This window comes from Neobacillus drentensis NBRC 102427, assembly GCF_001591445.1.
GTDB classification, from domain to species: domain Bacteria; phylum Bacillota; class Bacilli; order Bacillales; family Cytobacillaceae; genus Neobacillus; species Neobacillus drentensis.
Map to the genome: position 1 here is coordinate 1 of NZ_BCUX01000025.1, position 95,723 is coordinate 95,723.

Consider the following 95,723-nt stretch of genomic DNA (forward strand, 5'->3'; position numbering starts at 1 on the left):
CCCATTATAATTAAATCCAACAATCCTTGTAATCCCAACATAATCCACGTACTAAATCACAACAAATTCACACACCCTCCAAAAATTATTTCATACCCTATGTTTTTTATAATGTTTGCACCTCTAAAGTAAACCCGTTATTTTTTTTCGTTGAGGGCTCTTTTTTTTTGATAAATTTTCTACGGTATATTTTATAAAAAAGTGTTTAAAATCACTTGAAATAACAATTTTTCACCAATAACACCTTGAAAATAGAGGGAAACCCTCGTTCATAATTTGGTAACAAGTGATCTTTAATTTGTGATGTGCGTCACAGTTTGCCTTGTCATATCATGGTTTAAATAAGGTATGGATTAACAAAATTCATCTCAAAACCTCTACTTTAAGTTAGATGAACAGAATAAAAATCGGTTCAACTAACATTTTTTTTTGAAATTTATGTGAACGAATTCACATTTTATCCACATTAAAAACCAGGTGAAAGGAAGTAACTAAATGAATAAGTACATATTGATTGTCAGCATACTCCTTGCTTTTATGTTTCCTTCTAATACCTTGGCTGAAAATGAAAGCCTTTTAAGTTTGGAGGAATTGTCCATTCAAGTAATGCCGGAATATACCTATCATCCCAACGATAAACAGAAGGATCACGTACCACTATTAATTGGGTATCAAGGGTCAATGGTCAACAACACGGACCATCCCCAAATAGGAAAGATTGAAATACCTCTGCCAATGAAAGAGAAAGATTTTCGAATTGGTTATGTTGCCGATTACTCTAATGATTTAAGTAAGGCATATGAAATTGAATATATAATTGACCCTGTAAAAGGGACCATTTCCTGGACTACTAGCGAAGAAATCGGACCGAAAGAGCGATATAAATTTGTTATCGAGTATTATTCAGAAAGCATAAAGGTAAAAAGAGATCTAAAAACTCTCCAGTACAAATTTAAAAGTTTTGCTGATATTGACTTGGTGAATGTCATTTTTACAACTCCAGATAAAGTAGAAAAAGTGAAAATAACGCCAATCCCTTCAGAAAAAGATAATCACGGGGATGAGAAAAATACATACTCCTATCTTTTTCAACATGTAAAAGCAGGGGAAGAAAAAAACTTCACCCTTACCTATGAACGAAGTGAATCCAAGCCTACCTCTGAGCTTATGAATTCACAAACCAAAAAGATAAAGGATGAGAAATCAAATCGTCTTGCTATCGGTGCTTTCAGTGGGATCAGCGTCCTTTCTGTAGGTGCACTGTTATTTTTGATAAGGAAGAGAAAGTGAAACTGTAATCCATTTGGGCTTAAGGTACAGAAATGTACTTTAACTATATAAAAAAGAGAGAAAATAATTTTCTATGGGAGGTGAAGTAAATGTTTAAAAAACTGCTAAAAATGGACAAAAAGTTTTTAATTGTGTTGGCGCTTTTGATTGGTGTGTTTTTATCTTTTTCTACGGTAAAAACAATGGCCTACCTGGATTCACCAGGTTTTTGTCAAAACTGTCATACGATGAAATCCGTTCATAAGTCATTCATGGATTCTACTCATTCGGATTTACAGTGTAATGACTGCCATCTGCCACATAAAAGTGAGGTGGGTAAGTTATTCTTTAAAGGCCGCGCAGGGATGACACATATTTATTTCAACACACTGGGAACGAAGAAGATACCAGATGTGATTGAGGCGACGGATCGAACAGAAAACATCATGAATGATAACTGTATTTCCTGCCACAAAAGTACGTTAGACAATGTATCGCATGATGCAAAGGAAAAATGTATTTCCTGTCACAAAACAGTACCACATGGGAAAGGCTTTAAAGATGATCATTATAATAAGCCACCTGTTTCAGGAGAGTTATTAGAAAATAAGGGAGGATTTTAGAAATGGGAAGGTTTCGAAATGGGGCATATCTTCTCCTGCTAGCTTTGATACTGATTATTACTGGATGCAGCAGCAACGACTCCAGTGAGAAAACAGCATCTGCTGCAGGTAAGAAGACAACAGGCCTTTCAGCCGATGAAATTAGTAATGAAGCGTTTAAGGACTTATTTCCGCTACAATATAACAGCTACAAGAAAAATGAAAAAATGGAAGATACAACATACGGCGGTTCCGTTAAACGCAGCAAATTCGATCCAGATAAAGAGCCATTACTGCCAATCCTGTTCAATGGCTATGGCTTTGCAACTTACTATACTGAAGATCGTGGTCATACTTATGCATTAGAAGATATTCGTAATGCTCCTCGGATTACCGATAAGTCTGTTGGTTCTTGTTACACATGTAAATCAACAGCTGTGCCAAAAATGATCGAAGAAATGGGCGACAGCTATTGGGGCGCCAATTTTAACAAGGAAATCTGGCCAAAGGGTGAAGCAATGGGCCACTCGCCAATCGGCTGCTCCGACTGTCATGATCCGAAAACAATGGACTTGCGTGTTACCCGTCCAAGTTTCTATAAAGCGTTGGAAGCAAAGGGTGTCGACACAACCAATCCGACGAAAAACGATATGCGCACCTATGTTTGCGGCCAGTGTCACGATGAGTATTACTTTGCTTCTAAAAATAGTGAAGTTACCTACCCGTGGACAAAAGGCTTCAAGCCGGAAGATATGTATGAATACTATAGCACGATTGCCAAAGAGAATGGTTTTGAAAAAGACTGGATAAGTAATATTTCTGGAGCACCAATGTTAAAGTCGCAGCATCCTGAATTTGAAACGCATTCATCAGGAACACATGGTAAAGCCAATGTATCCTGTGCCGATTGCCATATGCCATATGAGCGTGTCGATGGAAAAAGAAAAATCACGTCACACTGGTGGACTTCACCACTTAAAACGATGCAAACTTCATGCGGTCAGTGTCACGGCGACCGTGATTTAGATAAATTGAAAGATCGTGTCCTTGAAATCCAAGAAGCCAATTTCAGTGCATTACACGAAGCGCAGGATATTTCAACGACCTCACACTATTATGTAAATAAAATGATAACTTCTGGTGTGAGTCAAGAAAAAATCAAGCAAGCGCAAGAATTTGTTCGTAAGGGCCAATGGTTCTGGGATATCATTGCAGCTGAAAACTCTACCGGTTTCCATAATCCACAGGGTTCGATGGATTCACTTAGGGAATCAGTTGTCCAATCGAACAAGGCTGTCCGTCTTGCCACCGAAGAACTTGTGAAAAAAGGCGTCAACATGGAAGAGTTAGATAAGGAAATTGAAAAAGTGAAGAAGGCTGTACTCGACGAAAAAGTCAATGACAAGAAAAAAGATGCGGCAGTCAATTCCTATTTCCCTGCGCAAGCACCAGTTGTACCGGTCGTACCGAAAAAATAAACTTTGATTTAGATTTTCTGAAGGAAAAAATATAATATCGTTGGGGAAACACTGTTGCTCTTATGAGGACAGTGTTTTTTGTGTTTGCGGTAATAAGTTTTTTGCGGAGATTAGGGTTTGGCGGAATAAATGTAGACTTGGCGGAATAAATGGCGAGGTAGGCGGAATCCCAGCCCGATTTGGCGGAATAAATTTGAAAGTTGGCGGAATCCCGGCCCAATTCGGCGGAATCAGCTTAATATACTTCAGAATTATTTCAAGATTTCACAAATTTTCTATCTAATACGCCGAATCATAGCCCACCAATCCTGGAAAAGAAAAAGGATTGCAGCATACTGGAAAAAGGAATAGAATAAACTTTTGGAAATTGAAATAGTGAAATGTGAAGGGGCGTTTTTTTATGCCACGTGCCTTATGGCTCTTAATAATCGGGATGGTAGTTAACGTAACAGGCTCTTCATTTTTATGGCCTTTAAATACAATCTATATTCACGACCATCTAGGGAAGTCCTTATCAGTAGCCGGAATTGTATTAATGTTAAATTCCGCAGCCAGTGTGATCGGCAACCTTTATGGCGGCAGCCTTTTTGATAAAATAGGCGGCTATAAATCTATTATTCTAGGAATTAGTATCACGCTTGCGGCCCTTATTGGCTTAACATTCTGGAACGGCTGGCCAGCATATATTATTTTCCAAGTCATTATCGGATTTGGTACGGGGATTATTTTTCCATCGATGTATGCAATGGCAGGTTCGGTTTGGAAAGAAGGCGGTCGGAAAGCCTTTAATGCTATTTATGTTGCTCAAAACCTTGGGGTAGCCTTAGGAGCATCACTTGGAGGAATTGTTGCCGCACATTCCTTTCAACTCATCTTCCTAGCCAATACCATTATGTACGTCCTCTTTTTACTAATAGCGCTATTTGGCTATAAGGGAATCTTAGTGAATTCAGGAAAACAAGCAACAATTGATTTAAATGCTCCAACCGTTAAGAACAGAAAAAATTTATATTCCTTATTGATCTTGTGCACAGGCTATTTGCTGTGTTGGGTGGCCTACGTTCAGTGGCAAACAACGATTGCCTCGTATACACAAGAAATTCATATTTCACTAACGCAATATAGTTTATTATGGTCGATAAACGGAGCACTAATTGTCGTTGGTCAACCGTTATTAAATGGTGTGTTGAAGCATCTCAAAGCCACATTAAAGCTGCAAATGATTATTGGAATTGGTATTTTTATTGTTTCATTTTTAGTTGCAGGGAAGGCCACGATGTTTTCAGGTTTTCTTGTTGGGATGATTATCCTAACCATTGGTGAGATGTTCATCTGGCCGGCTGTGCCAACAGTTGCTTTCGACTTAGCACCGGAGGGCCGCGAAGGCTTCTACCAAGGAATCGTCAACAGTACCGCAACCGGCGGCAGAATGATTGGTCCTTTATTGGGGGGGATGCTCGTTGACCTATACAGCATGTCCGTATTATTTACCGTATTAATTGGTTTATTCATAATTGCAATTGTCACTACTCTTTTATACGACCGTCGCTTGAAAGTCGAAAACAAAGTGAGTGCAGAGGTAGTCTAGATTTGGAGAACTTCCTGATGATTAAAAATACTATTTATTTTTGCCACAGTTATTGATACTGTGGTTTTTTTATTTTAATAAAAAAATGAATAATCTAATAAGCTATCTTTCTGACTTATTTGTAAATCTATTTATCTTTTGATGCTTTTGAATTTTCTAGTATTGTTTTTTTGTATTTCTCAGCTTTTCGGTATTGTGAAGGAGATAGATTCGTCACACGTTTAAAGGATTGAGCAAAGAATGACTGGGATGAAAAGCCGGTTATAGTTGATATGTCTGAAATTGGGTAATTGGTAGTTTCTAACAAAATTTTACTTTCCCTGATTCGGGTTTGTATTAAGTATTCAATCGGTGAAACGCCTACGGATTTCTTGAAGGAATGGGCAAGATAGTATTTATTGATATGACCGGCCTCTGCTAAAGTATCTAGATTGATCTCTTCGCGAAATTGCTGTTTAATGTAATTTTTAATAAAAGCCACATCTTTACTAATCTTTTTAGTAGAGGTTTTCTCCAAGTTAAATGCTTTTTTCCTCATCATTTTAAGAAGTAAAATTTCTAATATGTCTTGTATGATCAACTCATAATCTTCCTTTTGGTTTTCCACTTCCTCAATCAATTGCTGGAGGTAAAAAAGATAGACGTTTTGCTCCTGTTTGTAATTATAAAAAGTGACCTGTAATCCCGGATCATCCGGAGATGAAAAGGCGAGACCTTGGATGCCCAGTGCAATATATTCCAGTGGGTGATCGGCACCGGACTTTTCCGTATGTTCGGCATTCGGGTTGATGACAATTAAATCATGCTCTTTGACTGGGATTTCTTTTTTTGAAAAAATGAAAGTCCCTTTGCCTTTAGTAATATACAAAATTTCTGTAAAGTGGTGTGTATGATTGGTGCTATGCCAATCTTTATCATATTTTGCTTTTGTTATATAGAGAAGTTTTACTGTTAGATGGCCCCGCTGAGATTGCGGAACCTCATAGATTTCATTTGACAAATGATTCCCCTCCTTGTGAAAGCAAATAATTACCTAAATTATAAGTTTTTTAGTGATATATATCAATGGAAAGCAAGATACCTAAAAAACAGAACAAGATGTTTATTGTGAAAGCGTTTTTCCAACCGTATACTTTAGCTATAAAGAAATAAAGGGAGGATCAATATGAAAAAGAAACTTTTGATGGCAGGTTCGATTGTGTTGTTATCGCTGGGGTTAATGGCCTGTAGTAATGATAACGCTAAGGTAGATTCAAAGAACGTCAAAACCTCTAGTGAACAACAGACCCTTCATGTGGCAGCGTTAGAATCAGCTTACGGTAAAGATATGTGGACCAAAGTTGTCGACGCGTATGAAGCAGCAAATCCGAAGGTCAAAGTGGAATTAACAGTGGATAAAAATTTGGAAGAAGTAATCAGCCCAAATATGAAAGCCGGAAACTATCCGGATGTAGTCCTATTGGGAACGGGTAGAAAACTGGCTCTTCCTGAAACAATGATCAAAGATAATGCGTTAGAAGATATTACGAGTGTACTAGATAAAAAGGTTTATGGCGAGGATGCCAAAGTCAAGGACAAATTGATTCCGGGATTTACGGATACCCTTGTAACGAATCCTTACAATAATGGCAAAACTTATTTGGCACCAATGTTCTACAGCCCTACAGGATTGTTCTATAATGCAGGATTGTTAAAAGAAAAAGGTTGGGAAGTACCGACAACTTGGGATGAGATGTGGGCCTTGGGCGATAAAGCCAAAGCAGAAGGAATCGCTTTATTCACCTATCCAACCACCGGTTACTTTGATGCCTTCTTCTATTCATTACTTTTTGAAGTAGGCGGACCGGACTTCTACAATAAAGCGATGAGATTTGAAGATGGCATTTGGGAAACTCCTGAAGCAACAAAGGTTTTTGAAATTGTCGGTAAATTAGCAAAATACACTGAAAAAACCACTGTGGCAAATGGAAATGATAAAGACTTCACTAAAAACCAACAATTGATTTTAGACAACAAAGCACTGTTCATGCCGAATGGTACTTGGGTAGTCGGTGAAATGAAAGATGCACCTAGGGCTGATGGCTTTGAATGGGGCATGACCGCTTTACCAGCCATAGAAAAAGGCGGCGATCGCTACGCATTTACGTTCTTTGAACAAATGTGGGTACCGTCTGCAGCTAAAAATAAAGATGGTGCGAAGGATTTCTTAACGTATGTCTATTCTGATGAAGCGGCAGCTATTTTTGCAGAAGCTGGTGCGATTCAACCAATTGAAGGTATTTCCAGCAAACTAACAGGTGACAATAAATTATTTTATAGTATCTATGATAATGGAGCAAAAGCGGGTATGGGCGGGTTTGCTGCAACGGATGCAGTTGAAGGTGTCAGCATGGCTGATACATTATTCGGCACTGTCAACAGTATTGTTTCTGGCGATAAGACTGTGAAAGATTGGCAAAAAGCTGTTGAAAAAGTGAGTGACCAATTACGACCTGCATTAAAATAAACGACCATATAATTTTCACTAAGTTATAACGGTGAGTTACCTTCCTCACCGTTATATTTTATTAATAGAGGTGAGGTAAATGAATAAGAAGAAAGAAAGAAGATTTTTTATCTTCGTTTGTACGGCACCGGCACTTATCTTGTTATCGTTATTTATTCTTGTGCCTACGGTTGAAGTATTTCGGATGTCCTTGTATAAATGGGGTGGATTTTCAAATAACCAAGTATTCGTCGGGTTGGAGAACTTCAGAAAGTTATGGAATGATTTGAACTTCTTTCGTTCTCTCCAAAACAGTATTTTATTAATTGTTGTTGTCACACTCTTCACGATGGTGTTGTCCGTTTTATTTGCAACCTTGTTATCAAGAGAGAAACTGAAGGGCAACAACTTTTTCAGAATTATTTTCTATATCCCCAATATTTTATCAATTGTGGTCATCGCCGGTATCTTTTCAGCTGTTTATGATCCATCAACAGGGTTATTAAATAATTTACTTGCTGTATTTAAACTTGAAAGCCTTCAAAAAATGTGGCTGGGCGATCAGAAAATTGCGATTTACAGCATTGGCGGTGCTCTTGTTTGGCAGGCTGTTGGCTACTATATGGTTATGTACATGTCCAGTATGGCCAGTATTCCCGAAAGTTTCTATGAAGCGTCCTCATTGGAAGGTGCGGGACGAATTACGCAATTTTTCAGTATTACCTTGCCGTTGATTTGGAATAACATTCGGACAACGTTAACCTTCTTCATTATTAGTACGATTAATTTAAGTTTTCTTCTAGTGCAAGCGATGACTGGCGGCGGGCCTGACGGGTCGACAGAAGTATTTTTAAGCTACATGTATAAGCAGGCTTACACAAATTCTTCATATGGTTATGGTATGGCAATTGGGGTAGTAATCTTCTTATTCTCCTTCGCTTTATCGGCTATTATTAGCCAGGTCACCAAACGTGAAGTGCTTGAGTATTAAGGGAGGCCATGGACGATGAAAAAATTTAAAGACATGAGTGCAGATACCGTTTATCGCTTGTTTATCTACGTGGCTCTGATTACATTAGCAATTTCGATTGTTATCCCTGTTGCATGGGTTTTCTTAGCTTCGATTAAGCAAAATGCCGAGTTTTATGGCAGTCCATGGGTCATGCCGAAAGGTTTCTATTTTCAAAACTTCATAGATGCTTTTGAGAAAGCAAATATGGGTTCGTATATGTTGAATTCTATTATGGTGACAGCCTTGGCGCTGTTAATCTTACTAGTTGTCGCTGTGCCGGCATCCTATGTCTTGGCAAGATATACCTTTAGAGGCAGTAAATTAATGAATACCTTGTTTAAAGCCGGATTGTTTATCAATGTGAACTACATTGTCGTTCCAATCTTCTTGATGCTATTGAAAGGGGATACATTCTTACGAGGACAATTTGGAGACGGGTTCTTATTAGACAATTTATTTATTTTAGCAGTGATCTATGCGGCAACGGCTTTGCCATTCACCATTTACTTAATGTCCAGCTATTTCCAAACGCTGCCATCTACGTTTGAAGAAGCAGCGTTTATCGACGGCGCCGGCTATTTTAAAACGATGATTAAAGTTATGATCCCGATGGCCCGGCCAAGCATCATCGCTGTCATCTTATTCAATTTTCTCTCCTTTTGGAATGAATATATTATTGCCCTGACATTGATACCAGGTCCGAATAAAACATTGCCTGTGGGGCTGATGAACTTAATGGCGGCGCAAAAATCTGCTGCAAACTACGGCCAAATGTATGCGGGGATGGTGCTGGTTATGCTGCCAACCTTGATTTTATACATTTTGGTACAAAAGAAATTGACGCAAGGAATGAGCCTTGGCGGATTGAAGGATTAGGAGGATTTACATGAACAAGAGTAAAGGGCGCGTTACCCTGCCAAGTGAGGAAAACTTTCTAACGGAAACAAAGGAATTGTTGGATCGTTGGGGTGCGGATGCGATTCGCGATAGTGATGGAACGAAATTAGATGATGATATCAAACAATTAGATGCAAAAATTTATACGACTTATTTTGTCGCCCGTGGACATAACGAGTTTGCGGAGAAGCATCCGGAAGAATGCCAACAACTTTATTTGATGAGCTTGTTCAATACTGCACTTACGGACACGCTTGAAATTGATTTTATGAATGGGTATTTTGCGGAACAATTGCAGCCGGATTACATTCATGATCCTAAGAAATACTGGGAAGTCATCGACAGGACAACCGGAGAAGTGCTCGACACGAGTGATTGGGAAGTAATTGAGAAGACCAATCGTGTCTTGATCTCTAATGCGATTCCTTGGCATGAATACACCGTGTCATTCTTAGTTTATGCGATCTGGGATCCCACACAAATGTACAATCATATTACCAATGATTGGGGTGAAAAGCCGCATGATATTCCTTTTGATGTTAGGCAGCCCCACTCCAATGAATATATGAAAACCTATTTAAAACAATGGCTGAAAGAAAATCCGGATACGGATGTGGTTAGATTCACCACGTTTTTCTACCATTTTACACTAGTGTTTAATAATCTTGGCAAAGAAAAATTTGTCGATTGGTTTGGTTATGGTGCCAGTGTTTCTGTGGCTGCTCTGGATGCTTTTGAACAAGAAAAAGGCTACCGTTTAAGAGCGGAGGACATCGTTGACAAAGGCTATTACAATACATCTTTCAGAATTCCGACGCAATCTTATTTGGACTACATCGATTTTGTACAAAAGTTTGTTGCTAAGGAAGCTAAGGAGCTTGTCGACATCGTTCATGAAAATGGCAAAGAAGCGATGATGTTTCTTGGTGATAACTGGATTGGGACAGAACCGTACGGAAAATACTTCGAGAGTATCGGATTGGATGCAGTGGTCGGCAGTGTCGGAGGCGGGGCAACCTTAAGGATGATTGCCGATATCCCGCATGTCCGTTACACAGAAGGAAGATTCCTGCCATACTTCTTCCCGGATACATTCTACGAAGGCAACAATCCCGTGATTGAAGCCAATGAAAACTGGTTAACGGCCAGAAGAGCATTACTTCGGAATCCTGTCGATCGGATTGGCTACGGAGGATATTTAAGCTTGGCTTATCAATTCCCGGAATTTGTCACCTATATTGAAAAAGTGACCGATGAATATCGTGAAATCTATGAAACAATTAAAGGCATCAAGCCTTATACGGGCATGAAAGTCGCGATTTTGAATTCGTGGGGTGGCCTTCGGACTTGGCAGACCCATATGGTGGCACATGCTTTATGGTATAAGCAAATTTATTCGTATTTAGGTGTTTTGGAGTCTTTAAGCGGAGCTGCAGTAGAAGTCACGTTTATAAGTTTTGATGAAGTGATCAACCATGGTGTACCGAAGGATGTTGATGTCATCATTAATGCGGGCGATGCCGGGACTGCTTTTTCCGGTGGTGCGAACTGGGCCAATGAAACGTTGGTCACCACAATCAGAGCTTGGATTCATAATGGCGGTGGCTTCGTGGGGATTGGAGAACCGACTGCCTATCACCACGGAGGCCATTATTTTCAATTAGCAACGGCACTGGGTGTTGACAAAGAACTGGGATTCAGTTTATCAACAGATAAATATTTTGTCACTCCTGTTGAACAGCATTTTATTTCCGCTGATTGTACCCGATTCGATTTTGGGGAAGGAATGAAAAATATTTATGCGTTGTCTGAGGAAACAGAAATCATCGAGTACTCGAATGGGGAAGTCCATCTTTCCAGTCATGCTTTTGGAAAAGGCAGAGCCATCTATCTAGCGGGTCTTCCTTATAGTGAAGAAAACACTCGTCTCTTGATGCGCGCGTTGTTCTATGCTGCCCACAAAGAGGAAGAGTTCCATAAATGGCATGCCAGCAACATCTATTGTGAGGTCCATGCATTCCCATCTGCTCAGAAAGTGGCGATTGTCAACAATTCACTGAAGGAACAAACAACGTTTGTTTATGACGGGCAAGGCAACTGTAAAGAAGTAACATTGGTACCTAGTGAAATCCGCTGGGAGGAGTTTTCAAATGAAGCATAAAGGTCTAGTCATTATAAGGATTGTTGTGTTCATCATTTGTCTGGCGTTAATCATAATCGGTCAAAAGACAGCCGGTAAACTCGAACTCGGTATCATGTCAGTCGGATTAGCCGGCCTCTTGGGTCTGATTTACGATTATAATCGAAAATTCATATAGTGATTGACAGTAAAACTTTATTGAGCCGAATTAGGTGCTTCATTAAAGTTTTACTTTTTACAAATCGTCTAGAGGCTTAAATTCAAAATTAGAGGTGCGGACAAATGAAAAAAGCAATCGGGATTGATATTGGCGGGACAAAGATTGCAGTGGGAATCATCTCGGATTCGGGCGAACTGCTTGAACGTGCGGAAGTAAAAAGTGATTCTTCAGACAGGGAAAAAATGTTTGATAGAGTCGTAGAAGCGGTGGATCAAGTTCTTGAAAAATCATCTCTATCCATCATTGATATCGAGGGTATTGGCGTTGGCGTACCAGGAAAAGTGGACCGTGAGAAGGGCATCGCTGTTTTTCAAAGTAATTTGCCTTGGCAGCAGTTTCCGATTACAGCCCGTTTACAGGAGCGATTTGGTACTGAACGGATCACGATTGACAACGATGTCTATATGGCGGCTTATGCAGAATGGATAGCAGCACAGGTAAAAAGGGCGGAAACCTTTGTCTACGTGACGATTAGTACGGGAATCTCCTGTTCTATCATCCACAAAGGTTTATTTTTTAGAGGAGCAGGATTTGCCGGGGAGTTGGGTCTGATTCCGGTGCTTTCGGAGGGTGTCAATGAACGGTTGGAAAAACTCGCTGCCGGACCAGGGATCCAGAAATTAGCCAAAAAGGGATTGTTAGTAGATACCCTTTCAACCAAGGATGTTTTTACTGGCTATCTAAATGGAGTACGGGAATACCAGCCAATTATAGAAGAGATGACAGGACATTTAGCTCAAGGCCTTTATACGATTTCTTGTCTTTTGGATCCACACAGAATGGTTTTCGGCGGCAGTGTCATCGTGAATAATCCTTTTCTGCTTGCGTTAATCAAAGAAAAGCTAAAAATCTATCAGATTCCTGAACAACAGCACCTTTTAGCTCAAATGAGCATTAGTACATTAGCACAGAATAATGGGATTATCGGTGCGGGATTACGAGTATTTGAAGGGATGGAATGAGGAATCGCCGGTCTTCGTTCGTTAAGAGAATGATTGTAGAGGAGCGAAAGATATGTTTACTTTTAGTCAAGAAAAATTAGTGTCTTTAGGTGCATCGATTACGACAGCGGAAATTAAGCAGCAGCCAGATTTATGGGATGAAACTTATTCATTGTATACAAAGAAACGAGTTGAGATCCAAGCGTTTTTGCAAAAACTTGAAGAGCTGCATGAACGAATCCGTGTCATTTTTACAGGTGCCGGAACTTCTGCCTATGTTGGTGACACGATCACACCTTATTTAAAAGGAAAAGTGGATGAAAGAAAGTGGGAATTGCTTAGTGTTCCGACTACCACTTTGGTGTCTAACCCTTATCAATTTTTAAAAGTAGATTTCCCGACATTGTTGGTTTCATTTGCTAGAAGTGGCAATAGCCCCGAAAGTGTCGCGACCGTAGAAATTGCTGAACAAATGGTAACCGACTTCTATCAGTTAACGATTACCTGTGCAAAAGATGGTGAATTAGCCAAGCGGGGCACAGGGGATGAAAATAACCTCGTGTTGTTGATGCCTGAAAAAGCAAATGATCAAGGCTTTGCCATGACCGGGAGTTACTCATGCATGGCGCTGACGGCATTGCTCCTTTTTGATACGCTGCATGTGGAAGAAAAATGGTCAATAGTGAAAATGCTTCGCCAAATGGGGGAAAGTGTCATTAGCAGGGAAGATGCCATCCAAAAAATCATCGACAGCGATTTTGATAGGATCATTTATCTTGGCTCGGGAAGTTTAGAAGGCTTGACGAGAGAAGCACAATTAAAAGTATTAGAGTTGACAGCAGGTAAAATTGTTACCTCCTTTGATTCATCGTTGGGATTCCGGCACGGTCCTAAATCGTTTGTTAATGAAAAATCGCTGGTTTTTGTTTTTGTTTCAAACCATCCTTATACCCGTCAATACGACTTAGATATTTTAAAAGAATTACAGCAGGATCGTATTGCCAACACTATATGTGCAATCGAGGTTGATGGGGAAACAAACTATGATGGGGACACGTTCTTATTCGGCAGTGAGGCCCAATATGTACCGGATGCATACCTGGCACTGCCATATGTCATGATTGGTCAAACAGTCTCACTATTATCTTCCATTAAGGTCGGTAATACACCGGATACCCCTTCACCGTCAGGCACGGTGAACCGTGTCGTAAAGGGTGTCACCATTTATGAAATCTAAATTTATTTATGCGGAGAGATTCTTTCTAGAAGACACGGTGACAGGTCCTGGGTTTCTTGAAATCAACAATGGGGAATTCGGGAATTTTACGAAAAATAAGCCCAATCACCCAGCAGAAATTATTGATTATCAGGGGAGTTGGATTGCACCCGGTTTAGTGGACACACATATCCATGGATTTAATGGACACGATGTCATGGATAATGACTTCGAAGGAATGAATCTGATTTCTGAAGGGCTGTTATCGTGCGGTGTAACCTCTTTTTTACCTACTACTTTAACCTCTTCAACGGAGTCATTGAATAAAGTGGTTGAAATGATTGGTGCCAATTACAACAATGTGCAAGGAGCAAAAATAAAAGGGATCTTTTTAGAGGGGCCATTTTTCACTGAAAAACATAAAGGGGCGCAAAACACAAAATACTTTGGTGACCCTTCTATCGATAAATTGAAAAAATGGCAGGAACTATCCAATCAATCGATAAAAAAAATTGCGATTGCACCTGAAAGAAAAGGTGTGGCTGAATTTGTTGAATATGCCGTGAAAGAAGGTATTGTGGTTGCTTTAGCACATAGTGAGGCGACGTACGAAGAAGCAAAGCAAGCAGTTGATAAGGGAGCTTCAATTTTTGTTCATACCTACAATGGAATGAGCCCACTACATCATCGTGAACCTGGGATGGTCGGGGCGGCCATGAATCTAAAAAATGTGTTTGCCGAAATTATTTGTGACGGGCATCATGTTCATCCCATTGCCGCTAGCATTTTAATGAATATACGCAGCAGGAAAGAAACTGTGATGGTGACCGATTGTATGATGGCTGGCGGCATGCCGGAAGGTCACTATCAACTGGGAGAATTTCCTGTGGAAGTGAAAGATGGTGCAGCTCGCTTGGAAAGCGGAGGTTTAGCCGGCAGCATTCTGCAATTGAAAGATGCCGTTAAAAATGCCGTCAAATGGGGGATTGCCACACCGGCGGAAGCCATTTATATGGCAAGTACAGGTCCCGCTAAAAGTGTTCAAATCGATGGAGAATGCGGAAAAATCGCGGTCGGGTACGCAGCTGACTTTATTGTCTTGAATCCGGAGCTGGATTTAACCGCGACTTACCTCGATGGAATCTGCCGTTATCAAGCTTAGAACTTCAAACAGAAAGAGGAAGTGCGATGATTTTAGCTGTCACAATGAATCCATCCGTTGATATTTCCTATCCAATCGATGAATTCAAGTTAAATGATGTCAACCGTGTGGAAAATGTCTGTAAAACGGCCGGTGGAAAAGGCTTGAATGTTGCCCGAGTGGTCGTACAAATGGAAGAGGAAGTCCTTGCAACAGGTGTCCTTGGTGGAATGATTGGTGAATACATCATTCAGGAATTAACTAAAGGCAGCATTCAAAATGACTTTTTGAAAATCAATCAAGAATCACGAAACTGTATCGCCATTCTTCATGAAGGAAAGCAAACGGAGATTTTAGAATCCGGGCCAACGTTATCTAGTGAAGAAGGGAGAGCTTTTCTACAAAAATTTGAAAGTCTGCTTGCTAAAGTTTCACTTGTTACCATTTCAGGCAGTTTACCCAAAGGGTTACCAACTGATTTTTACCATCAAATGTTGGAGATTAGTCACGAAAAGGGAATTCCAGTGATATTAGATTCGTCAGGGGAATCATTAAAACATGCCTTGTTGCATCCAGAAAAACCATTTGCCATTAAACCGAATGGAACGGAATTGTCTCAGTTGCTTGGCATCGAGGTCGGAGATACGATCAGTAGTTTGAAAAAGGCTGTAGACAATTACTTGTTTAACGGGATTGAATGGATTGTCGTGTCAATGGGTGGTGAAGGTGCCTTTGTCAAGCATGGTGGCAATTATTATCGAATCACGCTCCCTGAAATCAACGTGATCAATCCGGTTGGATCCGGTGATGCCACCGTTGCCGGATTAGCTGTTGCATTGAATTGCCATCAGACCGTAGAAGTGGTGCTGAAAACGGCGATGACTACTGGGATGTTAAATACCATGGAAGCCGGAACTGGTTTTATTAATATGAACAAGTTCAAACGGTACTTTAATGAAGTTAAAGTTGAAAAATTAGATTAAGAGAGGAGATTGACGATGCTAGAACTAACTAAGAATAAATGGGATGCACTAAAACGTTTATCAGATGAGAATGGCGTGATTGGAGCTTTAGCAATTGATCAACGCGGTTCATTGAAAAAAATGATTGCGTCTGGAGAGGCCAGTCATGTGGGGGATGAAAGTATCATCCGATTCAAAGAATTGGTTTCTGAGGAATTAACACCTTTTGCAACAGCGATTCTGTTAGATCCGGAATATGGTCTTCCAGCAGCAAAGGTCCGCAGCAAAAACTCAGGCTTACTAGTGGCGTATGAAAAAACTGGCTACGATGCCTCAGAAGCGGGACGGTTGCCGGATCTATTACCGGAATGGTCAGTGAAACGATTAAAGGAAGCGGGCGCCGATGCGATCAAGTTCTTACTCTATTATGATGTCGATGAAGATGAAAAAATTAATAACTATAAACATGTCTATATGGAACGTGTGGGGTCCGAATGTGCGGCCGAAGATCTTCCTTTTTTCTTGGAAATTGTCTCGTATGATGCTGAAAATGCTAATGTAAAAGGTAAGGCGTACGCAAAAATAAAACCTCATAAAGTGATTGGAGCGATGAAGGAGTTTACTAAACCGCAATACCATGTCGATGTGCTTAAGGTAGAAGTTCCGGTAGATATGAATTTTGTGGAAGGCTATACAGAAGGAGAAGCCGTATACAGCAAAGAAGAAGCTGCTTCATTTTTCAAAGAACAAAGCGAAGCAACCGAGCTGCCGTTTATCTTTTTAAGTGCGGGAGTTAGTGCAGAGCTATTTCAAGAAACTTTGAAATTTGCGAAAGGATCTGGTTCCACCTTTAACGGCGTGTTATGCGGCCGGGCAACATGGAAAGACGGTGTCGCCCCTTTCGCTTCAAATGGTGAAGAAGCAGGCCGCGGATGGTTACAGGAGAACGGTAGAAGGAATATCGAAGAACTGAACTTAGTATTGAAAGAAACAGCCAGTTCTTGGTTTAATAAAGCAAATTAATGAAGCAAGGGGCATTATTCCAGCTTCATCAGCGAATGGTGACTAACACCGTTCGTTTTTTTATGCAATTCACTAAAAAGCAATATTTCTAAAAATTTAGACAATATCTCTGTTGTGAAAGCGTTTTAATAAAAGTAAGCTAGATTACAAGTAGAAGGTGATATTGGATGTTAAAGCATCGTCTACTATTAAAATATTAATTTTAAAGGAGAAGAGGAATTGAGCATGAACAATTACAAGAGATTTAGCTATACACTGCTTGCACTTGTGTTATTTTTGCCAACGTTCTTGACGGGTTTCATTCCGCCATTACGTGCAGTAGCGGAAGTGACGAATCCATGGGTTACCATTTCATCGGGAGGAAATGAAGTAAATGAAATGGTTAACCAGAATGGGAAGGCATATGCAAGGCTCGGAGCAGGTACTGGAAATGACAATGGAGCCAAATCAGCTATTTTTCGAGAAGAAAAGGCTGCGGCAAAAGAATCAGGAACGATGGAATATACCTTTATTCCAGAATTGAATGGGGCAGATACCAGATTTGGTTTCTATCCACATTATATTGATACTAATAATTTTGTCTTTGTAGGGTATGACGCAGCAGGGTGGTTCTATGAATACAAATATAAGGGCAGCGGAACCTGGTTAAACACTAGACCAAGTGTACCACTTCCGGAAGTAGGAACTAAACATTCTATTAAAATTGAATATAGTGGAACCACTTTTAATGTTACATTAGATGGCCAAGATTTATTTGGATCGGTTACCTTATCCAATGATGTAAATAACCTCCTTACTGGTAAGGAAGCGGTTAAACTGGGCGCTTATGGAAGTAAAAACAGCCAAGTACTCATTGAATTAGGGGATGCTCCTGAAGACGGAGGCGCAAACCCAGGTGACGTGGAACCTGTCGACATTACGGACAACCAACTGACAGAAGGGGATTTTAGAATCCTCTCAGGTGACGGAAGCGTTACCTATAATCAAGATGGTTCAGCAACTTTCAAGGTTACCTCTACCCAAAAGAATCGAATAGTCTACAATAAAATGGAAGGAATTAAGAATGGTATTTTTGAAGCTGATATTACTCCAGCAACGAACGCGATGAACCGTTTCGGTCTAATCTATCGTGTTCAAAGTCCATCCGCCTACACGTATGTGGGAACGGGAGACCAGAACAATCAGTATTTCGGAGAGACCTTTGGTCCTTCTAACAAATGGACGGCGATGACATCAGACCTGCCATTAGAAGCAAATAAAACCTATCATTTACGAATGAAATTCATGGATGATACAGCTACTTTATACATTAATGATAAAAAGGTAAATAGCTGGACGTTATCAGGCGGTGTCGATAAAGCAGGTTTACTTGGATTTGAAAAGAGCCGTGGTGCCGCCGACATTACGATTTCAAACATCAAAATTAAAGAATACTTTCCACCTAAAGCGCCAGATACTCCTCCGGTAGAGGATACATTAAGCTCAGATTTTATGAATGTCACCATTGACCAAGTATTCCCGCGTGTCATCGAATACCGTGTGGGCGATAAGGTAATGGACGGACAAAAATCTCCTGTTTACGGATTGAAAGTGAACGGTACACTTTACTATCCAGAGGTAGGCTTTGAAAAGCTCAGTAATAGTGAAGCATTGTATTCCTTAAAGGTAAGCGATGAAGATGAAGACCTTGATGCAGTGATTAAAGTTTCATTAAAAGTTCAAAGAAATAAAGTAATCTATACCTTTGAGGAAATCAACAATGCCAAGGGTGCAAAAATCGAATCGGTTGAACTAGCTGATCTGGACTTTATCTCCGTCAATTCAGCTCAAACTAACGCGAAAGCCAAATTTACAAATCTTAGCGGAGATGTGACAAAACCGGGGGATGTTGACGTTACTGTCGATTCAACTTTGGGAGGCATTGGAACTTCTGAAAGATACTACACTGCTTTTCTTTCAACGGACAAATTAAGTGCAGGTGTATGGTCCAGTTCGGAAGTTGACGGCTACCGTAACTTAGTGGCTAATCGTTATCAGAATAAAGATGGTTCGAAAGCCATCGGGATTGGTTCCAGCTTGCTTTATTTTCAAAGAGAATTTATGTCAGAAGCACAAAAGACTAAACCTACTGTAAAAATTGCAATTGCTGACGATTTAAATAAAGATGATGAAGTTGACTGGCAGGACGGTGCGATTGCTTACCGCGAAATCATGCAGAACATCAAAGGGTCAGAAGATGTAAACAATCTTGTTGGCACTCGTATTGCCATGAATTTTGGATCACAAGCACAACAGCCATTCCTAAAAACATTGGATAATGTTAAAAAGGTAGCACTCGCTACAGATGAATTAGGCCAGGCTGTACTATTAAAAGGATATGGAAATGAAGGTCATGATAGCGCGCACCCGGATTACGGTAATGTTGGTGAACGAATCGGCGGCGCTGACGATTTAAAAACGCTTATTAGTGAAGGTCATAAGTACAACTCTGAATTTGGTGTCCATATTAATGCTCAGGAAACGTATCCTGAAGCCAAAGCATTTAATGAAGATTTTATTGATGGTCCAAATGCCAAAGGCTGGGGCTGGCTGGACCAATCCTATACTATCAATAAATTAAAAGATTTGTATTCTGGGACACGAGCAAAAAGATTGGATGAATTAAAAGCTGCTGCACCAGGTCTTGACTTTATCTATTTGGATGTATGGTATCAGGATCAGTGGGAATCTGATCGAGTGGCAGAACAATTTATGGATAGAGGTTGGAGGGTTTCAACTGAGTTTGGTACTGCAGTAGCTAATTATTCAACATGGCAGCACTGGGCAACAGATAAGAATTACGGTGGGCCATCAAGCAAGGGAATCAACTCAGAAGTACTCCGCTTTATTAGCAATCATCAAAAAGATTCTTGGGTATTGAACTGGCCTGAAGCAGGCGGAACGGCTGATCATCCATTGCTTGGCGGATTTGAATTAGCCGGTTTCGAGGGATGGCAATCAGATAAGAACTTTGACCAGTTTATTCAAATGACATTTGATACAAATATTCCAACTAAATTTTTACAAAAGTATTATGTTACTGATTGGACAGATGTAAAAGGTGACAAAAACAAAACTAACCTTGAAAAAGAAATCAAGTTAAAAGACCCAAGTAATGGTGATGATGTGGTTGTAACTAGGAAAGACAACTCCAGAGAGCGTGTTATTACACTTAATGGAAATGTTGTCCTTGATGAACATGCTTATTTACTTCCTTGGGTGGAACAAGATTTTAAAAATCCAACACCTGCTGCTGAAAAATTGTATCATTGGAATTTGGAAGGCGGTACTACAACTTGGACATTGCCAGATGGATTTGTTGGTCCATCTAAAAAGGTTTATGTGTACAAATTGACCGATAAAGGCCGAACAGATGTGCAGAAAGTCGAAGTGGTCAATAATCAGGTAACCTTGACAGCTGAGGCAGCAACGCCATATGTTGTTATTCCGGATAAAAAAGAGAAGGGTTTACAAGTCGATGACTGGAGCAACGGTACTCATGTCTATGACACAGGATTCAATTCAGGAACCGTTAAAGATGAAGTGACAAAAGTGGCAGGAGATAAAGATGCTGTCAGTGTCATCAGAACGAATCAAAATGGAACAGCCCGTAATGTAAGCAGCGGCGACTATTATTTGAATATGGGAAGCCCATCGAAAAATACAACCGTTTCCCGCTCGATTACTGACCTGGTGCCAGGTAAAGACTATGTGGCAGAGGTATATGTAGAGAACAATAGTGATGTGAAAGCTGGAATCAAAGTAACTGGCGGGGTGAAAGATGTAAGTAATTATACGCTGCGCAGCCTGCAAAAGAACTTTGTGAAAGCAGACTCTCATGCTTCTAATGATGGGTACAATAGCAAAATGCAAAGGATGCAGGTAAGCTTTACGGCTACATCAAAAAAGGCTGAAATCATTCTAAGCCGTGAGGCCGGAGAAGGAACCACCAAATTTGATGATATTCGGGTCGTTCAAAAGTCATTGACAAATAATGTCTTATCAGGGGTATTTGAACAAGATTTTGAATCGGTCGTGCAAGGAATTTACCCATTTGTGATTGGTAATACGGAAGGGGTAGAAGACAACAGAGTTCATTTGTCTGAGTTACATGCTCCTTATACACAAAAAGGATGGGCAGGTAAAAAATTAGTAGATGATGTCTTAGGCGGAAATTGGTCCGTTAAAGTAAATACCGGAAACAAAGGCTTAGTGTATCGCACGATTCCGCAACACTTCCACTTTGAACCGGGAGTAACCTATAAAGTATCCTTTGACTATCAAAGTACTGCCAATGCCTATCGCTTTATCTCAGGTAATCAAGAAATTGATGTTAGAGATATTACAGCGGCCAAGGGACTAAGTTTGAATAATACGCTTCCGGCATCTGCCACTACCAAAACGGCTGAGTTTACAGTCACTGGTTCCGACAATGAGCAAACCTATATTGGAATTTTCAGCGATGGAGCTAGTGTGAATGAAGATACCGGGGCAGGAACATTTATTTTAGATAACCTTCGGATTGAACAGGTGAAATAGAGTTGAAGAGGGAAGTGCTTCTGACACTTCCCTCTATTTAAATATAGAAGAAACAGACTCAATTTCTTAATAAAGCCTTTTGATAAATGTTTATTTTAAAGAAAATGAGTCTATCCTTAAATTAGGCACAAGTTTGCTTGCATACCGTCGGAAAATTTAATACAATAACCGTAATACTTTATATTTCAAAAGACAGTGATCAGGAGTAGTAGTGGTTCTTACCCGTACAAGAGAGTTGACGGCTGGTGAAAGTCAACCGGGTACATCACGAACTCGCCTTTGAGTTGCAAGCGTGAAGGATAGTAAGGCTTGCCGTTTTCCGCGTTAAGGATGAATGAAGCGAGTGCAGACTAAATGCACTAATGTGGGTGGTACCGCGGGAAGATACATACAATCCTCTCGTCCCTTTTGGGATGAGGGGTTTTTTATTTTTTTTTAGGAGGAAGAGCATTATGAGTTTCGACCATAATCACATCGAACAGAAGTGGCAAAAGAAATGGGAAGTAGAAAAAACATTTAAAACAAGCGAAGAATATGACAAAAGAAAATTCTACGCTTTAGATATGTTTCCATACCCGTCAGGAGCCGGACTACATGTTGGACACCCTGAAGGCTACACAGCAACCGACATCCTCTCCCGCTTAAAGCGGATGCAGGGATACAATGTTCTTCATCCAATGGGCTGGGATGCATTCGGTTTACCTGCGGAACAATACGCATTGGATACGGGGAATGACCCAGCGGAATTTACAGAACATAATATCAATACGTTCCGCCGCCAAATTAAATCATTAGGATTCTCTTATGATTGGGATCGTGAAGTCAATACAACCGACCCTGAATACTACAAATGGACGCAATGGATTTTCTTGAAACTATTTGAAAAAGGCTTAGCCTATGTCGATGAAGTAGCGGTAAACTGGTGCCCTGCACTTGGAACTGTACTAGCGAACGAAGAGGTCATTGATGGCAAAAGTGAACGCGGCGGTCACCCGGTGGAACGCCGTCCGATGAAACAATGGATGTTAAGAATCACTGCATACGGTGACCGTTTACTTGAAGACCTTGAAGAGCTTGATTGGCCGGAAAGCTTAAAGGAAATGCAGCGTAACTGGATCGGTCGTTCAGAAGGTGCGGAAGTAACTTTCTCTATTGAAGGTCACGACGAGACATTCACTGTATTCACTACTCGACCAGATACCTTATTCGGTGCGACCTATGCGGTGCTTGCGCCTGAACATGCGTTTGTTGATAAAATTACAACGGCTGAACAGCGTGCTGCGGTTGATGCTTATTTAGATAAAGTAAAAACGAAGAGCGACCTAGAGCGGACAGACCTTGCAAAAGAGAAAACTGGCGTATTTACCGGTGCTTATGCTATCAATCCTGCCAACGGTGAGAAAATGCCAATCTGGATTGCTGATTATGTACTAGTAAGCTATGGAACTGGTGCTATCATGGCGGTTCCTGCACATGATGAACGTGACTATGAATTCGCAAAGGAATTTAACTTGCCGATTAAAGCTGTTGTTGCTGGTGGAGATATTGAAAAAGAAGCCTATACAGGAGACGGAGAACATATTAACTCTGATTTCTTAAATGGTTTGGATAAAACGGAAGGCATTCAAAAAATGATTGCTTGGTTAGAAGAAAAAGGGATCGGCACCAAAAAGGTAACTTTCCGTTTACGTGACTGGTTATTTAGCCGTCAGCGTTATTGGGGTGAACCAATTCCGATTATTCATTGGGAAGATGGTACAATGACAGCCGTTCCAGAAGACCAACTTCCATTAATGCTACCAAAAACTACAGAAATCCGTCCATCAGGGACTGGGGAATCACCATTAGCCGTCATCGCTGAATTCGTGAATGTTGTGGACCCGGCAACAGGTAAAAAGGGACGTCGTGAAACCAATACAATGCCGCAATGGGCGGGCAGCTGCTGGTATTATTTACGCTATATCGATCCGGAAAATGATCAGGCACTTGCTTCACAGGAAAAATTAAATCATTGGCTTCCAGTTGATATCTACATTGGCGGTGCCGAACATGCCGTGTTGCATTTACTTTATGCGCGCTTCTGGCACAAGTTCTTGTACGATATCGGTGTCGTCCCTACTAAAGAACCATTCCAAAAGCTATTTAACCAAGGAATGATTTTAGGTGAAGGTAATGAAAAAATGAGTAAGTCAAAAGGGAATGTGGTAAACCCAGACGATATCGTTGACAGCCACGGTGCTGATACTCTTCGTCTTTATGAAATGTTCATGGGACCGCTTGATGCATCGATTGCTTGGTCGACAAACGGGTTAGATGGTTCCCGCCGCTTCTTAGATCGGATCTGGCGCTTATTGGTTGAGGAAAACGGTGAATTAAATCCGAAGATTCAATCCAACGAAGAAACTTCAAGTTTAGAAAAAGTCTATCATCAAACCGTGAAAAAAGTAACGGAGGATTATGAAGGCTTACGATTTAATACGGCGATTTCACAAATGATGGTATTTATTAATGAAGCCTATAAAGCAACTGTACTTCCGAAAGAGTACATTGAGGGATTTGTTAAATTACTTGCACCAATTTGCCCGCATATCGCGGAAGAGCTATGGGAAAAGTTAGGTCACAGGGAAACGATAACTTACCAAACATGGCCTGCCTATGATGAAGCGAAACTAGTCGATGATGAAGTTGAAATTGTCATCCAGGTTAATGGCAAAGTAAAAACAAAACTTATGGTACCAACAGATGCAAGCAAAGAGTCACTTGAAGGCATTGCAATGGAAGATGCCCACATAAAAGAACAAATTGAAGGAAAAACAATTCGCAAGGTAATAACAGTTCCAGGAAAACTTGTTAATATTGTAGCAAATTAGAATAATTAATCGGCCCCATCGCTGGGGCTGTTTTTCTAAAAGGGGATGGACTTAATGGAACAAATTCCAACGATTACACCAGAAGAATTACAAAAGAAGCTTGAGGCAGGGGAAAAACTTGAGCTTGTCGACGTAAGGGAAGATGAAGAAGTAGTATTCGGAATGGTCCCTGGGGCTACCCATATTCGCATGGGCGACATTCCTACTAAACTCGACTATTTTGACAAAAACAAAGAATATATTTTTATCTGCCGCTCAAGTGGCCGCAGTGGCAATGTCTGTAATTACCTGCACGACCAAGGCTATAAGGTCCGCAATATGGTTGGCGGCATGCTCGCATGGACTGGAGAGACCGAATACACAGAATAACCGATTCCGCCATGGAATCGGTTTTTTTTGATAGCCGATTTTTTTTCGCAGACTTTGTTAATAACCACTGCCTGAACATCGTTTCTATTTATTCACTCTTGACCAAGACTATCTCCCTCCTTTTAATCATTTCGATGGATTTAGCATAGCCGTGATTTACAAGCGCCGACTTCTAAATGTGAAACTGTCTTTCTAAGAAGGAGTTTACAAGGTGAATCTTAAAATAAACTTAATTTTTCAATCTATTTATTTTTAAAATTCAGATAAGTTGTTAATAATAGTAGTAAAAAAGAGAGGGAGAGAGAAAAGTGATACAGGTTAAGTTGTTTGACCGGGAGCATGAGAAGGATTTAGAGAAGGAAATGAATCGTTTTTTAAAAGGAATAGATGAAACTAGCCTGCTCGATATTAAATATAATGTGGCCGCTATGGCGGAGGAAGAAGAAGAGGAGCAGATTTATTGTTTTTCAGCGATGATTATTTACAAGGCCTGACAAATAGTCAGACCTTTTTATTTTTTGCAGATTGGGCAGCGTTTGTTCCAGCCAGCCTTCCAGTCACAAGTGCCGAGGTAACATTATATCCTCCCGTATAACCATGAACATCAAGGATTTCACCGCAAAAGTATAACCCATTCATTAATTTAGAGCCCATCGTTTGCGGCTCGATTTCTTTAACAGACACGCCTCCGCCGGTAACAAATGCTTTTTCAAGAGGCAGAGTCCCATTTACTTTAATCAAGAATTGCTTGCAGGTTTTTGTAAAACTACGAATTTTTTCATTGGAAATCGTGCCACCCTGCTCAGCTGGGTCAATCCCATTAGTTTCTAATAGAAAAAGTAGATAACGTTCAGGAAGGAGCCCTTTTAACGTGTTTTTAATACTTTTCTTTGGTTCGGCTTTGACGAGTTTGATAATCTCTTGAAAAACTTCTTCTTCTTTTTTATCAGGCAAGACATCGAGGCTCATCGTTACTTCTTTGAGATTCCACTTCTTCAGGGCTTTGACCACGAACTGACTGCAGCGAAGTACAGCAGGTCCGCTGAGTCCAAAATGAGTAAAGATCATATCCATGCGATGCGAGATAATTGGCTTTCCTTTTGGATTTAACACACTTAAGTCAACGCTTCTTAGCGATAAACCTTGGAGGGTTTTGTTTTTAATAAAAGGTTCGCTAGAGGTGACCGGGACTTCCGTTGGGAATAAATCCGTAATGGTATGTCCTGCTTTTTTCGCCCAGGCATAGCCATCACCCGTTGAACCGGTATGTGGAACGGACTTTCCTCCAACAGCAATCACAATCGATTTAGCTGATAATTTTTGACCGTCCTTCAACAAGACAGCAGAAACAGTTCCATTTTCATAGAATAGGTCTTCAACAGGGCTATTCTTAAAAATCCTGACATGAAGCTTTTCTAATTGAGTTAATAGCGCGTCAACGACCGATTGAGCCTTATTGGAAACGGGGAACATTCTCCCGTGATCTTCTTCCTTTAATTCAATTCCTAATTTTTCAAAGAACTTAATAATATCTTCATTACTAAAGATTGAAAAGGCACTATATAAAAACTTACCATTTCCCGGCAAGTGCTTGATAATTTCCTCAATTGGGAGGCGATTTGTTACGTTACAGCGCCCGCCGCCGGATATTGCCAGCTTTCTGCCGAGCTTGTCACCTTTATCAATTAATAATACCTTGGCACCTTTTTCACCAGCCGCAATCGCTGCCATTAACCCAGAAGGTCCGCCGCCGATGACAATTACATCATAATTCATATTTCCACCACTTTTCATTAATCCATCACTCCATTATAAACATTTATCATCAAAATAAAACGAATGTGGCTAGTTTTTCATAAAATTAACTTGGTTGTTAGTAGCGCGAGAGTGAAAGAAGTTGTAAACTACTAATAGTGTGCAAAAAAAGTCGAAATTCGTTTGTGAAAAAGCGCACGCATTTCTTCGGGTAGGAAGGGATTCTATGCAATCAAAGCTTTTGCGAGGAACATTTATTTTAACCTTTGGAACAATACTATCTAAGGTTATCGGATTAATTTATGTTATTCCGTTTTATCAAATTGTTGGGAAATACGGGACGCAGCTTTATTCTTACTCGTATGTCCCTTATACCATCTTTATCAGTATCGCAACCGCAGGTGTACCACTGGCAGTTTCAAAGTTTATTGCTAAATATAACGCGCTTGAAGAGTATGCCGTTGGCCGGAAGCTCTTTAAATCGGGACTGGTGGTCATGCTCCTAACCGGGTTTGCCGCATTCTTAGTCATGTATTTTGCAGCACCGCTATTGGCAGGGCTAAGCCATCCCGGTAAAGGACAAATGGCCAATGTCATAACTGTGATTAGAGCGGTTAGTTTTGCCTTGATTGTTGTTCCATTTATGAGCTTAATCAGAGGTTATTTTCAAGGACACCAATCAATGGGACCTTCAGCCGTTTCACAAGTCGTCGAACAAATTGTACGAATTGTTTTCACCCTTGCAGGGGCCTATATTGTTCTGAAATTTTTAAATGGGACAATTGTTTCCGCCGTTAGTGTGGCTACCTTCGCGGCGTTTATCGGAGCTATCGGGGGATTAGCTGTTTTATTTTGGTATTGGTTTAAAAGAAAGTCCTATTTAAATGAGCTTCTTGAGCATGATAAAGGGACGATTAATGTCTCCTTAAAGGATATATACAAAGAAATTTTCATATATGCGGCACCCTTCGTTTTTGTTGGGATTGCGAATCCATTATTTCAATTCATTGATCAAATTACGATGACACGAGCCATGATGGATGTTGGGATTAATCAGAAATTGGCGGATACAGCTTTTGGGATCTTGAATTTTGAGTCCCATAAAATTGTTATTATTCCTGTATCACTCGCAACTGCCTTTTCATTAACGTTAGTACCGAGCATTACAAAGGCATTTGTAGAAAATGACCGCAAGAACTTAAACCATCAATTAAACCAGACTTTTCAAGTAATGCTCTATTTAACCTTACCAGCGGCGATTGGGCTTTCTTTATTGGCAGAGCCGGTTTACACAGCATTTTATGAACACGATAGTCTTGGGACACAAGTATTAGCAGCATATGCACCCGTTGCGATTCTTTTTTCTCTCTATTCTGTCACGGCGGCTATTTTGCAGGGGATTAACGAGCAGCGCTTTACCATCTTAAGCTTACTTGTTGGTCTGTTACTAAAACTTGCTCTTAACATGCCATTAATAAAAATGTTTGAAACAAGAGGGGCCGTTCTTGCTACCGCACTTGGATATACTGCGGCAATTGTCATTAACCTAATTGTTATTAAGTCATTTTCAGGCTATCGATACCTGCTCGTGTGGAGAAGAAGTTTATTAATTGTCATCTTCGCAGGATTAATGTGGGCCGGAACAGAGATTGTCTACAAATTACTATTATTATTCCTTTCACCTGCATCGAAGAGTCAATCCGTTTTGCTTATTCTAATCAGTGCCGGAGTTGGGGCTGTTATCTATTTTTACTTAGGACTGAAATCAGGACTAGTGAACCGCTTATTTGGTAATAGGGTTGATCGAATTAAGCAAAAACTAAGGTTAAGATTTTAAAAAATCTTCTTAAAAAGGAGATGGAACAGTTGAGAATTGATAAAATGCTGGCTAATCTTGGCTATGGCAGCCGGAAAGAAGTGAAGCAGCTTCTAAAAAGCAGTGCGGTCAAGGTTGATGATGTAGTCGTCAAGGATGCAAAACAGCATGTGGATCCATCTATACAAACCGTGACATTAAATGGAGAAGTTATTGAATATAAAGAATTTATCTATCTGATGATGAATAAGCCGCAGGGGGTATTATCAGCTACGGAAGATAACAACGCTGAAACTGTCATCGATTTACTAGAGCTTGAGGACCAGGTCTACGAACCGTTTCCTGTCGGAAGATTAGACAAGGATACAGAAGGGTTACTGCTAATTACCAATGACGGTCAGTTGGCGCATCGTTTGCTTTCTCCGAAAAAGCATGTTCCAAAGACATACTTTGCTGTCATTGACGGTGAAGTGACGGAAGAAGATGTGGTGGCCTTTGCTAATGGAGTTACCTTAGATGATGGCTACGAAACAAAGCCGGGAGAAATGAAAATAATAAAATCCGGTATTCGTTCCGATATCGAGTTAACCATCACTGAAGGTAAATTTCATCAGGTAAAAAGAATGTTTGAAGCTGTAGGGAAAAGTGTAGTTTACTTGCAGCGAATTTCGATGGGTCCTTTACCATTGGATGAGACATTGGAGTTAGGTGAGTATCGGGAACTTACAGACGAAGAAATAGAGTTATTGCGAGAATATCAAGTTAAATAATCTTAAAAAGGAAAAAGCAGCTAAAAAAATAGCTGCTTTTTCCTTTTTATAAAAGTTTTGCTATGAAAAAACGTTAGTTAAGCGTGAATGTAGAATTTTCTTGCCTTCAAGAAGTTCTATCGGCGAATTTAAGAATCCAATCAGCGAATTTGGACATTCTATCGGCGAATTTAGCAATTCTATCAGCGAATTCCTATGTTCTATCAGCGAATCCATATTCTTAATATGGTTGATTATTGCGTAAAAAGGACAAAGCATTAAGCCTTGTCCTAAATTAACGTTCATTTCAATCAAGCCTCTAAAAAGGATTTCAACATCCAATTATGTTTGTTAAGTTTTCCGATAAGTTCTAAAAACATATCACTGGTTACTTCGTCATTGTTTTGTTCAGCAATTTCCATCCCCGCTTTTAACTCATCAATGATTAATGAAAAGTCATGAACGATTGTTTGAACCATTTCTTCAGCAGATAAGGTTTCACTGGTTTCTTCAATCGTTGCAAGTTGAAGATATTCTTTAAGCGTAGAAATTGGACTACCGCCAATCATTAATAATTGCTCAGCAAACTCATCAATGGTCCCTGCGGCTTCCTCATATAATTCTTCAAATTTGGCATGTAAGGTAAAGAAGTGAGGACCTTTCACATACCAGTGGAAACGATGTAATTTAGTATATAGGACATTCCAATTTGCGATTTGTAGGTTTATCATTTGTTCAACTGTCATTTAGCATTCCTCCTAATTTCTTATCTAAGTTAATTATAACATATATTATTTAAAAGTAAATATTAAATTATAATCATTATAAATAAGGTAAAAACATTTTTTAAAAATAGTAACTAGGGAGAACTCTGGGTAACTTAATAATATTTACTTGAAAGGATACCTTAATATTAAGGGGGAACGGTCATGAAACTTACTCACGAGCAGGCAATAGAGTTACACGGCTTTAATAACTTAACGAAATCGTTAAGCTTTAATATGTATGACATTTGTTATACGAGAACCCGGGAAGAGCGTGAAGCTTATTTGAATTATATTGATGAACAATACAGTGCGGACAGGCTGCAAAAAATACTAATACATGTTTCAGATATCATTGGTGCACATGTTTTAAATGTGGCGAGCCAGGACTTTGAACCCGCTGGGGCGAGCGTGACCCTGTTGGTATCCGAGGGGCCGGTTGCGAATGCACCGTCTGAATCCTTTGAAGAATCCCCTGGGCCGCTGCCGGAGTCGGTGGTGATGCAGTTAGATAAAAGTCATATTACGGTCCATACATACCCGGAATTTCATCCAGATGAAGGAATTAGCACGTTTAGAGCGGATATTGATGTTTCTACCTGTGGTGAAATTTCGCCGCTTAAGGCTCTCCATTATTTAATCAGGTCATTTGAGACGGATGTAATGACAATTGATTACCGGGTCCGCGGCTTTACGAGGGATAAGACAGGGCATAAACTCTTTATTGACCATGAGATAAATTCCATTCAGAATTACATCCCGGAAGATGTCGGTGAGTTATTCGATATGATTGACGTCAATGTCTATCAGGAGCATATTTTTCACACGAAATGCAAACTGCGTGAATTTGATTTAAATAACTATTTGTTTGGTTATACAAAAGATAAATTAACACCTGATGAACATATCGAGATCACCGAGCGTTTAAAGATTGAGATGGACGAAATCTTTTATGGAAAAAATATAGTCCAATAAAAAGAGCACGGGTTTCGCGCTCTTTTTGCTTGCTTAAAATTAATCATCCAACAGATGATAAGACATTCTATTTTTATCATCAATTGCAGGTATTTCATCTAATTATCGGATTCAAGTATAGTGATTGAAAAAACGGTGAAGTTACTAAATCGGAAGTCAGCAATTTCTTTTATAATAGAAGTGCTTGACGTGCAACCATATGGTGTTATATAGTCTTAATGTGAAACCAAATGGTTTCGTAACGAAGCAATAATCGAGCACAATTAGAGGAGGAAATTAATATGGCAAATGAGTCACAGGCAACATTAGAAGATATTAAATATACGGTCGTTTATAATGCTCCAATTGCAAAAGTTTGGGATGCTGTAGCGACAGCAGAAGGTCTAGGTGCATGGTTCATGCCAAATGATCTCCAACCAGTTGAAGGACATGAATTTCATTTAAATGCAGCACAATTTGGGATGTCACCATGTAAGGTAACACATGTGGATCCACCTAACAAACTTTCTTTTAATTGGGGAAAAGATTGGACTCTAACATTTGAATTAAAAGAACTGGATGATAAAACAGAATTAACGTTAACCCATGGAGGTTGGGACGCAAACAAAGTTACTGAATTTGGTGCGCCGCACACTCCAATTCGCGACAACATGAATCAAGGCTGGGCAGGTCTTGTGAAAAAATTACAAGCCTTTGTTGAGGCATAAATGGCAGCTTCCTCAGCTAAGCATGATGTCTTCCAAGCCATCGCTGATCCAACAAGACGGAAACTGTTAAAACTTCTTAGCAAGGAAGAGATGCCTGTCACGGCGATAAGTGAACACTTTCCGATCAGCAGAACCGCTGTGTCTAAGCATTTACGGGTATTAGCAGATGCGGGGTTGGTTAAGGAACGAAAAGCAGGCAGGGAAACAAGGTACAAGCTTGAGCCTGAGCCCTTATATGAATTAAAAGATTGGCTTCAATATTTCGAGTTATTTTGGGAAAATAAATTGTCAGCACTTAGGCTGTTTGTTGAAGCGGATGGAAAAGAAGACGAATAACATTCTCCCCAATTGATAAGCAATCTGACAAAAGGAATTAAAAAAGTGATACCCATATATGCTGGGTATCACTTTTTTTGTTTCATTATACGAGGATTTCATTAACACTCTTTCGTCTAACAATAAAAGAGAGGATGATTAGAAAGCCAATCGTTGCCAAGCTAACGGATGTACCAATTAAATTATTCGGATTAAACACAAATCCAATAAAGATAATACTTAAAGATACAATTGCAAAGATAGTCGTATAAGGAAACCATTTTACGTTAAAAGCTGGCTTGCTTTTGTAAAGCGGCCTTAATTTAAGCTGGGCCGCACAAATACTAATCCAGATTAACATGACCGTAAACCCTGGTATGGTCATGAGATAACCAATAACCTGACTAGGTGTTAAATAGGCTAAGTAAACACCTGCTAGTATACAAATACTTGTAAGCATAATTCCTGTTAATGGGATTCCTTTTGTAGAGAGTCTTGCTAACCCTTTAGGTGCAACGCCACTTTGTGCCATGGAAAACAGCGTTCTGGATGTCGCATAGATACCTGAATTTGCTGCCGAAAGCACCGCTGTTAAAAGAACAAAATTCATTATATGTGCTGCTCCCGGTAACCCGGTTGTACTGAAGACCTGAACGAAAGGACTGTCTGCTCCCGTAACCTTGTTCCAAGGCATGAGTCCACAAATGATAAGAATTGGTAAAATGTAAAAAATAATGACACGCCAAACTGCGCCTTTAATAATTTTGGGCAGTACTTTCTCGGCATCTTTTGTTTCAGTAACAGCAACCCCGATTAACTCCGCACCACCATAGGAAAACATAACCACTAAAAAGGCGCTGAAAGTTCCACCCATTCCGTGCGGGAAAAATCCGCCGTGGGCTGTGTAGTTTGAGAGCGGGTCCCGGATCGAACTTGGAATAATTCCTAATAGAAGTGAAAAGCCTAAAACGATAAACGCTATTAGAGCAATAATTTTAATTCCAGCAAACCAAAATTCAAGTTCCCCATAATTTTTTACTTGAGTAAAATTAATTCCTACGATTATAACTGCGCAAAGGAAACTTAGCAGCCATAAGGGTATGGCAGGAAACCAAAATTGCAGAAAACTTCCTGCAGCTAATAATTCAACAACTGTAACAAGAATCCAATTGATCCAGTAAAGCCATCCAACGATATATGAAACTTGGAAACCAAATGCCTTGTTTACTAGATGCTGGACGTTTAAATTCGGAAAAGCAAGCGCCATTTCCCCTAAGGCAGCCATAATGATAAAGAGTAATAGACCGCCAATTAAATAGGCAATTACTACACTCGGTCCGGCAATCGCTAATGTATCGGAACTGCCTTTAAAAATTCCTGTACCAATCATACCAGCCAAGGCGATAAACTGGACATGCCTCGGTAATAATCCTTTTTTTAAGTTCTGCTGATTATTTTCCATGTAATTCCTACCTACTTTTCTTTTTCACTTAGACGCTTTTAAGCGCTAAAGCATTTTTTATATTACTATACTACCATACTATTGAAAACTGTCAATTAGTGCTGATGAGCTGGTGTCATTTTCCTTAAGGTTAAAATATTAACGGAAAGAATTTTTTTTGGTTGAAGGAAACTTTGTTTGATATGGCGAATATAATAAATTAAGGCAGGAGATGATTAATATGTTCGTAACCCCTCGATTGCAACGGAGGATTTTCATTTATTCATATGTATTTAGAAAACTAGGCATTTTAAGTGAACAGGAATATATCAGAATCACTGACAGTATTACTGACCAATTACATGAACACCATTGATTTTAGACAAACAAAAAACACGCGACGGTTTCGCGTGTTTTTTTATGATATTGTTCTATTTTATTAAGACGACATTTTTACTCTTTTTTGTGTAGTAGTCCATTTTCCGCGGCTTGGGCTAATTACCAAGTCATTATAGGCTAAGACATTTAGATCTCGTTGTATGGTGCGAGGAGTGATACCAAATTCCTCTACAAGTTCTTGCGTAGAAACAGTGCCGTTATTGCGGATAAACATGTAGATACATTTGATGCGGTTTAACATCCGGTTAGTTGAAGGTTTCAAAGAACCACTCCCTATCCTTTTTTCAAACCCATGGCAATACCCTGCTACCGACAGCCTATTTGAAGATTCCTCTTCAAGAATATGTAGTTTTCTTTTCCGCGCAGACATCTCCTTTTCATAGATGATTACTGTGGATACAATATGTCTCATCTAACCTTATTGTAACCACAAAATCAGAAAATTTCCACCAATATACTTAAATTTACAAAATAATCTTCAAAAATTTACATAAATTGTTCGGATATTTGCCCTCCTTTGCTATACTCTTACTATAGGTTATGGGGTTTAATGTTTGGATTATGACAAATTATTTGAATTTTTAGTTAAATTATTTGATTTTTTTTGAATTGGCAAGGAATGAATAGATGGTAAAAGGGGAATAGGAGAATGAATTTTGCAATCTTAAATGAGAATATTATTGAGCGTTCAGAAGCAAAGGTTGATGTAGAAGACCGTGGCTATCAATTTGGCGATGGCGTGTACGAGGTTATCCGTGTCTATAATGGAAAAATGTTCACAGCAACTGAACATCTCAATCGTTTTGAAAAAAGTTTGGATAGTATTGGAATCACACTTCCATACACGAAAGAGCATTTAACAGGATTACTTGAAGAGCTTATTGCAAAAAATAATCTAAAGTTAGGGACAATTTATATGCAGATTACGAGGGGAGTCGCACCTCGTAATCACGCTTTCCCGACGGAAAATATAACCCCGAGTCTTGTAGCCTATACAAAGAAAGTAGCCAGACCTTTGGAAAGCTTGAATGCTGGTGTAAGAACAATCGTAACAGAAGATATTCGCTGGCTGCGCTGTGACATAAAAAGTTTGAATTTGCTAGGCAATCTATTAGCAAAGCAAAAAGCCGCTGTTGAAGGCTGCTTTGAGGCGATTCAGCATCGCAGCGAAGAAGTGACGGAAGGAAGTTCCTCCAACATCTTTGTCGTTAAAAACGGCGTTGTCAGCACGCATCAATCGGATAACCTCATTTTAAAAGGGATTACAAAGGATGTCATTTTGCAGGTCTGTACAAACAACAATATCGTGGTGGAAGAACGAGCATTTACACTTGAGGAATTGGCGAATGCTGATGAGGTGTTCCTATCAAGTACAACTGCAGAGGTCATGCCGATTATTGAAGTGGATAGGAAGCCTGTTGCGGATGGTTTACCCGGACCTATTACAAGAAAGCTGCAGGAATTATTTGAGCAAGAAATTGAAAAACAATGCGGAACACTTAAGGATAAAATTTTTAATTAGAAAAAAGACGTGAGCACAGAAGTAAAGTGTCCACGTCTTTTTTTGATTAGAACTGAAACAAGTCACTAGATAAATACCTTTCCCCGGTATCGCAGGCAATACAAACAACAACATCATCAGGAGTTAAGCGTTTAGCCACTTCTAGGGCTGCGAAGCAGGCTCCGCCGGAGGATGGTCCGACAAGAATTCCTTCTTCGGTCGCCAAACGGCGTGCGATATCATAGGCATCTTCATCATTAATTTGATGAATTTCATCATAAACATCTTGATTAAGAATAACTGGGATAAAACCTGGGCTAGTCCCAACCAGCTTGTGTTTCCCTGGTTTCCCGCCTGACAAAACAGGTGAGCCCTTTGGCTCAACCACATGAACCGTTAAGTTTTCATAGTGCTCTTTTAAGGTTTCCCCTGTGCCAGTGATGGTTCCACCAGTTCCAGCTGTGGCAACAAAAGCAGCCAGCGGTTTCCCAATTTCTTTCATTGCTTCGATAATTTCAACTGCGGTAGTGAATCGGTGGGCATCCGAGTTTGCATGATTTTCAAATTGCATCGGGACAAAACTATTGGGAATCTCCTTTGCTAATTCGAGTGCCCTATTTATCGCACCTGGCATTTTCTCATCTCCGGGAGTAAGGACAACCTCTGCGCCGTATGCTCTTAGGATGCTGATTCGCTCTTGTGTCATTGTATCAGGCATCACAATAATAGACCTATAGCCTCTAGCCGCTGCATTCATGGCAAGGCCAATCCCTGTATTGCCACTGGTCGGCTCTATAATAGTTGAACCTGCTGTTAATTTTCCAGCCTTTTCTGCTTCGATAATCATATTAAAAGCTGCCCGGTCTTTTACGCTTTTGCTGGGGTTAAAGTACTCCAGCTTTAAATAAACCGCGGCACCGTCTTTTGGTGCTAATCGGTTTAATTTAACTAAGGGTGTATCCCCGATTAATTCAGCGATATTGTTAACTACTTTCATAAGGACCGTCCTTTCAATACTTGTAGTAAATTCTTAGATTTTAGATTCCTACTTCATCATAAATAAGTTTAAAGGCTTTGTAAAAAAAATCGGTCAATTGTCTGTCTGTTATTAGATACATTTAGGACAAAATAGACTAAAATTAACTCAGAGAAGAAAGGAACATCACAATGGAACATCGCTCTCATTTTTTCTTTGCCGTAAGAATTCCGGAACAAACGAAATTAAGGATGCAAGAACATATCGAAAAAATAAAGGAAAAGATCCCATTTAGCCGTTGGGTCCATTATCAAGATTTGCATATAACCTTAGCATTCCTAGGCAGTGCTCCACCTGATAAACTTAAACAGGTGGAGAATCAAGTTCAAGAAGCACTTAAAGATGAGCAAGCATTTACTTTGAAAATCAATAAACTTGGATTTTTTGGAAGTGTCGACTCTCCGCGTGTTTTTTGGGCTGATACCGAGGAAAGCAAAAATCTGCAATCGATTAGAAAAAAGGTATTTTCCGCTTGTGAGGAAGCTGGGTTTCAGCTTGAAACAAGACCATTTCGTCCTCATATCACTCTTGCTAGAAAGTGGAAAGGGGAACAATCTTTCCAAAATGAACTGCTTGGTCTTTGGGATGAATTCCAGCCTGTCCCCCTAACATTCGAAGCAAGTGAAGTAGTGATTTATCAAACACACCTTGATCAAACACCAAAGTATGAAGCGATAAAAATATATCCGCTAGTAGATAAAAATTAACTAAAGGTTGGTCTTATGAAAGAAATTTACTTTATTGTTAATCCAAAAGCCGGCAACGGCCACTGCTTTACAATATGGGAGAGAGTGGAAAGGCAGCTTAAGGTTAAAAAGGTACCCTATCTTGCTTTCTTTACTGAATATCCAGGTCATGCAAGTATCCTTGCCGGCCAAATAGCACTAAAGAACTCGGAGCAAAAGATGATCATTGCAGTTGGCGGGGATGGAACGATGCATGAAGTGGTGAATGGTGCAGTGAAGGAGCATCATATTACATTAGGATTTATTCCAGGCGGGTCTGGGAATGATTTTTCAAGAGGATTTCAAGTTCCTGTCGACCCCGTCGAAGCATTAGAGGTGATTCTCCGCCTGGCAAAACAAACAGGTCAGCCGATTGATGTGGGGAAAATTACCATGAATAATGCCGCTGAGCACTATTTTATTAACAATATGGGGGCAGGATTTGATGCCACCATTTCCTATGAAGTGAATCAATCCAGGATGAAGGCTATATTAAATAAACTTTCGCTGGGCAGGATGGTTTATGTTTTTTTTCTCTTAAAAAAATTATTTACTTATAAAACCTCCACAATTGATTTATCAATTGACGGAGAAAAGCATATATTTGAACAAACATGGTTTGTAACGGTTTCCAATCAACCATTTTATGGTGGGGGGATGAAAATTGCTCCTGCTGCCGAGCCTGATGATGGATTATTTGATATAACCGTTGTTCAAAGATTATCCAGATGGAAGCTCTTACTTGTTTTTATCAGTGTGTTTTGGGGGCGTCATATCCATTTTAAAGAAGTAAAAACATATATAGGCAGGGATGTTTCCATCCGGTCCCAGGCAAAACTATTTGTCCATGCAGATGGGGAGCATATTGGATTTACACCTTTAAATATCCACCTTCAAGCTAGCGCTTTACAGGTATTAACGAGAAGAAAACGTGCGGAAGAAGTGGAGTTGAAAGAGAGGGACTCGAATGATTGCTACTGACCGAAATTTCTTTGCCTATCTAGATGAGATGAAGATCATTACGATTCTTCTTCCACTTTCCTACCATCACGGTTTGTCATCCTCTTTCTTAATTTCGAGTGATTTTCAAGAACATCCTTTGAAAATCATTGAGAAGATACAAATTGATAATAAAATGAAATATATTTGTGAATTCTCAAAGGATTACTCCTTTGATAAACAATATATGATTATTGATGAACATGGTGGGAAAACTGACCTGCAAATTGGTGCTGTGATTCGTACGGAAGCCTTTGATGAGAAATTCTATTATGATGGTAATGACCTTGGAGTTACCCTACATGCTGGGCAAACCCGTTTTAAACTCTGGGCACCTACCGCCACTCAAGTAAAATTAAAGTTACGGCCTGCTAATAGCAGTTTTTCAGAAATTGTAAAAATGAAACGTGAGGATCGCGGCATATGGTCAGTGACTGTTAACAGAGATTTAGAATTCTATCATTATAGTTTCCTCATCCTTGTGAATCAAGAATGGCGTGAGGCAGTCGATCCTTATGCTAAGGCGGTGACTGTCAACGGAGAGCTTGGAGTCATTGTGAGTCTTGAGAAAACACGTAGGCCGCGTCTAGGCTTACCCTCTATTGAAAGTGCTGTAGATGCCATCATTTATGAAACACATATTAGGGACCTCACCATACACTCCAAAAGCGGTGTACAGAATAAAGGACTTTATCTTGGTGCAGCTGAGCTAAATACAAAAGGGATTGACGGAGAACCTACAGGGTTATCTTATATGAAAGACTTGGGGATTACCCATATAGAATTCCTCCCCTTCCATGATTTTGCCGGTGTGGATGAACTGAGGCCGAGTAATGAATATAACTGGGGATACAATCCGCTCCATTTTAACGCTCCCGAAGGAAGCTATTCAACGAATCCTGCCAATCCCTATTCAAGAATCCTTGAATTAAAACAGTTAATTGATCAAGTTCATAGTCTTGGTCTTCGAGTAATCATGGATGTAGTTTATAACCATGTTTACATCCGTGAGACTTCCTCCTTTGAAAAGGTGGTCCCGGGTTATTATTTTCGCCATAATGACATTGGACTCCCTTCCAATGGGACTGGTGTGGGGAATGATATTGCATCGGAACGGAAAATGGTCAGAAAATATATTATCGATTCCATTTCGTTTTGGCTGAAGGAATATCATATCGATGGATTTCGTTTTGACTTGATGGGAATATTGGATGTACAGACCATGTCTGAAGTAAGGAAAGAGTGCGACAGACTGTCAAAAGGAACAATAATCATCGGTGAAGGCTGGAGTCTGAACACACCACTTCCAGTCGAGCAGAAAGCAACTATTGCCAATCAGGCAAAGATGCCAAACATAGCTCAATTCAATGATAGATTTCGTGATTGTATAAAGGGTAGTTCCTTTAATTTATTTGATAAGGGCTACGCTTTAGGAAATGAGCACTACCTAGAGGCTGCGAATGAGGTAATTACTGGGAGTATCGGTTTCACGACACAGGGGTCGGCTATTTTTCATGAACCGTTCCAATCTGTGAACTATGTAGAATGCCATGATAATCATACAATGTGGGATAAACTTCTCGCTTGTCTCCCTGATGCAGATGATTCTTTACGAATCAAATATCATCGTCTCGCCACAAGTATTGTCTTATTGTCACAAGGAATTCCTTTTCTTCACAGCGGTCAAGAGTTCTTTCGGACAAAAAAGGGTGATGGGAATAGTTATCGTTCCCCGGATGAAACCAATCAGCTGGATTGGGAACGAAAGATTTTGTATAAAGAAAACGTAAAATATATTAAAGGGATTATTCAAATCCGTAAAGAGTTTCCTTGTTTCCGAATGAGAACTGCTGCTGAAATTCGTACAAATATCCGCCAATTACAATGTGAAGTACCGGTGTTGGGATATTTGTTTACCAGAGAGGATGAGATAATCTTATTCATTAACTCTTCATCCAAGAAGCAAACAGTTTTAATTCCAGATGGGGATTGGGCAGTGATAGCAGATCATAACCAAGCCGAAGTTTCTTCCAAGAAGTTTTTGTCTGGTGGGGAAATTATTTTGGAACCAGTATCCATTAATGTTTTGCTAAAAAAATAGTTTCTTCAGATTTACTTGACGAAAAAAGGTAATTCGAGATAAAATTTATTATGATGGCTATTGTGTGCAATGGTTTCAATAGCTTTTTTTATTTTAAAAAAATAATAAGCTGTTGATGAAACTGTGGTAATATAAGACCTTCCGGCAACACTGGTTTTACCTCTTAAACAGAAGGGGAATAAGCCCATTAGAACGGCATAAATTGAAGGTGAGCAATTTTGGATCATATATTTGGACAAGAATGGGAAATTACCCCTGCTGGAGGCAAAACAGGTGAAGCCTTTTATGCGAAATATAAAGACCAAAGACTTTTCTTAAAGCGGAATTCGTCTCCGTTCCTTGCTGTTCTTTCAGCTGAAGGTATTGTCCCAAAGCTTGTATGGACAAAACGGTTGGAAAGTGGAGATGTCATAACTGCACAGCAATGGCTTCCTGGCAGAGAGTTAAAGCCGTCAGAGATGAACCAAGAGCTCGTGGCGAGACTGCTCAAGAAAATTCATTGCTCAGAGCCGATGCTAGGAATGTTAAGCCGGCTAGAGAGCGCTCCATTACATCCCGAACCATTATTGCAAAGGGTTGCGAACGAGTTAGATGAAGAGGTGCTCCACTTGCCTGAATCGCAAAAAGCAATGGACTTTTTAAAAAAGGAAGCTTTAAACGTCTATTGCGATGAAAAAGTGGTTTGTCATGGTGATGTCAACCATAACAACTGGCTGCTTGCAGAAGACAACCAGTTGTATTTGATTGATTGGGACGGGGCAATGATTGCCGACCCTGCCATTGACCTGGGATTGCTCCTTTATTGGTATATTCCAGAGAATAACTGGCAGGATTGGCTAGAGCTTTATGGTGAAAAGCTGACAGAAGATCTAAAACTGCGCATGAAGTGGTATGTGACCATTCAAACTCTTTCTTCGATCCAATGGTATAAAAATAAAGATCGCTTGGAAGAAATGAACAAGTGGATCAAGTTTCTAGATGAAATTCTCTAGTTAAGAAAACTGTCCAATATCACTTACCCAATTTGATAAGTTTTCTTGGTTAGATAAGATGTGTTGATCTAAATCTGCAGTACCAACCCCATGCTGGCTGTATTGGTATACTTCTTGTAAGATATTTTTTACATTTTGATCAACTTGTGTGTTTACCATTAGGGATTTCACTAAGCGCTCCAGTTGTTCGCATTCTGCAACGGACCCGCAACAATCTGTTTGGTGGTTGTTTAGTATATCTTTTAACAGTGTAACTTGGTCACCATGACTTAATGGCATGAATGTACACCCTCTCAAGTGTTATTTAAAAACAAGAATTCACACTGTTAGGTTGTGAATTCTTTTTTTGTTTATGCATCATCTTATTTCCAGATAGTTAAATTTGTAAGGACAAATGGTGCATGATAGGTAGTAAACAATATTATTTTTAGGAGTGTCATCAATGAGAGTCAGGCATAAACCTTGGGCAAAGGAAAAAATAGACCAGTACCCTCAATATGTAGTTGCCAATCCAGAACAATATAAAGGAAAATGGCACGAAGTATTTGGTAATAATCAGCCCCTTCATATTGAAGTAGGTACAGGCAAGGGTCAATTTATGACCGAAATGGCGAAAGCAAATCCGGGGATTAATTATATGGGGATTGAACTATACGATAGTGTCATCATTACGGCTTTAGACCGTTTAATTGAAGCAAATTTGCCGAATCTTAGGCTTCTTAATGTAAATGCAAATGATTTAGCGAAATACTTTGCGAAGAATGATGTGAATCAGGTCTATTTAAACTTTTCCGATCCATGGCCAAAGGGACGCCATGAAAAGAGAAGATTAACGTATAAAGATTTCTTAAAGCTATATGAGGAAATTATGGTTGATGGCGGGGAAATTCATTTTAAAACCGACAATCAGGGTTTATTTGAATATTCGTTAATGAGTTTTTCCAAATACGGATTGTTATTAAAATATGTAAGCCTAGACTTTCATAATAGTGAGTATGAAGGAAACATCATGACAGAGTATGAAGAAAAATTTTCAGAAAAAGGTCATCGAATTTACCGCTGTGAAGTCAAATATCCAAACTGATTTTGGGGACAGTTCAATTTTGAACTGTTCTTTTTGGTTTCTTTAACCTTGGAGTCAATGTTAAAATATAGAAAAAAGGGGGATGAGAAGTTGGAAACATTAAAAATTGGCGGCGTCTCACTAACGTGGTTATCTGGAGGGGTAACCAATTTAGATGGCGGGGCAATGTTTGGGGTTGTTCCAAGAGGGTTATGGTCTAAGAAATATCCGCACAATGAGAGAAACCAGATTGAATTGCCAACAGATCCTTTTGTTTTGCAAATGGATGGAAAGAATTTCTTAGTTGAAACTGGGCTTGGAAAAGGGAAGTTAACGGAAAAGCAATTAAGAAACTATGGTGTCACTAGAGAATCGGAGCTAGATGAATCGTTAGAAAGGTTAGGTTTAAAAGCAGAGGAGATTGATTACGTTTTAATGACCCATTTGCACTTTGACCATGCTGGCGGTCTGACAAAACTTGGAAAGTGCCAATATGTTTCCGCATTTCCCAATGCACAAATTATAACTTCACAAGTAGAATGGGACGAAATGCAGAGTCCCAATATTCGTTCAAAGAATACATATTGGAAAGAGAATTGGGAAGCTATTGAGTCACAGGTGGTTCCATTTGAAGAAAAGTGGAGTTTTGGAGCGATTACAATGGTCCATACGGGTGGTCATAGTGATGGACATTCCATCCTCATCATAGAGGACGCGGGAGAAACATTAATTCATATGGCGGACCTGATGCCCACACATGCCCACCAACCAGTATTATGGGTAATGTCCTATGATGATTACCCGATGACCTCTATCGCGGCAAAAGAAAAATGGCTGCCCTACGGAATGGCAAAAAACGCTTGGTTCAGCTTTTATCATGATGCATTTTATCGTGCAGTAAAGTGGGATAAAGAAGGAAAACAAATAGTTGAGAGCATTAAGAGGGAAAGATAAGCTAAAAATAGCCGTATCCATGGAGGGAACGGCTATTTCGGTTAAGAAATACCAGATAAGGTACGCACGTCGATAAGTGTTCCTGTTTGCGCATCTGCAATAAATTCAAATTGCTCGGTTGTACCATTGTTATTTTTAGATATTCCACCCTTGTAGACACGATAATTGATTTGCTGCTTTTCATACGGCTCTGCTTCCATATGTATCCATGCTCCACTGATTGGCCCATTTTGATTAAATTGTTTTTTCACTTGTTCTAAGATTTTTTCAGGTGAGACATACGTTTTACAGGCAATAACTTCTTTTGCAGCATATCCTCCGATGATACCAACTGCTGCACCGAGGAGAAACGACTTCCAATTCATAGCAGGACCTCCAAAAGGTAAATTTGGAAAAGATAGGATTCTCCTCTCAGTATATCGTATTTGTTGGTAGGAACATACTATTACCAATATTAAATTCAATTGGTGGAAAGAGAAACCATAATTCTGTAATATAAAATTATCTACATAAATAAATTTGAGAAACCAAAGGAGCTTCAGGAAAAATGAACGAACAAACCTTAAAGCTTTTTCAAACGTTAACAGAGCTTCCAGGTGCCCCTGGAAATGAACACTTAGTAAGAAAATTCATGAGGGAACAATTATCCCAATACTCAGATGAAATTGTTCAAGATAATCTTGGCAGCATCTTTGGTGTAAAAAGAGGCACGGAGACAGGTCCTACTGTCATGGTAGCTGGTCATATGGATGAAGTCGGCTTCATGGTGACATCAATTACCGAAAATGGGATGCTTCGTTTTCAGCCACTTGGCGGATGGTGGAGCCAGGTTTTACTTGCCCAGCGTGTTCAAATAATGACAAATAATGGTCCCGTTATTGGTGTTGTTGGTTCGATTCCACCCCATCTATTAGACGATGCCAAGCGCAACAAACCAATGGAAATTAAAAATATGCTGATTGATATCGGTGCCGATGATCGTGAAGATGCGAAACGAATAGGGATTAAGCCAGGTCAGGCCATCTTGCCTATTTGTCCATTCACGCCAATGGCGAATCCGAAGAAGATATTAGCTAAAGCCTGGGATAATCGTTACGGCTGCGGTCTTGCGATTGAACTGCTTCAAGAATTAAAAGATGAAAAGTTACCAAATACGCTTTATTCAGGAGCAACGGTTCAAGAAGAGGTGGGTTTACGCGGGGCACAAACAGCCGCCAACATGATAAACCCTGACATCTTCTTCGCTCTAGATGCAAGCCCAGCAAATGATATGACAGGAGATAAAAATGAGTTTGGTCAATTAGGTAAAGGGGCGTTGCTCCGCATTCTTGACCGGACAATGGTGACGCATCGCGGGATGAGAGAGTTTGTACTCGATACAGCGGAAACACATAAAATTCCATACCAATATTTTGTTTCGCAGGGCGGAACGGATGCAGGCCGTGTTCATCAATCAAATGAGGGAGTTCCAAGCGCGGTCATCGGTATTTGTTCGCGTTATATTCATACCCATGCCTCTATCGTTCATGTAGATGATTATGCAGCGGCTAAGGAACTAATTGTGAAACTAGTTAAGGCATGTGACCAAACAACGGTCGATACCATTAAAGCTAACAGCTGATATTAAGGAGGGGGCATGTTTATGCCTCCTTTAATATGTCAAAAGAGGAGTTATCATCATGAAAATCATTATTGGATCAAAGAACCCGGCCAAAATTACTGCAGTAAAAAATAGTTTTTCTCATGAAGGGGAGTTTGTTTCGTTAGATATCCCATCAGGTGTAAGTGAGCAGCCATTTTCCGATGAAGAAACGATTAAGGGAGCCATTAATCGGGCTGCAGCAGCCTTAAAACAGGGAAATGGCGATATTGGAATTGGACTGGAGGGAGGCGTTCAGGAAACGAGTTATGGATTACTCATTTGTAACTGGGGTGCTCTCGTAACGAACGAGAGCGGGCCGTTTATTGCCGGTGGCGCAAGGATCCCTCTCCCTGAAGAAATAGCAGTCCGATTAAGAGCAGGCGAAGAACTCGGACCCGTCATGGAAGATTATGCAAGAAATAAAAATGTAAGGAAACAAGAAGGGGCCGTCGGGATTTTTACAAATGGAATTGTTAATCGATCGGAAATGTTTACTCATGTTATGAACCTTTTAGTGGGACAATACAAAAGAGCATATAATTGGACTGAAAAGCTTTAGTGCTGATATGATTCGAGAATAAAGCATTAAAAAACGCATAAAAGTCAAACGGAGGCGTTGAATTTGAAAAATTTAGAGTCAACAGAGCAATTTGAACAGCTACGTGATCAGGGGAAAACCATCTTCATGTTTTCTGCAGGCTGGTGCCCGGATTGTCGAGTAATTGAGCCGGTACTACCGGAAGTAGAATCCAAATTTAATGAATATACCTTTATACATGTGGACCGTGATCAGTTTATTGAGATATGCCAGCAATTAGATGTCTTTGGCATCCCAAGCTTTATTGCCTTTGAAAAGGGGAAAGAGCTGGGCAGATTCGTAAGTAAAGACCGAAAGACACAAGAAGAAATTGAAGGTTTTATTTCGGGGTTGAAATAAAAATTCTGAAACCCTCCATCACCTTTTGAGATGGAGGGTTTTTAATGTAATATAATAGTGATGCTCCTAAATTGGAGGGATTAACAAATGAACATGGATAGCAGAAAAATGAAAAGTGAATTAGAGCAGCGCTTGACTAATAAAGACCGATTGATTTCCTATGACCGTGAGAAAGATCAGCTTCGTTTTGAAAGTAAATTGACAGGTAAAGGGATAACCGTGGCTTTACCCGGGATTATTGCCAAATGGCATGTTGAAAAGGAAAAAGCCATTGATGAAGTGGTTTATTATATCGAAGAAGGGCTCCGTGCCATGGAGGACGACGTTCAATTAACCAATCATGAGAAAAAAATCTTTCCCGTTATCCGCTCCTCGTCTTTCCCGAAGGAAGCAGAAGAGGGTGTACCGTTTTTAATTGACGACCACACAGCGGAAACAAAAATTTATTATGCGTATGATCAAGGTAATACCTATCGTTTAATTGACTCACGTATCATGGCTAAAGAGGGCTGGGAAGCAAAGAGAATCAAGGAAATTGCCTTATTTAATGTAAGGTCCCTGTCGACTACCCTCAAAGAAGATAAAGTGGCTGGCAATAGTTTTTATTTTCTTAATACCAATGATGGCTACGATGCAAGCCGCATATTAAATAAGGGATTTCTTCATGAAGTGGAGAAGAAAATTACCGGTACGATGGTTCTAGCTGTTCCACATCAGGATGTGTTAATTATCGCTGATATTCGCAATGATCGAGGCTATGATGTGCTTGCGCAAATGGCAATGAGCTTTTTCGCAAACGGTCATGTGCCAATCACCGCCTTATCCTTTTTATATGAAAATGGTGAATTAGAACCTATTTTTATTTTGGGAAAAAATAAATAATCAAACGAGAAGAAGGATCACATCGTGTAAGGTGATCTTTTTTCAATTCGCAATATTTTGGCTGCATGTATTTTGACTCATTTAAAAGAATTGTGTCGAAATAATATGAAAAACTGATAAAATAGAGTGATAGATGAAAGTAGAAAGAGTGATAGTTTTGAGCTGGTTCCAAAACCTTTTTCAAAGATTAAAAAAAGATGAAGAGGATGAAGAATTTAACGGTTACATATTACATAAACATGAAGGTCTGCCGTTATTAAACAAACATGAAAATCTAAAAGATCTAGATACCAAAGTTTCCTATCAATACCCAAAAAGCAGTTATCGTCCTTCTTACCCTCCAATCCCCAGGGAAACTCAAAAGGAAAAGGAAGAAACCTTACGCCAAAAACGATTAGAGAAACTTCCAGAAAAAAGAAAAAGTAGAGAAAAGCCTGAGATTCAAACAGTCAAAAAGGAAGTGCCTAAAACCAAAATAGAACCGTTACCTAGAAAAAGCGGTCCCTTCCAACCAACAGAAATTCCTTCGCCTGTATTTGGATTTAATCGGCCTAGAAATACAAAAACACTAGTCGAGCATGAATTAAGCCACTTTTTAAATGAGAAAATTGAAAAAGAGCTTGAAAGTTTAGTTGTGTCAAAAGAAACGATTGCGGACCCAGAGATAAATATCCCATTTGTTAACGAAGAGGAATTACTAGAGGACTTAATCGAAGCTAGTCCAGTTTCAATCGAATCAAAAGAAGAAGTAAAAGAGGCTATTGCGGTTTCATTCGAGTCAACAGAGGCAGTAAATGAATATATTGCAGTTTCAATCGAGCCACCAGAGGAAGTAATAGAGAGTATTGCACTTTCAAAAGAGCCACCCGAGGAAGTAAAAGAGAATATTGCAGTTTCAATCGAGTCACCTGAAGCTGAGGAAGAAGAAGTAAGTGAGGCTATACCTGAACCGCCAGAACCGAAGCGCTCGAATTTGCCATTTAATGTGATGATGTTAAAACAAGATAAGCAAAAATGGGAAGAGAGAAAGCGAAAAAGAACTGTGGATCAGCAGGATGAGGTCCCAACAGTGAATAAGCAGCCAGAAAAGGGAAATCAAGTAATTGATCTCTTCCCAGTTAAGGAAAAAGAGAGTACAGAAACTACGGATGAGGGTTATTATACCTTCCCTACAGATGGTTTACTTAACCCCCCTGTTACGGTAAAGAATGATACCAAATGGCTGCTAGAGCAAGAGGAGATATTAAACGAAACCCTCCAAAATTTTAATGTTGGTGCAAGTGTGGTGAATGTGACCCAAGGTCCTTCAGTTACCCGCTTTGAAGTTCAACCGGAGCCAGGTGTCAAGGTAAACAAAATAACTAATTTAAGTGATGATATCAAGTTAAGCCTTGCCGCGAGGGATATTCGGATTGAAGCTCCCATCCCCGGAAAGCATACCATTGGGATAGAAGTTCCAAACCAAAAGTCACGACCTGTTTTCATTAATGAAATTATTCAAAGCAGCATCTTTAAAGAATCCACCTCACCACTAACAGCTGTCCTTGGACTGGATATTGCAGGGAAACCAATTGTAACGGACTTGAAGAAGATGCCTCACGGTTTGATTGCTGGTGCAACTGGGTCAGGAAAGAGTGTTTGTATTAACACCATATTGGTTAGTTTACTATTTAAAGCCAGCCCAGAAGATTTAAAGCTTTTGCTGATTGATCCAAAAATGGTGGAGCTTGCACCATACAACCGAATTCCGCACCTTGTTAGTCCAGTCATTACGGATGTCAAGGCAGCGACAGCTGCATTAAAATGGGCAGTAGAGGAAATGGAAAGACGGTATGAATTATTTGCTCATACCGGTGTTCGTGATATTAATCGCTTTAATGAATTGGCTATAAAGCATAAGCAGTATTCTGATAAACTTCCTTTTATCGTGATTGTTATTGATGAGTTAGCAGACTTAATGATGATGTCCCCTGCAGATGTGGAAGAAGCCATTTGTCGGATTGCTCAAAAGGCTAGGGCTTGTGGTATTCATCTGATCGTCGCAACCCAAAGACCGTCGGTTGATGTCATTACAGGATTAATTAAGGCAAATATTCCAACACGGATTGCCTTTTCCGTATCATCACAAGTCGATTCACGGACCATTATTGATATTAGCGGTGCAGAAAAGCTACTCGGACGAGGAGATATGTTATTTTTAGAAAATGGCTCCTCGAAACCGGTTCGATTGCAAGGAACGTTTGTATCGGATGAAGAAATTGATCTTGTTGTAGGTCATGTGAGGGAGCAGAGGGAACCCGATTACTTGTTCGAGCAAGACGAACTATTAAAAAAAGCACAAGTAACTGAAAATGAAGATGAACTTTTCTATGAAGCCTGTGAATTTATTATTGACCAAGGCGGTGCTTCCACTTCAAGTTTGCAAAGACGTTTTAAAATAGGCTACAACCGTGCCGCTAGATTGATGGATCTGCTTGAGAACAGTGGCTATATTACAAGCGCCAATGGAAGCAAGGCACGTGAAGTATTAATTACATTAGCTGATTTAGAGTCCATTCAAGATGCTAGTGCAAATAATTAATCTATAGTATTCTTTAATGGCAGGGATAAATAATATATAGTGAACTGATAAGTAAGGCGACAAAGATTAAATTTGCAAATAGTTTTTCAGGGTGAACAGTGGTATAATAATTTAATATGTTTTTAGAAGTTAATTAATTTTTGGGGTGTATTAGCACTCAGTTTTTCTTGTTAGCAAATACAGACAGATGTCATATACTGTTTTACAGATAGACGTTGTTGGAGGTTCTTCTATGACTATTTACCATTTTGTAGGTATAAAGGGGTCTGGAATGAGTGCACTCGCACAAGTTCTACATGATATGAAATTTAAGGTGCAAGGCTCCGATGTCGATAAGCGCTTTTTTACACAACTGGCCCTTGAACAATCAGGGATAACAATCCTTCCCTTTCAAAAAGAGAATATTAAGCCAGGAATGACGATTATTGCAGGAAATGCTTTTCCTGATACCCATGAGGAAATTCAAGAAGCCATGAAACTTGGACTTCCTATTGTGCGTTACCATCGGTTTTTGGGCGACTTTATGCAGAACTTTACGAGCGTTGCCATTACTGGTGCGCACGGTAAGACGTCGACTACAGGTTTGCTTGCCCATGTGATTGAAGGAGCTAAGCCTACTTCCTTTTTAATTGGCGACGGAACAGGCAAAGGTAGAGAAGGCTCGGAATATTTTGTGTTCGAAGCCTGTGAATACAGAAGACACTTCTTGTCCTATTTTCCTGATTATGCGATTATGACAAATATTGATTTTGATCATCCCGATTACTTTGCTAATATTGATGATGTCTTTTCAGCATTTCAAGAAATGTCCATACAGGTGAAAAAAGGAATATTCGCTTATGGCGATGATGAGCAGCTTCAAAAAATCCAAGCAAAGGTACCTGTTTTGTTTTATGGATTTGGTAATGAAAATGACTATCAAGCCAAAAATATTGTTAAATCAACAAACGGAACGAGCTTTGATGTATTTATTCGCAATACATTCTATGATACATTCTCGATCCCATCCTTTGGCGATCATAGTGTGTTAAACGCACTTGCCGTTATCGGTTTATGTCATTATGAAGAAATAAATGTAGAGGTTGTTAAGGACCAATTAACTACCTTCCAAGGTGTCAAAAGAAGATTTTCGGAAAAAAGGATTGGGTCACAAATATTAATCGATGATTACGCCCATCATCCGACAGAAATAAAAGCAACGATTGATGCTGCTAAGCAAAAATACCCGGATCGAAATATTGTGGCGGTTTTCCAACCACATACTTTTTCACGCACTCAAGCGTTCTTGGAAGACTTTGCAAAAAGTTTGCGTGAAGCAGATAAAGCCTATTTGTGTGAAATCTTTGGCTCTGCTCGTGAAAACCATGGGAAACTATCCATCAAGGATCTACAGAATCGAATTGAGGGCTCTGAAATAATTACTGAGGAAAATACTTCTGTATTAAATCAGAACGAAAACAGCGTAATAATCTTTATGGGTGCCGGCGATATTCAAAAATTCCAGGAATCATACGAAAAACAACTTATTAAATAAAATGAAAAGGATGCCAGCATATAAAGTTGGCATCCTTTTTTTAATAGTAAATAAATACGACTTTCAATTAGTCTGTTAATTTGCGCTCCAATCAACGGTGTAGTATTCAATTTTAGCTTTTCAACTCATATGTGCTTAATGGAGTAACCAGCAATAGTAAAATAAGCGGAGATATTCAGACTGTTGAGAAAGTGGTTTTATGCAGCCTAACCTGCCTGTTCTAGGAAGAAAATATTTGAACTAGATTAATGAAATTAGTAAAAAGGACAGAATTCCCCTGTTGAGATTGCTTGGCAAGGTGCCTGGCAATCTTCTTTAGGTTCTGTGCCACTGCCGTCATGAGTGCTTGTTCCTGGGTTTTCTCTTTTCCCCGGAACCGGCAATAGCGAAGCCCGTGGAGTGTTTTAGCATCCGCGAAGCTTCGCTCTATGGTCTGGCAACGTAATTGATAGATATCATTCCCGATTTTACTTTGGCGGTTTTGGACTACCTTTTCCTTGTGCGTTTCCCATATATGGCGTTGAATAATCCTTTGCTTATTCGCACTTGAAGTACATTGTTTTAGGAAAGGGCATTCCTTGCATTTATCCGAAACGGACCGATACTCTTTATATCCCTGACGGTTTGTAGTGCCATAAGTTAATGTTTTGCCCGCTGGGCAAATATAGACATCGTGTTCCGTGTCGTAAGTGAATTGGGATTTAGAAAACTTGCCTTCTGTGCTAGAAGCTTTACGCTCTGCAATCACAGGGAAAAGGTTCATATCTAGTGTCTTTTTACAAATGTGAGCCGTAAAGTAACCCGAGTCCAAAGCTACTGATTCCAAGGTCTTTGCAAAACCAAATCTTTCAATCTGGCTTTTCAATCTTTCCAAATAAACAGTTGCATCGTTGACGTTACCAGGGGTCACGAATACATCTGTAATAATATTAAATTTGTGATCGACAGTACGATGATCCAAAAAGAAAAAACCTTCTGGCTTTCCCTTACGATTCATAAATCCGCATTCAGGATCCGTGGTACTTTTTTTTAGTTTCTTTTCTTTATTCTCCCCGGCTGGAGGTAAGGGATTTTTTCCGTGTACTTCACGATCCTCGTTCACTGCCTTTTCGAGTTCCACCAAATACTCGTTCGGTTGGTCTGTCACCACCTGCATAGTATAAGCATTCTTGTTAGCATTGGCCTGGATATGCGTGGAATCGGAGATGAGGAGACGCCCAGCCACCATATGATGATGAATCGCTAAATGTACTACTTCATCAAAGACTTCCTGAAAGACAGTTGTACCTTTAAACCTTCTATTTCGATTCCAACTGATCGTTGAATGATCAGGCACAGAATCAGAAAAACCCAAACCTAAAAACCATCTGTATGCAGCATTAAGGGTGATTTCTTGTTCTAACTGTCTTTCAGAGCGGATGCCATAAAGATATCCAACTAGCATCATTTTGAACAGTACAACCGGGTCAAGCGAAGGTCTTCCTTTGGACTCACTGTAAAAAGGACGCACCTTTTCTCTAATGAATGAAAAGTCTACGTGCTTATTAATCAACCGAAGAAGATGGTTATCAGGAACCAATAATTCTATATCTACTAGTTCAAGTTGGCTTGTTTTAGATTGAGTAGAATTCGTACGATTTAGCAAGATAGTCACGCCTTCCAGGTATATTCTATATAAAAATTATACCACATTAACGCGTTAATTCGTTGAAAAACATGACTTTCTCAACAGCCTGAGATATTCCGGTTAGATGCTGAATGGAGCTAATTTCGGAGGATATAAGGGGAGGTTTTCCGCTTATGCAAAGCAAAGTCTCTCATTTGCGAGTTTTTCGAGTCAATAAGCGGAATCTCTCCGTCTATTTAAGCCATTTTTAATAATAATTACTAATTAAGCGGAATTCTTCCGTCTATTTATCAGCTCTGGTGCCTAACCTAATCCCCTAATGTAATGGGAAGTTTAGACTCAGACAAAAATAAAAAATTGCCGAGAAAATGACCCTTTCTCGACAATCTTAAAGGATGCAAGCAATCCTTGGCATCTATTCTTTTTATTTAAGATTTTCTGGATTTAATACTTCTAACTCAGGAAGAACAAACAGCCCGTCTTTACGAATTAATACCTCATCGAAATACATTTCCCCGCCGCCATACTCAGGACGTTGGATATTAACCATATCCCAGTGGATATTAGAATGGTTGCCATTAAACGCGTCATCATAGCATTGCCCAGGGGTAAAATGGAAGCTGCCAGCAATCTTTTCATCAAACAAGATATCCTGCATTGGATTAAGGATAAATGGATTGACCCCAATCGCAAATTCCCCAATATATCGAGCCCCTTCATCTGTATCAAAAATTTTATTGATACGGCTGGAATCATTGGACTCCGCTTCGACAATTTTCCCATCTCTAAACGTCAACTTCACATTTTCAAACGTAAAACCTTGATAAGGAGAAGGTGTGTTATACGTAATAACCCCATTGACCGAGTCTTTAACAGGGGCAGTATAAACTTCACCATCTGGAATGTTTAACCGTCCGGCACATTTAATAGCCGGGATATCCTTAATGGAAAAGCTGAGGTCTGTTCCTGGACCAGTGATTCGAACTTTGTCTGTTCGGTCCATTAGCTCTTTCAGACTATCCATGGCTTGATCCATTTTTCCATAATCGAGGTTACATACATCAAAATAAAAGTTTTCAAAGGCTTCGGTGCTCATTTTTGCTAATTGGGCCATAGACGAAGTTGGATATCTTAGGACAACCCATTTTGTCTTAGGAACACGGATATCACGGTGAACCTTTTTACCAATCGTATTTCCGTGAATTTTCATTTTATCATCAGGGACATCAGATTGTTCACTGATGTTATCACCTGAACGAAGACCTATGTATGCATCCATTTTACTCATCACATTTGCTTCGAACTCTGCCATCATGTTAAATTGCTCTTCCTGTGCTCCTAATAAGAGCGAGCGGTCGACCCGATGGTCCTTTAACAGCACAAAAGGGTAACCTCCAGCTAAATAGGCTTCCTTCACAAGAGCGGTCACAAGTTCACGCTGAAGCCCAAAGTTTTCAATTAAAACCTTTTCACCCTTTTGAAGCTGGACCGAATAATTAATTAAGTTTTTTGCTAACTTTTCAATACGAGGATCTTTCATTCTTTACGCCTCCAACAGAATTATGTAGGTACATTCATATTGTAACCGAATGAAGGCTGAAAGTTGAAAAATAAAACTTTTATATCATTCCCTGATGAAATTTTTATAAGAAACGGCAGGAGATGAGGACAATTATATGGAAGTAGTATAAGATAATTAACGAGGTTTATTACTTTCCGTGATGGGTAATACATATTGATAGGATTAAGGCGGAGGTGCACGATGCAAATTATTTTATACTTAAGCGTAGCCCTGATTGCAATCGCGTTTTTTGTGCTTGTCATCTTTTTATCGACGACACTCAAATCATTTCAAGTTACACTTACAAGCGTTTCGAAAACATTAACCGGATTAGAAAAACAGTTGGATGGCGTAACAGCAGAAACTACAATTCTCCTCCAAAAAACAAACGCACTTGCAGATGATATTAAGCAGAAAACGGATCGTTTAAACAGTGTGGTTGAAGCGGTAAAAGACGTAGGTACAACGGTTTCTAAATTCAATGGGACCTTACAAAACATTACGCAAACAGTGGATATGCAAGTGGAGGAAAGTAAAGAGAAAATTTCGCAAATTGTTCAATGGAGTAATATCGTATTAGAATTAAAGGATAAGTGGCAAGCCAGGAGGCAACAAAAAACGACAGTAAGCTTAGATGAAAGCAAGAAGGTTAGATCTCATTAGAAAAAAGAGGAGGATATTAAGATGCCTAATAAAGAATATGATTCACGCGATACGAATCAAACTCGGAATGAGGAGTCTTCCAATAGCTTTTTGCTGGGAGCAATTATCGGTGGAGTCGTTGGTGCAGCTGCAGCACTGCTTTTGGCTCCAAAGACAGGAAAAGATCTTCGCAATAGGTTTACTAACCAAGCGGGAACGGTCATTGATAAGACAGCCAATATACGTGAAAATGTTTTGACAAAAAGTAATGAATTCGTTTCAAAAAGCTCTACCCTATCCCAAGGGATTGTCCTGCAATCGGCAGGGCTTTTGAATAAGGTAAAGGGGAAAATAACGAGCCATGATGAGTCGGAGGAAGAAGGAATCTCAAATTATATCCCTCTTCATACTCCAAATGAAAAGACAGAATCTAAGCGGTCAATCCCGATTGGACATCTAGATAGTTCTGAAATAAGAAAAAAACTTGAAGAAGCTGAAAAGGCATTTGATGAGGAAGAAAACAAAGTTAAACTCTAAAAAGTTAGCAGCATGCTAAATCTGATTATTTGTGATACAAACGGTGGAGTGATAAAATTACTTCACCGTTTATTTTATTTCTGGAGGTATGTACACATGTTAGTGAAAATTGATTCGATTGAACAATTTGATGACGTTATAAATAAGGAGAGTAAATTTTTTCTCTTAAAGCATAGTTTAACCTGTCCAATTAGCCATGCTGCATATAAGGAATATGAAAAATTTGCAAATGAAAATCAAGCTGTACCTACTTATTTCTTAGCTGTTCAGGATTCCCGTCCGTTATCCAATGAAGTAGCAGAAAAGTTCCAAATCAAACATGAATCACCACAAACCATCTTGTTCTCAAATGGAGAGCCTTTATGGAATGCTTCTCACTGGAAAATTACAAGTCGGTCTTTGACCAGTGCTTTTGGTGAAAATTAATAAAAATACTTTAGCGCTTAAAAGCGTTTAATCATTAAAGAAAAAATGAGTGACAAACCAAATAATATCCGATATAATAAACCCTAATTATTAAAATGTTATAATATTTAAATTTTTAGGTTGGAGACAATACTCCTATGACAGAAGGACTTTATGCATACAGAGCTCTATCATTAAATGCAGTTCTGTTTAGCTGAGGAAAGGGCGGGGACGAAAGATGGGCAAGAAAATTGAATTAGAACAATTGAGGTCGCGTGTCGATGAGTTAAACCTAGAATTGCTGAGGTTAATTAATGAAAGAGCCGTGCTCGTCCAAGAGATTGGGCGGGTGAAAGAAAACCAAGGGGTTTACCGTTACGACCCTGTCCGTGAAAGAATGATGTTAGATCATATTAAAGAGCAAAATGATGGACCTTTTGAGAATTCGACAATCGATCATATTTTCAAAGAGATTTTTAAAGCGGGTCTTGACCTGCAACAAGATGACCATAGTAAAGCATTGCTGGTCTCTCGAAAAAAGCAGCCTGAAGACACAATTGTCACATTGAAAGGTGAAAATATTGGCGATGGCAAACCGCACTTTGTATTTGGTCCATGTGCTGTAGAATCCTATGAGCAAGTGGCAACCGTGGCAAAATCAATGCAGGAGAAAGGTTTAAAGCTTCTGCGTGGCGGTGCTTATAAACCAAGAACTTCTCCATATGATTTCCAAGGGTTAGGCGTTGAGGGATTGAAAATCTTGAAACGTGTGGCTAAGGAATTTGATATGGCAGTGATCAGTGAAATAGTGAGCCCGGCTGATATTGAAATGGCTATAGATTATATCGATGTCATTCAAATTGGTGCGCGTAATATGCAAAACTTTGAACTGTTAAAAGCAGCAGGATCGGTAAAGAAACCCATTCTGTTAAAAAGAGGTATTGCGGCGACAATTGAAGAATTTATCAATGCGGCCGAATACATTGCGGCACAAGGGAATGGGCAAATTATTCTTTGTGAGCGCGGCATAAGGACATACGAACGGGCGACAAGAAACACTCTTGATATTTCAGCAGTTCCGATTTTGAAACAGGAAACCCACTTACCTGTAATGGTTGACGTAACGCACTCAACAGGCAGAAGAGATTTATTATTACCATGTGCGAAAGCAGCGATTGCGATTGGAGCAGACGGTGTTATGGCAGAGGTTCATCCAGATCCTGCCGTGGCACTCTCGGATCAAAAGCAACAAATGGATCTAGATCAGTTTGAAAAATTCTATAATGAACTGCTCGCATCTAACTACGTACGACTTTAATTTCAAATAGATAGATTATATAAAAAACCTTTTGCGATTTCAGTGCAGAAGGTTTTTTTGGTTTTTTATGATAATATTTAGTAACTTTGTGAAAAATGTTGACAAATGCAATTGCGGCTTTGAACTTCTTGTCGTATCATTAAGTACATATTAAAGATTGTTTACGTTCTCACAAACAAAAACAAAAACTAAATGATTAATTTTATACAAGCTGATGTAAAATAATGAAAACGATGTTCGTTTTAGGAGAGTGTGTTAAGTGAATATTACTATTTATGATGTAGCAAGAGAAGCCAATGTTTCAATGGCAACCGTTTCTCGTGTAGTTAACGGGAATCCGAATGTAAAGCCGGTAACTCGAAAAAAGGTGCTGGAAGTAATTGAAAGACTAGGCTACCGTCCGAATGCGGTTGCAAGAGGATTAGCCAGCAAAAAGACCACAACCGTTGGGGTTATTATTCCGGATATTTCAAATATCTTTTTTGCCGAATTGGCCCGTGGGATAGAAGATATCGCAACGATGTATAAGTACAATATTATTTTAAGTAATTCCGATCAAAACAAAGACAAGGAATTTCATTTGCTCAATACCATGCTTGGTAAACAAGTGGATGGATTAGTCTTCATGGGTGGAAATATTACTGCAGAGCATGTCGATGAATTTGGAAAATCACCTGTACCAATTGTGCTTGCAGGCTCGATTGAAGAATCTAGCACAATGCCTTCAGTAAATATTGATTATGAAGAAGCAGTTTATGACTCGATCAAGGAATTTATTGAAAAAGGTCATAAAAATATTGCGTTTGTTGTTGGACCACTTCATGAGCCTAAAAATACATTCAAAAAGCTGCGAGGCTATCAAAGAGCGTTAGCAGAATCCGGTATTCCTTACAATGACGAACTAGTGGTTGAAGGAGATTATACGTACGACTCAGGAATTGAAGCGATAGAAAAGCTGCTTGAAGTCGCTGACAGGCCGACAGCTATCTTGGTAGGAGCGGATGAAATGGCACTTGGCGTTGTACATGGTGCAGAGGATAAAGGCTATAAGGTTCCTGATGATTTTGAGGTTATCACATCTGACAACACCAGGCTCTCACTCATGGTCCGCCCACAGCTGACAACAATCGTTCAGCCATTATATGATATCGGCGCGGTTGCGATGCGACTTTTAACTAAATTAATGAACAAAGAAAAGGTGGAAGAACAAGTTGTCGTTCTACCACATCGGATCGAACACCGACAATCAACTAAGTAAAAAAATGGGTTGACCGTAATAGGTCAACCCATTTTTTTAAACCGATTCGCTCTTTTGCTGGCTTCGAATTGGATAGAGTGCTTTTTCAAGGGTTAATAAATTCTTTTCAGTAATCTCAGCTTTTCGAGGGATGGGCGTATATAAGTTGTCTGGGTCGTCCCATTCCTTTGGTAATAAAACGGGAGAATCCTTTTGCCAGGAATTTACCCATTCCTTTGGCAAACTTCCATAACAGTTTGAGTTTTCTGTCATTTCAAGCCAGATTAATGCCCATGCTCTTGGGACTACCCTCCAGATATCATATCCGCCGCCGCCGACAGCAATCCATTTCCCGTTACAATATTGGTGGGCTATTTCATGCGCAAGCCTTGGGATCTCTCGGTAAATCTTCATTGTTGAAGAAAGGTGTGTTAACGGGTCTAAATAATGGGAGTCTGCGCCATTTTGGGTAAGAATCACATCTGGTTTAAAAAACTCAGCCACTTCTCTAAACGCATGTGAATAGGCGTAGAGCCATGATTCATCCTCAGTAAAGGCATCAACTGGTATGTTGTAAGAATAGCCATAGCCTAACCCCTGCCCGCGCTCATTTACATTGCCGGTACCAGGAAATAAATATCTGCCTGTTTCATGAATCGACAAGGTACAGACATTAGGATCATCATAGAAGGACCATTGAACGCCATCTCCATGATGGGCATCGGTGTCCACATATAAAACACGAGCATTATATTTTTCCTGAAGGTATTTGATGGCGACTGAGCTATCATTATACACACAAAATCCAGATGCTTTTCCCCTAAATCCGTGATGCAAACCTCCACCAAGATGGAGTGCATGAAGGGACTTTCCAGTCATCACCTCGTCTACGGCCGTTAATGTGCCGCCCACAAGCAGGGCGCTTGCTTCATGCATGTTAGGAAATACAGGAGTATCTTCTGTGCCAATACCATAGTTTTCGGCAATCTCTAAGGGTAATTGGCCATTCCCTGCCTTTATTACTGCCTCTATGTAGCTTACGTCGTGTATTAAGGCTAACTCTTCCGTTGAGGCCATTCTTGGCGGGATGACATCTTCTGGATTAAGAGCATTAATCTTCTCTAATAAGTCCACTGTTAATTTAAGCCGGAATTGGTCGAAAGGATGCTGATTGCTGAATTTATAATTCAACGACGCGTCTGAAAATATAAACGAACACTTATCACTCATAGTGAAATCCCCGGAAGATTGGGCCATAATACATGGAAGCCCGCCTGTCTTAGGTCTTGAATTAATAAAGTAGGATTCATGGTTTGCAATCTAATCACCAGTATTTTAAATTGCTCATCTGTTTTATCAGGATAAACCAATACACTCAAAATATTTGCTTTCCTGTTTTTAATCACAGCGGTAATTTCACTGAGCTTACCAGCAAGATTAGGAATCTTAATTTCAATTTGTGAGCCTGGCTGATGGGCCCCTGTTAATTCAACCAATGTCCGCAGCAAATCTGTTTCGGTCAAAATTCCAACCAACTCACGGTTATTTATGATTGGAAGACAGCTGATTTTATGCTCATAGAATAGGCCTGCCACTTCCTCGACGAAATCAAGTGGGTGTCCAGTAATGACGTTTCGTTCCATAATCGCCTCAAGTGGCTTTTTCATATCTTCCGGATGCTCATTTGCATGAAAAATAGATGGAGTCGCCTCATGTATTTTCGAAACAGTGACGAGCCCAACTAAATGATTCTCTTGATTAATTATTGGAATATGGCGTATTTTTCTGGTCTCCATTAATTGGATTGCATCCGCAATGGTATCTGTTGGCAGAAGTGTTGCGACATCAGTTTTCATGATTTGTTCTACGATCATTAGAAAATCCCCCTTACCCAGAAAATATCAGGAAAATAATTAGTACATAAACCGGTTCATAAATCTGAGACGGTCAAATTTTTGGATAGTTTCCGTATCAATTCTATTACCCATCCTAGCCATGAGACAATTAGCAGGGTGGGAACAAATTTCAGGATCATCGGTTGCATACCACTCAAGGCCGCCCGCATTCATCATTTTCTCCATGATCTTTCTGTACTCCCACACATTTAGTTTGGTCCCCTTTAAATCCCAGTGCCAATAATACTCAGTGGTAATGGTAAGATAATCTTCCATCGCATCATCCATCATCGAGACAATTAATAGGTTTTTCCCTACAGCGCAACCTCTAAATTGGGGAATGACCTCGATGGCACCTAATTCGATTAAATTGTCCATTTTCCCTTCTGACCATCGTTCAAGCGGGTCGGGATATAGAAAAGTAGCATAACCAATAATGGTGTTTCGGTATCTAGCAATAATAATTCTGCCTTCGGGAAGCTCTGCAATTCCAACTAAAGCCTGATGCTGCTGCGCTGGCGGACGAAATGCAATGAGATCCTCGTGAAATTCGTAGCCGGCAAGCTTATCTGAAGTTATAGGCCCTTCAACAATTAAAGACCCATGAGGTGTTTTTAATTGTTTGGCATTGTATGTCTTTTTGTGTTCCATACGGTCACCTACCCTGGAAAAATGATTCCATTAATAATTCTATTATACATAAAATCTATTAGGGAAAAGTAACTTCACAAAATTTTCTGTCTTAAAGTAAATAATTATTGACTTTTTGTATATAAAAATCAAAAAATAAATATAGTACTATTTAAAAAATTGTGAATTGTTTATATTTGTACTATAATAACTTACAATAAGGCCAAAGGGGGAGCATTAATGAAAGTGGAAGCGTTGCCAGTTGTGCAAGGGGATCATAATCTAGGTAATTATCAAGAAATGTACAAGCAATTTGACTGGAAAGAAACTGAAAAAGAGTTTACATGGAGTGAAACAGGGCTTGTCAATATGGCATATGAGGCCATTGACCGTCATGCGAAAACCTTTCGTAAAAATAAAGTGGCTCTTTACTATCGTGATGGTTCGCGAAATGAGAAGTACACTTTTAAGGAAATGAAAGAGTTATCAAATAAAGCCGGAAATGTGTTAAAAACATACGGAGATGTAGAAAAAGGTGACCGTGTCTTTATTTTTATGCCGCGCTCTCCTGAACTTTACTTTACGGTTTTAGGTGCCATTAAGCTTGGGGCAATCGTTGGCCCTTTATTTGAAGCATTCATGGAAGGGGCTGTCAGGGACCGTCTGCAAGACAGTGAAGCGAAGGTTTTGGTTACGACACCTGAACTGTTAAACCGGATACCAATCCAAGAATTGCCTGCTCTGAAGCATATTTTCCTCATTGGAAGTAATGTGGATGAAAAAGGTCCATACATTGACTTCTTGAAAAAATTTGAAGGAGCAAGTAAGAATCTTCGCATTGAGTGGGTGGATAGAACGGACGGTCTAATCCTCCACTACACATCTGGTTCTACTGGTAAACCAAAAGGCGTTTTGCATGTACATAATGCAATGATCCAGCACTATCAAACAGCTAAATGGGTGCTTGATTTAAAAGAAGACGATGTGTACTGGTGTACTGCGGACCCAGGCTGGGTAACAGGGACCTCCTACGGCATCTTTGGACCATGGTTAACAGGAACCTCGAACGTGATTGTCGGAGGCCGCTTTAGTCCAGAATCATGGTACCAAATGATTGAAGACTTCGGGGTAACGGTATGGTACAGCGCTCCAACGGCATTTCGGATGCTGATGGGTGCAGGCGATGAATTGGTAAAGAAATTTGATTTAAGCAGCCTTCGCCATGTCCTTAGCGTGGGGGAACCATTGAACCCAGAGGTGGTTAAGTGGGGGGCAAAGGTATTCAATAAGCGGATTCATGATAACTGGTGGATGACAGAAACCGGTGCCCAGCTGATTAGTAACTATCCATGTATGGAGATCAAACCTGGTTCGATGGGTAAACCGATTCCAGGTGTAGAAGCAGCAATTGTTGACAATCAAGGGAATGAACTTCCACCATATCGGATGGGGAACCTTGCGATTAAAAAAGGCTGGCCTTCGATGATGCATACCATTTGGAATAACCCGGAGAAGTATGAATCTTACTTTATGCCAGGTGACTGGTACGTGTCAGGCGATTCTGCTTACATGGATGAAGATGGATATTTCTGGTTCCAAGGCCGTGTCGATGACGTCATTATGACCTCAGGCGAGCGCGTTGGACCGTTTGAAGTAGAAAGCAAGCTTGTCGAGCATCCTGCTGTTGCTGAAGCCGGTGTCATCGGCAAACCGGACCCGGTTCGCGGTGAAATCATTAAAGCATTCATTGCTCTCAGAGACGGCTATGAAGCAACAGACGAACTAAAAGAAGAAATCCGCCAATTTGTAAAAAGAGGTCTGGCCGCTCATGCAGCCCCACGTGAAATTGATTTCCGTGATAAACTGCCGAAGACAAGAAGCGGTAAGATTATGAGACGTGTGTTAAAGGCCTGGGAGCTTAATCTGCCAACAGGCGACCTTTCGACGATGGAAGATTAATTAGCACCGAAAAACCCGCACCGAAAATCGGTGCGGGTTTTAATATTTACTGTTGGGTTGATGGATCAGTTGGTTCAGTTGGTTCAGTTGGAACCTTAGGGTCGGTTGGTACTATTGGCTTAGTTGGATCTACAGGTGGTATTACTTTAACTCCTGCCTCCACCAGATTCGATGGGGCCGACTCTTTACCAGCAATATCAACTGCTGTTACATAAAAGGAACCAGTGCCAACTTTTAATGATCGTTTAGAACCATTGACTACACTGCCTACTTTTTTAGAGCTTACTCCGCCCTGATAGACTCGGTATCCAACAACATCATTATCACCCGATTTAGACCATGTTAAGGTATTGCCTTTTACTGTTAAGCTGACACGATCTGGGTTCTTCCCGTTATCATACATTTTTGCAGTTGAAACAAGAATTTTCCCCCAACGGTCCTTTTGTGGAATGAGTTGACTGTAATTATGGAAGTTACTGCCAACCATTCTTCTAATGAAATCAGGATTTAAGATAAGACCAAATTGGGCAAACTCTTTTGGGGTGGATTCCAGGGCTAAATATTTTTTGTCGCCCACCATAACAAATTTTCCTTCAATTAAGCTATCATCCACTTTAGTGGGTACATTATTGACATTAAAGTAATCACTTTCGATTAGGCCTGCTTTTGAACAAGCCGCCGAAGGAAGCATTCCAGAAACAGCACAAAAAGAGCGTCTGACAATTCCATTTGGCATTTTAAAAGACTTCTTAGGAGCAATTAAATCAGGTCTAATTTTATAAGCAGCGTTCATTAACTGAGCCCATAGAGTATTGGTCCGACTGCTATAGGACAATCCAGAGGTCTTGAGTGATTTTGGTGTATCATATCCTCTCCATAGGCCAAAGGTAACGTTAGGGTTGGAAGCAACAAACCAAGAGTCTATATATTGATTTCCTGTCCCCGTTTTCCCTGCCCAGTCAGCACTGAAATTTAGTTGATTTCTAACGCTTGCTGCCGTTCCCATAGTAATAACGTCTCGCATCATATCGATTGTTAAATAAGCTGTTTGCGGATTAAAGACTTTAACAGGTTTTACTTGGTGCTGATAGATGACCTTGCCGTTTTTATCAACAATTTTATCAATCATATAGGCATCAATAAATTTTCCATCATTAGCAAAGGTACTAAAAGCATTTGTATTTTCTTCAATCGTCACCCCATTCGTCATGGAGCCGATGGAAGTAGCTAGATTGGTATAATCGTCTTTAGTTAAAGAGGTAAATCCCATTTTTTCAAGATACTTGGCAGGTCGTTGATCCACAATACTTTTGTACAGTTTAACCGCTGGAACGTTATAGGATTTCGCCAGGGCATATCTTGCGGAAACCAATCCGCTGTACCGATAGTCATAGTTTTGCGGCCATGGATCACTTCTGCCGGGTGCTAGGGCTAACGCTACGTTTGGCAGCGGTGTTCCTGGAGCTGCTTTTCCTAACTCCATCGCTGGAGCGTAAATAAGAAGAGGTTTCATGGTAGAACCGTTTTGTCTGATTGCACTAGTTGCGTGATTTAGCTGTTGATCATTATAATTCCTTCCAGCCACAAAACTGATTATCTTTCCAGTCTTATTTTCGATTAGTTCAGCACCAACTTCAGCAGGCTCCATCACTGTTTTTATTTCTCCAGTTTCTGGATCCTTTTTTTCCTGAGGTTTATCAGGACCATAATATGGATATTTATCCTTAACCTTCTGCATCGCATCATATACCTTTTTGTCAATAGTTGAATGAATTTGATAGCCATTTTGACGCAGAGCATTACGTGCTAAAATATGATATTTATAGGTGAGATTATCATCGTTTTTCAAGTCCTTCTCTGATATCCCATCATTTTTTGCTAAGACAGTGGTTAGGACATCAATTGAACGCTTTTCGATTTCAACTGTTAACCAAGGGTATTTCTCAAGTGGGTTTGGAATCGGTTTAATAAAATCCTTTTTAATATCGTAGGCAGAGGCTTCTGCATATTGTTTTTCGGTAATATAGCCACCGTCAAACATTCTTTTTAGGACAGTTTTCATCCGCGAGAGACCCGGTTCAAGATTTTCAGGTTCTTTTATCGTACCCTCTCTTGTAAACGGGGTATAACCGAATGGGCTTTGCGGCAATCCGGCAATGAAGGCAGCTTGTGGAAGTGTTAAATCACTCGCCTTTTTACCGAAAATCCCTTTTGCAGCTGCTTGGACACCGGCAATGTTTCGCCCGGAGGAATTTCTTCCTAACGTAGACACGTTGAGATAAGCTTCAAGAATTTCTTTTTTATCAAAGAATTTCTCTAAACGAAGAGCAAGTAAGATTTCATTGGCTTTCCTTTGAAACGAGACCTCATTTGTTAAGATTTGGTTTTTTATTAACTGCTGTGTTAAGGTACTGCCGCCAGATTGAACCGCAGAGTTAGTTACTTCTTGGAAAACGGCTCGAAATACAGCTTTCGGGACAACACCCTTATGCTTATAGAAGTATTCGTCTTCGGTTGCAACTACGGCATTGACCAAATCATTCGATACATCGTCCAATTTTACTTCTTCCCGTTCTAAGTCGGTATGGAGTTTACCAAGATAAGTATTGTTTGCAAAATATAACTCAGATGTTTCTGTATAATTATAAATATCTTTTTTCATGCTATCATACGATCGGACAGGTTCATCTTTCACTAATGAGGCAAAATAACCTGCGCCCACACCAGTTGCAAATGATCCGCCTAGGATTCCGACAGTTAATACAAGTAGAAACAAGTTCCAAACGACTTGATATGTGATTCGTGCTCGTTTAACCGTTTTTTTATGGGTAAATATATTCAATACGGATTTTGCTTTTTCGATCCAGGCTTGTAATTTTTCAACCATCTATAGTATCACCTCTTCTAAAATCAAGTACATTATAGCATATCAAAGGTATAAAAACTGACAAAGTTCTACATTTATCTGAAATTTCCAGTTTTGTTGACAAGAAACTTAAATTATGATAAAAAAAGCTATACATTAATTTTATAATAAAGCTATGAAGGGAACCAACTGTAGTTCTTCTATCCCTGTTTCAAGAGAGTCAGCGGTGGTGCAAGCTGATACATATAGAAGAATGAATTACGTCCTTGAGCTTTCTCTGTGAAAATGGAATGGTGGTAGCAGAGAACGGTCTAAACCGTTAATTTATTTGAGTTGGAGGAATTTTCCTCAAGCTGGGTGGTACCGCGTAATTATACGTCCCTGCATTTTTTGCAGGGGCGTTTTTATTTTTTTACCAAAATTGGAGGGAATAGGAATGGATTTATTACAAGATTTAGCTTGGAGAGGAATTATCTACCAGCAAACCGATGAAGAAGGTTTAAAGGATTCATTAAACAAGGAACCAATCTCCTTATACTGCGGGGTCGACCCGACTGCGGATAGTATGCATATCGGCCACTTATTGCCGTTTTTAACGCTAAGGAGATTTCAACAGCATGGACACCGTCCGATTGTTTTAGTAGGCGGGGCAACAGGCTTGATTGGCGACCCAAGTGGAAAAAGTGAAGAACGGAAGCTGTTAACACTTGAAACCGTTCAAGATAACGTAGCAGGTATTAAGAAACAGTTGGAAACTATTTTCGAATTTGAAGGTGAAAATGGGGCAATCATGGTTAATAACTATGATTGGGCAGGCTCAATGGATATCGTTACTTTCTTGCGTGATATTGGTAAGCATATCGGTGTCAATTACATGCTGGCGAAGGATACGATTGCATCAAGGCTTGAGACGGGAATTTCATTTACTGAATTCACCTACACTATTCTTCAAGCGATGGATTTCCTTCATTTATATGAGCATCATAATTGTAAATTGCAAATTGGCGGCAGTGACCAGTGGGGGAACATCACTTCAGGGTTGGAATTAATTCGGAAGGTTCAACCAGAAGGTGCGAAGGCATATGGTTTAACAATCCCGCTTGTTACAAAAGCCGACGGTACAAAGTTTGGTAAAACGGAAAGTGGTGCAGTTTGGTTAGACCCGGAAAAAACAACTCCTTATGAGTTCTACCAGTTCTGGATTAATACCGCTGATGCTGATGTCGTTAAATACTTAAAGATTTTCACTTTCTTATCGCATGAGAAAATCGAACTTTTAGATAAAGCAGTTCAGGAAGAGCCGCATCTTCGTAAGGCTCAAAAGGTGTTAGCAGAAGAACTGACTCGTTTGATTCACGGTGAAGATTCCTTACAACAAGCTATTAAAATTTCGCAGGCGCTATTTAGCGGGGATGTAAGAAGTCTTTCTGCCGCAGAAATTGAGCAGGGCTTTAAAGATGTACCGGCTTACACTTCACAAAATGAGGAGAATTTGGTCGATCTTTTGGTTGCAGCGAAAATTTCTCCATCCAAGCGTCAGGCTCGTGAAGACATTGCTAATGGTGCTGTTACGGTTAATGGCGAAAAAATCACCGATGCAGCATATGCCTTAACGGGAACTGATCGGATTGACGGGCAGTTTACGATTATTAGACGAGGCAAAAAGAAATACACGTTAATAAAATATTAATATTGGGGGGCTTTGGAGATCAAAGCCCTTTTTTCTAATGCAAGGATATCCATGTAACAACGGGTTATTATATTTCGTCTAATATAAAAGGAACTAATAGGGGGGAATAGTTTGAAAATTTTTTTACACACCGTATTTATTATACTCATCGCTCTTGTTACCTTTTTCGGACTTGGTCCTGTTTTATTTGCAGATGGGATTTTACAAGAAAGACTATGGACAGCGGCAATCGTATTGGTTATTTATATAATCCTGGTGTTTTTATATCGAAAATTGATTCACTGGACCAATCGAAGATAATAAAAATCCTTCATCCATTTGGTGTCCTTAATCGAGTAATCACCAAAAGTAAAATAAGCGGAGATTTTCCGCTTAATCAAAGAAAAATCCCCCATTTTCGAATTTTTCAAATCAATAGGCGGAATCTCTCCGTCTATTTAAGCTCTTTTTAATCCTAATCACTAAATAAGCGGAATTTTTCCGCCTATTTATCACCTCAGGTGCTTAAAAATGTCAATCCCAGATGCACCTGAATAACGAGAAAAAACCCTCAAGCCATTTGGTATGAGGGTTTTGACCTTATTAACGTGAGTAGAACTCGACGATAAGTGTTTCGTTGATTTCAGCCGGTAATTCAGAGCGCTCTGGTAAGCGAGTGAAAGTACCTTCTAATTTGTCTGCATCAAATGTTAAGAAATCAGGAACGAAGTTATTAACTTCAATAGCTTCTTTCACAACATCAAGATTGCGTGATTTTTCACGAAGGCTGATTGTTTGACCAGCTTTCAAACGGTATGATGGAATATCTACACGAGCACCATCAACCATAATATGACCATGGTTTACTAATTGACGAGCTGCACGACGAGTGCGAGCAAGACCTAAACGGTAAACAACGTTGTCAAGACGTGATTCAAGAAGAATCATGAAGTTTTCACCGTGTACGCCGCCGATTTTGCCTGCTTTATCAAAAAGATTACGGAATTGACGCTCAGTTACGCCATACATATGACGAAGCTTTTGCTTCTCTTGTAATTGTAATCCGTATTCAGAAAGCTTTTTGCGTTGGTTTGGACCATGTTGTCCAGGAGCGTAAGGACGCTTTTCTAATTCTTTACCTGTGCCGCTTAGAGAGATTCCAAGACGACGGGAAATTTTCCAGCTAGAGCCAGTATAACGAGCCATGAATGACTCCTCCTTCGTGTTTTTATTTTGGTAAAATAAAAACCGTTATGAGACTCTTTGACAGCCATTTTATTTTCATGCACCTTCGCCCTAGCAGCTAAGGGTTACGAGATACACCATCGATAAATATGAGGAATAAAATGGGACTATTCAAAGTGAACATAATAGGCTGCATATATTTTACACAAGGAGTATTATATAATTTTTATACCAATAAAGTCAAGTATATTTTAAAGTAGTCGCAACATGTGAATTTTTTGTCGAAAAAATTATTTTATCAAAGTTAATAATTTATACAAATATATATCGCCAAAGTGTCTGAAGATTAACTATAATTAGGGTACAATGTATAAATTTGGAATTAGATCAGGTGGAGCCTATATGGATATTCTCGAATGTAATGATTTACACTTGCAAATTAATAGATATAAACAATTAATACAAATTATAGAAAAACTTCATTCGTATCTTGATGTAAATATCCTCTTGGGAGAATTCTGCTTAGCCCTGAAGGAAGTGTACCCTGACTTCTCATTTTCCTTATTGCTCTCACAGGATACTTATAGCCACAGTGACCTTCCCATTATAGATCTTGAATATGATAGTGAAAATATTGCTGCCATTAAAGCCTATGCAACTGGGAATCTTCAATTTGAATTTTCATCTTCTGACAAACATACTATTATTTATGCGCCATTAAAAGGAAAACAGGTTACTTATGGAGTATTGCAATTAATTGCAGTGGATACGACTGAATTCCCGGCAAATGAGATGGAGTTTCTTAGCTTATTTGCAGAATCTGCGGGAAGATCTATAGAAAATGCTCACCTTTATCAACAGTCAAAGCGAGAAATCGCCAATTTACAACTAATCAACGAAACTTCCCACTGTTTAAATTCCAACCTGCGTTTGGTTGATACGATGACATATATGTCAGAACAAATTATTACTTCTATTGATGCACAAGAAGTAGGCTTTTTCTTATTCTTAAATGAACATGCGAAAGTAAAAATACTCCCAGGCTCAACTCCATACTTTTACACTAAACAAGCCCAAATCTATATTGATTATATAAAGGAAAAAATCGAATTAGATAAAAATCCTTTATTTATTGGTGATAGCAATTTGCAAAATATTAAAAGCAAAACAAGCTTTCATTCGATTCTTGCAGTTCCGATGATTCAGAGTGAAAAATTAAAAGGTTTCTCCATAGTAATGCATAAAGAACCTTATTTCTTTTCCTTCGACACATTTAAGCTCCTGCAATCACTAATCCATCATTCGTCGCTTGCCCTAACCAATTCGATGCTTAGAGAAGAGTTAGAACAAATGGTTATTACAGACCACCTTACCAAGCTCCATTCCCGCAAATTTTTAGATGATAAGATTAAGTGGTCAATGAATGAGTCTGATGAGGGCTCCTTTATCCTAATTGATATCGATAATTTTAAAGACCTAAATGATACATACGGGCATCAGGTTGGAGATAAAGTTCTAGTACAGGTAGCAAACCTTATTAAACGTAACATTCGTGGCGAAGATATAGGGGCCCGTTGGGGTGGGGAAGAATTGGCCATTTATCTCCCAGGGGTACCTTTAGACAGAGGAGCAGCTATCGCTGAAAGATTAGTCAAAAGGGTATCTGAATGCTCTGATCCGCATATTACAGTGTCATGTGGTGTTTCCTATTGGAATAAGGAGCAGCTCGATGCCTATAATTACCTATTTAAACGAGCAGATGAAGCATTGTATATTGCAAAAGGGACAGGGAAGAACAAGGTGGTCATTCAAAAAGATAATATAAGAGTAAGTTAGGGGCTTCATTTAGGAGTGCCCTAACGATTTTTACCCAGCCGACATAATATAACAGATATTGAAAACGCTTTCATGTGAGAGGAGTTTAAAAATGAAAAATAAGAAATCACGGTTTGAAACGGAAGTTATACATTCAGGCTATAGTGCGGATGAACATCAAGGCAGTTTAGTTCCTCCGTTGTATCAAACATCCACTTTTACTTTTGCCAGCGCGGAACAAGGGGAAAGAAGATTTGCGGGGCAAGAAGAGGGATTTATTTATTCACGCTTGGGAAATCCAACGGTAAAAATACTGGAAGAACGGATGGCTGTCCTTGAACAAGGGGAGGCAGGTTTAGCCTTTTCGTCGGGAATGGCGGCGGTGAGTGCTGTGCTGGTAGCCTTAACAAAAGCAGGGGACCATATTCTATGTTCAAAAGGTGTGTACGGCTGTACCTTCGGATTATTGGAATTATTAAAAGAAAAATATGGAATAGAACATGATTTTTCAATTATGGATTCAACGGAAAGATTAGAAAGGGAGATTCGTCCAAATACAGCATGTATCTATATCGAAACGCCAATCAATCCGACCATGAAGCTTGTTGATCTGGAAATGGTAGCGAGGTTGGCCAATGAAAAAGGAATACCCGTCGTGGTTGATAACACGTTTTGTTCCCCCTATATTCAAACTCCTCTTACCCTCGGCTGCGATGTGGTTATTCATAGTGCAACAAAATATATCTGTGGACATGGGGATGTTATCGCGGGTCTCGTCATTGGTAAGAAGGAGTTTATTAGGCAGGTATCACGGACTACTCAAAAAGACATCGGCGGTATAATTTCTCCCTTTGATGCATGGCTGTTGCTAAGAGGAATTAAAACACTACCAGTGCGTATGGACCGCCATTGTGAAAATGCCCAAAAGCTATTTGAATTTATGAAAAGCCACCCGAAAATTGAAACGGTTTATTTCCCTGGAGACCCAGAACACCAAGATTATCCAATTGCGAGAAAGCAAATGAAACATTCAGGCGGGCTCATATCATTCACGATAACCGGAACCAAGGAATCGGCTCAACAGGTTATGAACCAATTACAATTAATAAAAATAGCAGTAAGTCTTGGTGACGCAGAAACATTAATACAGCACCCTGCTACGATGACCCATGCCGTCATTCCAGAGGAAGAACGGAGAAAAATGGGGATTGAAGATACATTGCTCCGGCTTTCTGTTGGACTAGAAGCATGGGAGGACATCCAAGCCGACCTTGAACAGGCACTGGAAAAGGTCTGAAAAAAGCCCCGAGAATTCTCGGGGCTTATCTAGAGATGTTCAACTAAAATAGCAACGAATTCTTCCAGTTTTTGCTGGTCCAGTGCATCAAATCGATTTTTTTCAGGTGAATCAATATCCAGAACCCCAAGCAGTTGTCCATCTTTCAGGAGAGGGATTACAATTTCGGATTGAGAGGCTGCATCACAAGCAATGTGGCCTGGGAATTGGTTAACATCTGCGACAAGAACGGTTTCTTTTTTCAAAGCGGACGTCCCGCATACACCTTTTCCTAAAGGAATACGGATACAGGCTGGGAGACCTTGGAATGGCCCTAAGACTAGTTGTTGATTCGAATCCATTAAATAAAATCCAACCCAGTTAATTCGGTCAAGAAACTGATTCAGCAGGGCACTTGCATTGCTGAGATTTGCTATCTGATTATTCTCATCATGAATAAAAGCATGGAGCTGTTTTTTAACCAGATTATAATTTTCTTCACGACTTCCCTTGTACATTTCGACGTTAAACATGGTGTTCCCCCTTCGTTTCAACAATTTATATAAGTATTTTATCAAATTTACATGAATATTAGGAGACTTTGTCGATAATTTCATAAAGGAATCTGTTGTGAAGCAAAGAATCATTAGGTAAGGGGATTTTTGGAGTAGACCAGAAAGGGGACAATATATGAAGAAAAACGCTAAGGAAGAAATTGTTAAGGCCGCGATCACATTATTTAAGTCCAATGGATACTCAGGAACATCAATTAGGGATATCGCCGGACTGGCAAAAGTAAATACGGCCACAATTGCCTACCACTTCGAAAATAAACCAGGTCTGCTAGAATATTGCTTTACAAATTTTTTTGAACAATATATTAGTAAAATGGAAGAAGCCTACGCATCGATAGATAAGGGAGCAAAGAATTGTTTAAAGCGAATGGTTGTTGATTTGCTTCATTATCAATGTGAAAATAGTAAATTGGCTAGTCTAGTTTATCGGGAGATGTCCATGGACTCGCAAATTGTCAGGGAAATTATGTCAACCTATTTACTTAAAGAAAAATACTATTTTCAATTAGTATTTGAGCGAGGTTTTGAATGGAATGAATTTCGCCCCCACTCCATTCCTTATTTAATTATTCAGTTAAAAGGATTATTGATGATGCCATTTATGAATACACATTATATGAGGGAAGTTTTATACGTATTTCCCAATGAGCCATTTTTCGAGCAAAAATACTTAAAGGATATTAATTTGTGGATTGATAAAACTTTATGTTCGGATGTCCCAATGAAAATGGGTGCAGTCATAAAATAGCGGCAATCGCTATTTTTTTATTTTACAAAAAAAAAGAAATTAATAGTCAAAAAATGTCGTTTACATGGTATCATAATAGCATTGAATAAAACATTAAGCGTTTTTTTTATAATAGATGCATATAATCTTTAATTTGAAAGAATGTTTTGGAAATAGGGGGCTTACTTGTGAAATATTTCATTGGATTTTTTATCCTATTACTAGCCTTATTTGTAATAGGGTATTTAATAAAGAAAAGGTACTTTAAGGAAATGGATCGATTGGAAGCGTGGAAAATCGATTTAATGAATCGTCCAGTACTGGATGAAATGTCAAAAGTGAAGCTACTCAATATGACAGGACAAACAGAAGAGCTTTTTGAACGTTGGCGAAATCAATGGGATGATGTGGTGACGGTACAACTTCCTGATTTAGAGGAAATGCTTTTTGATGCAGAAGAGTACATAGATCGGTACCGATTCAGTAAAGCAAAAGGTGTCCAGCAAGCAATTAATGCAAAGTTACAGGAAACTGAGGATCAAATAAATAGTATTTTAGAAGAGTTACATGAATTGGTAGGCAGCGAGGAAAAGAACAGAGTTGAAATAGAAGAATTAAAAGATCAGTATAGAGAATCAAAGAAAATGCTGCTTGCACATCGTCACAGTTTTGGCAATTCTGAAAAGAGTTTAGAGGAACAGCTTAACGGTGTGTCGCTAAAATTTCAAGAATTTGATGAAAAAACAGAGCATGGTAATTATCTTGAAGCCCGTGAAGTAGTTTTAATGATTCATAGTCAGCTTGGGATCATCAAAAAAGATATGGACTTGATTCCGCAATTACTAATTGAATGTCAATCACTTCTTCCAAATCAACTTTCTGATATTCTTGACGGCTATCGTGAAATGTCTGGTCAGGAATACTATTTAGAGCATATTAATGTTGAAAAAGAAATCGAGCGGTTAGAAGAAAAGCTGTCTGAGAATTTAGTGCTTATCGAAGCTGCCAAGATTGACGAAGCGGTCGATGGAATAAAAGAAGTAAAGGAAAGAATTGATGTCCTTTTCGATTTATTAGAAAAAGAAGTTCACGCCAAGCATTTCGTTTTAAAAAATGAAAAACTTGCAAGTGATCTTCTAGTCTCTGCCCAAGAGGAAAATAGTTATCTTTCTAGTGAAGTTATTCATGTTCAAGAAAGTTACCAGTTGTCGGAAGGTGACTTTGAAACGCAGCGACAATTGGAAAAAGAACTTTCCACAGTTTATAAGCATTTTGAGATTCTGATTGAAAAAGTAAAGATCAACGAAACCGCACAAACAGTGATTAGTGAAGAGTTGGCGCAAATTAAGGAACAATTGGATATCATCCGAGAAGGTCAACAAGATTTTGCCTTAAAACTTCAAGCCCTTAGGAAAGATGAATTTGAAGCAAGAGAAAAGCTTAAAGAACTTAGCAAAAAAGTTGGCGAGACGATGCGCCTCGTATCTAAGAGTAATGTCCCGGGCCTGCCGGAAGATTATAAGTATTTATTTGAGGATACCAATGACAGTCTACAAAATGTGAAGTACCAGCTTGAAGAAAAGCCGCTTAACATTTCTGCTTTAAATCAATATTTAGAAATTGCTATATTAACGGTGGAAAAGCTTTCTAATTCAACGATTGAGCTGCTAGAAAATGTAATGTTGGCGGAAAAGGCTATTCAATATGGGAATCGGTATAAAAGCCAATATCCTGCTGTTGCGAAGGGATTATCTGATGCAGAAATGGCATTTAGACACTATGAATATCAAGAGGCTTTAGAACAAGCTGCCTCAACACTTGATATTATTGACCCAGATGCATTAAAAAAAATAAAAGCCACATTTGTAATAGAATAAATAATAAAAAACCGATCTTTGCCATTTGGCTAAATCGGTTTTTTGTTATTCTTTTTTAATGGTTTATGATAACATTTAGTGTTGTAAGTGGACTGGTTCGGAAGTTCGGAGGAGAAAAAAATGATTTATTTTGATAATAGTGCAACAACAAAACCGTTTAAAGAGGTTTTAGATTCATTTGTTACGGTTTCTAGTGAATATTATGGGAACCCTTCCTCACTGCATAGTATGGGTGGGCAGGCTGAGAGGCTTCTATCCCAGGCGAGGGATCAAGTGAGCAAGCTCTTAACTGTGAAGCCATCTGAGATATATTTTACGTCCGGGGGCACGGAAGGTAATAATTTAGCTATAAAAGGATCTGCCTTATTGCATAAAAATAAAGGACGGCACCTGATTACATCAAGTGTTGAGCATCCGTCCGTTAAATCTGCGATGGAACAACTTGAACAAGAGGGCTATGAGATAACCTACTTGCCTGTTAATGAATTTGGAAGAATTAGTGTCGCTGATCTGGAAAAATCGATTCGAAAAGAAACGATATTAATTTCGATTATGATGGTGAATAATGAAGTAGGGACGATTCAGCCAATTAAAGAAATTGGAGACCTATTAAAAAAATATCCAACCATTTTATTTCATGTCGATGCCGTCCAGGGCATCGGAAAGATTCCCTTGCCTCTTAATAAATACAGAATTGATCTTTGTTCGATTTCCGGCCATAAATTTCATGGCTTAAAAGGCACGGGTGCCTTATTTATCCGGGAAGGTGTAAGGCTTGCTCCATTATTTTCGGGCGGCAATCAGGAACGGAAGATTCGAAGTGGTACAGAAAATGTCGCAGGTGCAGTCGCAATGGCGAAGGCACTTAGGATGACATTAACGAAAGCTGAAACAGGGTTAGAACGTATGAGAAATATCCGGAGCATGCTTCGGAAGGGATTAACTGACATAGATGGTGTTCAAATTCATACACCGATTGAAAATTCTGCCCCTCATATTTTAAATTTTTCAATAAAAGGAATTAAATCAGAAGTATTTATCCATTCACTGGAGCAGAAAGGTATTGTTGTTTCAACTACAAGTGCCTGTTCCTCAAAAAAGAAATCACCAAGTAAGACGCTACTTGAAATGGGTGTTCCCGAAACATTAGCCGAAAGTGCCATTAGGGTCAGTCTCTCATTTGAAAATAGTATGGAAGAGGCAAATACAGTGTTAGGTGCGATTAGAGAATCTGCAACCCAATTAAGGAAGGTTATGAAATAAATGGAATATGAACGAATACTTATACGCTATGGTGAAATATCGACAAAAGGGAGAAATCGCAATCAATTTGTTGAAAAGTTAAGAAAAAGTGTCAGAATCGCTCTGGCCCCTTTTCCAAACATTAAAGTTGAAGCAAGCCGTGACCGGATGTATGTTTTACTAAATGGTGAAAATTGTGAAGAAGTGATTGGGAAATTAAAGAGTATTTTTGGAATCCAATCTTTTAGCCCGGCTATAAAAGTGAAACGAGATATAGAGGTATTAAAGCAGTCCTCGCTAGAAATAGTGCGCTCTTTATTTAAGGAGGGTCAAACCTTCAAAATTACTCCTAAAAGATCTGATAAAACATTTAAGTTAGATACGGACGGAATTAATCAAACTATTGGCGGTCATTTACTGAAGAATATCCCAGGAATGAAAGTAAAGGTGAAAAATCCAGATATTAATTTACGGATTGAAGTGAGAAAGGAAGCCATTTACCTATCATGCGAAACCATCCAAGGTGCAGGCGGACTTCCGGTTGGTTCCGGCGGTAAAGCGATGCTCATGCTTTCAGGAGGGATTGACAGCCCAGTTGCCGGCTATATGGCAATGAAAAGGGGATTAGAAATTGAAGCTGTTCATTTTTTTAGTCCACCCTTTACTAGTGAAAGATCAAAAGAAAAGGTGATTGACCTTTCAAAAAAACTCTCTGAAATATACGGATCGATGACCCTGCACATTGTCCCGTTTACAGATATTCAACAAACAATAGCTGAGCAAATACCTGAAAATTATTCGATGACGTCTACACGAAGGATGATGCTTCGAATCACAGACGAAATTCGAAAAAAACACGAAGGTCTTGCGATTATTACCGGTGAAAGTGTCGGACAGGTTGCGAGTCAGACTTTAGAAAGTATGTTTGCAATCAATGAGGTAACGAATACACCAATTTTGCGGCCATTGATTACGATGGACAAGACAGATATTATTAGAATCGCACATGAAATTGATACACTTGAAATTTCGAACAGGCCATTTGAAGATTGCTGTACCATCTTTGTCCCGGCATCTCCAAAAACAAAACCGAAAAGGGAAAAGGTTCAGCATTACGAAAGTTTCTTTGATTTCGACCCGCTCATCCATGAAGCGGTACAAGAGACTGAGACCCTTGTTATTAAACCAGATAATAAACAGCACTCAGAATTTAGTGAATTGTTTTAAAAAGGTAAAATTCGAATATTTTGTGAACAATTACCAATTGGATTATAGAATGAAGTTTTTAAGTTCTACACATTCTATACTCACAAGGAGGTGATATCACATGGCAAGTAACAACAACTCAAATCAATTATTAGTTCCTGGTGTTGAACAGGCTCTAAGCCAAATGAAATATGAAATTGCTTCAGAATTTGGTGTAAATCTTGGTGCTGACACTACTTCACGTGCTAACGGATCTGTTGGTGGTGAAATCACAAAGCGTCTAGTAGCAATGGCTGAATCACAATTAGGCGGCGGATTCTCTCGCTAATAAAAAAATAAATACAATGGCTACAGAGAGCGTGAGGGTTTCCCTCCGCTCTCTTTTTCATGTGCTAGATAATGAAAACTATTATTTAATAAATAACAATTTTAAATTTTTAAATAATTTATTATAATTGGTATTGTGGGATAAGTTTAAAAAATGGTAAGGGGGAGAAGTATGAAGCGGGAAGATTTAATTGCACCAGAAAAGTATAATCTTGTATCTGAGATGGAGCGTTTTGCAAAAGATCCGAACAGAGTTGCCTTGAAGTGGGAAAATGAGGCAGGAGACACTAAACAGGTTACATATGAGCAATTAATGAAAAAGGTCAACCAAGCAGGGAACGTTTTTGCCAAGAAAGGTTTAACCAAGGGAGATGTAGTTCTTGTTATCATGCCGCGTCTAATTGAAGCATACGTTGTTTATTTAGCCGCATTAAAAGCAGGAATGGTTGTCATTCCAAGCTCTGAAATGTTAAAGGAAAAAGATCTGCGGTACCGGATTACACACGGTGATGTAAAAGGAATCATTAGTTATTATCCATACGTTGATCAATTTGAACATATCGCAACAGCTCAACCCCTGCTTAAATTTACAATTGGAGGCTCTGAAGAAGGCTGGATTCATTTAAACGAGGAGATGGCAACTGCATCTGAAAAATTAGTTCTGGCAGATACACTTAGAGACGATATGGCCTTTTTATCTTATACCTCTGGCACGACGGGGAATCCGAAAGGGGTTGTTCATACGCATGGCTGGGCATACGCTCATTTAAAAACAGCTGCTGCGAAGTGGCTTTGTATTGAAGACGGTGATACGGTCTGGGCAACTGCAGGTCCAGGCTGGCAAAAATGGATTTGGAGTCCGTTTTTATCTGTGCTAGGCTCAGGGGGAGCTGGCTTAGTCTATAATGGTAAATTTGATCCAAAAAAATATTTGAGTCTCCTTCAAAAATATAATGTGAATGTCCTTTGCTGTACACCGACTGAATATCGATTAATGGCGAAGGTAGATAATTTAGCGGATTATCAATTGCCACATCTTCATAGTGCGGTTTCAGCAGGTGAACCTTTAAATAGAGAAGTGATTGATACCTTTAGAAAGCATTTTAATATTGATGTCCGTGACGGTTACGGACAAACTGAAAATACCCTGCTGGTTGGGGTTACAAAAGGGATGGAATTGAAGTCTGGATCCATGGGCAAACCAACGCCGGGTAATAGGGTTGAAATTATTAACGAAGTTGGTCAGGTTTGTGCGGTCGGTGAAGTGGGCGATATTGCTGTTCATGTAGAAACTCCTGCGTTATTTAAAAATTATTACAAAGACCCGGAAAGAACAGCGATGCAGTTCCGCGGAGACTATTATGTAACGGGTGATAAGGCGAAAATGGATGAGGAGGGCTATTTCTGGTTTGAAGGCCGCGGGGATGATATTATCATTAGTTCCGGTTATACGATTGGACCCTTTGAAGTCGAGGATGCGCTTGTTAAACATCCATTCGTTAAGGAATGCGCTGTCGTCGCAAGTCCAGATGAAATCCGCGGCTTTATCGTCAAAGCATTTGTTGTGTTAAGAGAGGATGTTGATTCAACAAATCCAGAATTAACAAAACAATTACAGGAGCATGTGAAAACCCTTACAGCACCATATAAGTACCCAAGAAAGATCGAATATTTATCTGATCTGCCAAAAACAACCTCAGGGAAAATCCGTCGAATCGAACTACGAAACAAAGAACTAGAGGCCGCTAAACAAGTTTAGTTTGATATTGAAAGGAAGCAGGCGGAATACCGCTTGCTTTTTTTGAAACAAAAATCCCCTAAAGTTAAAGTTTCGAGTTATAATAAAGATTATTTCGAAACTAGAAAGAATAGGGGCTCGGGAGACATATGAAAAAGACAGAAACACAAAAAGGAGCCATTTATGCCGGCTTTTCATATTTGTTATGGGGATTATTGCCGATTTATTGGAAGCTTTTGGACCATGTTAATGCCAAGGAAATTTTAGCAAGTCGTGTGTTGTGGTCGTTTATTTTTATGGTTATCATACTTCTCCTCACAAGAAAATGGGGATTATTTCTCCAAACGGTTAAAGGATTTGCTAAAAATAAAAAACAAATGTACGCCTTGACGATTGCATCTTTACTAATCAGTGTGAATTGGTTCATTTATATCTGGGCGGTTAATAGTGGTCATATGATTGAAGCAAGTCTTGGTTACTATATTAATCCTTTAATAAGTATATTATTAGGAATGATTGTCCTAAAAGAAAAATTAAATGTATATCAATACATCTCATTCATCTTAGCAGCAATTGGCGTGTTAATAATCTCCATCTCACATGGACAGTTTCCGTGGATTGCAATCGCCTTGGCGCTTTCCTTTGGATTGTACGGCCTGGCGAAAAAATTGATAAATGTGAATTCGGAAGTTGGATTAACTTTAGAAACCCTTGTGGTTACACCTGTTGCAGCTATTTATATCGGCTACTTATTTTTAATTGACTCCCACTCCTTCTTATCTGATGGGGTCCAAACCGATCTGTTATTAATCGGTGCAGGAGCCGCAACAGCAGTACCTCTTCTATATTTTGCAAAGGGAGCAAAAAAAATTCCCTTATCGTTATTAGGGTTCCTGCAATATATTGCACCTACCTTGACCTTACTGCTTGGGGTTTTTGTTTATGATGAACATTTTTCAAAAATACAACTTCTATCGTTCATGTTTATTTGGTCAGCGTTAGTCATTTATTCATTATCAAAAACAAAGATATTATCACCACAGCTGTTCAATTTTCGGAAAGAAAAAAGCACAAGCATATAATGGAAAAAACCTTATCCGCTTCGATGGATAAGGTTTTACTATGTAGGGAAGATCCTTCTGTTTTCTTATAAAAAAGTCCGTTTTACTTTTTCCCAGAAGGAGTTGTCTTTTAGTTTGAGTGTTTTTAACTTTTTATCACTTATTTTTATGCTGATCGTCTCAACGTGACGAATGGATAATGCTTCATTATCCATACCCATGGTTGGATGATCATTACCTTCAGAAATTACTTTAAGTGTAAGTGTTCGATCACTTCCAACGATAAAGGAGGATCCTAGTGTCCGGTAACGATTTGTATTAACGGATGCTACCTCACTAACCTGCATGCAGGGAAGAAGCGGGTCAACAATCGATCCTTTTACCGATTTATTATAAGCAGTACTTCCAGTTGGTGTCGCAACAATGAGTCCATCTCCGCGGAAGGTCTCTAAATGAAGCTGGTTTATAAAAACATCGACCACAAGTGTCTTTATGATTGCAGAGCGGATGCTGAATTCATTTAAGCAAGTAAAAGTACCCTGCCCATCCACGGATACATCAATTAGCGGATAACGGCGGACTTTTAAATTCTCATTTGTAATAATGGCATCAATCATTTTTGAAGTATCGTTTATTCGGAAATCACAATACATACTCAGGGTATCCATTGTTGAGATTCCCATGTATAGACAATCATCACGGAAGCCAGTTTTCCTGACAGCTTGTAGAAATGTGCCGTCATCTCCAACACTGGCAATAATATTCGCGTCACGGTAATCTTTCACGATCGTAAATCCATATCGGTCAGCAATTTCAAAAAGAGGAGCCATTTTCAAAAGCATGTCTGCATCCCGTTTGTGATATAAGTATATATTGCGTCTGATCTCCAATTTATGTACCCCCTGTAAAGTATTGATATAATTATAACATTTTTACCCATCCCTAAAAAATCTTTTGGTAAAATAATGTTAGTCTGAAATTAGTTTAGCATTTTATTGAAACAATATAAAATGGGATGTAATTTTAGGTGAAAAGAAAAAGGGGGACTTACGAATATATGAATGGAAAACGTTGGGCGGCACTAGGGATTGCGGCAGCGTTATTTTTTGTATCTGTTGTGATTAATTTTTTATCGTCTTTTGCTTTTAAAGGTATTGAAACCAATTTTACTGACTTTATGGCAGCTGCTGACCAACCTTTTACAGAAGAGGTGGTGAAGGAAGGGAACGAATTAAAGAAAATTGTGATTCTCGATGTAAATGGGGTCATTCAAGACACGGGGGAAACCGGTTCTTTTCTGCAAAGTTCCGGCTACAATCATCAGGATTTTATGAAAAAGTTAAACTACATCAAAGAGGACGATTCTGTAAAAGGGATCATCATTAAAGTCAATTCACCAGGGGGCGGCGTGGTTGAAAGTGCAGAAATCCATGATAAACTAGCAGAAATTCAAAAGAAAAGTAAAAAACCAGTTTATATTTCAATGGGTTCAATGGCAGCGTCAGGAGGATATTATATTTCAACTGCTGCTAAAAGGATTTATGCCAGTCCTGAGACGATGACAGGCAGTCTTGGGGTGATTATGGAAGGGATCAATTATGAAGGACTTGCTGATAAGTATGGTGTCGACTTTGTCACGATAAAAAGTGGCAAGCATAAGGACATAATGAGCCCAACAAGAAAAATGACAGAAGAAGAACGGCAAATATTACAGTCAATGATCAATAACTCGTATCAAGGATTTGTTAAGGTGATTTCTGAGGGGCGTAACTTGCCAGTAAATCAGGTGAAAAAAATTGCTGACGGACGTGTTTACGATGGACGACAAGCGAAGGATTTGCATCTCATTGATGGTTTCGGTTACCTGGACGATGTAATAAATCTTATGAAAAAACAAGAGAAGTTAACAGGAGCACAAGTTGTTCGCTATTCAGATTCTCTTGGTTTGGGGTCCTTATTTACGATGCAGGCAAAGAAATTAATGGGTGAAAACGTTGAAATGGCTGGATTAATGCACATTCTTACTAAGCCAAATTCTCCGCGTCTCATGTACCTGTATGCAGAATAGGGGGAGATTAAATGGAAATGAATGAGTACCAAGAAATAGACAATGATAGAAATGAAAACTATGCAGTTCGCTATGCAGGCTTCTGGATGCGCTTTTGGGCATATCTGCTCGATCTAGTGGTTGTGGGGAGTATCGTTCGTCTGCTGATCGAACCAGTATTTCGACTCTTGGATATTCCTTTAGCAGAAGCTAATATGTTTGCGCCAGCATCAATCGCAGCGGCGGTAATTTTTTATTTATATTTCGTCCTGATGACAAAGTATTTTAATCAAACACTTGGGAAAATGGTATTTGGATTGAAGGTAGTTGATTTAAAAAGTGACCAATTAACTTGGGGAACGATTCTCTTTCGTGAATGGATTGGTCGATTTATATCGGTAACCGTTATCATCGGATATATCATTGTCGCCTTCTTACCTAAAAAACAGGGATTGCATGATCTCTTCACTGACACAACTGTCATTCATGTAGAACGGTGAGGATAAACCTATCAACATTTGTTGGTAGGTTTATTTTTTTATATAAAAGCAAATACTACCCGCTGAAAGGGTGTGATTGAAATTGTTTTGGGTGCTCCTGTTTTTGTCGATTCTCTTGCTCTTATTCATGCTCATTCTTTTTACTAAATTAACTATCCTAATAAATTATTATCATCATAATGACAATGATGATTTAAAAATAAAATTAAAGATTTGGTTTGGATTAATTAAATATACAATTAACGTCCCATTAATAAAAGTGGATGATAATTCTCCAAGCCTTGTTGTAAAAAGTAAAACCAAAATGGGCGATTCTTCAGAACAATCAACAAAAGAAGAGGCAAAACAAATTACAACGGAGGATGTTGATACTTATTTTACAAATGCTAAAAAATTACTGAATCATGTGATTGGACTACATCGGATCGTCAGGATGTTTTTTCGAAAGGTGACTATGAAAGGTTTGGAATGGGATACGATGATTGGATTAGGAGATGCAGCACACACTGGAACGATAACGGGAGCGATCTGGGCTTTTAAAGGAAGTATTATCGGTCTTATTAGTCATTATATAAAACTTAAAGAAATGCCGAAAATAACGGTGACCCCACACTTTCAAGCAGCTGTAATTCAAACAAAACTAACATGTATTATTCAGTTTCGGATCGGGTATGCTATTCTAGCAGGATTAAAACTGTTTAAATTCTGGAAGGGCGGGCTCCCGCACTTTAAAAAGAAAACAAATTTTGCAAATGATAAAACAAAATCCGTTTGAAAAAGGAGGAAATAGCCATGTCTGACCACCCAATTCAAGGTTTGATGACAACTGCAATGGAAAGCTTAAAAGAAATGATTGATGTGAATACGATCATTGGGGACCCTGTTGAAACCCCCGATGGCAGTGTAATCTTGACTGTCTCAAAAGTAGGCTTTGGATTTGCAGCAGGCGGCAGTGAATTTAAGCTCGAAGGGTCTCAAGGTCAAGGAAAAGGGGAAGGACAAAGTCAAAGTTCATCCCACCCATTTGGCGGCGGGAGCGGTGGCGGTGTTTCAATAACCCCTATTGCCTTTTTAATTGTCAACTCTCACGGAGTTAAAATGCTGCATTTAGATGAAAGTACTCACTTGTACGAGAAAATCTTAGAAGTTGCTCCACAAGCAATTGATAAAATTCAACAAATGTTCTCAAAAAAAGATCAAGGTCAACAGCAGCAAAGTAGCTTGCAAGGTTCTAAAAACGAGCATAAACCAAAAGAAGAGCTTGAATTATAGCGGAAAGGTTAATCTTCCAATCCTGTGGAAGGTTAACTTTTTTCATGTGATATCGGTTCAAAGAGCTAAATGATTGCAAATTATTTTTTGAAAAGATAGAATTTACACTGTACATATTTAGAGTGAAGCGGTTATTAACAATCGTCTGAGCTTGGATACGACAAAGGAGGATGTTTTCATGGCAAATGTAACATTTAAAGGGAATCCGATTACACTATTAGGCAATGAAGTTAAGGTAGGGGACAAAGCTCCCAACTTTTCTGTGCTAGCAAATGACTTATCTGCAGTTACGTTAGAAAATACCAAAGGTCAAGTACGTTTAATTACCTCTGTACCATCTTTGGATACTGGTGTTTGTGATGCGGAAACACGCCGTTTTAATGAAGAAGCAAACAGCTTAGGCAACGTGAAAATTTTAACTGTCAGCGTTGACTTACCATTTGCACAAAAGCGTTGGTGTGCTGCAAGCGGAATCGAAAATGTTCAGACATTATCCGATCACCGTGACCTTTCTTTTGGTGAAGCATATGGGGTTGCTATCCAAGAATTAAGACTTTTGGCTCGTGCGGTATTTGTTGTTGATTCAAGCGATACAGTGACATACGTTGAGTATGTTAGTGAAGCAACAAACCACCCTAATTACGAAGCAGCCATTGAAGCAGCAAAAGCAGCAAAATAAGTTCAAAATACGAAGGCCTCGCATTGGTGAGGCTTTTTTATATGCGTAAGACTTGTATAAATTGTCGATACTCGATTAAAATGGATAAGGAAATTAAGGAGGAGGGGAAAAGATGAAAGTTTCTCCAGTAGAACAACTGTTTACGTTATTTAATGAAACGGCACTTCTTTTACAGGAAGAATTAAATTGTACATATTTAGAGGCACTTGCTGAAACAGGAGAGAATTTATTTCAAGGCTCTATCCTTCAGGATGAGGTCAGTGAACTAACTGAAAAAAGGTTAAGTAAACAATATGAACAGATTCATTTGAAAAATTTCTCAAACGAGGAAATTCGAAAGGCATATCAGTTGGTGATTTTAAAAGGGATGAAAGAAAGTGTGCAGCCTAATCATCAAATGACACCTGATTCAGTTGGGATGCTTGTCGGTTATTTAGTTGATAGATTTATGAAACAGTCCGCTTTTCGCCTGCTTGACCCGGCGGTAGGAACAGGAAATTTATTAACAACAGTAGTAAATCACCTACCTAAAAAAGTATCATCTATCGGTGTGGAAATTGATGACCTGTTAATTAAACTTGCCTATGTCAATGCAAATTTACAAGAGCACCCTATTCGACTCTTCAATCAAGACAGCCTTGAGCCGCTGTTTATCGATCCCGTTGATGCAGTCATCGGAGACTTGCCTGTTGGATACTACCCGAATGATGTGAGAGCAGCCGATTATCAAGTGAAGGCAGATGAGGGACATACCTATTCCCATCATTTATTCATTGAGCAAAGTGTTAAGCATACAGCACCTGGAGGCTATTTATTTTTCATTATTCCTAATGGATTATTTGAAAGTGACCAAGCATCAAAGCTAAGTGAATTCTTTAAAGAGCACGTCATTGTACAAGGACTGTTACAATTACCAATCAGCATGTTTAATAATAAAGATACAGCAAAAAGTATCATGATCCTTCAGAAAAAGGGAGAAGGCGTGCAGCCTCCAAAGCAAGCATTACTTGTCGATTTACCAAGCCTTTCTAATGCATTAGAGATGGACAAAATCCTATCTAAGATGGAAAAATGGTTCCAAGAAAACAAAGGATGAACGGGTTTGAACCCTGGTCATCCTTTTTTTTGAGTGTTATAAATGTTAGAAAGGTACCGAAATATGTGAATATATTAACATTTGTAATGTAAACGCTAACATGCAAATTATACCTTGAAATATAATATTCACAGTGATTAAATGAGGAAGGAAATAATCATGAGTGGTTTGCGCAAAATAATGGTGTACTAAACAAAATAAAACCAAACCAGTGTTGTTATATAAAAGGAGCGGTAACAAAAATGGCAAAAATTATTGCAATTAATGCAGGAAGTTCTTCTTTGAAATTTCAATTATTTGAAATGCCAAACGAGGAAGTTATTACAAAAGGAATAATTGAACGAATCGGTTTAAAGGATTCGATTTTTAATATTACAGTAAATGGAGAAAAAGTCCAAGAAATTATCGATATTCCTGATCATGAGGTCGCGGTTAAAATGCTTTTGGATAAACTAACCACTTTAGGGATTATCAAATCACTTGATGAGATTGTCGGAATGGGCCATCGTGTAGTTCATGGTGGAGAAACCTTTAATGACTCTGCCCTTATCACCGATAATGTGTTAAAGAAAATTGATGAATTATCAGAACTTGCACCATTGCATAACCCAGCAAATCTAACAGGAATTAAAGCTTTTATGAGTGTGCTGCCAAATGTTCCTGCAATCGCTGTGTTTGATACAGCCTTCCATCAAACAATGCCGGAAAGTTCTTACCTATACAGCTTGCCAATGGAGTATTATGAAAAGTATGGCATTCGTAAGTACGGTTTTCATGGAACATCACATAAATATGTTTCACAACGTGCTGCCGAGTTATTAGGTCGGCCAGTTGAACAACTACGCCTCATTTCGTGTCATTTAGGGAATGGTGCAAGTATTGCTGCAATTGAAGGCGGCATGTCGATTGATACCTCTATGGGCTTTACACCACTTGCTGGGGTAACAATGGGAACTCGCTCAGGGAATATTGACCCTGCTCTTATTCCTTATATTATGGAAAAAACAGATAAAACTGCTGAAGAAGTCCTTGATGTTTTAAATAAAAAGAGCGGTATGCTTGCTATGTCAGGCTTCTCTAGCGATTTAAGGGATATTGAAATTGAAGCGAAAAAAGGTAATGATCGTGCGCAGCTTGCTCTCGATGTTTTTGCCAACCGTATCCATAAATACATTGGTTCTTATGCTTCACGAATGAATGGTGTAGATGCGATTATTTTTACAGCTGGTATTGGTGAAAATAGTGATACAATTAGGGAAAAGATTTTAAGAGGCCTTGAATTTATGGGAGTTTATTGGGACCCATCTTTAAACAGAGTAAGAGGAGAAGAAGCATTTATCAACTATCCACACTCACCTGTTAAAGTAATCATCATCCCAACCAATGAAGAAGTAATGATTGCTCGCGACGTTGTTCGATTGGCGGATATACATTAATAAACAAAAGGCAAAAGCTTATTTAATGGCTTTTGCCTTTTGGCTTTTTATCCTTAGATATCCTTGTGATATACTGGAAATAGAAAGCGTTGCCGTGGAGGGGAATCAATCATGACATTAACTGACCGGGAAGCAAAGGTCTTGAATGAAATACAGGATTGGGAAAGAAATTTACGTGAATTTGAGCCCAATGATTTCCAATTAACTTATGAAAAATATTTACAACAATCATTCTCATTATTGCCTGAAAGGGTGCAAAAGCAATTTTTTTCAGTTATTGATAGCTGGCTGTTTCATTTACATAGTGTGATACAAGGCTCGCAGCTTCAAATCGATGCAAAAGAGAGAATTCTTTCTTCAGGGCGGATATTTCTAAAAGACATTGAAAAAATAGAAGACTTAAGTCAACTAAAAATTGAGCAATTACAATACATAGCTGAGCAGCAAATAGCAAGGCATCGATTCTATTCTTTTGCTCAAGGTGGTTTAGCCGGGACAGGTGGCCCACTACTTCTAAGTACAGATATACCAGCAATCGCAGTAATTAATTTACGGGTTGTTCAATTAATTGCGATGACTTACGGGGTTGAGGTCAATACCCCGGTTGAAATGATGACCTCTCTGAAAGTTTTCCATACGGCAACATTGCCGCCTAGGCTTCAACTAGAGGGATGGACTTCCTTGATGGATGAATTAGAAAATCGAGATGATCTTTATTTTTATGAAGGAAATGAACAAATTACAGATATTACTTGGATTGAACAGCCGGTGCAACAGCTAATGAAAGCGTTGGTTATTGCCTTATTCCGAAAAAGGGTGATACAAGGGATTCCGTTGGTCAGTATGGCAATTGGTGCAGGAGCTAATTATCAGTTGACCAGAAAAGTAACCGATGTCGCCCATAAATATTATCAACTGCGTTACTTAAGACAGAAAGAGGAGTTTGCTTGATGAGTATTCAAGAACATAAAAAAGTAGCCCCGAGGATGGTAAACTGCAAAGTAATCACTGTCAGTGATACCAGAGATAACGAGACAGACAAAAGTGGAAAACTGATGATGGAACTGCTTGAAAAAGCAGGTCATAAAATTATCGATTACGTCATTGTAAAAGATGAGGCTGCGCCCATTCAAAATGAAATATTAAAAGGCTGTGCGAATGAGGAGATTGATGTTATTTTAACAAATGGCGGAACCGGGATTGCTAAGCGGGACGTAACCATTGAAACGGTACAACTTCTGCTTGATAAAGAAATTGTCGGCTTTGGAGAATTGTTCAGGATGTTGAGCTATCAAGAAGATATTGGCAGCGCTGCAATTCTTTCAAGGGCAATTGCTGGTGTAGTTAATAATAAAGCAGTTTTCTCCACCCCAGGCTCAACCGGTGCCGTGAAGCTGGCCATGAATAAATTAATACTGCCAGAGCTTGGTCATGTAGTGAGAGAAATACAAAAAGACCTTTAAATAAAGAAAACTCCCTTTTCGGAATAAAGGGAGTTTTTTTAGTGATGGACTTTTGTTGAGAGAACTTCGTTTGCACGGTACCATAACCATAAATCATTAATAATCGAGGCTAACTCAGCAATTTCACTGTTCAGTTTACATGAGCGAGGGAAATTACTTTCATTAGAAAGAAGTGCTTGTTTCTGATTAATTTGAATTTCTAAATCTCTAATTCGGTCAGGGATAGAGCCGCGAATTTGTTCCCAATTTAAGAGAATCTCTTCCTGGTCCTTTAGGCTGAAGTCAGACAAATCCTTTAAATCGGGAATTAGAATACCTAGACGATCATCAAAAGTAAAATTTTCTTTCATGCGGTTCCCTCCAATCAATATATTTTATTTTATATTATTCTACTATACAGGGATAGGCAATTCTTCACAAACCTATTTTTTAGTCAATTAGGTTTCCAAAAGTACGAAGCAACGTTGCTGAGTGCTTTTGGAAACCCTATATCTATTCTGAATCTTTTTCTGTTCTTACGATGAGAACGTCACAAGCTGCATAACGGGTAATATGTTCTGAAACACTGCCGATAAAGAACCTTTCCACTACATTTAATCCGGTAGCACCGCAGAGAATTAAATCAGCATTGTGTTTTTTAGCTAAATCTCTAGGAATTCTAATTTTAGGAGAGCCGTAATCAATTTCATATTGAACTTTTGTTATCCCTGCATCCTCAGCTTGTTTTAGATATTTTTCAAGCATATCTTTTGCAAGCTTTTCAGCCCGATCACCAATTACCGTATCGTAGGCTTCTATTAATGCGAACGATCGAGTGTCAATAACATGAACTAATACAAGGTTGGCATCATTTCTTTTGGCAATTTCAATCCCCTTTTTAAATGCCCTATCTGCTTCTGTTGAACCATCAATAGCGACTAAAATATTCTGGTATTTAAGTCCCATGATTAATCATCTCCTTACTTAAATTATACATTATTTAACAAGGAATAACTGTTGCAATTTTTCGAACAATAAAGAGGTAACTTACAATGGAAAGGAGATTGGCAGGATGGTAAAAGGAGATCAAAATAAACGGTTTTTATTTGAGTTTGATGAACAGGGTACAGCTGAAGTAAGCCAGCAAATTATGAATTCATACAATAGTGGTTTTATTGGTGAAGGCACTGCAATTGCTGATAATGAGGATTTCTCTAGTACTGAGAGTTAAATGTGATGATATTGATGGACTGTCCTAAATTTAGGACAGTTATTTTTTTGGACAAATGTCTTGGGATTTTTACGTTTACGGGCGAATACCCAAGAATCTGCTTATACATATGCATATCCTTTAGTGTGTCATTTAATTAGAATGAGGAGGATAATTATGAGTACAGAAATGTATGGAATGCCTACTAATGTTGATGTGAACTATAATTTGGTGAACCCTGCAGATGAAAGGATTCATGGAGGATTTGGCCACGGAGGATTTGGAGGATTTGGCCACGGAGGATTCGGAGGTTTTGGCCACGGAGGATTCGGAGGTTTTGGCCGTCCAGGATTTGGATTCGGAGGTTTTGGCCGTCCAGGATTTGGATTCGGAGGTTTTGGTCGTCCAGGATTTGGATTTGGCGGTTTCGGCCGTCCGGGATTTGGATTTGGATTTGGTTTGCCGTTCTTGGGTGGGTTAGCAGCAGGTGCCTTATTATCTCCGGGTTACGGATATGGTTACGGATACGGATACGGAGACCCTTACTACCCTTATGACCCTTATTATCCTTATTATTAAGGAAGAATTAAAACAAAGGCTTTGCCCTATTCGGCAAAGCTTTTGCTCTATTTTATCAGTGGAATTCATATATGTATAGTTATCATCAACTATCATACATCTTACTTATGAAAAAGGTTATAATAAAATCGCCCTGGTTAATTTTACTATGGATAAATTTATTTGGAGGTAATCACATGCGGATCGGAGTACCTAATGAAATTAAGAATAATGAAAACCGTGTAGCCATGACACCGGCCGGAGTTGTCAACCTAGTAAAATTTGGTCATGAAGTTTTTATTGAAAAAGGAGCAGGTCTTGGATCTGGCTTTTTAAATGAGGATTATGAAACAGCAGGTGCAAAATTAGTAGATACAGCGAAGGAAGCTTGGTCCATGGAAATGGTTATGAAGGTTAAAGAGCCGCTTCCGAGTGAATATAAATACTTTCGAGAAGGCTTAATATTATTTACATACTTACATCTTGCACCGGAGCCTGAATTAACGAAAGCATTAATTGATAATAAAGTAATTGGTATCGCCTATGAAACGGTTCAGTTATCTAATCGAAGTTTACCATTATTAACACCAATGAGTGAGGTGGCTGGAAGAATGGCTCCTCAAATTGGTGCGCAATTCCTTGAAAAGGTTCATGGTGGTATGGGAATTCTTCTATCCGGTGTTCCAGGGGTTCAAAGAGGAATGGTTACTATTATTGGCGGCGGTGTGGCTGGAACGAATGCGGCAAAAATGGCAATTGGCTTAGGTGCAAAAGTTACCATTATTGATTTAAATCCTGACCGCCTCCGCCAATTAGATGATATTTTTGGATCTGATGTGACGACGCTTATGTCTAACCCTTACAATATTGCTGAAGCGGTAAAAGATTCAGATTTGGTGATTGGAGCTGTTCTTATTCCAGGGGCAAAAGCACCGAAGCTCGTGACGGAAGCCATGATTCAATCAATGAAACCAGGAAGCGTCGTTGTTGACATTGCCATTGATCAAGGCGGTATTTTTGAAACCACTGATCGGATTACCACGCATGATAATCCAACCTATGTGAAGCATGATGTCGTCCATTACGCTGTAGCCAATATGCCGGGTGCCGTCCCAAGAACTTCAACACTGGCGTTAACAAATGTAACGGTCCCCTATGCAGTTCAAATTGCCAATAAAGGCTACAAACAAGCGTGTCTCAGCAATGAAGCATTGTTAAAGGGAATCAACACACTTGGCGGCTATGTGACCTATCAAGCAGTTGCAGAAGCCCATGGGATACAATATTTAGATACAAAAACATTATTGGAAAAATAATAATTAATTCGTGGAAGAGGGACGGAGACGTTCCTCTTTTTTAATAAAAATAAAACCAGCTCCTAAAAGGAACTGGTTTAAAAAACAACTATGTAGCCGCATTTGCCGTATAAATATAAGAAAGTTTTAAACCACCACTCCTCAAAGTGGGTGTTCTCAGAAACTTTTCTGCATGTCCTCCAAGTCTTATAGACAGAGGCTTGTCATTTGAGCTCCAATGGTTAAACTCCCTTTTACAGCTTAAAGGTTAAAACTTTATTATGACTACGAACAACGCAGCTTGTATTTGTATATTACATCAATTTATAACAAAGTTCAATGTAAAAAATCCCCAAATTGACTTATTTTATGATTTGGAGCTCTTTTGGGAATTTAGTGAGAACTTTTGCCCCATCTGCCGTAATATATATGTCATCTTCAATCCGTACACCAGCTACATTTGGTACATAGATACCCGGCTCAATCGTGTATACCATACCCTCTTCAATGATGAGATTATTGGTCTCGGTTAATGATGGGTACTCATGAACACTAATTCCAAGGCCGTGGCCGAGCCTGTGTGGAAAATAGTCTCCATAACCAGCTTCAGCAATAATTCTGCGGGCCGTTAAATCCACTTCTGCAGCGGTTACTCCCGGCTTGCTGGCTTCAATGGCTGCGAGCTGCGCTTTTAATACCGTGTCATATATTTCCTTTTGCTTGTCATTAATGTCCCCATATGCCACAGTTCGTGTGATATCTGAACAATACCTGTCAATAACAACGCCCAAATCAAATAAAACAAGATCGCCTTTTTGAATTTTCGTTTCCCCCGGGTTTCCATGGGGAGATGCTGCATTTGCCCCAGTAAGGACCATTGTCGAAAATGACATTTCCGTTACACCCTTTTGTTTAAGGGCGTATTCTAAGGCATTAAGTATTTCCAACTCCGTTTTGCCTTCCTTGATTTCACTAGCACCGAATTCAACGGCGTAATCAGCAAGGGCGCAAGCCTCTTCAATAATTTTTAATTCTTTCGCATCCTTTATCATCCGGAGCATGCGTAATTTTTCCTCAGCAGAAACAAATGATGCCTGTGGGAATAGCTTTGAGAGTTGTTCATAGCGTTCCACATTCATATGCTCTTTTTCAATAGCTGCTTTTGACACGCTAGTTATTCTTTTACGGATGGATTTTAGAATCATTTCCCATGGGTTTTCAATGTCGCTATAGCCGATAATTTCATGGCCCCAACCAGAGCGTTTCGCATCATGAACTTCCATCGAAGGGCAAACAAGGAAGGGCTCGTCTGTTTGAAAGACTGCTAGTGCGAGCAATCGTTCATGTGGATTGGTATAATAGCCACTTAAGTAAAATACATTTTCTGATGAGGTTAGGAAGCTAACTTCAATATCGTTTTCTCTCATCCATGTTTGAAGCTTGGTTAATCGTTGATTCATTTTAATTCCCCCTATGTAATTCATTCCTATTTGAGATTATCAATTAAAACTTGAAATGTAAACTAACTGACGATATTCCCGATTCTGTTTGCTTAAATTCAATTTAGGTTGAATAAACTATAGATATGGAAGGAATTCCAGTTATTGTATGGAAATAGTTAATATCCGAAAATCGAGAGGAGAGAGTTGGATGAAAATTTCTTATCACGGACATTCAGTTGTGCAAATTCAGACGAATGGGAAAACCATCTTAATTGACCCATTCATCAATGGTAATCAATTGACAGACTTGAAAGTGGAAGAACTTAGACCAGATGTAATTATTCTATCGCATGGTCACAATGACCATGTTGGGGATACCCTGGAATTAGCAAAGAAAAATAATGCACTTGTAATTGCCAACCACGAAATTTCAACTTACTTAGGATGGCAAGGAGTTCTTACCCATGGGATGCACATTGGAGGTGCCCATCAATTTGAGTTTGGCAAAGTGAAATTAACTCAAGCTTTTCATGGTTCAAGCTTTACAACAGAAAATAAGGAACTCATCTATTGCGGTATGCCGGCAGGAATTTTATTTATGAATGAAGGTAAGACGGTTTATCATGCCGGGGATACGGGGTTATTTTCAGATATGAAGCTGATTGGTGAACGCCATCCGATTGATGTAGCTTTTCTTCCAATTGGTGATAATTTTACAATGGGTCCTGAAGATGCAGCATATGCGGCCAAGCTGTTAAAAGCTAAAATGGTTGTGCCAATTCACTTCAATACCTTCCCGCCCATTAAACAAGACCCGTTTAAGTTTATTGAGATGCTGGAAGATCAAAACGGTAAAGTACTCCATCCTGGGGAAGCAATTGAAATTTAAATGTCTTTGATGAATTTGCATACTTTTTTTCCTCCACAATGCATAAATATAGAACAAGCAGTCTTTTTTAGGGGAGGAAATTAAATTGAAAAAGAACAGATATTTACTTTGCCTTTTACTCTGTGGCATCTTGCTTTATTATGGAGCACCAAGACTATCCATTCATGCAGAAGGGCCCCAAGGGATATTTTCATTAGCCTGGCTCTCTTTTGCATTAATCGTCATCGCTGGGAATCTTACAGGTCTGTTGTATAGTCCAAAAAGGCATGGACAAAAACTTCAAGCGGAGCGACGACCCGGAAAGAAATCCAGATCGTTTCATTGAGAATTTTGCTAATGTGAGAATCCGCATTGAATCAAGGCTTTTAACACTCTATAATAAAATTTATACGTACTCCGAATTATTCTTAACAGAATGATTGGAATTTGATTATAGAGGGTGAAGGTCTTGGCCACTAAGCATGAACAAATTTTACAATATATTGATGGACTCCCTATTGGGGAAAAGATATCTGTCCGGCAAATTGCTAAGGCGATGTCAGTTAGTGAAGGTACAGCCTACCGTGCGATTAAAGAAGCAGAAAATAAAGGCTATGTAAGTACGATTGAACGAGTAGGAACAATTAGAATTGAACGGAAGAAGAAAGAGAATATTGAAAAGCTTACATTTGCCGAAGTTGTAAATATTGTTGATGGTCAGGTCTTGGGAGGAAGAACAGGCTTACATAAAACTCTCAATAAATTTGTCATCGGTGCGATGAAATTAGAAGCGATGATGCGCTATACGGAGGCTGGTAACCTATTAATTGTCGGGAACCGGACGCAGGCACATGAACTGGCTTTAAAGGCAGGAGCTGCCGTACTGATTACCGGTGGATTTGATGCTGAAGATCATATCAAAAAGCTGGCAGATAATCTTGAAATACCGGTTATTTCAACAAGTTATGATACGTTTACGGTTGCCACCATGATCAACCGGGCGATTTATGACCAATTAATAAAAAAAGAAATTATCCTAGTTGAAGATATTCTAACCCCTCTCGCTGATACTTTTTATTTAAAAACGACAGATAAGGTGTCAAAATGGCATGAATTTAATCAACAAACATCACACAGCCGCTATCCTGTTGTTGACCAAAACATGAAGATTCAGGGGATGGTGACAAGCAAGGATATTTTAGGCCAGGATTTTGAAGTATCTATCGATAAGATTATGACCAAACATCCGATGTCGGTTAATGGGAAGACCAGTGTAGCTTCAACTGCCCATACCATGGTCTGGGAAGGAATTGAGGTTCTGCCAGTCACGGATGACTCAAACCGTCTAGAGGGTATTATTAGCAGGCAGGATGTTTTAAAGGCATTGCAAATGAACCAGCGGCAGCCGCAGGTTGGGGAAACGATTGATGATATCGTGACCAATCAAATGGCATTAATGCAAGGAAGAGCAAAAGGCGAAGAGGTTTATTCCTGCGAAGTAACCCCGCAAATGACCAATCAACTTGGAACCATTTCTTACGGTGTCTTTACAACAATCGTCTCTGAAGCTGCCAACCGAATATTGAAATCATATAAAAAAGGTGACCTTGTCGTTGAAAATATGACCATTTACTTTATTAAACCAGTTCAAATGGAAAGTACTTTAGAAATTTATCCAAAAGTACTCGAAGTGGGGCGGAAATTTGGAAAAGTGGATGTAGAAGTTTTCAATGAGGGCATACTAGTTGGCAAAGCAATGATGATGTGTCAATTGCTGGATAGGAACTAGACAGTTTTATCAAATTTATATCCATAAAAAAAGCCGCTTCATTTTTCAGTAAAGA

The 95,723-nt window shown here is 39.3% G+C and carries 88 protein-coding genes, 1 other RNA gene and 2 other annotated features; of the genes, 68 read left to right on the plus strand and 21 right to left on the minus strand.

Going from position 1 to position 95,723, the window contains the following annotated elements; translation table 11 throughout:
• Nucleotides 1–495 precede the first annotated feature (495 nt).
• From BDR01S_RS13660 to BDR01S_RS13675, 4 genes are all read left to right on the plus strand, one after another.
• Nucleotides 496–1,290, plus strand: a complete 795-nt coding sequence (locus tag BDR01S_RS13660; RefSeq protein WP_066258282.1) for a hypothetical protein — start codon at nt 496–498, stop codon at nt 1,288–1,290.
• A gap of 89 nt (nt 1,291–1,379) precedes the next feature.
• Nucleotides 1,380–1,892 (plus strand): NapC/NirT family cytochrome c, encoded by a 513-nt coding sequence (locus BDR01S_RS13665; RefSeq protein WP_066258280.1) that lies wholly within the window; start codon nt 1,380–1,382, stop codon nt 1,890–1,892.
• A 2-nt stretch (nt 1,893–1,894) separates the two neighbouring features.
• Entirely contained in the window at nt 1,895–3,349 is a 1,455-nt protein-coding gene (locus BDR01S_RS13670; protein ID WP_066258278.1) for an ammonia-forming cytochrome c nitrite reductase subunit c552, read from the plus strand.
• A gap of 400 nt (nt 3,350–3,749) precedes the next feature.
• A complete protein-coding gene (locus tag BDR01S_RS13675; protein WP_066258275.1) occupies nt 3,750–4,937 on the plus strand; it encodes an MDR family MFS transporter in 1,188 nt (395 codons plus the stop codon).
• A gap of 127 nt (nt 4,938–5,064) precedes the next feature.
• Here BDR01S_RS13675 and BDR01S_RS13680 read toward each other — a convergent pair whose 3' ends face one another.
• A complete protein-coding gene (locus BDR01S_RS13680) occupies nt 5,065–5,937 on the minus strand; it encodes an AraC family transcriptional regulator (RefSeq protein WP_066258272.1) in 873 nt (290 codons plus the stop codon).
• Between the two features lie 165 nt (nt 5,938–6,102).
• On the opposite strand from BDR01S_RS13680, the gene BDR01S_RS13685 reads away from it, so the two are divergent.
• From BDR01S_RS13685 to BDR01S_RS13745, 14 genes are all read left to right on the plus strand, one after another.
• The gene (locus BDR01S_RS13685; RefSeq protein ID WP_066258270.1) at nt 6,103–7,443 is read left to right on the plus strand and encodes a carbohydrate ABC transporter substrate-binding protein; all 1,341 of its coding nucleotides are present in this window, start codon (nt 6,103–6,105) and stop codon (nt 7,441–7,443) included.
• Between the two features lie 79 nt (nt 7,444–7,522).
• Nucleotides 7,523–8,413, plus strand: coding sequence for a carbohydrate ABC transporter permease (locus BDR01S_RS13690; protein ID WP_066258268.1), 891 nt, complete (start codon nt 7,523–7,525; stop codon nt 8,411–8,413).
• A 15-nt stretch (nt 8,414–8,428) separates the two neighbouring features.
• Nucleotides 8,429–9,310, plus strand: coding sequence for a carbohydrate ABC transporter permease (locus tag BDR01S_RS13695; RefSeq protein ID WP_066258266.1), 882 nt, complete (start codon nt 8,429–8,431; stop codon nt 9,308–9,310).
• A gap of 10 nt (nt 9,311–9,320) precedes the next feature.
• A complete protein-coding gene (gene gnpA / locus BDR01S_RS13700; protein WP_066258264.1) occupies nt 9,321–11,492 on the plus strand; it encodes a 1,3-beta-galactosyl-N-acetylhexosamine phosphorylase in 2,172 nt (723 codons plus the stop codon).
• Entirely contained in the window at nt 11,482–11,649 is a 168-nt protein-coding gene (locus BDR01S_RS25780; RefSeq protein ID WP_169801439.1) for a DUF6903 family protein, read from the plus strand. Before gnpA ends, BDR01S_RS25780 begins: the two co-directional genes overlap by 11 nt.
• 104 nt (nt 11,650–11,753) lie before the next feature.
• Complete coding sequence (locus BDR01S_RS13705) at nt 11,754–12,653, plus strand: ROK family protein (RefSeq protein ID WP_066258261.1); 900 nt, start codon at nt 11,754–11,756, stop codon at nt 12,651–12,653.
• A 52-nt stretch (nt 12,654–12,705) separates the two neighbouring features.
• On the plus strand, nt 12,706–13,869 hold the full coding sequence (locus BDR01S_RS13710) for an AgaS family sugar isomerase (RefSeq protein ID WP_066258260.1): 1,164 nt from the start codon (nt 12,706–12,708) through the stop codon (nt 13,867–13,869).
• A complete protein-coding gene (gene nagA, locus BDR01S_RS13715; RefSeq protein ID WP_066258259.1) occupies nt 13,859–15,010 on the plus strand; it encodes an N-acetylglucosamine-6-phosphate deacetylase in 1,152 nt (383 codons plus the stop codon). The genes BDR01S_RS13710 and nagA overlap by 11 nt, the downstream gene beginning before the upstream one ends.
• 26 nt (nt 15,011–15,036) lie before the next feature.
• The gene (gene lacC, locus BDR01S_RS13720; RefSeq protein ID WP_066258257.1) at nt 15,037–15,972 is read left to right on the plus strand and encodes a tagatose-6-phosphate kinase; all 936 of its coding nucleotides are present in this window, start codon (nt 15,037–15,039) and stop codon (nt 15,970–15,972) included.
• Nucleotides 15,973–15,987: 15 nt separating this feature from the next.
• Nucleotides 15,988–16,974, plus strand: a complete 987-nt coding sequence (gene lacD, locus BDR01S_RS13725; protein ID WP_066258255.1) for a tagatose-bisphosphate aldolase — start codon at nt 15,988–15,990, stop codon at nt 16,972–16,974.
• A 225-nt stretch (nt 16,975–17,199) separates the two neighbouring features.
• Nucleotides 17,200–21,552 (plus strand): endo-alpha-N-acetylgalactosaminidase family protein, encoded by a 4,353-nt coding sequence (locus tag BDR01S_RS13730; protein WP_066258253.1) that lies wholly within the window; start codon nt 17,200–17,202, stop codon nt 21,550–21,552.
• A gap of 186 nt (nt 21,553–21,738) precedes the next feature.
• Nucleotides 21,739–21,962: a binding site (T-box leader), on the plus strand.
• A 42-nt stretch (nt 21,963–22,004) separates the two neighbouring features.
• Nucleotides 22,005–24,422: a leucine--tRNA ligase gene (gene leuS / locus BDR01S_RS13735; protein ID WP_066258251.1), complete on the plus strand. Its 2,418-nt coding sequence runs from the start codon at nt 22,005–22,007 to the stop codon at nt 24,420–24,422.
• A 54-nt stretch (nt 24,423–24,476) separates the two neighbouring features.
• Nucleotides 24,477–24,791: a rhodanese-like domain-containing protein gene (locus BDR01S_RS13740; protein WP_066258249.1), complete on the plus strand. Its 315-nt coding sequence runs from the start codon at nt 24,477–24,479 to the stop codon at nt 24,789–24,791.
• Between the two features lie 308 nt (nt 24,792–25,099).
• The gene (locus BDR01S_RS13745) at nt 25,100–25,285 is read left to right on the plus strand and encodes a sporulation protein Cse60 (RefSeq protein WP_066258247.1); all 186 of its coding nucleotides are present in this window, start codon (nt 25,100–25,102) and stop codon (nt 25,283–25,285) included.
• A gap of 7 nt (nt 25,286–25,292) precedes the next feature.
• Here BDR01S_RS13745 and BDR01S_RS13750 read toward each other — a convergent pair whose 3' ends face one another.
• The gene (locus tag BDR01S_RS13750) at nt 25,293–26,567 is read right to left on the minus strand and encodes a BaiN/RdsA family NAD(P)/FAD-dependent oxidoreductase (RefSeq protein WP_066260327.1); all 1,275 of its coding nucleotides are present in this window, start codon (nt 26,565–26,567) and stop codon (nt 25,293–25,295) included.
• Nucleotides 26,568–26,772: 205 nt separating this feature from the next.
• Here BDR01S_RS13750 and BDR01S_RS13755 point away from each other — a divergent pair, with 205 nt between their 5' ends.
• Nucleotides 26,773–28,383: a putative polysaccharide biosynthesis protein gene (locus tag BDR01S_RS13755; protein WP_066258245.1), complete on the plus strand. Its 1,611-nt coding sequence runs from the start codon at nt 26,773–26,775 to the stop codon at nt 28,381–28,383.
• A 29-nt stretch (nt 28,384–28,412) separates the two neighbouring features.
• Complete coding sequence (locus BDR01S_RS13760; RefSeq protein WP_066258243.1) at nt 28,413–29,132, plus strand: 16S rRNA pseudouridine(516) synthase; 720 nt, start codon at nt 28,413–28,415, stop codon at nt 29,130–29,132.
• A gap of 290 nt (nt 29,133–29,422) precedes the next feature.
• Here BDR01S_RS13760 and BDR01S_RS13765 read toward each other — a convergent pair whose 3' ends face one another.
• Nucleotides 29,423–29,857 (minus strand): Dps family protein, encoded by a 435-nt coding sequence (locus BDR01S_RS13765; RefSeq protein ID WP_066258241.1) that lies wholly within the window; start codon nt 29,855–29,857, stop codon nt 29,423–29,425.
• 183 nt (nt 29,858–30,040) lie between these two features.
• On the opposite strand from BDR01S_RS13765, the gene speD reads away from it, so the two are divergent.
• The 3 genes from speD to BDR01S_RS13780 all read left to right on the plus strand — a co-directional run bounded on the left by speD (nt 30,041) and on the right by BDR01S_RS13780 (nt 31,893).
• Nucleotides 30,041–30,850: an adenosylmethionine decarboxylase gene (gene speD / locus BDR01S_RS13770; protein WP_066258239.1), complete on the plus strand. Its 810-nt coding sequence runs from the start codon at nt 30,041–30,043 to the stop codon at nt 30,848–30,850.
• 281 nt (nt 30,851–31,131) lie between these two features.
• The gene (locus BDR01S_RS13775) at nt 31,132–31,557 is read left to right on the plus strand and encodes an SRPBCC family protein (RefSeq protein WP_066258237.1); all 426 of its coding nucleotides are present in this window, start codon (nt 31,132–31,134) and stop codon (nt 31,555–31,557) included.
• Nucleotides 31,558–31,893 carry an ArsR/SmtB family transcription factor gene (locus tag BDR01S_RS13780; RefSeq protein WP_066258235.1) on the plus strand — a complete coding sequence of 112 codons (336 nt, stop codon included), beginning with the start codon at nt 31,558–31,560 and terminating at the stop codon, nt 31,891–31,893.
• A gap of 85 nt (nt 31,894–31,978) precedes the next feature.
• Here the strand turns inward: BDR01S_RS13780 and BDR01S_RS13785 are convergent, their stop codons facing one another.
• Nucleotides 31,979–33,334 carry an amino acid permease gene (locus BDR01S_RS13785; protein WP_066258233.1) on the minus strand — a complete coding sequence of 452 codons (1,356 nt, stop codon included), beginning with the start codon at nt 33,332–33,334 and terminating at the stop codon, nt 31,979–31,981.
• 418 nt (nt 33,335–33,752) lie between these two features.
• On the minus strand, nt 33,753–33,974 hold the full coding sequence (locus BDR01S_RS13790; RefSeq protein WP_066260326.1) for a DeoR family transcriptional regulator: 222 nt from the start codon (nt 33,972–33,974) through the stop codon (nt 33,753–33,755).
• A gap of 387 nt (nt 33,975–34,361) precedes the next feature.
• Here BDR01S_RS13790 and dat point away from each other — a divergent pair, with 387 nt between their 5' ends.
• Nucleotides 34,362–35,234 carry a D-amino-acid transaminase gene (gene dat, locus BDR01S_RS13795; protein ID WP_066258232.1) on the plus strand — a complete coding sequence of 291 codons (873 nt, stop codon included), beginning with the start codon at nt 34,362–34,364 and terminating at the stop codon, nt 35,232–35,234.
• Between the two features lie 46 nt (nt 35,235–35,280).
• Here the strand turns inward: dat and cysK are convergent, their stop codons facing one another.
• Nucleotides 35,281–36,210 (minus strand): cysteine synthase A, encoded by a 930-nt coding sequence (gene cysK, locus BDR01S_RS13800; protein ID WP_066258231.1) that lies wholly within the window; start codon nt 36,208–36,210, stop codon nt 35,281–35,283.
• A 170-nt stretch (nt 36,211–36,380) separates the two neighbouring features.
• Between cysK and thpR the strand changes: the two genes are divergently transcribed.
• The 4 genes from thpR (at nt 36,381) to BDR01S_RS13825 (ending at nt 41,066) form a co-directional block, all read left to right on the plus strand.
• Complete coding sequence (gene thpR, locus BDR01S_RS13805; protein ID WP_066258229.1) at nt 36,381–36,956, plus strand: RNA 2',3'-cyclic phosphodiesterase; 576 nt, start codon at nt 36,381–36,383, stop codon at nt 36,954–36,956.
• Nucleotides 36,957–36,971: 15 nt separating this feature from the next.
• Nucleotides 36,972–37,955, plus strand: coding sequence for a diacylglycerol/lipid kinase family protein (locus BDR01S_RS13810; protein ID WP_066258227.1), 984 nt, complete (start codon nt 36,972–36,974; stop codon nt 37,953–37,955).
• Nucleotides 37,942–40,074 (plus strand): type I pullulanase, encoded by a 2,133-nt coding sequence (gene pulA / locus BDR01S_RS13815; protein ID WP_066258225.1) that lies wholly within the window; start codon nt 37,942–37,944, stop codon nt 40,072–40,074. Before BDR01S_RS13810 ends, pulA begins: the two co-directional genes overlap by 14 nt.
• A gap of 218 nt (nt 40,075–40,292) precedes the next feature.
• Nucleotides 40,293–41,066 carry a phosphotransferase family protein gene (locus BDR01S_RS13825; protein ID WP_066258222.1) on the plus strand — a complete coding sequence of 258 codons (774 nt, stop codon included), beginning with the start codon at nt 40,293–40,295 and terminating at the stop codon, nt 41,064–41,066.
• Here the strand turns inward: BDR01S_RS13825 and BDR01S_RS13830 are convergent, their stop codons facing one another.
• The gene (locus tag BDR01S_RS13830) at nt 41,067–41,345 is read right to left on the minus strand and encodes a YtzH-like family protein (RefSeq protein WP_066258220.1); all 279 of its coding nucleotides are present in this window, start codon (nt 41,343–41,345) and stop codon (nt 41,067–41,069) included.
• A 163-nt stretch (nt 41,346–41,508) separates the two neighbouring features.
• On the opposite strand from BDR01S_RS13830, the gene trmB reads away from it, so the two are divergent.
• Both trmB and BDR01S_RS13840 read left to right on the plus strand, forming a co-directional pair.
• Nucleotides 41,509–42,150: a tRNA (guanosine(46)-N7)-methyltransferase TrmB gene (gene trmB, locus BDR01S_RS13835; protein WP_066258218.1), complete on the plus strand. Its 642-nt coding sequence runs from the start codon at nt 41,509–41,511 to the stop codon at nt 42,148–42,150.
• A gap of 90 nt (nt 42,151–42,240) precedes the next feature.
• On the plus strand, nt 42,241–43,083 hold the full coding sequence (locus BDR01S_RS13840; protein WP_066258217.1) for a YtnP family quorum-quenching lactonase: 843 nt from the start codon (nt 42,241–42,243) through the stop codon (nt 43,081–43,083).
• Between the two features lie 41 nt (nt 43,084–43,124).
• Here BDR01S_RS13840 and BDR01S_RS13845 read toward each other — a convergent pair whose 3' ends face one another.
• Complete coding sequence (locus BDR01S_RS13845) at nt 43,125–43,448, minus strand: PepSY domain-containing protein (protein WP_066258213.1); 324 nt, start codon at nt 43,446–43,448, stop codon at nt 43,125–43,127.
• 182 nt (nt 43,449–43,630) lie between these two features.
• Between BDR01S_RS13845 and BDR01S_RS13850 the strand changes: the two genes are divergently transcribed.
• From BDR01S_RS13850 to murC, 6 genes are all read left to right on the plus strand, one after another.
• Nucleotides 43,631–44,704 (plus strand): M42 family metallopeptidase, encoded by a 1,074-nt coding sequence (locus tag BDR01S_RS13850; protein WP_066258212.1) that lies wholly within the window; start codon nt 43,631–43,633, stop codon nt 44,702–44,704.
• Nucleotides 44,705–44,762: 58 nt separating this feature from the next.
• Entirely contained in the window at nt 44,763–45,284 is a 522-nt protein-coding gene (locus BDR01S_RS13855; protein WP_066258210.1) for a DUF84 family protein, read from the plus strand.
• 63 nt (nt 45,285–45,347) lie between these two features.
• The gene (locus BDR01S_RS13860; RefSeq protein ID WP_066258209.1) at nt 45,348–45,662 is read left to right on the plus strand and encodes a thioredoxin family protein; all 315 of its coding nucleotides are present in this window, start codon (nt 45,348–45,350) and stop codon (nt 45,660–45,662) included.
• A 93-nt stretch (nt 45,663–45,755) separates the two neighbouring features.
• Nucleotides 45,756–46,544 carry a DUF1444 domain-containing protein gene (locus BDR01S_RS13865; RefSeq protein ID WP_066260325.1) on the plus strand — a complete coding sequence of 263 codons (789 nt, stop codon included), beginning with the start codon at nt 45,756–45,758 and terminating at the stop codon, nt 46,542–46,544.
• 157 nt (nt 46,545–46,701) lie between these two features.
• Complete coding sequence (locus BDR01S_RS13870; RefSeq protein ID WP_082797423.1) at nt 46,702–49,125, plus strand: DNA translocase FtsK; 2,424 nt, start codon at nt 46,702–46,704, stop codon at nt 49,123–49,125.
• A 232-nt stretch (nt 49,126–49,357) separates the two neighbouring features.
• A complete protein-coding gene (murC, locus tag BDR01S_RS13875) occupies nt 49,358–50,659 on the plus strand; it encodes a UDP-N-acetylmuramate--L-alanine ligase (protein ID WP_066258207.1) in 1,302 nt (433 codons plus the stop codon).
• A 220-nt stretch (nt 50,660–50,879) separates the two neighbouring features.
• Here the strand turns inward: murC and BDR01S_RS13880 are convergent, their stop codons facing one another.
• Together BDR01S_RS13880 and BDR01S_RS13885 are read right to left on the minus strand one after the other, a co-directional pair.
• Nucleotides 50,880–52,304: an IS1182 family transposase gene (locus BDR01S_RS13880; RefSeq protein WP_066258205.1), complete on the minus strand. Its 1,425-nt coding sequence runs from the start codon at nt 52,302–52,304 to the stop codon at nt 50,880–50,882.
• A gap of 406 nt (nt 52,305–52,710) precedes the next feature.
• Complete coding sequence (locus BDR01S_RS13885; protein ID WP_066258204.1) at nt 52,711–53,826, minus strand: aminopeptidase; 1,116 nt, start codon at nt 53,824–53,826, stop codon at nt 52,711–52,713.
• 222 nt (nt 53,827–54,048) lie between these two features.
• Between BDR01S_RS13885 and BDR01S_RS13890 the strand changes: the two genes are divergently transcribed.
• The 5 genes from BDR01S_RS13890 (at nt 54,049) to ccpA (ending at nt 58,007) form a co-directional block, all read left to right on the plus strand.
• Entirely contained in the window at nt 54,049–54,510 is a 462-nt protein-coding gene (locus tag BDR01S_RS13890; RefSeq protein WP_066258200.1) for a DUF948 domain-containing protein, read from the plus strand.
• Between the two features lie 21 nt (nt 54,511–54,531).
• Entirely contained in the window at nt 54,532–55,026 is a 495-nt protein-coding gene (locus tag BDR01S_RS13895) for a YtxH domain-containing protein (RefSeq protein WP_066258198.1), read from the plus strand.
• Nucleotides 55,027–55,122: 96 nt separating this feature from the next.
• Entirely contained in the window at nt 55,123–55,452 is a 330-nt protein-coding gene (ytxJ, locus tag BDR01S_RS13900) for a bacillithiol system redox-active protein YtxJ (RefSeq protein ID WP_066258196.1), read from the plus strand.
• Nucleotides 55,453–55,669: 217 nt separating this feature from the next.
• Nucleotides 55,670–56,749, plus strand: coding sequence for a bifunctional 3-deoxy-7-phosphoheptulonate synthase/chorismate mutase (locus BDR01S_RS13905; protein ID WP_066258194.1), 1,080 nt, complete (start codon nt 55,670–55,672; stop codon nt 56,747–56,749).
• A 259-nt stretch (nt 56,750–57,008) separates the two neighbouring features.
• On the plus strand, nt 57,009–58,007 hold the full coding sequence (gene ccpA, locus BDR01S_RS13910) for a catabolite control protein A (protein ID WP_066258192.1): 999 nt from the start codon (nt 57,009–57,011) through the stop codon (nt 58,005–58,007).
• A gap of 36 nt (nt 58,008–58,043) precedes the next feature.
• On the opposite strand, the gene BDR01S_RS13915 is transcribed toward ccpA, so the two are convergent.
• The 3 genes from BDR01S_RS13915 to BDR01S_RS13925 are packed head-to-tail and all read right to left on the minus strand — an operon-like array spanning nt 58,044 to nt 60,532.
• The gene (locus BDR01S_RS13915; protein ID WP_066258189.1) at nt 58,044–59,216 is read right to left on the minus strand and encodes an acetoin utilization protein AcuC; all 1,173 of its coding nucleotides are present in this window, start codon (nt 59,214–59,216) and stop codon (nt 58,044–58,046) included.
• The gene (locus BDR01S_RS13920) at nt 59,213–59,860 is read right to left on the minus strand and encodes an acetoin utilization AcuB family protein (protein ID WP_066258187.1); all 648 of its coding nucleotides are present in this window, start codon (nt 59,858–59,860) and stop codon (nt 59,213–59,215) included. The genes BDR01S_RS13915 and BDR01S_RS13920 overlap by 4 nt, the downstream gene beginning before the upstream one ends.
• A 39-nt stretch (nt 59,861–59,899) precedes the next feature.
• On the minus strand, nt 59,900–60,532 hold the full coding sequence (locus tag BDR01S_RS13925) for a GNAT family N-acetyltransferase (RefSeq protein WP_066258185.1): 633 nt from the start codon (nt 60,530–60,532) through the stop codon (nt 59,900–59,902).
• Between the two features lie 219 nt (nt 60,533–60,751).
• On the opposite strand from BDR01S_RS13925, the gene acsA reads away from it, so the two are divergent.
• Nucleotides 60,752–62,470, plus strand: coding sequence for an acetate--CoA ligase (acsA, locus tag BDR01S_RS13930; RefSeq protein ID WP_066258183.1), 1,719 nt, complete (start codon nt 60,752–60,754; stop codon nt 62,468–62,470).
• Between the two features lie 46 nt (nt 62,471–62,516).
• Here the strand turns inward: acsA and BDR01S_RS13935 are convergent, their stop codons facing one another.
• A complete protein-coding gene (locus BDR01S_RS13935) occupies nt 62,517–65,357 on the minus strand; it encodes a transglycosylase domain-containing protein (protein WP_066258182.1) in 2,841 nt (946 codons plus the stop codon).
• 145 nt (nt 65,358–65,502) lie between these two features.
• Nucleotides 65,503–65,722 (plus strand) — a binding site (T-box leader).
• A 50-nt stretch (nt 65,723–65,772) separates the two neighbouring features.
• On the opposite strand from BDR01S_RS13935, the gene tyrS reads away from it, so the two are divergent.
• Together tyrS and BDR01S_RS13945 are read left to right on the plus strand one after the other, a co-directional pair.
• A complete protein-coding gene (gene tyrS, locus BDR01S_RS13940; protein ID WP_066258181.1) occupies nt 65,773–67,026 on the plus strand; it encodes a tyrosine--tRNA ligase in 1,254 nt (417 codons plus the stop codon).
• 111 nt (nt 67,027–67,137) lie between these two features.
• Nucleotides 67,138–67,326, plus strand: a complete 189-nt coding sequence (locus BDR01S_RS13945) for a DUF6954 family protein (RefSeq protein ID WP_066258180.1) — start codon at nt 67,138–67,140, stop codon at nt 67,324–67,326.
• Nucleotides 67,327–67,608: 282 nt separating this feature from the next.
• Here BDR01S_RS13945 and rpsD read toward each other — a convergent pair whose 3' ends face one another.
• Complete coding sequence (rpsD, locus tag BDR01S_RS13950; protein ID WP_066258178.1) at nt 67,609–68,211, minus strand: 30S ribosomal protein S4; 603 nt, start codon at nt 68,209–68,211, stop codon at nt 67,609–67,611.
• 381 nt (nt 68,212–68,592) lie between these two features.
• Between rpsD and BDR01S_RS13955 the strand changes: the two genes are divergently transcribed.
• Both BDR01S_RS13955 and megL read left to right on the plus strand, forming a co-directional pair.
• The gene (locus BDR01S_RS13955) at nt 68,593–70,026 is read left to right on the plus strand and encodes a sensor domain-containing diguanylate cyclase (protein WP_066258177.1); all 1,434 of its coding nucleotides are present in this window, start codon (nt 68,593–68,595) and stop codon (nt 70,024–70,026) included.
• Nucleotides 70,027–70,117: 91 nt separating this feature from the next.
• Nucleotides 70,118–71,302 carry a methionine gamma-lyase gene (megL, locus tag BDR01S_RS13960; RefSeq protein WP_066258175.1) on the plus strand — a complete coding sequence of 395 codons (1,185 nt, stop codon included), beginning with the start codon at nt 70,118–70,120 and terminating at the stop codon, nt 71,300–71,302.
• A 29-nt stretch (nt 71,303–71,331) separates the two neighbouring features.
• Here the strand turns inward: megL and msrC are convergent, their stop codons facing one another.
• Nucleotides 71,332–71,814 (minus strand): free L-methionine (R)-S-oxide reductase MsrC, encoded by a 483-nt coding sequence (gene msrC / locus BDR01S_RS13965; protein ID WP_066258173.1) that lies wholly within the window; start codon nt 71,812–71,814, stop codon nt 71,332–71,334.
• Nucleotides 71,815–71,971: 157 nt separating this feature from the next.
• Between msrC and refZ the strand changes: the two genes are divergently transcribed.
• The 7 genes from refZ to rarD all read left to right on the plus strand — a co-directional run bounded on the left by refZ (nt 71,972) and on the right by rarD (nt 80,055).
• Nucleotides 71,972–72,604, plus strand: a complete 633-nt coding sequence (gene refZ, locus BDR01S_RS13970) for a forespore capture DNA-binding protein RefZ (RefSeq protein ID WP_066258171.1) — start codon at nt 71,972–71,974, stop codon at nt 72,602–72,604.
• Between the two features lie 167 nt (nt 72,605–72,771).
• The gene (gene ezrA, locus BDR01S_RS13975) at nt 72,772–74,460 is read left to right on the plus strand and encodes a septation ring formation regulator EzrA (protein WP_066258166.1); all 1,689 of its coding nucleotides are present in this window, start codon (nt 72,772–72,774) and stop codon (nt 74,458–74,460) included.
• 120 nt (nt 74,461–74,580) lie between these two features.
• A complete protein-coding gene (locus tag BDR01S_RS13980; protein WP_066258164.1) occupies nt 74,581–75,723 on the plus strand; it encodes a cysteine desulfurase family protein in 1,143 nt (380 codons plus the stop codon).
• Nucleotides 75,724–76,929, plus strand: a complete 1,206-nt coding sequence (gene thiI, locus BDR01S_RS13985; protein ID WP_066258163.1) for a tRNA uracil 4-sulfurtransferase ThiI — start codon at nt 75,724–75,726, stop codon at nt 76,927–76,929.
• A 100-nt stretch (nt 76,930–77,029) separates the two neighbouring features.
• Nucleotides 77,030–77,236, plus strand: a complete 207-nt coding sequence (locus tag BDR01S_RS13990; RefSeq protein ID WP_066258162.1) for an alpha/beta-type small acid-soluble spore protein — start codon at nt 77,030–77,032, stop codon at nt 77,234–77,236.
• 171 nt (nt 77,237–77,407) lie between these two features.
• Complete coding sequence (mbcS, locus tag BDR01S_RS13995; protein WP_066258158.1) at nt 77,408–78,994, plus strand: acyl-CoA synthetase MbcS; 1,587 nt, start codon at nt 77,408–77,410, stop codon at nt 78,992–78,994.
• Nucleotides 78,995–79,122: 128 nt separating this feature from the next.
• Entirely contained in the window at nt 79,123–80,055 is a 933-nt protein-coding gene (rarD, locus tag BDR01S_RS14000; protein ID WP_066258157.1) for an EamA family transporter RarD, read from the plus strand.
• 65 nt (nt 80,056–80,120) lie between these two features.
• On the opposite strand, the gene BDR01S_RS14005 is transcribed toward rarD, so the two are convergent.
• Entirely contained in the window at nt 80,121–80,924 is an 804-nt protein-coding gene (locus BDR01S_RS14005) for an NAD kinase (protein ID WP_082797424.1), read from the minus strand.
• A 167-nt stretch (nt 80,925–81,091) separates the two neighbouring features.
• Here BDR01S_RS14005 and sppA point away from each other — a divergent pair, with 167 nt between their 5' ends.
• The 9 genes from sppA to BDR01S_RS14050 all read left to right on the plus strand — a co-directional run bounded on the left by sppA (nt 81,092) and on the right by BDR01S_RS14050 (nt 88,527).
• Nucleotides 81,092–82,102, plus strand: coding sequence for a signal peptide peptidase SppA (gene sppA, locus BDR01S_RS14010; protein ID WP_066258154.1), 1,011 nt, complete (start codon nt 81,092–81,094; stop codon nt 82,100–82,102).
• 11 nt (nt 82,103–82,113) lie between these two features.
• Nucleotides 82,114–82,581 carry an RDD family protein gene (locus BDR01S_RS14015; RefSeq protein ID WP_082797425.1) on the plus strand — a complete coding sequence of 156 codons (468 nt, stop codon included), beginning with the start codon at nt 82,114–82,116 and terminating at the stop codon, nt 82,579–82,581.
• Nucleotides 82,582–82,684: 103 nt separating this feature from the next.
• Nucleotides 82,685–83,356 carry a DUF2953 domain-containing protein gene (locus BDR01S_RS14020; protein ID WP_335582593.1) on the plus strand — a complete coding sequence of 224 codons (672 nt, stop codon included), beginning with the start codon at nt 82,685–82,687 and terminating at the stop codon, nt 83,354–83,356.
• 17 nt (nt 83,357–83,373) lie between these two features.
• A complete protein-coding gene (gene ytfJ / locus BDR01S_RS14025; protein WP_066258149.1) occupies nt 83,374–83,853 on the plus strand; it encodes a GerW family sporulation protein in 480 nt (159 codons plus the stop codon).
• 178 nt (nt 83,854–84,031) lie between these two features.
• Nucleotides 84,032–84,532, plus strand: coding sequence for a thiol peroxidase (gene tpx / locus BDR01S_RS14030; protein WP_066258147.1), 501 nt, complete (start codon nt 84,032–84,034; stop codon nt 84,530–84,532).
• 112 nt (nt 84,533–84,644) lie between these two features.
• Nucleotides 84,645–85,628, plus strand: a complete 984-nt coding sequence (locus BDR01S_RS14035; protein WP_066258145.1) for a class I SAM-dependent methyltransferase — start codon at nt 84,645–84,647, stop codon at nt 85,626–85,628.
• Nucleotides 85,629–85,870: 242 nt separating this feature from the next.
• The gene (locus BDR01S_RS14040) at nt 85,871–87,064 is read left to right on the plus strand and encodes an acetate kinase (RefSeq protein WP_066258144.1); all 1,194 of its coding nucleotides are present in this window, start codon (nt 85,871–85,873) and stop codon (nt 87,062–87,064) included.
• Between the two features lie 111 nt (nt 87,065–87,175).
• Nucleotides 87,176–88,015, plus strand: a complete 840-nt coding sequence (locus tag BDR01S_RS14045; RefSeq protein WP_066258143.1) for an EcsC family protein — start codon at nt 87,176–87,178, stop codon at nt 88,013–88,015.
• Nucleotides 88,015–88,527 (plus strand): MogA/MoaB family molybdenum cofactor biosynthesis protein, encoded by a 513-nt coding sequence (locus BDR01S_RS14050; RefSeq protein ID WP_066258142.1) that lies wholly within the window; start codon nt 88,015–88,017, stop codon nt 88,525–88,527. Before BDR01S_RS14045 ends, BDR01S_RS14050 begins: the two co-directional genes overlap by 1 nt.
• Nucleotides 88,528–88,565: 38 nt before the next feature.
• On the opposite strand, the gene BDR01S_RS14055 is transcribed toward BDR01S_RS14050, so the two are convergent.
• Entirely contained in the window at nt 88,566–88,877 is a 312-nt protein-coding gene (locus BDR01S_RS14055) for a hypothetical protein (protein ID WP_066258141.1), read from the minus strand.
• Between the two features lie 142 nt (nt 88,878–89,019).
• A complete protein-coding gene (locus BDR01S_RS14060; RefSeq protein WP_066258136.1) occupies nt 89,020–89,472 on the minus strand; it encodes a universal stress protein in 453 nt (150 codons plus the stop codon).
• A gap of 106 nt (nt 89,473–89,578) precedes the next feature.
• Between BDR01S_RS14060 and BDR01S_RS25785 the strand changes: the two genes are divergently transcribed.
• The 3 genes from BDR01S_RS25785 to ald all read left to right on the plus strand — a co-directional run bounded on the left by BDR01S_RS25785 (nt 89,579) and on the right by ald (nt 91,590).
• Nucleotides 89,579–89,737: a hypothetical protein gene (locus tag BDR01S_RS25785; protein ID WP_169801440.1), complete on the plus strand. Its 159-nt coding sequence runs from the start codon at nt 89,579–89,581 to the stop codon at nt 89,735–89,737.
• A 231-nt stretch (nt 89,738–89,968) separates the two neighbouring features.
• A complete protein-coding gene (locus BDR01S_RS14065) occupies nt 89,969–90,295 on the plus strand; it encodes a hypothetical protein (RefSeq protein WP_066363207.1) in 327 nt (108 codons plus the stop codon).
• Nucleotides 90,296–90,471: 176 nt separating this feature from the next.
• Nucleotides 90,472–91,590, plus strand: a complete 1,119-nt coding sequence (gene ald, locus BDR01S_RS14070) for an alanine dehydrogenase (RefSeq protein WP_066258134.1) — start codon at nt 90,472–90,474, stop codon at nt 91,588–91,590.
• Between the two features lie 89 nt (nt 91,591–91,679).
• Here the strand turns inward: ald and ssrS are convergent.
• Both ssrS and BDR01S_RS14080 read right to left on the minus strand, forming a co-directional pair.
• Nucleotides 91,680–91,875: non-coding RNA, 6S RNA (gene ssrS / locus BDR01S_RS14075), on the minus strand.
• 56 nt (nt 91,876–91,931) lie between these two features.
• Complete coding sequence (locus BDR01S_RS14080) at nt 91,932–93,029, minus strand: M24 family metallopeptidase (RefSeq protein ID WP_066258133.1); 1,098 nt, start codon at nt 93,027–93,029, stop codon at nt 91,932–91,934.
• 190 nt (nt 93,030–93,219) lie between these two features.
• Between BDR01S_RS14080 and BDR01S_RS14085 the strand changes: the two genes are divergently transcribed.
• The 3 genes from BDR01S_RS14085 (at nt 93,220) to BDR01S_RS14095 (ending at nt 95,668) form a co-directional block, all read left to right on the plus strand.
• Nucleotides 93,220–93,900: a metal-dependent hydrolase gene (locus BDR01S_RS14085; protein WP_066258132.1), complete on the plus strand. Its 681-nt coding sequence runs from the start codon at nt 93,220–93,222 to the stop codon at nt 93,898–93,900.
• Between the two features lie 85 nt (nt 93,901–93,985).
• Nucleotides 93,986–94,225, plus strand: a complete 240-nt coding sequence (locus tag BDR01S_RS14090) for a hypothetical protein (RefSeq protein ID WP_066258128.1) — start codon at nt 93,986–93,988, stop codon at nt 94,223–94,225.
• A 123-nt stretch (nt 94,226–94,348) separates the two neighbouring features.
• On the plus strand, nt 94,349–95,668 hold the full coding sequence (locus BDR01S_RS14095) for a CBS domain-containing protein (protein ID WP_066258126.1): 1,320 nt from the start codon (nt 94,349–94,351) through the stop codon (nt 95,666–95,668).
• Nucleotides 95,669–95,723: the final 55 nt, after the last annotated feature.

Excerpts from the sequence above, each read along its gene's own strand:
- BDR01S_RS25780 (WP_169801439.1), top strand. The coding sequence starts at position 11,482 with ATGAAGCATAAAGGTCTAGTCATTATAAGGATTGTTGTGTTCATCATT.
- dat (WP_066258232.1), top strand. The coding sequence starts at position 34,362 with ATGAATTTTGCAATCTTAAATGAGAATATTATTGAGCGTTCAGAAGCA.
- BDR01S_RS14080 (WP_066258133.1), bottom strand. The coding sequence starts at position 93,029 with ATGAATCAACGATTAACCAAGCTTCAAACATGGATGAGAGAAAACGAT.
- pulA (WP_066258225.1), top strand. The coding sequence starts at position 37,942 with ATGATTGCTACTGACCGAAATTTCTTTGCCTATCTAGATGAGATGAAG.
- BDR01S_RS13885 (WP_066258204.1), bottom strand. The coding sequence starts at position 53,826 with ATGAAAGATCCTCGTATTGAAAAGTTAGCAAAAAACTTAATTAATTAT.
- BDR01S_RS13750 (WP_066260327.1), bottom strand. The coding sequence starts at position 26,567 with ATGAATTATGATGTAATTGTCATCGGCGGCGGACCTTCTGGGTTAATG.
- leuS (WP_066258251.1), top strand. The coding sequence starts at position 22,005 with ATGAGTTTCGACCATAATCACATCGAACAGAAGTGGCAAAAGAAATGG.
- BDR01S_RS13690 (WP_066258268.1), top strand. The coding sequence starts at position 7,523 with ATGAATAAGAAGAAAGAAAGAAGATTTTTTATCTTCGTTTGTACGGCA.
- BDR01S_RS14055 (WP_066258141.1), bottom strand. The coding sequence starts at position 88,877 with ATGAAAGAAAATTTTACTTTTGATGATCGTCTAGGTATTCTAATTCCC.
- BDR01S_RS13785 (WP_066258233.1), bottom strand. The coding sequence starts at position 33,334 with ATGGAAAATAATCAGCAGAACTTAAAAAAAGGATTATTACCGAGGCAT.
- BDR01S_RS14060 (WP_066258136.1), bottom strand. The coding sequence starts at position 89,472 with ATGGGACTTAAATACCAGAATATTTTAGTCGCTATTGATGGTTCAACA.
- BDR01S_RS13850 (WP_066258212.1), top strand. The coding sequence starts at position 43,631 with ATGAACGAACAAACCTTAAAGCTTTTTCAAACGTTAACAGAGCTTCCA.
- gnpA (WP_066258264.1), top strand. The coding sequence starts at position 9,321 with ATGAACAAGAGTAAAGGGCGCGTTACCCTGCCAAGTGAGGAAAACTTT.
- BDR01S_RS13740 (WP_066258249.1), top strand. The coding sequence starts at position 24,477 with ATGGAACAAATTCCAACGATTACACCAGAAGAATTACAAAAGAAGCTT.
- ytfJ (WP_066258149.1), top strand. The coding sequence starts at position 83,374 with ATGTCTGACCACCCAATTCAAGGTTTGATGACAACTGCAATGGAAAGC.
- BDR01S_RS25785 (WP_169801440.1), top strand. The coding sequence starts at position 89,579 with ATGGTAAAAGGAGATCAAAATAAACGGTTTTTATTTGAGTTTGATGAA.
- msrC (WP_066258173.1), bottom strand. The coding sequence starts at position 71,814 with ATGTTTAACGTCGAAATGTACAAGGGAAGTCGTGAAGAAAATTATAAT.
- BDR01S_RS13695 (WP_066258266.1), top strand. The coding sequence starts at position 8,429 with ATGAAAAAATTTAAAGACATGAGTGCAGATACCGTTTATCGCTTGTTT.
- BDR01S_RS13665 (WP_066258280.1), top strand. The coding sequence starts at position 1,380 with ATGTTTAAAAAACTGCTAAAAATGGACAAAAAGTTTTTAATTGTGTTG.
- BDR01S_RS14040 (WP_066258144.1), top strand. The coding sequence starts at position 85,871 with ATGGCAAAAATTATTGCAATTAATGCAGGAAGTTCTTCTTTGAAATTT.
- BDR01S_RS13865 (WP_066260325.1), top strand. The coding sequence starts at position 45,756 with ATGGATAGCAGAAAAATGAAAAGTGAATTAGAGCAGCGCTTGACTAAT.
- BDR01S_RS14045 (WP_066258143.1), top strand. The coding sequence starts at position 87,176 with ATGACATTAACTGACCGGGAAGCAAAGGTCTTGAATGAAATACAGGAT.
- lacD (WP_066258255.1), top strand. The coding sequence starts at position 15,988 with ATGCTAGAACTAACTAAGAATAAATGGGATGCACTAAAACGTTTATCA.
- tyrS (WP_066258181.1), top strand. The coding sequence starts at position 65,773 with ATGGATTTATTACAAGATTTAGCTTGGAGAGGAATTATCTACCAGCAA.
- BDR01S_RS13890 (WP_066258200.1), top strand. The coding sequence starts at position 54,049 with ATGCAAATTATTTTATACTTAAGCGTAGCCCTGATTGCAATCGCGTTT.
- BDR01S_RS13660 (WP_066258282.1), top strand. The coding sequence starts at position 496 with ATGAATAAGTACATATTGATTGTCAGCATACTCCTTGCTTTTATGTTT.
- mbcS (WP_066258158.1), top strand. The coding sequence starts at position 77,408 with ATGAAGCGGGAAGATTTAATTGCACCAGAAAAGTATAATCTTGTATCT.
- BDR01S_RS13780 (WP_066258235.1), top strand. The coding sequence starts at position 31,558 with ATGGCAGCTTCCTCAGCTAAGCATGATGTCTTCCAAGCCATCGCTGAT.
- BDR01S_RS13730 (WP_066258253.1), top strand. The coding sequence starts at position 17,200 with ATGAACAATTACAAGAGATTTAGCTATACACTGCTTGCACTTGTGTTA.
- BDR01S_RS13755 (WP_066258245.1), top strand. The coding sequence starts at position 26,773 with ATGCAATCAAAGCTTTTGCGAGGAACATTTATTTTAACCTTTGGAACA.
- BDR01S_RS14035 (WP_066258145.1), top strand. The coding sequence starts at position 84,645 with ATGAAAGTTTCTCCAGTAGAACAACTGTTTACGTTATTTAATGAAACG.
- BDR01S_RS14085 (WP_066258132.1), top strand. The coding sequence starts at position 93,220 with ATGAAAATTTCTTATCACGGACATTCAGTTGTGCAAATTCAGACGAAT.
- BDR01S_RS13990 (WP_066258162.1), top strand. The coding sequence starts at position 77,030 with ATGGCAAGTAACAACAACTCAAATCAATTATTAGTTCCTGGTGTTGAA.
- BDR01S_RS13710 (WP_066258260.1), top strand. The coding sequence starts at position 12,706 with ATGTTTACTTTTAGTCAAGAAAAATTAGTGTCTTTAGGTGCATCGATT.
- BDR01S_RS13955 (WP_066258177.1), top strand. The coding sequence starts at position 68,593 with ATGGATATTCTCGAATGTAATGATTTACACTTGCAAATTAATAGATAT.
- tpx (WP_066258147.1), top strand. The coding sequence starts at position 84,032 with ATGGCAAATGTAACATTTAAAGGGAATCCGATTACACTATTAGGCAAT.
- BDR01S_RS13685 (WP_066258270.1), top strand. The coding sequence starts at position 6,103 with ATGAAAAAGAAACTTTTGATGGCAGGTTCGATTGTGTTGTTATCGCTG.
- cysK (WP_066258231.1), bottom strand. The coding sequence starts at position 36,210 with ATGAAAGTAGTTAACAATATCGCTGAATTAATCGGGGATACACCCTTA.
- thpR (WP_066258229.1), top strand. The coding sequence starts at position 36,381 with ATGGAACATCGCTCTCATTTTTTCTTTGCCGTAAGAATTCCGGAACAA.
- sppA (WP_066258154.1), top strand. The coding sequence starts at position 81,092 with ATGAATGGAAAACGTTGGGCGGCACTAGGGATTGCGGCAGCGTTATTT.
- BDR01S_RS13810 (WP_066258227.1), top strand. The coding sequence starts at position 36,972 with ATGAAAGAAATTTACTTTATTGTTAATCCAAAAGCCGGCAACGGCCAC.
- BDR01S_RS14015 (WP_082797425.1), top strand. The coding sequence starts at position 82,114 with ATGGAAATGAATGAGTACCAAGAAATAGACAATGATAGAAATGAAAAC.
- ytxJ (WP_066258196.1), top strand. The coding sequence starts at position 55,123 with ATGTTAGTGAAAATTGATTCGATTGAACAATTTGATGACGTTATAAAT.
- thiI (WP_066258163.1), top strand. The coding sequence starts at position 75,724 with ATGGAATATGAACGAATACTTATACGCTATGGTGAAATATCGACAAAA.
- refZ (WP_066258171.1), top strand. The coding sequence starts at position 71,972 with ATGAAGAAAAACGCTAAGGAAGAAATTGTTAAGGCCGCGATCACATTA.
- lacC (WP_066258257.1), top strand. The coding sequence starts at position 15,037 with ATGATTTTAGCTGTCACAATGAATCCATCCGTTGATATTTCCTATCCA.
- acsA (WP_066258183.1), top strand. The coding sequence starts at position 60,752 with ATGAAAGTGGAAGCGTTGCCAGTTGTGCAAGGGGATCATAATCTAGGT.
- BDR01S_RS13830 (WP_066258220.1), bottom strand. The coding sequence starts at position 41,345 with ATGCCATTAAGTCATGGTGACCAAGTTACACTGTTAAAAGATATACTA.
- trmB (WP_066258218.1), top strand. The coding sequence starts at position 41,509 with ATGAGAGTCAGGCATAAACCTTGGGCAAAGGAAAAAATAGACCAGTAC.
- BDR01S_RS13895 (WP_066258198.1), top strand. The coding sequence starts at position 54,532 with ATGCCTAATAAAGAATATGATTCACGCGATACGAATCAAACTCGGAAT.
- BDR01S_RS13845 (WP_066258213.1), bottom strand. The coding sequence starts at position 43,448 with ATGAATTGGAAGTCGTTTCTCCTCGGTGCAGCAGTTGGTATCATCGGA.
- BDR01S_RS13775 (WP_066258237.1), top strand. The coding sequence starts at position 31,132 with ATGGCAAATGAGTCACAGGCAACATTAGAAGATATTAAATATACGGTC.
- speD (WP_066258239.1), top strand. The coding sequence starts at position 30,041 with ATGAAACTTACTCACGAGCAGGCAATAGAGTTACACGGCTTTAATAAC.
- rpsD (WP_066258178.1), bottom strand. The coding sequence starts at position 68,211 with ATGGCTCGTTATACTGGCTCTAGCTGGAAAATTTCCCGTCGTCTTGGA.
- BDR01S_RS13905 (WP_066258194.1), top strand. The coding sequence starts at position 55,670 with ATGGGCAAGAAAATTGAATTAGAACAATTGAGGTCGCGTGTCGATGAG.
- BDR01S_RS13980 (WP_066258164.1), top strand. The coding sequence starts at position 74,581 with ATGATTTATTTTGATAATAGTGCAACAACAAAACCGTTTAAAGAGGTT.
- rarD (WP_066258157.1), top strand. The coding sequence starts at position 79,123 with ATGAAAAAGACAGAAACACAAAAAGGAGCCATTTATGCCGGCTTTTCA.
- BDR01S_RS13915 (WP_066258189.1), bottom strand. The coding sequence starts at position 59,216 with ATGAGTGATAAGTGTTCGTTTATATTTTCAGACGCGTCGTTGAATTAT.
- BDR01S_RS13670 (WP_066258278.1), top strand. The coding sequence starts at position 1,895 with ATGGGAAGGTTTCGAAATGGGGCATATCTTCTCCTGCTAGCTTTGATA.
- BDR01S_RS13675 (WP_066258275.1), top strand. The coding sequence starts at position 3,750 with ATGCCACGTGCCTTATGGCTCTTAATAATCGGGATGGTAGTTAACGTA.
- BDR01S_RS13920 (WP_066258187.1), bottom strand. The coding sequence starts at position 59,860 with ATGATCGTAGAACAAATCATGAAAACTGATGTCGCAACACTTCTGCCA.
- megL (WP_066258175.1), top strand. The coding sequence starts at position 70,118 with ATGAAAAATAAGAAATCACGGTTTGAAACGGAAGTTATACATTCAGGC.
- BDR01S_RS13855 (WP_066258210.1), top strand. The coding sequence starts at position 44,763 with ATGAAAATCATTATTGGATCAAAGAACCCGGCCAAAATTACTGCAGTA.
- BDR01S_RS13705 (WP_066258261.1), top strand. The coding sequence starts at position 11,754 with ATGAAAAAAGCAATCGGGATTGATATTGGCGGGACAAAGATTGCAGTG.
- BDR01S_RS14050 (WP_066258142.1), top strand. The coding sequence starts at position 88,015 with ATGAGTATTCAAGAACATAAAAAAGTAGCCCCGAGGATGGTAAACTGC.
- ald (WP_066258134.1), top strand. The coding sequence starts at position 90,472 with ATGCGGATCGGAGTACCTAATGAAATTAAGAATAATGAAAACCGTGTA.
- murC (WP_066258207.1), top strand. The coding sequence starts at position 49,358 with ATGACTATTTACCATTTTGTAGGTATAAAGGGGTCTGGAATGAGTGCA.
- BDR01S_RS13925 (WP_066258185.1), bottom strand. The coding sequence starts at position 60,532 with ATGGAACACAAAAAGACATACAATGCCAAACAATTAAAAACACCTCAT.
- BDR01S_RS13935 (WP_066258182.1), bottom strand. The coding sequence starts at position 65,357 with ATGGTTGAAAAATTACAAGCCTGGATCGAAAAAGCAAAATCCGTATTG.
- BDR01S_RS13765 (WP_066258241.1), bottom strand. The coding sequence starts at position 29,857 with ATGACAGTTGAACAAATGATAAACCTACAAATCGCAAATTGGAATGTC.
- nagA (WP_066258259.1), top strand. The coding sequence starts at position 13,859 with ATGAAATCTAAATTTATTTATGCGGAGAGATTCTTTCTAGAAGACACG.